Here is a 111601-nt window from a genome sequence, read left to right as displayed (position 1 = left end):
AAGAAGTCGTTGGTCAACGTCTCCGGCCGGTGCGTGAAGACGCCGTGCGGGGCACCCTTGAAACCGGTGTTCAGGGCCCGCATGCCGCCGATCAGTACCGTCATCTCGGGTGCGGTCAGTGACAGCAGGTTGGCGCGGTCCAGCAGGAGGGTCTCCGGCGACAACTTCTCCTCCGCCCGGAGGTAGTTGCGGAACCCGTCCGCCTTGGGCTCGAGCACGGCGAACGACTCCACGTCGGTCTGCTCCTGCGAGGCGTCCGTACGCCCCGGCGCGAAGGGGACCGTGATGTCGTACCCGGCGTTCTTCGCGGCTTGCTCGACGGCGGCGCACCCGCCCAGGACGATCAGGTCGGCGAGGGACACCTTCTTGCCGCCGGTCTGCGAGCCGTTGAAGTCCTGCTGGAGCCGGCCGAGGGTCTGCAGCACCTCGGCCACCTCGGGCAGGTTGTTGAGCTCCCAGTCCTTCTGCGGCGCGAGCCGGATCCGTGCCCCGTTGGCCCCGCCGCGCTTGTCGGTGCCACGGAAGCTCGCCGCCGACGCCCATGCGGTGGTGACCAGCTGGGGGATGGAGAGTCCCGAGGCCAGGATCCTGCCCTTGAGGTCGGCGATGTCCGCGTCCGCGATCAGTTCGTGATCGACCGCGGGGACGGGGTCCTGCCACAGCTGGGGCTCGGGGATCCACGGGCCGAGGTAACGCGAGAGCGGACCCATGTCGCGGTGCAGCAGCTTGTACCACGCCTTGGCGAACGCCTCCGCGAGCTCGTCAGGGTTCTCGTGGAAGCGCTTCGTGATCGGCCCGTAGATGGGGTCCAGCTTCAGCGCGAGGTCCGTCGTGAGCATCATCGGAGCGTGCCTCTTCGACGGGTCGTGCGCGTCGGGCACGGTGTCCTTGGCGGAGGGATCCGTGGGAGTCCACTGATGCGCACCGGCGGGGCTGGTCGTCAGCTCCCATTCGTACTTGTACAGGTTGTCCAGGTATCCGTTGTCCCACTTCGTCGGCTCGGAGGTCCACGCACCCTCGAGCCCACTGGTGAGCGCATGGGGGCCCGCACCGCTGCCGTACGTGTTCCGCCAGCCGAGGCCCTGCTGCTCGATGGGGCATGCCTCGGGCTCCGGACCGATGTACTCGGGGTCGACCGCACCGTGGCACTTACCGAACGTGTGGCCGCCGACGATGAGCGCGACCGTCTCCTCGTCATTCATGGCCATGCGCCCGAACGTCTCGCGGATGTCCCTGGCGGCCGCCATCGGGTCCGGGTTGCCGTTGGGCCCCTCCGGATTGACGTAGATCAGCCCCATCTGCACGGCGCCCAAAGGACCGGCGAGTTCCCTGTCACCGCTGTAGCGCTCGTCCCCGAGCCAGGTGTCCTCGGGCCCCCAGAAGATCTCCTCGGGCTCCCAGATGTCCTCCCGGCCGAAGCCGAACCCGAACGTCTTGAACCCCATCGATTCCATGGCGCAGTTGCCGGCGAAGACCAGCAGGTCGGCCCAGGAGATCTTCCGGCCGTACTTCTGCTTGACCGGCCAGAGCAGACGGCGCGCCTTGTCGAGGCTCGCGTTGTCCGGCCAGCTGTTGAGGGGGGCAAAGCGCTGAGCGCCGGCGCCGCCACCGCCGCGGCCGTCGGCGATGCGGTACGTCCCCGCGGCGTGCCAGCTCATCCGGATGAAGAGCGGCCCGTAGTGGCCGTAGTCGGCAGGCCACCAGTCCTGCGACGTCGTCATCACCTCGAAGACGTCCCGCTTCAGCGCGTCGAGGTCGAGGGTCGCGAACTCTTCAGCGTAGTTGAAATCCTCGTCCATGGGGTTGGACCGGGGACCGTGCTGGTGGAGAACTTGAAGGTCCAGCTGATTCGGCCACCAGTCCCGGTTCGTCCTGGGCCGAGCCGGCGTGGGGGCCGGGGAGGGGATTGCTGGGTTCTCGCTTTCGCTGCCGGACACGTCCGTCCTTCTTCCTGTCTCGCTGTTCTCTCTACTGGCTGCTCGTTCTTGCTGTCGGTTGCTTACCGGTGTCGAGTACCCGTCGAGTACCGCGACCCCGCGCTCGTAACGCCCCATGGCGCCCCGCGGACCGGAAACGCCTGACCAGACCCGCGGCAGTCAACGCGGGGCCGACGGCCGGCGAAGATCACTCCTCCCGCGCGGCACAGCTGCCCGACCCTGTATCGGCGTCCGTATGGTCGCGCACCACAGAGCGCACCGCTACGAGAACACGCAGAGCACCCGCTACGAAAGAGGGCACGCAAGCCCGATCACCCCACCGATATGAAAAGCGGCAGAGTGCCGATGTCGATGCCGATGCCGATTTCGACGCCGACGCCACTGCCGTCGTTGCCGCTGCCGCTTGTGCGTGATCCGCCAATGGCGAGACGGGTGCTCTCCAGCGCTCTTACTGTTTCCCGTGGTGGCAACGGAGTTGTGGGAGGGGATCGTCATGGTGGAGTCGCGCGCTGAGCACGATTACGTGGTGGTGGGGGCCGGGTCGGCCGGCAGTGTGATCGTCCGGCGGTTGCTGGACGCGGGGCACTCGGCCCATGTTCTGGAGGCCGGGCCGGTCGATGACGACGAGCGGGTGCACAGTCCGCAGGGCTGGCCGTTGCTGCTGCAGTCGGAGCTGGACTGGGCGGCCATGACCGTGCCCCAGAGGCATGCCAACAACCGGTCGCTGTACTGGCCGCGGGGCAAGGTGCTGGGCGGATCGAGCTCGCTCAACGGAATGATCTACATACGCGGGCACCGCAGCGACTACGACGCGTGGGCGTACGAAGGGTGCACCGGCTGGGACTGGGACAGCGTGCTGCCCCTGTTCAAGCGGTCGGAGGACCATGTCGACGGCGAGAGCGCGTGGCACGGCAAGGGCGGCCCCCTGCCCGTCAGCAGGATCACCGAACCGCACCCGACCGCAACCGCGTTCGTGGAGGCCGCCGTCGCCCTCGGCCACGAGCGCACGGACGACTTCAACGGCGACGACATGGTCGGCGTCGGTTTCAACCACGCGACCATGCGTGACGGGCGCCGCATGAGCGCCTGGCAGAGCTTCGTCGCCCCGGTGCGGGACAACCCGTCCCTGACCGTGACCACCGGCGCCCGCGTACACCGGGTCCTGCTCGAAGGCGGCCGGGCGGTCGGCGTGGAGTACGCCGCGGAGGGACGCCTGCACCGTGCCCACGCAGCAGCCGAGGTGGTACTCAGCGGCGGTGTCATCGGTTCGGCGCAGACCCTGCTGCTCTCCGGCATCGGCCCCGCCGGGCACCTGCGCGAGGTCGGCGTCGACATCGCCGTGGACCTGCCGGGTGTCGGGGAGAACCTGCACGACCATCTGCTCGTCAGCAACGTGTACGAAGCATCCCGCCCGCTGCCGCCCGGAAAGGCGAACCTGCTCGAAAGCCAGCTCTTCACCTCCACCGACCCGCGCCGCCCCTGCCCCGACCTGCAGCCGGTGTTCCTGCACCTGGTCTATCCCGCCGAGTCGTACGCCGTGCCGGAGCACGGCTACACCATCGCCCCGGGCATCGTCAGGCCGCTGTCCCGCGGCACGCTGCGGCTCGCCTCGGCCGACCCGGACGCCGCGCCGCTGCTGGACCCGAACGTCCTCGCCGAACGGTACGACCTCGAAGCGCTGGTCGACGCCGTGGAGTTGTGCCGGGAGATCGGCGGCCAGCGCGCGTTCGACGCCTGGCGCAAGGCGGAAGTGGCACCCGGGCCGGAGGCCCGCACACGGGATGACCTGCGGGAGTACGTACGGCGTGCGGTCGGCACGTACCACCATCAGGTCGGTACTTGCAGGATGGGCCGGGACAGCCTCGCCGTCGTGGACCCCGAGCTGCGCGTGCACGGCGTGCGGGGGCTGCGGGTGGCGGACGCCTCGGTCATGCCGTCCGTTCCCTCCGGGAACACCAACGCTCCGTCGATCATGGTCGGAGAGAAGGCTTCCGATCTGCTGATTGCCGCTTCCTGATGCCGTTTGCTGAGCCGTCTCCTGGCGTCATGTGCGCTCGCGCGGTCAGTCGCTACTGGTTCAGCATCACCACCGCGAACACGGTGACGATGACGATGACGGCGACGAGGAGGCCGCCGAAGATGCCGCCGAAGACGTTGGGGTGGGCAACGTGGTAGGGAATCGCCTTGGGGTAGTGCTGGCGCACCGTGCGGGCCTTCGCGCCGGGCATATTGACGGTGGGTCCGCCTACCGCATTGCTCACGCGCTTGATTTCTTGCGGCGGCCAGATGACGTGGCTGGTGAGCCGGAGCAGCGGCCTGCCCTGCCCATCGAGCAGGAGCAGCCAGTCCCCGTGCCGGCGGTGGCCGGTGTCGAGGTACGGCGCGTAGAGCACCGTTGCGATGTCCCCGCGGGGGATGCGGCGCGTCCTGCCGAGGATGCCGCGGTACTGGACGTCCTTCTCCGTCACGGTGACGCGGCACGCACTGCCGATCCGGGCGAGGACGAGGAGGCATATGAGCGCCGTGCCCGCGGCGACGAGGAGGCGGACGGACCCCAGCCAGAGCCCTGCCGACAGACAGACCACCACGAGGGCGCCCGCCACGATCCAGTGGTATCGCCCCGGCTTGTTGGCCGCGATCGTGACCCACTCGTGCTGCTGTTCTCCGATAGCCATGCGCAGCATACTTTCAAACCGGCGGCTCCCAACGTCACGCAGCTTTACCGCTATCTCTCCAGCGTCGACGTGCGGGTGACGTCCTGGGATTGCAGCTTGGCGTGGACCGCGTCGAAGGTCAGCCCCGCGATGAATCCGACCGGGAGCACGAAGAAGACGAGGCGTCGGACTCCCTCCCCGTTCAGGGCATCCGGTGTGGCGGCTAACTGCGCCGCGATGAAGAGGAGGAAGGAAATGGAGCCGGCTGCCGCTCCGAGAACTATGGTCCGCAGCCAACTGCCCGCCGCATCAAAGGCGTTACGCACGATGGCGCCACAGATGGCCGCCAGGAGCGGTGCGGCCACGAGGATGGCCACACTGCCCGCCGAGCCGGACCGCGCGGTGTAGGAGAGCGGGACCATGGCCAGCGCGAGCAGCAATAACACCATGCCGATGACCAGACTCGTCGCCATACGCCGATCCGCCCGTCGTTCCTGACGGCCGGCTTCCGCCCGCTGGAGTTCGCGGCGATGATGCTGCTCGGTCAGGGACGAGACGATTCCTGCCGCCTGCGTCGGATGCCAGCTGTCGGCCATGACCTTTATGTCGTCCTCGGTCGCGCAATCGCTCTCTCGTGACCAACGATGCCATGCCTTCTCGGCCCCGCCCCCGAACGCGGCGACCGGAGCGAGAGGGATACCGCGGGAGAGTGCGATCAGACCCGCGGTGAACGTGGACCGGCCACCGCCGAGCAAAAGCATTCCCTCGACATTGAGTAATGAACGGAAGTAGGCCACCTCCCAGTCCGCGGTCGATTCGGGATGCACGTCGAACAGGTTTCTGTGCTGCGCGATTTCGGGAAAGCTGGCGTCCTCGCGGCCGTATCGGCCATGGACATGTATCGACCCCGGCTGTGCCTGCCCCGATGCGACGTACCCCCGGACCACGGACGCCTCGATGAAGTCGGGCCGCCCGGAGTACACGGCGATCTCGCAGCCCCGGCCCGCGAGTTCGCGACCCAGTTCGGCGGCTGCCGTGTCCGCGAGCACGTGATTGCGCAGCGGCGGATCATAACGACGGTCCGGGTCTGCGCTGCCAACCACAGCGATACGCATAGGCAGTTTCCCCTCTCGGACTCCGCTAGACTGCGAAGCTCACAGTGACCTCCCACGAGCCTTGCGGCACTGAGTGCGTCGATCACCCTCGGTCCTACCCCACGCGAGTGGCTTGTAGCCATTGATCGGAAACTGAACTGCTGTGACGAAACCCCCTGTTCGGGTCTTTGTGGCCTATGCGCGCGAGGACAAGCACCACTTGCTGAACTTCCGCAAGTACAGTGCGGACCTCGCGTGGGACGGCGTCGAAATCTACGATGACCGCGATATCCCAACGGGTGCCGGCTGGGAGCGGGTGCTCCTTGAGGATTACCTCGGGAAAGCCGATATCGTTGCTCTGCTGGTGACACCCAGTTTTCTGCATTCCACCTACTGCATGGAGGTGGAACTACCGCAGGCGATGAAACGCCGCGATGCGGGGGAGTGCGTACTGTTTCCCGTGAAGGTGGAACCCTGCCTCATGGCGAAAGGGTCCCCGCTTCGTAAGCTTCAGTGGACACCCAGTGGTGGTACCGTCATGGGGGATTCCCCTTTTCATGAGGCCAGGAAATGGCGGGATGTCGCCAAGGCGCTGAGCCGGTCGGTGGAGGGGGTCAGACGGTCCCGGGAGGCGCGGCAAGGAGAGGATGTTCCTCCCCACCTCGAGAACGAGAGCCGCAAGGGCCGCCTGCCACGGTGGGTGGTGCCCGTGTCGGCGACAGCCGTCGTGCTGGCGCTGGTGATCGCGTGGCGTGTTGCCGATTCTCCCTCCACGGCCGAGGTGCGGAACATTGAGAACAAAGCCGTGGGAGGTTCCAAGTGCATCAGCTATTTTCGCGAGCCGAACCAAGTGCTGATGCGTGACTGCAGTACCACCGAGCCGGATTGGGTACTGCGCAGCCTCGATGACGGCTACGTGAAGTTCGAGTCGGATGTAAAGCCAGACGTCTGCCTGGGGGTGAGCGACTCGGCGAACATTGTGGGCTCCTGGCCCTGCGGCGGCGGGGTCAACTCCACCTGGCGGATGGAGCACAGCTCCGACGGATACCTTCAATTGCGGAGCAGTTATGTCGAAGACAAGGGGTCCGAGGCCAAGTGCCTCACTCACATCCCGGAGCCGCGTGACGGGGTGCCGTTGCGTCTGAAGAGATGTGACGGCGGCGATGTTCAGAAGTGGAAAATCCTCGACCCCTAGCGGATGTTGCGCAGTTCCGTCAGGGACTCCGTGGTCAGCGGGCGCGGCTCCTCGTCGGGTTCGACGAGTACGACGGTGCAGGTCGCGGTCCGGGTGAGTGCGCTCGCAAAGCGGCGGACCATAGCCCCACTATGCGTCTACGTGTGCTGCGAATCAATGCCGAGGGTGCGTTGCGAAGCGTGCCGGGGCGTGCGAGTACTCCCGTACAACCCGACGCGCGCCGATGTCCGGTACGCCCCTTGCCCGCTCCGGACGGAGCCCTCCCTGTCCGTGGGTGGCGGGGCTAAGGTTTGGGCAAGGCGCCGCCTTCCAGGGGGAGGAGAGGGTGCGTCATGAGTCTCGCGGACAGCCTCGGTGCATTACGGACCGCAGTGCAGGAGTTGGTGCGTGCTCCGGCGCGGCCGCCGCTGTGGACGCGTATCGATCCCGCCCGGGTGGACCGGCCGCCGGAGTCCGGGCCCCTCGACCCCGGCCGGGACTACTTCGAGGTCCGGATCAACCACCTCCACCTGGCCTACGGACGGAAGTGGTTCAGCCAGTTCACCCCGGTCGTGTTTGTCGCCGCCGAGTTCACGCACGACGGCGCCCAGGCCGTCGTGCCCGCCATGGTCGGCCCGGGGCTCATCCAGCGGCACGGCGCGGAGACACCGCAGGGCATCGTGATCGCCAACACCCGCGTCGCCGGGCCGCAGCCCACCCCGCCCGGCGGCCTCGCGCTCTCCGTCGTGCTGTACCGGCTGCAGACCGGCGACACCGCCCAGCCGTTCCTCGACGTACTGCAAGGCGCCGCCGGGGCCCTCGACCTGGCGGCCGGACTCGCTCCGTACACCGCGCTGGCCAAGGTCGTCGTCGGCGGGGTGAACGCCCTGGTGGGCGGCGATCAGCCGGTGCTCGCCCGGCGGGACGAGTTCGAGCCGGGCCTGCGCCCCGCGTACTACGCGCTGATCGGCCCCGGAGATGGCGTCGACCCGGCCGGCCTGCACGTCAGGGACGGGGAGCTCGCTGAGCGCATCGACGGCCGGCTGGTGCCGCTGCGCGATGTGGACTATGTCCTCTACAGCGTGGCGCGGGTGCGTCCGGAGGACGTGGACGTCACCCGGCTCCCGCTGTACCGCGTGTGGCAGGACGTCGTGCAGCAGGCGACGGAGGCGGTCACCGACGAACGGTGGCTCGGGACCAAGGCCGCCATGGCCACGCTCACCGGTCTGCTGTACTCCAGCCCCGACCTCACCTGGGCGCACGCCGAATCGATCCAGGAGCACTGGACCGACGTCATGGTGGACCTGCGGGAGCGGGCCCTCCGTCTCGCACACCTCTCCGGTGCGCGCACCGCGCCGGACCGGGCCCGCTCCCGGGCCCTCGCGGTGTTGGATCTGTAGGCAGGCGGCGCCATGATCACCTCCACGCTCACGATCCTCGACGACTCCGAAGGCGAGTACGAGGACGACTTCTTCCACCGGCGCGACCAGAACCAGCACGTACGCGGCCCGCTCGGCGGCGGCTGGCTGCTGCACGACACCGTCAAGGCGCTGAACCGGCTGGTCGGCGGCTGCGAGCACTGCAGGCGCAGCGAACTCACCCTGCTCGGCCGGTGCCTGTACGCCATCGCCTTCGGGGTGGACGGCCAGGGCCCGCAGGGTGGCGTCCCCGTGCTGCGCCAGGCGTTCGAGGACACTTACGCGCAGTACAAGAAGAACCCGAAGATGATGACGACCCCCTTCCGGCTGCGCCTGGACATCCGCCGCGAGGCGCGCGAACTGGGCCGTTACCCTTGGGAGTTCCTCTTCAAGCCCGACCCGGAAGGCGGCGGCTTCTTCCTCGCCGGTGAGCAGACCGAGCTGGTGCTGAGCAGGTACGTGCACAACGAGGACGTAGCGTTGCCGGAGGCGGACAGCGGTCCGTTGCGGATTCTCGTGGTGCTCTCCCGCCCCAACTCCCCGGGCCTGGCCCAGGTCCGGGCGGACACCTTGATCAGGGCCGTCGAGGAACTGCGCTCCGTCGGCACCACGGTGGACGTGCTGGACTCTCCGACCCGTGACCAGCTGCGCAACGACTTGCTCCAACACCCCACCCACATCCTCCACTTCATCGGGCACGGCCGGGGAGGCGCACACGGCAGGGGGAGCGGGCTCGCCCTCAAGAAGGACGAGCGGGAACTGCGCACCGCCCGTGCCCTCGCCGAAGCCCGCCGCGCCCGCGGCGAGGACCTCGCGGAACAGGTGGACGAGGCGGACTGGGCGGACAGTGTGTCCATCTGCAACCTGCTGCGTGCCGGGCTGGACGGTCCGCCGGGACCTTCCGGAGCGTCTCCCCGTGGCCGGCTGATCTTCCTGCACGCGTGCGAAGGCGACAGCCCCGACGTCACCGAGGACTCGCTGCGCGGTTTCAGCAGCATCGCCCGTGACCTCGCCCACCGCGAGCGGGTCGCCGCCGTGGTGGCGATGCAGTACGTCATCAGCATCGACGACGCCGAGCGGTTCGCCGTTCACTTCTACTCCTGGCTGCGGGCCGGCTACCTCCTGGACGAGGCCGTGAGCCGGGCCCGGTGCGAGCTCGGCACGACACCGGGGTTCGGCCGGGAGTCCTGGGACCACCGCTGTTTCGGCACTCCGGTGATCTACGTACGGGAGGCGTCGGCCTTCCGCCGCTACGCCGACATGTGGCGGCAAGCCGGCAACGAAAGCCAGGGTACGGCGGGCCAGTCGGAGTCCGGCGGCAAGAAGTACTGCCCGAACACCAGCTGCAAGGACGGCTTCATCATCCCGGGGCAGACGCGGTGCCGCGCGTGCAACTCGCAGGTCATGGACTGCCCCCGGTCCGGTTGCCAGGGGCTGGTCATGACCGCGCCCGGCTCCGAGTGCACCGTGTGCGACTTCAAGGTCGCCTCCCGGGAAGAGCCCATGGTCAGCGACGGACACGAGCAGGACGCCGTCTCCATGAGGCGACGCGCGCGGACAGGTCCGCGGCCGAACACCCGGGTCCGGTCATGACCGCTTCCCTGCGCACCATCCGGGCCGACGCCTTCCGCGACGCCGCCCTCCGCGACGCGGACATGCACCAGGCGGCCAGGGCACTCGAACCGCTGCGTGGCACTCCCGGTGACCGGGCCGAGATGTACCACGTACTGGAGCAACTGGACGCCTGCGCGGCGGAGTCCGTCGGTCAGCCGCTGCTGCCGGTGCTCGACGCGGTACGCCAACGGGTCGTCGCGGTGCTGCGCGAGACCGTGACCGCCTGTGTGCGCGCCGCGCTGGAGCAGGGGCCGGAGGCCGGCCGGCAGGAGTGGCTGCACTGCTATGCGGAGACGCTGACGAACTTCCGGGAGCCGGTGAGCCGCCATCTGCTCGACGCGGGGCTGCCGGCTGCCGTGCGGCAAGGTATCCGGCTGCCGGAGCTGATGCGGTGGACCGATGACGTCTACGCACAGCGGTGGGTGCGGGTCCGGCCGCTGCTGGAGCACCTGCTCGACACCGCGCAGTACCCCACCCGTGTCCAGGTCGAGCTGTTGACCATGGCCGGAGAGCTGGCACTGTACCTCCACGGGGACCGGGAGCGGGCTGCGCGCTGCTTCGAGACCGCCGTGCGGGTGGGCCCGGAGGAGCCACGCGCCTGGGAGGGCCTGGGCGAACGACTGCAGGCGGAAGGGGACGTCAAGGGCGCCAAGAAGGCGTTCCAACGCGCCATCGAAGTGTGCCCGGAACGCAACAACGGGCACTACCGGCTCGGCCAACTGGCCGAGGAACGCGACGATTTCGAGGCCGCCGAGGAGCACTACCTGCGCGCCGTCGAGAAGATGCCGTACGACTCGGAGAACTACCGCTCGCTCATCACGCTCTACGGCCAGCCCGCGCTGTACGAGCGCCGCAAGGGCCGGATCGAGTCGCTCGCCGCACAGGCCGACACGGCGGAACCGGCCTTCCGGTACGACACCCTCGTCGCGCTCGGCAGGGTGTACGCGGGCAACGGCGAATTCGACCGTGCCCGGCGGCAGCTGCGCGCGGCGGTGATGCACCGCCCGGAGCGGTACAACGCCCGTGAGGAGCTGGCCGATGTGTACCGCATGGAGGGCGACCTGGACCGTGCCGAGCGGGAGTGCCGGTGGGTGCTGCGGCAGGAGCCGGGGTACTGGCCCGTCGTCTACCAGCTCGGGAGGATCGCCGAGGACCGGCGGGACTGGAAGCACGCCCTGGAGTTCTACGAGCAGGCCCTGACCTACCATCCGCCGCGGCTGGAGCCGTACCTCTACGGTGGCATCGCGATGGCCCATTGCGGCGCCGGCCGGCACGAGCAGGCGGGCACTCTCGCACTGGCGGGCCTGCGGTTGTTCCCCGAGAGCGACTATTTGGTGCAAGTGGTGGAGGACATCGCCGCGGAGGCCGTCGAGACGGCAGGGGAGGCGGCCGCCGAGCGGTTGCTGCACGGCATCCGTGAGATCAGGGGGAAGGACTACGAGGCGCAGTACCAGCACAGCCGGGTGCGGCTGTACTGGGACGGGCCCAGCTGGGATCTGGCGCGCGCGGCGCTGGAGCAGGCGCACGCGCTGGACAAGGACGACGCCCTGTACCGGGAGCAGCTGGGCTCGCTGCTGAACCGGAAAGCCAACCGGGCCTTCGAGACGGACCGCTTCGCCGAGGCCATCGAGGGCTACCGCGCGGCGCTGGAGCAGCTGCCCGACGACGATGTGATCCATTCCAATCTGGCGCTCGCCCTGGAGCGGGGGATGCAGCCGGGCGGGCGGGCGGCCGCGCTGCGGGAGGCCGTCGCCGCGATCACCCGGGCCGGCGAGCTGTCCGACGACCCGGAGTACAAGGTGCGCCGCTCCAAGCTGGAGTGGCTGGAGGACCTCGTGCGGCGGTACGGCGAACTCGTCGCGACGCCCGCGACGGGTGCCCCGGTCCGCATCGCCGTCGCCGACGACCTGGTGCCGCTGGTCAACCCGGCGGAAGGGGAGCCCGGCCGCAGGTTCATCTCCGAGGACGTGCCCGCGGCCCGCGAGCGGATACGGGAGGCGACGGGGTTCGCCGTGCCCGGTTTCCGCTTCCGGGACGATGCGTCCTTGGCGCCCGGCGGCTTCACGGTCAGCATCCAGGAGGGCGAGGTGGCGCGCGGCACGGCCGAGGACGCGGCCTCGCTGCTCCGCCAGGTGTCGGCAGTGGTACGGCAGCACGCCTGGCGGCTGCTGGGGAACGACGAGGCCGAGTGGTGGCTGGACCACGTCGCGCCCGGACGCCCGCCCCGGGACCGCCGGGGCCGGCGGATGGCCGCCACCCGGGTCCTGCGGGCGCTCGCCAGGGACGGCATACCGCTGACCCCCGAGGTGGCGGAGGTACTGGCGGAGAGCCCGGAGCTGGAGACGGCGCCGGCGCGGACCGTGCGCCAGGTACGGCGTGCGCTGCGCGCGAGCTTGCCGGGGAACGCCGCCGCTAGCCGCGTGCCTGTGCCGGAGTGGCTGAGGGAGGCCGGACCGCTGCCGCTCGCCCCGGTGGACGAGCACCGGCTCGCCACGGAGCTGTGCGAGGCGCTTGACCGCGATGCGCTTGACCGTGATGCGCCCGACGGCGACGGCCGGGTTGCCTTCGTGACCTCGGACCCGGAACTGCGTCCGTGGTTGCAACGGTTCACGGAGGGGGCCGTCGGCCCCGGTCAGGACCGGTGCGCGGGTGTGCTGGACACCGGCGAAGGAGTGAGCGATGAGTGATTCCGCTGACTTCATCGGCTCCGTCGGCTCCGTTGACACTGTTGGCTCTGTCGGCTGTCCGGTCGAGGTGTCGGTGCGGGGGCCGCTGGCCGGTTGGCTGGGGACGGGATCCGGCGGCACGGAGCGGTGCTCCAGGGAAGTCGCCGCCCGGTTGGATCAGGTACTCGTGGATCTGGGAGTACCGGGCAGGACCGAGGTGCGGGTCGGCCTGGTACCCCCGGACGCGGCTCCCGATCCGGCTCCGGAGGACTGGATCGAGCTGCGTGTGTTCGACGAGCGGTGCCGTTACCCGGCCGAACTCCTCGCCCGGCTGGCCGCGGCGCCCGACGGACGACAGCCCGAGAGCGTGCACCCGCTGCTGCCGGCTTCGTGGTCGCGGCACGGCGGTGCCGCACCGGAAGTACGCGCTGCCGCGCTGGTGGCGGCGGTGTGCGCCGAGGCCGTCAAGCTGCGGCCGGCGGTCCTGCTCGGTCCGCAACAGCTCGCGCGCATCGGCGCACGGTACCCCTTCGCCGCCTCGCCGGACGGGCCGGCCGACGTCCTCGGGGTACTGCTCGACCACGGCATCAGCATGGATGAGATGGCATCGCTCGGGGGAGTCCCCCAAGAGGCCCGGCAGACCGACCCGACGGCCGTCGTCGAGTCGCTGCTGTCCAAGCTGTCGGCCCGCTTCGTGGACGTGCTGGTCCCCGAGGAGATCGGACCGCTGCTGGGCGAGGGCGATGTGGGCGACGACGCCGACCTGCTCGGCCGAGTGGCCGTCGAAATGTTCCAGGAGCATGGCCTGCTGACCCCGGCCATCCGGGTGGCACCACCGAACGGCATCCCGGCCGGATGCTTCGCCTTCCGGCTGAACTCGCTGCTCACCGCGCCGTACGCGGTCCTCGGTACGGACGAGGTCCTGGTGGACACCGCCCCCGAAGACCTCGCCGAGCTGGGCGTGGAGGCCCGCCCGGCGGTGATCCCGGCCACCGGATTTCCCGGAGCACTGGCCTCGGCCGCGGAGTCCGGGCGGCTGGCGGACAACGGGTGGAAGTTCTGGACGCGGGCGGAGCACGTCGCGCTCTGCCTGGCGCAGGAGTTGCGCGGCCGGGCGGGCCGGCTGGTCCACCGGAACAAGGTGCAGGCCCAGCTCGATGTGCTGGAAGACGTACTGCCCGCCGTGGTGGGCGCCGCACGGGCCCGTGTCGATTCCGGTGAACTGGCCGTGCTGCTGCGGGCATTGGCGGCCGACGGCGTGCCGCTGCGCGATCTGTCGCCGGTGCTGGAGCGGATCATCGACGCCGGTTATGCGGCACCACGGCCCGACTCCGACCGTTTCCTGCTGCTGGACGACCCGGTCACCGCGGCCCGTACGGGGGTCGCGACAGGACCTGGCGACCCGGTGTGGCTGGAGGCGTTCGTACGTACCGGACTGCGGAGCCAGATCGCCGCCCAGCATTCGGGCGGCCAGAACGCCCTCGCGGTCTGCCTTCTGGACACGGAGATCGACCGGTTGGTGCGGCAGCATTCCGCTGCGGACCGCCGCGGCCGCGAGGAGACGGAGGACCGGGTGATCGAGGCCGTACGGGCCGGACTCGCACTGCTGCCGTCAACGGTGCGTACACAGTTGCTGCTGGTCGACGACGACATCCGCCCGGTGCTGCGGCGGATACTGGCGTGTGTACTGCCACGGACGGGAGTCGTGGGGTACGGGGATCTGCCGCCGGACTTCAACATCTGGTGCGTGAGCCGGATCCAGCTCGCCGAACGGGAGGCGGCATGAGCTGGTACGGGCGTTGTCCCTGCGGAGGCCGGTACGAGGAGCGCCTCGTGGAGGTGCGGGTCGTCGACCCGCAGGGCACCGAACATCTGCTGACGAAGGTGCCACAGGGCTGCTGCGCCACATGCAATATGCGCGTGTACAAGCTGGCCGTCCTGCAGCGGATCGAGGCCGTGTACAAGGGCGTGGACCTGAGCCGATGGCCGAGTGACTGACGTACCGTCTGAGTGACTGACGTACCGTCAGCCGTTGTCCGGATTCGGCCGGCATTCCGCGGAGATCTCGTCCAGCAGGCCGATCAGCGCGTGCAGGGCCGGGTTGGGGTCGTTCTTGCGCCACGCGAGGGCCAGCGGGAGCGGGGGGATGTCGGACACCGGGAGCAGGACGACGCCCGGCACCTTCAGGTGGGCCGCGGACGCGGGGACGAAGCCGATGCCCACACCGGCGCCGACCAGCGACAGGATGGTGTGGGTGTCCGGCGCTTCCTGGACGATGTTCGGGCTGGTGCCGTGCTTCAGGAACGCCTTGTGGATGAGGGAGACGATCCCGGCGCCCCGGTTGGTGGGGTGGCTGACCACGGGCTCGTCACGCAGGTCGAGCACGCCGACTTCCCGGCGCGTCGCCAACGGGTGTTCGGTGGGCAGCGCCACGGTGATGCGGTGCCGCGTGAGCTCCCGTATCTGTAGCCCCGAGCCCGCCACCGGCAGCCGGATGAGCCCCGCGTCGATCTCGTCCCGGCCGAGCCGCCCGACCATTTCGCCGCCGAAGACCGGGCCGAGGACCTCCAGCCGTACATGGGGCCGGTGTTCGCGGAACTTCCGGGTCATGAGGACCAGTACCTCGTGGGAGGTGGGGCCGCTGAAGCCGAGCCGGACCACGCCGGTCTGCCCGGCGGCCGCCTGGCGGGCCGCCTCCGGTGCCGCCTGAGCCGCCTGCAGCGCGCGCCGGGCCTCGGTCAGGAAGGCCGCGCCGGCGCCGGTGAGTGTGACGTGCCGGGTCGTGCGGCGCAGCAGCTCCACGCCCACCTCCCGCTCCAGCCGCTTGATCTGCTGCGACAGCGGCGGCTGCGTCATCCGCAACCGCGCCGCCGCACGGCGGAAGTTGAGCTCCTCCGCGACCGCGACGAACGCCTGCAGATGTCTCAGTTCCATCAGGGCACCTCTGCTCCGCGGTTTCTCCGCGCTGGTCACAGCGCATTGTGTCGCTGCGGCGAATCAATCGTACGCAGGATTGGTGTTGGACGAAACTAGTTCGCTGCCCCTAGTTTCCCGAGCAGCAACACCGCGCCGTCGTACGCAAGGTCCATCCGCAGGGTCCATCCGCAGGATCAATACGCAGGATTCATCTGCAGGGTCGCCATTCCGGAAGGAAATGAGATGCGAACCGGACAGTTGCCCAGAGAAGAAAAAATGGCTCGCAAAGCGGGCTGGGCTTCTTTCATGGGCACGACCATCGAGTGGTACGACTTCTATGTCTACGGCACCGCCTCGGCCCTGGTGTTCGCGCCGTTGTTCTTCTCCCGGGTCCCGGCCTCGGTCGGCATTCTGCTGTCCTTCGCCACCTTCTGGATCGGCTTCCTGGCACGCCCGCTCGGCGGCATCGTCTTCGGTCATCTCGGCGACCGGATCGGACGGAAGAAAGCGCTCATCGCGACCCTGATGCTGATGGGCGTCAGTACGGTCGGCATCGGCCTGCTGCCGACCTACGCGCAGATCGGCGCGGCCGCACCGGTACTGCTGATCGTCTTCCGCATGGTGCAGGGGCTGGCGGTCGGCGGCGAGTGGGGCGGCGCGGTGCTCATCGCCACCGAGCACGCCAAGAAGGAACGCAGCTTCCTGTTCGGCGCCTTCGCGCAGCAGGGCTCGCCGGCGGGGCGCATCCTGGCGACGCTGTCGTTCCTCGCGGTCGCCCAGCTGCCGGACGAAGCACTGCTGAGCTGGGCGTGGCGGCTGCCGTTCCTGGCATCGGCGCTGCTGGTGGTCGTCGGCCTGGTGATCCGGCTGAGCCTGGAGGAGTCGCCCGCGGTCCTCGCGATGCGGGCGTCCCAGCAGACGGTGAAGGTCCCGCTGGTCAGCCTGTTCCGCGGCAACACGAAGACCGTGCTGGTCGGCGTGGGCGCGGCCGTCACCGTGTTCACGGTGGTGTACGCGCGCGACACCTTCGCGCTGTCCTGGGCCACCGCGGAAGTCGGCCTGGCGAAGAACGACTTCCTGACGATTATTCTGATCGCCAGTGTGGTGCAATTCCTGGTGCAGCCTTTCGGGGCGGTGCTCGCCACCCGGTGGAACGTGCGGAAGGCCGTCACCCTACTGCTCGTACTCCAATTGCCCACGCTGCCCTTGATGTTCTTTCTCGTCGGTACCGGAAATTGGATCCTCGCCATGCTGGGCGCGGTGCTCGCGACCATTCCGGACGTCATGTACTACGCCCTGCTGGCGGGCATGTTCGCGCAGGCTTTCCCGGCGAACGTCCGCTACACCGGGATCTCGGCGACCTATGGGCTCGCGGGGGTCCTCGGCGGCCTGGCGCCGGTGATCCTGCAGTCCCTGCTCACCGCTTCCGGGTCGATCGTGCTGCCGATCGGGTTCGCGGTGCTGGTGACCGTGGTGTCGCTGTTCGCCGCCCGCGCGTTCCTCACGCTGTCCGCCCGCCGCGCGGAGGAGTCCGACCGCCCGGCGCACCATGTCGCGCTGTAAATCACTGCCGGATCAAGGAGTTGACCGTGCCTGCGAGCGAACCGAGCCCGCGCTTGACGCCGAACGGCCCGACTGGCCCGGCCGGCCCGACCGCCCCGACCGCCTCGTCCACCCCGTCCGCCTCGTCCGACAGTGGCGGCGACGCCGTGCAGAAGCTGCTGTACCCGCGGTCCATCGCGGTCCTCGGCGCGTCGGACAACCCGGCCAAGCTCTCGGGGCGGCCGGTGGCGTACCTGAAGCGGTTCGGGTTCGCCGGACGGATCCTGCCGGTCAATGCCGTTCGCGAGACCGTCCAGGGCCTGCCCGCCTACCGCGGCCTCGACGAGATCGACGGTGACATCGACCTGGCGATGATCATGCTGTCGGCGGAGCGGACGGCCGACGCGGTACGGGCCTGCGGCCGGCGTGGCATCCCGGCCGCGATCGTGGGCGCTTCCGGCTTCGCCGAACTCGGCGGCGAGGGCGCGGCCCTCCAGCGTGACCTGCGCGCGGCGATCGAGGAGAGCGGTGTGCGGGTCCTCGGCCCGAACTGCCTGGGCATGATCGGCGTACGGGACCGCGCGATGCCCACGTTCACCTCGGCGCTGGACGAGGACGTACCGCTGCACGAGGGCCCGGTGGCCTTCCTCAGCCAGAGCGGCGCGTTCGGCGGCTTCGTCTTCAACGAGTCGCAGAATCTGGGCATCGGGATCTCGCACTATCTCAACACCGGCAATGAGGTCGACCTGTCGGTGGCGGAGTTGCTGGACGGGCTGGTGCGCACCGACCAGACGCAGGTGGTGCTGGCCTATCTGGAGGGCGTGACGGGCGGACGCCGGTTGTTGGAGGCCGCCCGGGAGGCGCACGAGCGGGACAAGCCGATCATCGCGGTGAAGGTCGGGCGTTCGGCGGCGGGTGCGCGCGCGGCGCAGTCGCACACCGCGTCGCTGGCGGGGGAGGACGCGGTCTTCGACGGCGCGGCCCGGCAGTACGGCATCCTGCGGGTCGACGGTCCCGAGGAGATGCTGGATGCCGCGCAGATTTTCGCCACCGGGCGGCGGGCCCGCGGGCGCAGGCTGACCTCGCTGTCGGTCTCGGGCGGGGCGGGTGCCCTGATGGCCGACGCGGCCGCTCAGTACGGCCTGGAGGTGCGTCCGTGGGACGAGACGTGGCAGCGCAAGATGGCCGCCGCCATCCCGGCGTACGGATCGCCGCGCAACCCGGTCGACCTCACCGGCACCCTCCTCGCCGAGCCGGGCATCCTGCGCCGCGCGCTGCGGGTGGCCGTCGAGCATCCCGACACCGACATGATCGCCGTCCTGCTGGGCTGCGCGGACAGCTGTGCCGCGGAACTCATCGACGCGGTCGCGGAGGCACATCGGGCCACGGACCGTCCCGTGGTCGTGGTGTGGACCGGCGGCAGTGGCCGGCCGCGGCAGCGGCTGCGCGATCTCGGCATTCCCTGCTACACCGGCCCGGGCAGCGCCGCCGCCGCGCTCGGCCTGCTCGCCGACTTCAGCCTGCGCCCCGCACTGTCGCGGCCGCAGCGCCCTGACGGTATCGATGACGCCGCCGCACGGTCCCTGCTGACCGCGGCACGGGCCGCCGGGCGGGCCCAGCTCGACGAGGAGGAGTCGACGCGGCTGATCGCCGCCTATGGCATACCGTGCGCCGCCTCCCGCGCGGTGGAATCCGCCGAGGCGGCGGTGGCCGCGGCGGCGGAGCTGGGCGGCCCGGTCGCGGTCAAGCTGCTCTCCGACCGCATCGGGCACAAGAGCGACATCGGCGGCGTACGGCTCGGCCTCGCCGACGCCGGTGCGGTCCGTGAGGCCGCGGACGGCCTGCTCGCCCTCGCCCGCGAGGCAGCCGTGGACGATGCCCGGCTGCTGGTCCAGCGGATGGCGTCCGCCGGTACGGAGCTGATCGTCGGGACCAAGAACGACCCCGTGTTCGGCCCGGTCGTCGTGGCCGGGCTGGGCGGAGTACTCGTCGAGGCCCTCGCCGACAGCCAGGTCGCCGTCGCCCCCATCGACACCGACACCGCCCGGCGACTGCTCCTGTCGCTGCGCGGCAGCCGGCTGCTCGGCGCGGTCCGCGGCAAGCCGCCGCGCGACCTCGACGCCGCCGCGGAAACCGTCGCGCGCCTGTCCTGGCTGGCCGCCGACCTGTCCGAGGACCTCGCCGAACTCGATGTGAACCCACTCCTGCTCGGCCCGGAAGGACACGGAGCCGTCGCCGTGGACGCGCTGGCGGTCCTCACCAGCCCGACCGGCCCGACCGAAACCGAATGACCGCGGGAACGGAGAACACCACCATGGAATCCACCGACTTCGAGGCCGTGCTCGACGCGGTGCGCCGCTTCGTGCGCGAGGACGTCGTCCCTCGTGAGGACGAGATCGAGGAGACCGACGCGATACCGGAGGACATCCGCCAAAAGGCGGCGGAGATGGGCCTGTTCGGCTACACACTGCCCGAGGAGTACGGCGGCCTCGGCTCGAATCTGTACGAGGACGCGCAGCTCGCCTTCGAGTTCGGTTACACCACTCCGTCCTTCCGCTCGATGTTCGGTACCAACAACGGGATCGCCGGTCAGGTGCTGGTGAACGCGGGCACCGAGGAGCAGCGGAAGCACTGGCTGCCCCGGCTCGCCGAGGGCGCCGTCGCCTCCTTCGCGCTCACCGAGGCCGAGGCGGGCTCGGACCCGTCGGGCCTGACCACCCGGGCCCACCGCGACGGCGACGGGTACGTCATCAACGGCACGAAGCGGTTCATCACCAACGCCCCACTCGCCGACCTGTTGGTGGTCTTCGCCCGCACGGACCCGGAGAGCCGCGGCACGAAGGGCATCTCCGTCTTCCTCGTCGAGGCCGACCGGGAGGGCGTCACCGTCGGTCCCAAGGACCACAAGATGGGTCAGGCGGGTGCCTGGACCGCCGAGGTGTTCTTCGACGACGTGCGCGTCGGCAAGGACGCGCTGATCGGCGGCGAGGAGGGCGCCGGCTTCGGCACCGCGATGAAGTCGCTCGTGCGCGGGCGAGTGCACATCGCCGCGCTGTGCGTCGGGATGGGCCAGCGGATCCTGGAGGAGTCCGTCGCCCATGCCGCCTCCAACAAGCAGGGTGGCCGGCCGATCGGCGAGTTCCAGCTGGTCCAGGCGATGTTGGCGGAGATCCAGACCGGGGTACTGGCCGGCCGCGCGATGGTCCTCGACGCGGCACGCAAGTACGACTCCGGCGAGGACCGCAGGATCGCGCCCTCGGCAGCGAAGCTGTTCTGCTCCGAGATGGTGTCCAAGGCGGCCGACCTCGCGGTGCAGCTCCACGGCGGGATGGGCTACATGCGCGGCACGGTCGTCGAGCGCTGTTACCGCGACGCCCGGCTGTTCCGCATCTACGAGGGCACCAGCGAGATCCAGAAGCTGATCATCGGCAAGAACCTGCTGCGGGGAGCGAAGTGAGGCACGACCCCGCGGTACCGCTGCGCGGCATGCGGATCATCGAGATCTCCAGCTATGTGGCGACCCCGCTGAGCGGGATGACGCTGGCGCAGCTGGGCGCCGACGTGATCCGGATCGAGCCGCTCGGCGGTGCCCCCGACCGCACCCGCCGGCCGCTGGCCGACAGCGGGACGAGCCTGTACTGGTCGGGGCTGAACAAGGGCAAGCGCGCCATCGAAGTGGATCTGCGATCCGCGCAGGGACGCCGGCTCGTCGCCGACCTGATCGTCGGCGGCGGGCGCCGCGGCGGGATCGTGATCAGCAACTCCGAGCGGCAGCCGGACCTGACGTACGAGGCGCTGCGGGCGCGCCGGCCCGACCTGATCCACGTACTGCTGACCGGCCGCCGGGACGGTGGCACGGCGGTGGACTACACCGTCCAGGCGGCCACCGGATTCCCGCTGGTCACGGGCCCGGAGGAGGCGGCACGGCCGGTGAACCACCTGCTGCCCGCGTGGGACGTCGCTGCCGGGCTGTACCTCGCGACCGGACTGCTGGCCGCCGAGCGGCACCGCCTGCTGACGGGCGAGGGCCAGCAGGTACGGGTCGCCCTGGAGGACGTCGCCCTGGCGACCGCCGGCAACCTCGGCTACCTCGCCGAGGCGCAGCTGAGCAGCGCGCCGCGGGAACGCATCGGCAACTACGTCCACGGCACCTTCGGCCGCGACTTCACCACCGCCGACGGCGAACGGCTGATGGTCGTGACGCTCACGCCCCGGCACTGGCGGGAACTCCTGGCAGCCACCGGGCTCACCGACGCGGTTTCCGCACTGGCGTCCGCGCTCGGGGCGGACTTCATGGCGGAGTCGGAACGCTACCGGCACCGCAAGGTCCTGGGCGAGCTGGTGGCCGGCTGGTTCCAGACCCGCACGTTTGCCCAGGCGGAAGCGGCGTTGCGTACCACCCGCGTGCTGTGGTCGAAGTACCGGAGCTTCACCGACCTCGCCGCCGACGGCGCGCGCCTGCTGCGCGAGAACCCGCTGATGGCGCAGGTACGACAGCCGGGGGTCGGCAGGTACTGGGCGCCCGGTTCACCCGTGGTGATGGCCGGCGAACAGTCGTTGCCAACGGCGTCGCCGCGGGTGGGCGAGCACACCGACGATGTCCTGCGCGCCGAACTCGGCCTTTCCACAAGCGACTTGGCGAACCTCCGGAAAACCGGCGTCATCCAGTACCCAACTCCCACAACTCCCACATCTCCAACAACTCCCACATCCGGCAATGAGGTTGGCAACCATGTCACTACTCGCTGACAAGACCGCGGTCATCACCGGCGGTGCCCAGGGCATCGGTCTCGCGATCGCCGAGCGGTTCGTCGAGGAGGGCGCGAAGGTCGTCCTCGGCGACCTGAACCTGGCGGCCGCCGAGGCGGCGGCCAAGGGGCTCGGCGGCCCGGCGGTGGCCCGCGCGGTGCGGTGCGACATCACCGACGCCGCCGAGGTGGACACACTCGTCCAGACCGCACTGGACGCCTTCGGCTCACTGGACATCATGGTGAACAACGCCGGGATCACCCGCGACGCGACGATGCGGAAGATGACCGAGGAGCAGTTCGACCAGGTCATCGACGTGCACATCAAGGGCACCTGGAACGGTACGCGCAAGGCGGCCGCGGTCATGCGCGAGCAGAAGAGCGGCGCGATCGTGAACATCTCCTCGCTGTCGGGGAAGGTCGGCATGGTCGGCCAGACCAACTACTCAGCGGCCAAGGCCGGCATCGTCGGGCTGTCGAAGGCCGCGGCCAAGGAGTTGGCACACCACGGCGTACGGGTCAACGCCATCCAGCCGGGCCTGATCCGCTCGGCGATGACCGAGGCGATGCCGCAGAAGGCGTGGGACCAGAAGATGGCCGAGGTCCCGATGCAACGTGCCGGCGAGCCGGGCGAGGTCGCCTCCGTCGCGCTGTTCCTCGCCTCGGAACTCTCCTCCTACATGACCGGCACGGTGCTGGAGGTCACCGGCGGACGGTTCATGTAACACCCACGAGGTCCGTGTCCGATCCCCGCCAGGAAGGCATCAACCATGCGTGAAGCAGTGATCTGCGAGCCCGTCCGCACCCCCATCGGCCGCTTCGGCGGTTCCCTGAAGAGCCTGAGCGTGGCCGAGCTGGGGGCGGTGGCGCTGCGCGGGCTCCTGACGCGTACGGGCATCGACCCGGCCGCGATCGACGACGTCATCCTCGGCAACTGCTACCCGACCAGTGAGGCGCCCGCCCTCGGCCGGGTCGTCGCCCTGGACGCGGGCCTGCCGGTCACCGTGCCCGGTATGCAGGTCGACCGGCGTTGCGGCTCCGGCCTGCAGTCGGTACTGCAGGCGGCGATGCAGGTCCAGTCCGGCGTCAGCGAGCTGATCGTCGCCGGTGGCGCGGAGAGCATGAGCAACGTCGCCTTCTACGCCACCGACATGCGGTGGGGCGTCAAGGGCCAGGGCGTGACACTGCACGACGGCCTGGCCCGGGGCCGCGCCACCGCGGGCGGCCGCAACTACCCCGTACCCGGCGGAATGCTGGAAACCGCGGAGAACCTCCGCCGCGAGTACGGCATCGACCGCGAGGAACAGGACCGGCTGGCGGTGACCTCGCACCGGCGGGCCGTCGCCGCGCAGACCTCCGGCGTCTTCGCCGAGGAGATCACCCCGGTCACGGTGCGGACGAAGAAGGGCGAGACCGTCGTCGACACCGACGAGCACCCCCGCGCCGACGCCTCGATGGAGACCCTCGGCGCCCTGCGCCCGGTACTGGGCAAGCAGGACCCCGAGGCCACCGTCACCGCGGGCAACGCCAGCGGCCAGAACGACGCCGCGGCGATGTGCATCGTCACCCACCCGGACCGCGCCGCCGCACTCGGGCTGCGTCCCCTGGTACGCCTGGTCTCATGGGGTGTCGCCGGGGTGGCACCGAAGGTCATGGGCATCGGCCCGGTACCCGCCACCGCCGTCGCGCTGGAGAAGGCGGGCCTGAAAATCTCCGACCTGGACCTGATCGAACTCAACGAGGCGTTCGCGGCCCAGGTGCTCGCCTGCACCCGCGAATGGGACTTCGGCGAGGGCGACTTCGCGCGCCTGAACGTCCACGGTTCCGGCATCTCCCTGGGCCACCCGGTCGGCGCGACCGGCACCCGCATCCTCGCCACCATGGCCCGCGAACTGCACCGCCGAGACGCCCGCTACGCCCTGGAAACCATGTGCATCGGCGGCGGCCAGGGCCTGGCAGCGATCTTCGAGCGGGTGAGCGCCTGACACCGAGTACTCCGGCGGCGTCAGAGCCCGGCCACGCCCGGCTCGGCCGCGACCCCGCGGAAGTACTCGCGGGGATTGGGCACGAGTCTGCGTTCGCTGAGGTCGAGCAGCCCGCCGACGTTGAACACCTCCGCCACGAGAGTGCCGTCGGGGCGGGTCATCGCCTGCTCCACACGGAAGGACTTGCCCTCCCCGAAGACGAAGGCACAACTGACGTCCACGTCGTCGCCGGCGACCACTTCGCGGTGGTACTTGATGGTGCTCTCCAGACTGACCGGGCTGACCCCCTTCGCCAGCAGGTCGCTCTGGTGGATACCCGCCGCCCGCAACAGCTCCCACCGTGCGTGCTCCGCGTACTGCAGGTACACGTTGGCGTTCAAATGCCCTTGCGTGTCGGTCTCGTAGACGCGAACGGCGACCCGAACCGTGAATGGCTTTGTCATGTCCGCACCCTCTCACTCCATAGAAAAAACGCGGGGGCGAGCGGACGGGAAAGCCGAGGAGGGGGAGAGGCAAGCGGGAGGTTGGGGGTGGCGGAGGTACGCGTATGACCTGCGGGGGCACGGTGGGAGCGGGGTCGGCGATGCCGAGGGGAGACTTGCTCAACTCCGGGATGACTTGCTGGAGTTCCTGCGGGTGAGCTGCGGGGTGGCGCACCGGGCCCCCGCGCGCACCGGCCCCGGGTGCCGGTGAGGGCACTCGGGACCGGTGCAGAAGAACACCAAAGCCGTGGGACCCGCGAGCTCGACAAGATCCGCGAGACCTACGAGATCTTCGGCATGTCGCCCTTCGTCGTCCCCATGTCGATCACCGAGAAGCCCGCCCCCTGCTGGTCGGAGACGGCGGCGAAGCGGCCGAAGGGGCTGTCGTGCGGGCCGAAGTGCACCTGGCCGCCGAGCTTGGTGATCTTTGCGATCGCCTCGTCGCAGTCGTCGACGGCGAAGTACGGGTTGATGTGCGACGGCAGCCCGGCCGGGAAGTCCTCGGTCATCTTCATCCGGCCGAGTGTGGTGTCGCCGCCCAGCTCGTAGAGCTTGAAGTCGATGGCCTCGTCCTGCATCTTCTTCACGCCGTACGAGAAGAGCGCGGGGAAGAACGCGTCCGCCTGCTCCGCCTCGCGGGTGGTGATCTCGGCCCAGCAGTACGAGCCGGGCTCGCCCTGCTTCTCGAAGCCCTGGTGGGTGCCGGGCTGCCAGAGGGCGAAGGTGACGCCGGCGGGGTCGGTGGCGACCGTCATGTGCCCGAAGTCGCCGACGGCCATGGGGTCGATGACGATCCGGCCGCCGAGGTCACGGATCTTGTTCGTGGTGGCCTGGAGGTCGGCCGAGGCGAAGTACAGGCACCAGGCGGTCGGCCAGTCCTGGCCGGGCATCTTGGGGGAGAGGCCGGCGACCGCCTTTCCGTCGGAGAACGCCTGGGTGTAGTTGCCGAACTCCGCCGAGCTCTCGCCGAAGGTCCAGCCCAGCACTTCGCCGTAGAAGGTCTTCGCTGCCTCCAGGTCGGGGAACGAAGCGTCGATCCAGATGGGTGTGCCCTCAGGTTTTACCGCCATGGCCAGCCTTCCTCCGTTTTCCGTTGTGAGGTCTATGAGGCGTATGAGGTGCCTCTGGGGAGGTCTTGTCCGGCTTGCCACGGTATCCAGTGATCTTGTGTCCGTCCGGAGAAAAATTCGAACGTATGGTCAATTCTCGAATTCACTCAGGAGGACCACTCAGGAGGACCACTCAGGAGGACGCGTCCTGGCCCAACTCGCGTCCTAGCCCAGTTCCAGGCTCGTCACCCCGTAAATGGTCGCCGTGGCCACAGGCCGGACGGGTCCGGTGTACATGCGGGCCGTGGCGAAGGACGGGGTGAGGCCGAGGGTGGTGGCCAGTGCGGTGGCCTCCGGGTTGGCCTCGGGGACGTCGACGGCGAAGGGGGCGCCGTCCAGCTCGGCCGTGAGTCCGTCGAGCAGGGCCCGCGCGTCGTCGGCGGTGTCGGCGAAGAGCGGCCCGACGCGGTGCGCGTCGCGGCCGGGGCGGATCACGCCGTAACCGGTGACCTTTCCGTCGATGACACGGGCGAGGGCCCGGTGGCCGTCGGCGGTGAGCCAGTGGCGCAGGAAGTGCGGGCGGTCGGCGGGGTACCGGGCGCTGTCGTACGTGATGACCGCGTCCAGCCCGGCGGCCTCGGCCGGGACGACGTGCGCGGGGGCCGGGCTGCCGGTCGGTCCGGAGCCGCCGTACCGGTTGGTGCGGTAGGCGAGTTCGAAGCCGGAGCGGCGGTAGTTGTCCTGCTGGGCCGGTACGCCGTCCAGGCCCACCGTGCGCTCGCCGGCGTGCGCGAGCGCGGTCTTCCAGGTGGTGAGGCCGTGGCCGCGGCCGCGCTGGTCCGGGCGGACGAGGTAGAAGCCCAGGAAGGCGTAGTCCGGGCTGTAGTTGACGACCGAGATGGCGGAGACCGGTTCGCCGTCGATCCGGCCGAGGAAGAACCCGTCGGGGTCCTGGGTGAAGAAGCAGGCGGCGTCGGCCAGGCCCGGGTTCCAGCCCTCGGCCGCCGCCCACTCGCCCACGAGCTTCCAGTCCTCCGGCGTGGCGCGCGTGACGACGAGCTGATCAGGGGCCTGACGGGGCATGGTGAATGTCCTTTCCGGCGGAGAACGGGCCGCGCGGCGGCCCACGGTGAGGGCCGAACGGCCCATGGTGCGGGCCATCCTTCCCGATCCGTACCGCCGTATCCAGCAAGGGAAGTGGCCAGGGGGGTGGTCAGGGAGGTGGCCCAGGGGAGTGGCGTCGCCCTGCGCGAAAGGAGGGGCAAGTAGGGGAACGAGTAAGGAAAGGGAAGGGAAAGAGGGAGTCAAGTGCCTGGTTTGGAGGGATTGCGATGTGCGGCGGGGTGGGGGTGGGCGCTAGCATGGGAATTGGTTGTCTGGGGCAACCAAATTCCCGGGGCGGGGGAACGCTTGTGCCGGGTGCGGCGCCCTGCGCCGACCGGCCCCGGGCACCCACCGACCGATGGAGTACCACCACCGGAGCGCGGGGACGAGCGCGCCGGTGTTCAGGAGGACATTCATGCCTGCCGAGGCAGCCGCATCCCAGACCACCACCGCAACCCCCCATGAAAACGAGGGCAGTTCGACCGGCACGCCCCCCACCGACGCCGCCGCGCCGGAGACCGCGTTCCGTCCTTACGTCGAGGACATCCTCGACGCGCTGGCGGCCGACCCGGAGCGGGAGCTCCTGGTGCACGGCGACCGGCGGCTGACTGCCGGTCAGTTCCATGACCTGGTGCACCGAACGGCGCACGCCATGGCCGCGCAGGGCATCGAGCGCGGCACCACCGTCACGCTGCTCAGTGGCAACCTCCCCGAGGCCATCGCGGCCCGCTACGCCGCCAACCTGGCCGGCTGCCGGGTCAACCACCTGTACAACAAGCTGTCGGCGGATGTGCAGGCCAACATCGTGCGCGACGTGGAGACCCGGGCGCTGATCGTCGATCCGCGGCTGGCCGACCGCGCCGCCGAGCTGATCGAGCGCGCGCCCGTGCCGACCGTGCTCACCCTTGGCGAGGCCAAGCGCGAGATAGGCACGGACGTGCTGGCGCTCGGCGCCGAGCAGCCCGCCGAACCGTTCGTGACCCGCGCGCGGCCGGACGACATCTGCACCATCCGGCACACCGGCGGCACCACCGGCCACCCCAAGGGCATCGTCACCACCTTCGAGCAGTACAACCGCATGCGCCGGATGATGCACGCCGCGCCGGAGCAGGAGTACACGCCGAAGCAGCTGGTGTGCACCACCATCGCGCACGCCGCCGGGATGCTGGCCGACGTCATGTTCCTCAGCGGCGGATCGGTCGTGCTGCACGACGACTTCGACCCCGCCGAGGCGCTCGCCACGATCGAGCGCGAGGGCATCACGCACCTCTTCCTGCTGCCGCCGCTGGTCTACCAGCTGATGGACCACCCGGACGCCGAGCGCCGCGACCTCTCCAGCCTGCGCGCCCTGACCTACGGCGGCTGCCAGTCCTCGCCCGCCCGCATCGCCGACGCGGTCCGCCGCTTCGGCCAGGTGCTCGTGCAGTTCTACGGGCAGAACGAGGCCGGCGGCATCAGCGTGCTGCCCCCGGAGGAGCACGACCCGGACAACCTCGAGCGGCTGCGCTCGGCCGGCAAGATCCTGCCGGGCGTCGAGGTGGCCATCCGCGACGCCGACGGCAACGACCTGCCCGCCGGCGAGCTGGGCGAGATCTGCGTCCGGTCGGAGGGCACGATGACCGGGTACTGGAAGCAGCCCGAGCTGACCGCCGAGGTGCTGCGGGACGGCTGGCTGCACACCGGTGACGTGGGCTTCGTCGACGAGGAGAACTACATCACCGTCGTCGACCGGATCAAGGACATGATCGTGGTCGTCGGCGGCCATGTGTACACCACCGAGCTGGAGGACCTGCTCAACTCGCACCCGAAGGTGCTGCAGAGCGCGGTCTTCGGCGTCCGGGACGCGGACAACATGGAGCAGGTGTACGCGGCGGTCGTGGCGGTGCCGGGCAGTGGCGCCGAGGCGGAGGAGCTGCGCGCCGCGGTGCGCGAGAAGCGCGGCGCGATGTACGAGCCGGCCCACATCACCTTCGTCGACGCGCTGCCGCTGACGGACGCGGGCAAGCCCGACAAGAAGCTGCTCCGGCAGCGGGCGGAGCGGGCGCAGGCCGCCTAGCGGACGCCATGCGGGCGGGTGCCGGGGCGCCCGCCCGCACGGCCCTCACGCGTCCGGGTACACCGCCACCCGTACCGTCCGTGGCCCGTGCATGCCCTGGATCATCGCCGACTCGATGTCGCCGGAGCGGCTGGGCCCGGTGATCAGCTGCATGCCGGACGGCATCGGGTGGAGGCGGCCGAGCGCCGCGATCAGGTCGGCGTAGCCCGTGTACAGGCGGGACCGCGGCACGATCGCGAGGTGGACGCCCGGCAGTACCGCGGTGCCACGGGGGCGGCCGGGCGCCGGGCCGATGGCGAGCGTGCCGGTCTCCGCGGCGGCACCGAGCACACCGGTGACACCGACCTCGGCGTCCCACGGGTCCGCGGGGCGCGGTCCTGCCACCTCCAGGCCCTTCAGGTCGGGATGCTCGTCGACGAGGGTGCGGCGGGTCCCCGCCCACTGCCGTAGCAGCGCGAGCGCCTCGTCGTGCGAGGCGGTGAGCTCGGCCAGGCCGCCGGCCTCCGCTAGCCGGTCCCGGAAGAGCGCGGTCACCTGATCGTTCATCCCTGCCTCCGGTCGCGGCCGTGGAACCACCTGCGGAACGCCCCCGCCTCCCGCAGCGGTGGCAGTGCGCGGCCGCCGGCCCATCCGCGGCCCGGCCCGGGTAGCCGGGTCAGCAGCCGTTCGGGCAGCAGCCGGCCCGCGAGCCGGGCCGCCGCCAGCGTCGCGCGGAACCCGGTCTCCGTACGCCACGCCAGCGACCAGGCGCGCCAGCCCGCTCGCGCCGCGCTGCCGCCGCGCTCGCGTGCGTGCTCGGCGCGGAGGTTCACCAGCAGGTCGGGGATCGGGATCTTGACCGGGCAGGCGTCGTAGCAGGCACCGCAGAGCGAGGAGAGGAACGGCAGGTCGGCGTCCTGGTTCGGCCGCTCGCCGAGCAGCGGACTGAGGACGGCGCCGATCGGGCCGCCGTACACCGCGCTGTATGGATGGCCGCCGCCCACCGTCCGGTACACCGGGCAGGCGATCTGGCAGTTGCCGCAGCGGATGCAGGCGAGGACTTCCTCCTGCGGTGTGCCGAGGGCCTTGGTGCGGCCGTTGTCGAGGATGACCAGGTGCAGTTGCTCCGGGCCGTCCGTCTCGCCCTCCCGGCGCGGTCCGTTGACGAGCGTCTGGTAGACGGAGACGCGCTGCTTGGTGGCGGCGTCGCACAGCAGCGGGACGAGGACGCCGAGGTCGGCGAAGCGCGGGATGACCTTCTCCACGGTCATCACGGCGACGTGGATGCGCGGCTGGGAGGTCACCATGTCGGTGTTGCCCTCGTTGGTGACGATGGCGAGGGTGCCGGTGTCGGCGGCCGCGAAGTTGACGCCGCTGACGCCCATGCCGGCGGCCTTGAAGTCGGCGCGCAGCCGGGTCCGCGCGAAGGCCGCCAGCTCGTCCGGCTCTCCTGACACCGCGTCACCGGCGAGTTGGCCGAAGAGATCCGCCACGTCCTGCCGGGACTTGTGCAGCGCGGGCCCGACGATGTGGCTCGGCCGCTCGTCGGCCAGCTGGACGATGTACTCGCCCAGGTCCGTCTCGACCACCTCGATGCCGCGCGCGGTGAGATGGGAGTTGAGATGGATCTCCTCGGTGGCCATCGACTTGGACTTCACCGCGAGGCGTACGCCGTTCTCGCGGGCGATCCGCTCGATGACGGCGCGCGCGTCGGCGGGGGTGGCGGCGCGGTGCACCACGCCGCCGTTGCGCTCGACGCTCCCGGTCAGCTGCCGGAGGTACTTCTCCAGGTTGGGCAGGGTCTCGCGGCGGATGGCCGTGCCGCGTTCACGCAGTTCGGCCACCTCGGGGGGCCAAGTGCCGATGTGCCGTTGCTCGTTGAGGGCGGCGAGGCGGTCGTGGGTGGGGCGTGCGGTGGGGACGGTCAGCGCGTCGCGGGTGATGAGGGGGAGCGGGCGGCGGTGCGGCGGGATGTCACCGGCCGCCCACTCGGGACGGTCGGGACGGATGCGCTCGCGCCCGGCGAGCGCCGAGGAGTGCTGCTCGGTCATGCGGGCACCTCCGCCGTGGCGCCAGGTCCCGCGGGCAGTTCGCCCGGGACCAACGCGTCGCGCACGAGCTCCGCGAGGTGCCGGGTACGCACCGGTGGCCCCGCCTTCCGCGCCCGGCCGCCCAGATGCAGCAGGCAGCCGGGGTCCGCCGAGACCAGCCAGTCGGCGCCGCTCGCCGCCGCCGTGCCGAGCTTGGTGTCGGCCATCGCCACCGACACCTCGGGGAACTTCACGGCGAAGGTGCCGCCGAAGCCGCAGCAGGTGTCGCAGCCCGCCATCTCCCTGACCTCCAACCCCTCGATCCGGCCGAGCAGTTCACGCGGCGCGCGGCGCTCGCCGAGCGTGCGGGCCATGTGGCACGAGTCGTGGTACGTCACCGAGCCGCGCAGCCGGAGCCGCAACCCTGCGCCGTACGCCATGACGAACTGGCTGAACTCATAGGTGCGTTGGACGAGCGCGCGCTGCTCCGGGGTGGGGGCGCGCAGCCGGCCGAGGTGGTGGTGGAGGTGGGCGGCGCAGGAGCCGGCGGGGGTGACCACCGCGTCGTACGGGGCGAAGATCCGCAGCCAGCGGTCGAGCAGGGTGCCGGCCTCCGCCGGATACCCGGAGTTCAGCGCGGGCTGGCCGCAGCACGTCTGACCGCGCGGCAGCTCGACCGCGAAACCCATCGCCTCCAGTACCTCCACCGTGGCCCGTGCCGGTCCGCCGGTGGCCAGGTCGCCCATGCACGAGGTGAACAACGCGACCCGCGCCGGACGGGGCCGTGCCCCCGCGTCCGAGTCCATGCCTGTCATCCGACTCCTCCGATTCCGTCCTCATGCAGCACCGGCTCACCCGTCCTCACGCCATCACCGACTCCACCCGCCGGGCCGTGTCCCGTACCGCGTCCGCCAGTGCCAGCACCTCCTCGCGGCTGATGACGAAGGTCACCGTGGAGACGCTGACCGCGCCGACCGTGCGGCCGTCGGGGGTGTGGACGGGGGCCGCGAGGCAGCGCACGTTGGGTTCGTTCTCCTCGTCGTCCAGGGCGTAGCCGCGCTCCCGGACGGTGGCGAGGTCGGCGGCGAGCGCGTCGAGGGTGGTGTGCGTGTGCTCCGTACGCCGCTCCAGACCCGTGCGGCCCACCAGCTCGGCCAACTCCTGTGCGTCGAGCCCGGCGAGGATGCACTTGCCGATGGCGGTGGAGTGCAGGGGCTGCTGCATGCCGACGCGGGACAGCATCGCGAACGGCTGCACGCCCTCGACCTTGTGGGTGTAGACGACGCGGTCGCCACTGCGCAGGCCCATGTGCAGGGTCTGGCCGATCTGCGACTGCAGCTCGACGAGGACCGCCTCGACGGTGGTGTGCCGGCGGCCCTGGCTCACCGCCGCGCCGATGCCGCTGGCGGTCGGGCCGATGCCGTACCGCCCGCCCGGATACGCCACCGCCCAGCCCTCGGCGACCAGCGTGCCCAGCAGCCGGTGGGCCGTGGGCTTGGACACGGCGGCGTCCGCCGCCAGTTCGGCCAGCCGGAGGGGGCCCGGCGCGTGGCAGAGCGCCTCGATGAGCCGCAGCACCTTGCGGGGCCCCGCGCCGTCGTTGGGCTTACCGGAAGCCACGGGCTTACCGGAACCCGTTCTCGCGGAACTCGTCGACGTCCTTGCAGAACTCGTTGACACGTCTTTGAGGCTAGGGCTAGCTTCCCCCGATATTCCACCCCCCTGAACGACGTTTCGCCAGGCGGAACGGCGGAACATCCCCCTCCTTCCTGGACCATTCGTGCCGACGTCAGGAGAATCCGTGACGACTCAGGCGGAGATAAGGCAGCTGTCCGACCGCGCAGCACAGCACGTCCTCAGCAAACAGGGCACCGACGCGGGGCGCCGCACCGGCTGGCTGATGATCTCTACGATCCTGATCGAGGCATGGGATCTGTACGCGATCTCCTTCCTGCTGCTGTTCGTCAAGAACGACCTGCACCCCAGCGCCGCGATGCTCGGACTCGCCTCCGGCGCCGTGCAGTTGGGGGCGCTGATCGGGGCGCTGGGCGGCGGCTGGGTGGCCGACCGGATCGGCCGGCGCAAGGTCTTCATCATCACGATGGCGCTCTTCGTGGTGCTCGCGCTGAGCCAGTCCTTCGTGACCAGCATGTGGCAACTGGTGGCGATCCGCTTCCTGCTCGGCATCCCGCTGGGCAGCGACATCTCCACCGGCTACGCGTACATCATGGAGACCATGCCCAAGGGCAAGCGGGAGGTGATGGGCAACCGCTGGCAGGGCATGTTCGGGCTCGGCGAGATCGCCGCCATCGCGGTCATCACGGTGATGTACCTCAGCGGCATGGACCACGGCCTGCTGTGGCGGATCGGCCTCGGCATCGGCGCGCTGCCCGCGCTCGCACTGCTCATCGGGCGGCTGGACGTGCCGGACACCGCGCTGTGGCTGGTGCAGCGCGGCAAGTTCCGGCAGGCCAAGGTGGTCGCGAAGAAGATGTTCAACGACGACCTGGACATGCTGCCGGACGAGGACTTCGTCATCGCGCGGCCGCGCACCCGTGACTTCCTCGCCGGCATCTGGCAGGACCCGATCCGCCGCAAGGCCAGCATCTTCGCCTGGATCTCCAACGCCATGCAGGGCGCGGAGTTCGCCGCCTTCGCCTTCTACCTGCCGGTGATCCTCGTGCTCACCGGGGTCTCCGGCATCGGCGCCACCAACTTCGTCACCGGCGCGATCTACATCATCGCCACCATCAGCGGCTTCGTGGCGCCGATGGTGACACCGAAGCTGGGCCACCGCGGCGTCGCCCGCTGGGGCTTCGGCCTGGCCTTCGTCTCGCTGCTGCTGGCCGCGCTCTTCCTGCACCTGGAGTGGCACGTACTGGTGCCGCTGGCCGCCGCGGGCCTGATGTGGGGCCACTACTGGGACGCCTCCAACGGCATGACCATCGCCTCGATGGTCGCGCCGAGCCGGTACAAGGCCACCGCCTCCGGCTTCGGCTACCTCTTCGTCAAGCTCGCCGCGTTCGTGACCATCTTCTTCTTCCCGATCCTCTTCACCGAGCTGGGCGTGCCGGTGGCGACCGTGATCGTCTCGCTGCTGTCGCTGACCGGGTACCTCGCGGCCACCTACATCCTTCCCGAGGTCTACGGCTACGTGGAGCAGGAAGAGGGGACCGGGGCCGGGCAGGACGAGGGCCGGGAGCGGCCGGAACGGAGCGCCACCGCCTGACGGCGACGTGAGTGTGTACGAGGGGTGAACGTCTCGCGCTTCGTGCCGTTGCGCCCGAGTTTGCCCAGGTCAATGCCGCGGGGCCGGGTGGGTGGCACAGCGCGGCGCATGAAATCGTGGGAACAGGGACGGTCCTGTCACCGTCACCCCCCTCTCCCACGACCCCGCTCCAGGGGTCTTGTTGACATGCACCGCGAAGAAAGGTGATGGCATGCCCATCGCACTGCTCCGGAGGAAGCGGGCCGGCCGTGGCCCGCGCGGAGCCGGCCTCCTGCACCCCGTCCCCGCGGGTGCGGGTGCCTTCAACTGTGAGGTGCTCGACCCGCTCGGAGAGCCGCTGCCCCGGGCCGAGGTCACCGTGACCTCCGCACACGGTGGACAGGTGGTCGCGAAGCTGACGACCGACCCGTACGGTCTGTTCTTCGTGACGCTGCCCGTCGGCCGGTACAGCGTCCTGATCGCCTCCGACGGTCTGCAGCCGAACCGGCAGACCATCGACGTCCGGGAGGGCGAGACCCTGCCGCTCTCGTCGATCCGGCTGGAGTCCTCCATCCCGCCCGAGCTGCCGCAGCCCGGCACGTGGCTCTTCGACCCGCCGCACACCGCGATCCGGTTCATCGCCAAGCACGTCGGCATGGCCAACGTGCACGGCCGCTTCACCCGCTTCCAGGGCGGCATCCGGGTCGCCCCGGACATGGCCGACTCGCGCATCGAAGTACGCATCGAGGCGGCGAGCATCAACACCGGCAACAACACCCGGGACGGCCACCTGCGCTCGGCGGACTTCCTGGACGTCGAGAACTACCCGTACCTGCACTTCGCCTCCACCCGCTTCATCCACAAGGGCGGCGCGAAGTGGACCGTGCAGGGCGTCCTGGAGATGCACGGCGTCAGCCGCACCGTCTCCCTGGATACCGACTACCTCGGCGCCGTCAACGGCGGCTACGGCGAGGAACTGCGCTGCGCAGCCCGCGCCACGACCGAGCTGCACCGCGAGGACTACACGCTGAACTGGCGCAACATGCTCGCCCGCGGCATCGCCATCGTCGGCCCCACGGTCAAGCTGGAGCTGGACATGCAGGCCATGTACCGCTGCGAGGACACGCCCACTCCGCCGGAGTAGGACGGACGGGAAACCCGTGGTGAAGGCCGCCTCCGCGACGCGGGGGCGGCCTTTCGCGTGGTGCCGAGTCGGCCGCGGACCCTTGCGAGACCCTTGCGGCCGGGGGCGTTGCTCGGAGATCGTTCCGGCATGAGGGAGAACGCTTACCCGACGGCCGAGCGCGACTCCGGGGGACCGGCGCCCGCGGCCGCCCGCATCGGTGGGCCCGGCACGGTCCTCAGCGAGACGCAGGTGACGGAGTTCATCGCCGGGCAGCTCGCCGGCGCGGATCTGGACGGCCGCAGCGTCTGTGTCGTCGTGCCCGACGGCACCCGCAGCTGTCCGCTGCCGTTGTTGCTCTCCGCGGTGCACGGCGCGCTCGCCGGGCGGGTGAGCCGGCTGACCGTACTGATCGCGCTCGGCACCCACGCCGCGATGGAGGAGCCGCGGCTGGCCCGGCACCTGGGCTACCCGGAGGGCGGACTCGCGGACCGCTACCCGGGCATGACGGTACGGAACCACGAGTGGTGGGACCCGGACACCTTCGTCTCGCTCGGCACCATCTCCGCCGACCGGGTCGGCGAACTGTCCGGCGGGCTGCTGCACCAGGCCGTCGACGTCCGCCTCAACCGCGCCGTCGTCGACCACGACGTCACCCTCGTGCTCGGCCCGGTCTTCCCGCACGAAGTCGTCGGCTTCTCCGGCGGCAACAAGTACTTCTTCCCCGGTGTGGCGGGCGCGGAGATCATCGACCTCTCGCACTGGCTCGGCGCCCTCATCACCAGCGCCGACATCATCGGCACCCGCGGCATCACGCCCGTACGCGCCCTCATCGACGAGGCCGCGGCGCTCATCCCCGGCCGCCGCCTCGCCCTCTGCGTCGTCGCGCAGTCGGGGACGGACGCGCTGCACTCCGTCGCGTACGGCAGCCCGGAGGCCGCCTGGGCCGCGGCCGCCGAGGTCTCCGCCGAGACCCACGTCCGCTATCTCGACGCGCCGGTGAAGCGCGTGCTCTCGGTCATGCCCGAGAAGTACGAGGACATCTGGACCGCCGCCAAGGGCTTCTACAAGCTGGAGCCGGTCGTCGCGGACGGCGGCGAGGTCATCCTCTACGCACCGCACATCACCCAGCTCTCCGCCATGCACCCGGAGATCGCCGACATCGGCTACCACTGCCGGGACTACTTCACCGCGCAGTGGGACCGCTTCCGGCACCTGCACTGGGGCGTACTGGCCCACTCCACCCACCTGCGCGGCGCGGGCACGTACGACGCGGCGACGGGCGAGGAACGGTGCCGCCTCACGGTCACGCTCGCCACCGGCATCCCCGAGGACGTCGTACGCGCCGCGAACCTCAACCACCTCGACCCGGCCGAGGTCGACCCCGACGCCTTCGCCGCCGACCCGGAGACCCTGGTGGTGCCGCACGCGGGCGAGATCCTCCACCGGCTGCGCACCCACTGAGGAGCCGCACATGACACCCCCGCACCTGCCCGTGCTGACCAGCCGGGACGCCGCCGCTGCCGACGAGGTGGCCGTACTGCTGCGCGGCGCCGCACCGCTGGGCGTCGCCTTCTCCGGCGGCGTGGACTCCTCGCTGCTGCTGGCGCTGGCCGTACGGGCGCTCGGCGCCGACCAGGTCGTCGCGGTACTCGGCGTCTCGCCCAGCCTCGCCGCCGACGAACGCGCCGGGGCCCACCGGGTGGCCGCCGCCATCGGCGCCCGGGTCGTCGAAGTCACCACGTACGAAGGGGAGTCGGCGGCCTACCGCGCCAACGGCCCGGACCGCTGCTTCCACTGCAAGGACGAGCTGTTCACCAGGATCTCCGACGAGGTCGCCGTCGAACACGGGCTCGCGGCCGTCGCGTACGGGGAGAACGCGGACGACGCCCGCCGCCCGGACCGGCCCGGCAGCCGCGCCGCCACCGAGCACCGCGTACTGCGGCCGCTCGCCGACGCGGGGCTCGACAAGGCAGCCGTCCGCCGCCTCGCCCGCGCCCTCGGACTGCCCAGCGCAGACAAGCCCGCCGCGCCCTGTCTGGCCTCCCGCATCCCGCACTTCGAAGAGGTATCGCCCGCCAAGCTCGGCCAGATCGAACGGGCCGAGAAGGCGCTGCGGGGGCTGGGGTTCGGCGACTGCCGGGTGCGGCACCACGGAGACGTGGCGCGCGTCGAGCTGCCGGTCGAGGACATCGCGCGGGCCGCCTCCGGGGAGCTGCGCGAGGCGGTACTGGACGCGGTGCGCGCGGCCGGCTTCCGCATGGTCGCGGTCGACCTGGCGGGCATCCAGTCGGGCGCCTTCACGCTGCCGCTGGTCAGCGCGGCGGAAGGCGGCCGCCGTGGCTGAGCGCACGCCGGACCTCGCGGGCCTCGCGGAGCTGGACCATGACCGGGCCGCCCGGCGGGGCTACCCCGAGGCCGTCTACTGCGAGGGGAAGACGCCGGCCCAGGTCGCCGCCATCGCCGCCGCCGTAGGGGAGCGGGGCGCCGACCCGGTCACTCTCTTCACTCGCACGGACGACGGCCACGCCAAGGCCGTACTGGCCGAACTCCCCGACGCGCGCCACGACGTGGAGGCCCGGCTGCTCGCCTGGCCGCCCGACCCGCCGCCCCCGTCCGGCGGCCGGGTGACCGTGGTCTGCGCGGGCACCTCCGACCTCCCCGTGGCGCGGGAAGCCCTGCTCACCGCCGCCTATCTCGGCCGGGAGACCGACTTCGTGGCGGACGTGGGCGTGGCCGGGCTGCACCGCGTCCTCGGCAAACTCGACCGGCTGCGCGCCGCGCGCGCCGTCGTGGTCGTCGCGGGCATGGACGGCGCGCTGCCCAGCGTCGTGGCCGGCCTGATCGCCGCCCCGGTCGTCGCCGTCCCGACCTCCGTCGGCTACGGCGCCGCCTTCGGCGGCCTCGCCCCCCTGCTGACCATGCTCAACGCCTGCGCCCCGGGCGTCGCGGTCGTCAACATCGACAACGGCTACGGCGCGGGACACATGGCGGCCCAGATCGCGGCGCCCTGCTGAACACGGCTATGGCTACGGCTACGACCGGTCGGACGGCAGCTCCGCGCCCGGAACCAGCCCGTTCGCCGCCGCCGCCGCGGCCGCCGCGTCCAGTGCCGTGACGACCGAGTGCCCCCGGGCCGCGGCGAGGGCCGCCACGTCCTCGAACTCGGGGGTGGCCCGTATGATCACGCCACCGCGGTGCGCGATCTTGACCGGCACCTCGTCGCCGTCCGCGACGGGAACGCGTACCCACGTCCGCTCCAGCGCGGTCTTCCGTACGGCCGCCTCGCGCACCCCGATCGTGCTGGTCTCCCGGAAGACCAGGTCGCGCAGCGCGTCGGCGCGCTGCCGCGGGGCCAGTACGCGGAGGGTGTGGGCCGGGCGGCCCTTCTTCATCAGGATGGGGACCAGCCAGGCGTCCGAGGCGCCGGCCGCCAGGAGCGAGGCGAGCACGCCGGGCCACAGCCGCGGGTCCAGGTCGTCGACGTTGGCCTCCAGGACGACGGCGGAGGTCTCCTCGTCCGTCCCGGACGCGGCGTCCGCCGGGGTGCCGATCACCACTCGTACGACGTTCGGCCGCCCCGGCGTGTCCTTCGTACCGGCGCCCACCCCGGTCGCCTCGGCCCGCAGCCGCGGCAGGTCACCGCACTCCGCGGCCAGCGCGGTCACCAGCGCCATGCCGGTCGGCGTGGCCAGTTCGCCGGTGCCGCCGCCCACCACCTCCCAGCCCGCGGCCAGTTCGAGCACGGCGGGCACCGGCACCGGGAGGTCGCCGTGCGCCGTACGCACCCGCCCGGAGCCCAGCGCGGCCGCGCTCGCGGTGAGCCGCGCGATCCCGAGGTCGTGCAGCGCGGCGCAGACCCCGACCACGTCCGCTATCGAGTCCCACGCGCCGACCTCGTGGAAGTGCACCTCCTCGACCGGCACGCCGTGCACCCGCGCCTCCGCAGCCGCGAGCCGGCCGAAGACCGCCAGGGCCCGGGCGGTGACCGGTGCGGGCAGCCCGGCCTCCTCGATCCGTTCCCTGATGGAGTGCCAGGTGCGGTGCGGGTGGTCCTCGGCCAGCGGCTCGACGCCGATCTTCGTGGCCCGCAGCCCGGCGCGGGTGACGGCGGCCTGCGTCAGCCGCATCGCGCCCGGTACCACCTCGTCGATCGCCTGCTGCACGGCCTCCGGCGCGGCACCGGCGTCGACCAGCGCGCCGAGCAGCATGTCCCCGGCGACACCGGAGGTGACATCGAGCCAGGCCAGCCGGTGCGGGTCGGTCATGCGGTGCTCTCCTGCGGGGCTGCGGGACGTTCGCCGTGGGGACACGGTCCCGATCCTAGAATCAGGAGTCGGGCGGCGTCTCGCCAGCGAAGATCTTGGTGACGAACGTCCCGTTCCCGGTGACGGACGTCCCGTCCTCGGTGCCCGCCGGGCGTGCGGCGCCGCCGCGCCGCGGGCGCGTGGTCAGGACGCGGGGCAGTGCACGTTCTTGTTGAACATCGCCAGCAGCCCGTCGGGGTTGTGCTTGTACAGCCAGACGTGCAGGTCGTAGTGGACCGGCATCTGCGGCGTGTGGCCGGGCATCGGGCCGTCGAACCCGCGGCCGAACATCCGCGGCCGGTCGTCGTCGGTGTTCACGTTCTTGTCGCGGTCGAGGACGACGTACTCCAGGGCGCCCAGCCGACGCTTGCCGTCATGGCCCGGGACGTAGACGAGCACCGCGGGCTTCGCCGGGTCGGTGGAGCCGATGTACGCCTCCTTGACGTAGTGGTACCCCATGCCGCCCTCCGTGGAGCTGACACAGTCGTCGGTGCGCATGTAGCCCGCCTTGATGGCATGCCGCTCGTCGGTGAACCGGGCGGTGGCCTTGCGGGCCTTCGCCAGGTCGTGCTTGACGTGGTCCGGGTGGCCGGAATCCAGCCGTTCGTGGGCGGCGGCCGGGCCGGGGGCTGCGGCCATCGAGGTGAGCGTGGTGAGGCTGAGCGTGGTGAGGGCGAGCGTGACAGCCAGTCGGCGTGCGCGCATGGGCAGGCTCCTGTCATAGGTGGGGTGACGTCAGATATGACGTCAGACAGGAGCGTGCACGCCCTCCCGCGCTACCGCATCCGGGGACGGTCCGTTGGCGTAACCCGCGGACAAAAGTCCAAGTTCTGCCCGACTCGACGGCATTGACGTACGTTCACGCATGTCGGAGGCTTGCGGACGGTTCAGGCCCCCGTTCCGCTTCCCCCTGGGCCGTCCGCGTTCCCGCTGTCCGTCCGTACCCCGGAGGCCACGTGACCGTCCTCTCCAGATCCCGCACCGGCGCGCTCGCCGTCCTGCTCGCCGCCGCCACGCTCGGCACGGCGCCCTCGGCGGGCGCGGCCCCGGAGCCCGCGCCCGCACAGCCGCTGCCCGTGGTCTCGCCGACGCCTCAGCACATGTCCCGGGTCTCGGCCGACGTCCCGCTCGGCGGCCGCGCCGAGATCGTCACCGGCCAGGACACCGACGCGGCGGCCCAGCGGCTGCTCACCGGGACGCTGCGCGCGCACGGCGTCCGTGACATCGATGTCACCACCCGCGCCACGGGCCACGCACCGCTCACCGTGCTGCTCGGCCCGGCCACCCGCCCGGACGTGGCGGCGGCCCTGCGCGGCACCGACGTACCGACGCATGCCGAGGGCTACGCACTGCGGGTCGCGGCCGGCCGGCAGGAGCGCGCCACCGTCGCACTCGGCGGCACCGACGCCGCGGGCCAGTACTACGCCGTCCAGACCCTGCGCGGCCTGATCGCCAAGGACCGGATCGCCGGGGCCGCCGTCTCCGACTTCCCGTCCATGCCGCTGCGCGGCTCCATCGAGGGCTTCTACGGCTCCCCGTGGACGAACGAAGAGCGCCTGGACCAGCTGGACTTCCTCGGCGAGGTGAAGTCCAACACCTACGTCTACGCACCGAAGGACGACCCCTACCACCGCGAGAAGTGGCGCGACCCCTACCCCGCCGACAAGCTCGCCGAGCTCGGCGCCCTCGTAAAGCGCGCGACCGCGAACCACGTCCGCTTCACCTTCGCCGTCTCGCCCGGCAACTCGATCTGCTACTCCGACCCGGCCGACGTCAAGGCGCTCACCGCCAAGCTGCAGTCGATGTACGACCTGGGCGTGCGCGCCTTCTCCGTACCGCTGGACGACATCAGCTACACCAAGTGGAACTGCGCGGGCGACGAGCAGAAATTCGGCGCGCCGGGCCGCGGCCCCGCCGCCGAGGCACAGGTGGGCCTGCTCAACACCGTCCAGCGCGACTTCATCGCCACCCACGAGGGCACCAACCCGCTCCAGATGGTGCCCACCGAGTACGGCGACCTCACCGACACCGCGTACAAGCAGAAGCTGCGCGCGGCGCTGGACAAGGACGTCGAGGTGATGTGGACCGGCACCGAGGTCGTGCCGTCGGAGATCACCAACGCCCAGGCGTCGAAGGCCGCCGAGCTGTTCGGCCGCAAGGTCTTCGTCTGGGACAACTACCCCGTCAACGACTACGGCCAGACCGCGGGCCGGCTGCTGCTCGCCCCGTACGACAAGCGCGAGGCGGGCCTCTCCGACCACCTGAGCGGCGTCGTCTCCAACCCGATGAACCAGGAAGCGGCCAGCAAGCTCGCCGTCTTCACCATCGCCGACTTCGCCTGGAACGACCGCGGTTACGACGTGACCCGCTCGGCCCGGCAGTCCGCGCTGCACCTCGCGGGCGGCGACCCGCGGGTGGCCGACGCCGTGCAGACCTTCGTGGACCTCAACCACATGGCACCCACCTTCGGTGACACGCCGTGGCAGCCGCAGGCCCCGGTGCTCAGCGCCCGGCTGGCGGAGTTCTGGAAGGCGTACGACACCGACCCGCGGGCCGCGGTGCGGAAGCTGAGCCCGACGGTCGAGGACATCGCGCGCACGCCGGGTGTGCTCCGCGCCGGGGTGCCCGACAAGCTCTTCCTGCACGACGCCGACCGCTGGCTGGACGCCACGGAGCTGTGGGGCTCGGCGATGCGGCACGGCCTCGCCACGCTGACGGCGGTGCAGGACGGGGACTCGGCGCGCGCGGCGAAGGAACGCGCCGCCATGGACGCCGACGCCACGTCCGCCGGGAAGATCACCTCCGACCCGGAGGAGACCCGCCCGCACGGCCCCGTCAAGATCGCCGACCCGTTCATCGGCGACTTCCTCGCGAAGGTGCGGGAGTTGCAGGACGGGGCGGCGGCGAAGGACTGACCGGCCCACGGGGTGCCGTTCCCGCACGGGAACGGCACCCGCGCCGCCCTACTTCAAGTACGCGTCCGCGCTCCTACTTCAGATACTCATTGGTGTACGTCTTCTTCACGTCCACCTCCGCCTTCGCGATCTCCGGCGTGAAGGCGGCCAGCACCTTGTGCACCGCCGCCGCGCCGTCGGGCCGGATCAGCCCGTCCTTGGCGTAGGCGTCCTTGGCCTGGTCGATGGCCTGCTCGTAGACCGCCGGGTCGTCACCGGCGTACTTGCGCGGCATCTTGGCCGCGATCTCCTTGGCGGAGTGGGTGTCGATGTACTTCAGTGCCCGGACGATCGCCTTCGCGAGCTTGCGCGCCTGGTCGGGATGGTCGTCCAGCCACTCGCGGTCCGAGTACAGGACGGCGGCGGGGTAGGTGGACACACCGAAGTCCTCCTTGACGCCCCGCTCGTTACGGGTGTCGGTGAGGATCTTCACCCGCTTCGCCCCGGCCCGCTTCTGGAGCTGGGAGACGGCCGGATCGAGCATGACGGCCGCGTCCACCCGGCCCTGCTCCATGGCCGCGACCGCGGTCGAGTCGCCCCCGATGCCCTGGACGCTCGCCGCGTCGGCCTTCATGCCGTGGTCGGCCAGCAGCTTCTTGAGGAAGAAGTCCGTGGAGGAACCGGGCGCCGTCACACCCACCTTGGCGCCCTTGAGGTCCTCGACCGAGTCGATCTTCTTGCTCGCCTTGGGCGAGACCGCCAGCACCAGCGACGGGTACCGCAGCATGTTGACGAACGACACCACGTCCTTGTGCTTGGCCTGCATCTGGATCGTGTGGTCGTAGTAGCCGCTCACGACATCGACGCTGCCGCCCTGCATCGCCTGCAGCGCCTTGGACCCGCCCTGCAGGTCCGCCAGTCTGACCTGCACGCCCTCCTTCTTGTAGTAACCCAGCTGCTGGGCGAGCGTGGTGGGCAGGTAGACCAGCAGCGGCTGGCCGCCGACCCCGATGCGTACGGCGTCGCTCCCGCCGGCGGACGAACAGCCGGAGGCGGCGGCGAGCGTGGCGAGGCAGGCCGCCGCGGCCACGGCCGTGCGCAGCGGGCGACGGACGGAATGGTGCGCCATGAACTCTCCTGACGGACGGGCCTGAAGGACGGGGACGGATCAGGCGTGGGTGCGCTCGCGGGCGGGCTGCCAGCGCAGCAACCGGCGTTCGACGCGGTTGACGAACAGGTCGATGGCCACGACCACGACGGAGAGCACGACCATCCCGGCGAACACGCCCGTCGTGTCGAACGTCCCCTCCGCCTGCGCGATCAGATAGCCCATGCCTTCGGAGGCCCCGAGGTACTCGCCGACCACCGCGCCGACGATCGCGAAGCCGACGCTGGTGTGCAGGCTGGAGAAGATCCACGACATCGCGCTGGGCAGCAGCACGTGCCGGATCAGCTGGCTCTCCTTCGCGCCCAGCATCCGGGCGTTGTCGACCAGCACCCGGTCCACTTCCCGTACGCCCTGGTAGGTGTTGAAGAAGACGATGAAGAACACCAGCGTCACGCCGAAGGCGACCTTCGACCAGATGCCGAGCCCGAACCACAGCAGGAAGATCGGGGCCAGCACGACCCGCGGCAGCGCGTTGAGGACCTTGATGTACGGATCGAGTACGGCGGCCAGCGTCCGGGCGCGGGCCAGCAGGAAGCCGATGCCCAGGCCCAGCACCCCGCCGATGACCAGCGCGAGCGCCGCCTCCAGCAGGGTGGTCAGCAGATGCCCGGCGATCTCGCCACTGCCCAGCCACGCTCCGATGCGGTCGGCGACGGCGGCGGGGGAGCTGAAGAAGAACGGGTCGACGACGCCCGTACGGCTGCCCGCCTCCCAGCCGGCGACGAGCAGCACCGCGAGGCCGAGCTGCGCGGCGAGCACGGCGGGCCGCACCCGGCGGGTGCGGCCGGTCCGGCGGCGCCGCGGCCCGGCGGATCGCGAAGGCGTGGCGTCAGCCGGCGTCTTGGACAGCTCCGGCGCCCGCGGTCCCGTGGGAAGCGCGCTCATAGGTCCTCATCACCTCGTTCCTCAAGTCCGCCCAGATCGCGCCGTACAGCTCGGTGAAGCGCGGTGTGGTCCTGATGTCGAACAGGTCGCGCGGCCGGGGGAGATCGATGGGATAGCGGCCGACGATGCCGCTGCCGGGGCCCGCGGACAGCAGCACGACCTCGTCCGACAGCGACACCGCCTCCTCCAGGTCGTGGGTGACGAAGAGGACGGTCTTGCCGCTGTCGGTCCACAGCGTCAGCAGTTCGTTCTCCATGATCTGCCGGGTCTGCACGTCCAGCGCCCCGAACGGCTCGTCCATCAGCAGGATGTCCGGGTCGCCGATCCACGTCTGGGCGACGGCCGTGCGCTTGCGCATACCGCCGGAGAGCTGGTGCGGGTAGGCGTTCTCGAAGCCGGCGAGGCCGACCCGGACGACCCACTCATGGGCCCGCGCCAGGCGCTCGGCCTTGTCCACGCCGGACAGTTCGAGGCCGAACGCCACGTTCTGCACGACGGTCTTCCAGGGCAGCAGGGCGTCCTGCTGGAACATGTAACCAGCCCTGCGGTTCAGCCCGTTGAGCGGCTCGCCGCCGATCAGCACCTGCCCGGCGGACGGCTCCCGCAGCCCGGCGACGGCGTTGAGCACCGTGGACTTGCCGCACCCGGTGGGCCCGACAACCGAGACGAACCGCCCCGGCTCCACGGCCAGGTCCACTTCCCGTACGGCCGTGTAATCGCCCTCCGCGCCCTGGTACGTCATCGTGACGCCGCGCAACTCCACGGCCGCACTGTCGTCCCCGTCAGCCACCGGCACCCTCCGATCAGCGGGACCTGAAGATCACTGAGATCACTCGCCGGTCATGATTGGTCACCACACCGTGATCGCGCAACGGTGCGGTACGAGGAAAGTTGGCTGGGGCACGTATGGCGCGGGCCGCGGGCGCGGCGGGCGTCACCAGCGCATCGCGGTGAAGTCGATCGGACGGGGCGTCAGAAGCTGGGCGCGTGCCGCGAGTTCACGCATACGCTCCGCCATCCGGTCCGCCGCAAGGTGCTTGCGGTCGCCGTGGCCCGGCAGCAGCCACTCGAAGCGCAGTTTCCCCGTGACGCGCGCCAGCGAGGCGGCCAGTTCCTCGATGGAGTACCACGTGACGCTCTCCGCCACCTCGATGTCGCCCGTCGTGCGGGACCAGTAGAAGCTGTCCCCGCTGAAGCAGTACCGCTCGTCGGCGACGTACAGCACGCTGCCCCGGGTGTGGCCGGGGAGCGGATGGGCGACCATGCCCGGGCCGACCTCCACGCTCTCCGTGCCGCGCAGCACCCGGTCGGCGTCGGGCGCGGCGTCGAGATCGCCTTCGTGGATCCAGAGCCGGGCCGCGAAGTGATCGGCGTACCGGCGGCCGTGCGCGGCGTGGTCCCGGTGGGTGAGCAGGACGTCGGTGACCGGGCCGAGTGCCGCGTACTTCGCGGCGAGCGTCCGGCTCCAGCGGGGGGTGTCCACCAGCATCAGGCTCCCGGCCGGTCGACGGACGAGGTAGGAGTTGGCGCCGGCGGTGTGCGGCGAGTTGTGCCCACAGAGGGAGACGGTGTCGTCGAGGGCCAGCGGGAACGGGTCGAGCGCCGGATCCAGGCGCCCGGAGCGCGGTCGTACGGAGCGGGTCGGGCAGGCGAAGGCGGCGGCGTGCACCGCCCGTGCCTCCGCGGCGTTCCTGGGCTGGGCCACCACTTCCGACCGCCCGCCGACCTGCGCGATGAGGCCCGGTGCGAGCTGCCTGGCGACGTCGCAGTCGGTGCAGCGGTCGTCCACGTACCAGTCGTTGTCCATGGCCCCAGTACAGCGGCCATACGGAGGGAAGTGGAAGCCCCGCCGGGTCTTGTTTTTGCTGGTCAGGGGTTCTCTCAGGGGCTTTGGTGATCTGATGTGCCCATGACAACAATGGCGCGTACTGCGGCCGCGGCGCACCGGGCAGTCAGGGCGTGATCGTCGGTGCGCCGCGGCCGGTCCGCGGGCAGGCGCGGGGCCTGTGACCGGCTCAGCCGGCCTGGGGGAACGGGCTGTTGCCCGGGTCGGTGAGGTGCATGCCCAGTTGGGCGCGTTCGGTGAGCCAGCGGGTGGGGCGGTAGCGGGGGTCGCCGGTGGTGCGGTGCAGCGCCTGCTGGAGGGCCAGCAGGCGGGGGGCGCCGATGGTGTCGCCCCAGGCGAGCGGGCCGTGCGGGTAGCCGAGGCCGGCGGTGACGGCGGCGTCGATGTCGGCGGGCGTGGCGAGCCCGCGCTCGGCGATGGACGCCGCGACCGAGACGATCGAGGCGAGCAGCCGCTGCGCGACGGAGCCCGCGGTGTCCCGTACGACGCTGACGGCGTACGGCTCGGCCGCTGCGCCGTCGGCCGCCTCGCCGCCCGGCGCCGCGAGTACCGCGCGGGCGTCCGCCGCCACCTCCGGGTCCGTGGCCGGGGTGGCCGCCAGCACCCGGCGCCGGGTGGGCAGCGACAACGGGTCCACGCCGAGGGTACGGGCCGGTGGCAGCTCCAGCCCCGCCACCGCCTCGGCGACGGTCGTGCCCCAGGTGGCGACGAGGACGAGCGCGTCGTCACCGGGGCGTTCGGCGTCGTCGAGGACCGCGCCGGACGCGGTGAGCGCCGTGCGCAGCGCCTCGGTACCGGGGCCGGTGCCCGCCACCCGCACGGGCCGCTTGCCGTCGCCGGTGACCGGCGGCTCCGGCACGGCGGCCGGCGCCGGGTCCTCGGGGCCGTACGCGTACCAGCCGCGGCCCGTCTTGCGGCCGTGCAGCCCGGCGGCCACCCGGTTCGGGGTCAGGAAGGAGGGCCGCAGCCGGTCGGAGTGGCGGAAGCCGCGCCAGATGGTGTCGATGACCGCCGCGGTCACATCGAGCCCGGTCAGGTCCATCAGCTCGAACGGGCCCATCTTCAGGCCGAGTACGTCGCGCGCGATGCGGTCGAGGCCCGGCGCGTCGGCGACGGTCTCCTCCAGCAGCGCCAGCGCCTCGGTGACCAGGCCCCGCCCCGCGTGGTTGACGAGGAAGCCGGGGGTGTCGGCGACCACCACGGCGCGGTGGCCGGTGCCGGACACCAGCTCGGTGAGCAGCTCCGGAATCTCCGGCCGGGTCGCCGCGCCCGGTACCACCTCCACGATCTTCATCAGCGGTACCGGATTGAAGAAGTGCAGGCCCGCCAGGCGCGACGGGTCACCCAGCGTGGCGGCGATCTCGGTGACGGAGAGGGAGGAGGTGTTGGTCGCGAAGACCGTCGTGGCGGGGAGCGCCTCGGCCAGCTTTCCGAACACCTCGGCCTTGGTGTCCAGGTCCTCCCGCGCCGCCTCGATGACCAGCTCGACCTCGTCTCCGGGCGCCCAGGGGGAGTCCAGCGGCACGATGCGGGCGAGCGCGTCCGCCGCCTCCCGCTCGGTCATCCGGCCCTTGGCGGCGGCCCGGTCGAGCATCCCCCGGACGAAGTCCACGGCCGCCCCGACCGCCTCCGTACGGATGTCGCCCAGCTCGACGGTGTGACCGGCGGTGGCGGCCCACTGGGCGATGCCGCGGCCCATGACACCGGCGCCCACGATTCTGATACGCACCTCGGTAGTCCCTTCTGGTCAGCGCAGGTACACGCGGTCCGGGGCGACATCCTCGCGCAGCAGGCGCAGCTCCTCGGCGCTGGGCGGCTGCACGGTCTCGACCGTGTCGGCGACGGCGAGGTCCCAGCCGGTGTTCTCGCGTACCTGGTCGACCGTCACGCCCGGGTGCACGGCGACCAGCTTCAGCTCCTCGCCGACCCCCTCGCGCGCCAGGATGCCCAGCTCGGTGATGACCCGGGTGACACCCGTGCCGAGCGGCCGCAGGCCCTCCTCGCGGGCCCGGTCAGGCCCCGGAGTCGTACAGAAGTCCAGCTTCTCCGTGAAGGAGCGCGGGTCGTGGCGGCGCATCACCACGAACACCTCGCGGGAGTTGGCCATCACCTCGACCGCGCCGCCGGACCCGGGCAGCCGCACCCTGGGCGCGTCCCAGTCGCCGATGACGGAGGTGTTGAGGTTCCCCCACTTGTCGATCTGCGCGGCGCCGAGGAACCCGACGTCGATGTGGCCGCCCTGGAGGACGTACCCGAAGAGCGCGGGCATCGACAGGACCGCCTCGGCACCGGTGATCAGCACCGCGTCCGCGATGGTCTCGGGCAGGTGCGAGGGATGCGCCCCGCACACGCCCGACTCATACACGATCTCCAGCTGGGGCGCGACCGTGAGGTGCGCGAGCGACGCGGCGAGCGTGGGCAGCCCGATCCCGGCGAACACGGTCCGCCGCCCGGCCAGTTCCCGCGAGGCGACGACGGACAGCCGCTCCGAAGAGGTCATTTCGGTGGTCGCAGTGGTCTCGGTGCTCACAGCCGCCTCCCGTAGTTCACCGGCAGGCTGAGTGCCTCGCCGACCGCGAGGGAGTTCCAGAACTCCTCGCCGAGCTTGCTGACGTACTCCGCGTGGTCCGCGGTGTCGTACACCCACTCCTTCAGCCACTCCTGGAGTGTGGCGGGGTCCTTGCTGATGCCGGACCAGGCGCGGTAGAAGGCGTTGTCGCGGTCGTAGTAGCCCTGCGCGAAGGAGGGGTGGGCGCCGCGGGGGCAGGCCACGACCGCGTCCACGGCGTGTGCGGGGATCACCGTACGGTTGGGGTCGGAGCGGACGACCTCGTCGTCGACGACCTCCTCGACGACCACGACCGCCTTGTCCGCCGCGTAGACCGCCTCGGCCTGAACGCCCGTCAGGCCCCAGATCTGGGTGTTGCCGCTGCGGTCGGCGCGCTGTGCGTGGATGATCGTCACGTCCGGGTTGACGGGCGGGACGACGTACACCTGCTCCGGCTCGCCGTCCGGGCCAGGGTAGGGCGAAGTGACCTTGCGCAGGCCGTCGTTGACCGAGGGCAGGTCGCTGCCGCCGTACGAGCGCAGCGGGTAGAACGGCAGCCGCTGGGCGCCCGCGAGGTAGCGGCAGATCATGCCGTAGTGGCTGTACTCCTCGAAGGCGAGGGGCTCCGGGTCGGCCTTCTCGATACGGCGGCGGAGTTCACCGAGCGAACCCGCCGAGGAGTTGCCGACGAAGGAGGAGACGAGGCGGGAGACGCAGCCCGCGGCGAGCATCTGGTCCACGACGATGTCCGCGGTCATCCGGACCACGGTGAGATCGCGGCGGCCCTGCCGGATGATCTCGTGCCCGGCGGCGGTGGGGATGAGGTGGGTGAAGCCTTCGAGCGCGACGGTGTCGCCGTCATGGACGAAGGAGGAGATGGCCTCCCGCATCGTCATGGTCTTGTCCACGGTGCTCCTCGGCGTGCGGGGTGTGGATCCGGTCCCGCATACCGTTTCACCGGCCATTGATCTCCGTCCAATACCGAATTAAGGTCAGACTGAGACGCGGTGAGTAATAGTGGTGAGTAATAGTCGCTGACAGGAGTGGTTGTTATGGAGCTGCGGCATCTCACCGCTTTCGTTGCGGTCGCCGAGGAGCTGCACTTCGGGCGGGCCGCCAAGCGGCTGCAGATGGCGCAGCCGCCGCTGAGCCAGCAGATCCGGCAGCTGGAGAAGGAGCTGGGTGTCCAGCTCTTCGAGCGGAACACCCGCTCGGTGCGGCTGACCAGCGCGGGACAGTCCTTCCTCGATCCGGTGCGCACCGTCCTCGCCGACCTGGACACCGCCACCCGCGCCGCCAAGGCCGCCGGGCGCGGCGAGTACGGCCGGGTCACCATCGGCTTCGCGGGCGCGTCCACGCACGAGACACTGCCGCTGCTCACTCGCGCCGTGCGGGCCGCACACCCGGCGCTGGAGCTGGTGATGAAGGGCCAGACGTACGCCAACGTCGCGCTCGCCGGGGTCGCCGACGGCTCCCTCGACCTGGGCTTCGTCCGGCTGCCCGTCACCCAGCCCGGCGTCGCGACCCGGGTGATCGACGAGGAGGAGCTGATCTGCGCGCTGCCCTCGGACCACCCGCTGGCCCGCCGTCGGCGCATCCCCATCGCCGCGCTGGCCGAGGAGTCGTTCGTCAGCTTCCCCGCCAACGCCGGGTCCACGGTGCGGGACGCCACCGTCCGGGCGTGCGAGGCCGCCGGGTTCAACCCGCGGGTGGTGCAGGAGGCGCCCGACTCGTACACGATTCTGGCGCTGGTCGGCGCGGGCGTCGGCGTCACCCTCACCGTCACCTCCTGTCAGCACATCCAGCAGACAGGGCTGGTCTACCGGCCGCTCGCGGGCCCGCCGATCCGGCTGCAGGCCGCGCTGGCCTGGCGTCCGGACAATCCTTCGGCTGCTCTGCGTACCGTCCTCGCGGTGGCCGAGGAGGCCCTGCCGACACCGGAAGGCAAGGCTCCGGCACGCGTCTGACCTGCGGTGGCGTCTCATTGATAAGCGTGGCGTCCGAATCCTCGCCGAATTGGATATTGGACCGGCTCAGTGCTCGGGTGGAAAAGTCACCGGGAAGCGTCCACCAGGGCACCAGGAAAGGCCGTCGCATGTCCGACCCCACCGAGATCGTCATCTGTGAACCGCTGCGCACCCCGATCGGCAAGTTCGGCGGCGCGCTGGCCGGGCAGCGCCCCGCGGCTCTGGCCGCCCTGCTGATCTCCGAGATCGTCCGGCGGACCGGCGTCGCGCCCGAGAAGGTCGACGAAGTGATCCTCGGGCACGCCTGGCCCACCTCCGACGCGCCGGCCATCGGCCGGGTGGCCGCCCTGGACGCCGGCCTGCCCGAGACCGTCACCGGTGTCCAGGTCGACCGCCGCTGCGGCTCCGGCCTGCAGGCGGTGCTGGACGCGGCGATGCAGATCAAGGCCGGGTTCAGTGAGGTGGTCATCGCCGGTGGTGTGGACGTGATGAGCGCGGCGCCGTACTACACCCACGAGGGGCGCTGGGGCATCAAGGGCCCGAACCTCCAGCTGCACGACTCGCTCAGCCGCGGCCGGGTCACCGCGGGCGGCGCGAACCACCCCATCCCCGGCGGCATGATCGAGACCGCGGAGAACCTGCGCCGCCAGTACGGGATCAGCCGCGAGGCGCAGGACGCGCTGGCGCTCCGCTCGCAGCAGCGGGCCGGGCGCGCCATCGAGGCGGGCCTCTTCGACGAGGAGATCGTGCCGATCACGGTGCGCGGCCGCAAGGGCGACACCGTCGTGGCCGCCGACGAGCACCCGCGCCCGGACACCACCGCCGAGCAGCTCGCCAAGCTGAAGCCGATCATGGGCAAGCAGGACCCCGAGGCCACCGTCACCGCGGGCAACGCCAGCGGCCAGAACGACGCCGCCGCTGCCTGCCTGGTGACCAGCGCCGCCACCGCCGAGCGGCTCGGCCTCACCCCGATGGTCCGGCTGGTCTCCTTCGCGCGGACCGGCTGCGCTCCGGAGACCATGGGCCTCGGCCCGGTCGGCGCCACCCGCACGGCGCTGGACAAGGCCGGCCTCAAGCTCGCCGAGCTGGACCTCATCGAGCTGAACGAGGCGTTCGCCGCGCAGGTACTGGCCTGCACCAAGGAGCTGGGCCTCGGCGAGGCCGACCACGAGCGGCTCAACGTCAACGGTTCCGGCGTCTCGCTGGGGCACCCCGTCGGCGCCACCGGCGCCCGCATCCTGGCCACCCTCGCCCGCGAGATGAAGCGCCGCGAGGCCCGCTACGGCCTGGAGACCATGTGCATCGGCGGCGGGCAGGGCCTCGCGGCCGTCTTCGAGCGGGTCGCTGCCTGACGCCTTCCGTAGGACGTCGCTCCGCACAACAACCGCAAACGCTCACCACCAACAACCGCAAACGCGCACCACCCGTACCACCCAGGGGCGCCGCCAGGACGACGCGGCGCCCCTGGTCTCCCCTTCCCTCGATCCTTCCTTGATCAAAGACGCCCAGGGAGTCCGTATGAGTGCGCCCACCGCGCCCACCGCACGCGACCGCACCAGAGCCGCCAACCGCGCCGGAATCGGCGCCTTCATCGGCTCCACCATCGAGTGGTTCGACTTCTACATCTACGGCACCGCCTCAGCGCTCGTCTTCGACAAGGTCTTCTTCCCCGAACTCGGTGGCGCGCTCGGCACGTTGGTGGCCTTCGCCACCTTCTGGGTCGGCTTCCTCGCCCGCCCGCTCGGCGGCATCGTCTTCGGGCACTACGGCGACCGCCTCGGCCGCAAGAAGACCCTCGTCATCACCCTGCTGATGATGGGCGTGTCCACCACCGCCATCGGCCTGCTGCCCGGTTACGCCTCCATCGGCGTCGCGGCGCCGGTCCTGCTCGTGGCCATCCGGATGATCCAGGGCATCGGCCTGGGCGGCGAGTGGGGCGGCTCCGTCCTGATCGCCTCCGAGTCCGCGCCGAAGGGCAAGTCCGTGCTGTACGGGGCGTTCGCGCAGCAGGGCTCGCCGGTCGGCAACACCCTCAGCACGCTGAGCTTCCTCGCCATCAGCCAGCTGCCGGACGACGCCTTCGTGTCGTGGGGCTGGCGGGTGCCGTTCCTCGCCTCCGCGCTGCTGGTCATGGTCGGCCTCTTCGTACGGCTGAAGGTCGCCGAGTCGCCCGCGATGGCCAAGCTGATCGAGAAGAAGGAGGTCGCGAAGCTGCCGCTGACCGAGGTGCTGCGCAGCCACCCGATGCTGATCGTGCTGGGCATCGGCGCCTGCACCATCGGTCTCTCCGCGACGTACTTCAAGTCCACCTTCGCGCTGTCCTGGGCCACCAGCGCCCTGGACTTCGACCGCAGCTCCTTCCTCACCATCATCCTGGTTGCCAACATCACCCAGATCATCGTGCAGCCCTTCGGCGCGGTCCTCGCGACGAGGATGAAGAGCTGGTCGCGCGCCGTGTGCGTGATGCTCATTCCCGAACTGGTCCTGATGCCGGTGATGTTCGTCCTCATCGGCACGGAGAACTACGGCCTCGCGATGTTCGGTGTCGCGGTCGCCACGATCCCGCACTGCCTGTACTACGCGGCGCTGGCCGGCATGCTCGCCAGCCGCTTCCCCGCGCATCTGCGGTACACCGGCATCTCGCTCTGCTACCAGCTGTGCGGGACGCTGCTGGGCGGCACCACCCCGATCATCGGTCAGTCGCTGCTCAGCTGGACCGGCTCGATCACCGCGGTCATCGTCTACGCGGTCTTCCAGGTCGCGCTGACCATGGGCTGCATGCTGCTGCTCCTGCGCCGCCCGAACCACGACGAGACGGCCGCCGAGGCCGCCCCCGCCGCCCGGACCACCGCCCCGCTGCCCGGCTGAGCTGCGAAAGGGCGACTCAACCAGAGTTGACGGGCGACTCAACCACGAGTTGATGCCCGAGACGCCGGATAAGGGTCACCGTGGGTAGGTGGACTGGTGCGTCCCGTTCCGCTCGTGAAAGGATGTGCGAAGCGGAGAGCGCGCGACTCAACTGTCCGTTGGGTGTGCGCGCTGCTTCGCTGTGGCTTGGACCAGCGCGAATGGGGATGGGGCACCGATCATGGCACGAGGGGGCGACGGCGCGCCGAAGAGTGAGCACAGCCCGCTCGCCGAGCGGCTGAACCACCTCTTCGCGCACATGCACCCGCCCGGCGCGCCGTACACCAACGCCTACGTCGCCGAGGAGATCAGCGAGAGCGCCGAGTACGGCGACGTCACGCTCTCCGAGCAGTACCTCTCCATGCTCCGCAAGGGCAGACGCAGCAATCCGAGTCACGAAGTGCTGCGCGCGCTCGCCAAGTTCTTCGCGGTGCCGGTCGGCTATCTGGTGGGGGACCTCTCCCAGCCGCAGGCCGACCGGGTGGAGGAGGAGCTGCGCTTCCTCGCGGCGATGCGGGACCAGCGGGTGCGGACCATCGCGCTGCGTTCGGTCGGCCTGCCGCCCGAGGTGCAGGACAGCCTCACGACGATCATCTCCCAGTTCCGGCAGCAGATGGACCTGCCGCCGGATCCGCCGGCGACCAGCGGTGAGGCGCCGCATGCCGGCCACTGACGAGCAGCTCTTCGCCACCTGGCGGCGGACGGGAATCGAGGACGGTACGGCCATGCGGGTACGGCGCATACGCCGGCGGTGCAAGCAGCTCGTACAGGAGCTCGCGCTGCCCGCCGCGACCGATCTGCCGGGCCTGTGCGAGGTCGTGGCGCGGCGCGTGGGCCGGCCGGTCCGGCTTGCGCCGATGAGCCTGGGCGGCGTGGTGTCCGGCATGACGGCGGGCACCGACGACGGCTGGTGGGTCTTCTACGAGCGGCAGACCTCGCCCTGGCACCAGACCCATATCGTCCTGCACGAGCTGAGCCACCTCCTCCTCGGGCACGAGCAGGACCCCACGGTCACCGAGGACGCGCTGAAGGTCTGGACGCCGAACATGGACGTCGCGACGGCCGCCCGGCGGATGGGCCTGACCGCGCGCTTCGCCCGCCACCACTGCTACGACAACGCCACCGAGCACGAGACCGAGGTGCTGGGCACGCTCCTGATGGCCCATGTGGTGCCCGCGACCGCCAAGGACGACCCGCCGCTGAGCGGCGACGCCGCCGAGATCGCGGCCGCGCTGGCCCCGGCGCTCAAGCACATCCGCCGCGAGCTGGACGGCGCTGCCGACGCCCCGCGCACCGCCCCGGGCGCCGGTTCCGACGCCCCGGACACCGGCGGCCCCGACGACGGGGGACCGCCCCGTGTTTGACGTCGTCTACTTCTGCTTCGCGGCCGTCGCCTGGGCCCTCGCGGGGTACAAGTTCCGCGCCTGGCTGCGCGACCGGCGCAACGCCGACCTGGGCCTGACCAGCATGATGACGGCGGGCGTCGCCACGGTCTTCCTGTTCTCGGCGCCGAGCCTGTACCGCGCGTTCGACCGGCTCACCGGCGTCGCCAACCTCGCCATGGTCTTCCTGTACTCCTCCGTCGTGGTCTTCGCGGCCGGCGCGCTGGTGCTGCTGCTGCGCTGGACCGGCGGCGAGGACGAGGCGGGCCGCCGCCGGGCCCGCTTCCGTACCCGCGCGGTCCTCACGCTCGTCGTGGTGGCCTGGGCGGTCGCCGTCACCGGCTTCGCCGTCGGGCGCCCGGACGCCGTGGAGCACCCGCGCGACTTCAGCACCGCGTACACCGACGCGCCCGGCGTCATGGTCTTCCTGATGCTGTACCTCGCGATCTTCGGCGCCAGCCTGGCCGGGCTCGGCACGCTCTGCCCGCGCTACGCCGCCAAGGTCGGCCCGTCCTGGCTGGCCCGCGGCCTGCGCGTGCTGGCCGCCGGCTGCTGGCTGGGGCTCCTGTACTGCGCCTGCAAGCTCATCGGCTTCGTACTGTCCTGGGCCGGGCATCCGGCGCTCTGGCTCTCCAACGGCGTGGCGCCGCTGAGCGCTTCGGTCGCCGCGATCCTCGTCCTCACCGGCTTCGCGCTGCCCGCCGCCGGACCCCGCGCGTCCGCCTGGCGCCGGCTGCGCCGCCTCTCGCCCCTGTGGCGCGAGGCCACCGCGCAGGCCCCGGAGGTCACGATGGAGGGCTCCGGCCCCGGCCGCTGGCCCTTCGCCGACCTGGAGTGGCGGGCCAACCGCCAGATGGCCGAGATCCGGGACGTACAGCGCGGCATCCGCCGGTACGTCGAGTCCGACGCCGTCGACGTCGCCCGCGAGCGGGCCCGCGCGCTGGGCATGGGGCCGGAGCAACTGGCCGCCGTGGCCGAGGCCGTGGCGCTGCGCCGCGGTCTGGACAACCGGCGGGCGGGCCTGCTCCCGGAGCCGTACGCCGAATCCGTCGTCGTCACGACCGACATGGCGCCGGCCGCGGAGTACGAACATTTGGCGCTGGTCGCGGACGTGTACCGGTCGTCCCTGGCCGAGACCGTGCTCGCGGAGCTCCGGCAGCGCAGCAGCGTGAAGGAGCGCGGGGCCTAGCGGCGGCGCATCACAGACCAGGTGGCTCGGTACGGGGGTCCGAACCGCCTTCGGCGCAGGGCGGCACGGGGCGTTGGCCCCGTGGCCGCCCTGCGCCTTGCCATGACCCGGATACGGAAGCGGCGCCGCCACGCCATAAGGTCGGGTTTCATGCAGAACACCGCCTCGCCCGACCGTCCGGACCCGATCGACACGACGATGCTGCTCGACGACCCCTACGCGGGGTACGAGCGGCTGCGCGAGGCGGGCCCGGTCCACCGGATCACCGGCCCCGACGGGCAGCCCGCCTGGCTCGTCACCCGCTACGCCGACGTCCGCAGCGGGCTCGCCGACCCCCGGCTCTCCCTCGACAAGCGCAACAGCTCCACCGGTTACCGCGGCTTCTCCCTGCCGCCGGCCCTGGACTCCAATCTGCTCAACATGGACCCGCCGGACCACACGCGGGTACGCCGCCTGGTGGCCAAGGCGTTCACGCCAGGGCGTGTCGAGAAGCTCCGCGCCCCCGTGGCGAAGGTCGCCCACGGCCTGCTGGACGCCATCGAGGACAAGGGCCGCGCCGACCTCCTTGCCGACTTCGCGGGCCCGCTGCCGATCATCGTCATCTGTGACCTGCTGGGCATCCCCGAGCGCGACCGGCTCGACTTCCGCGCCTGGTCCGACGCGCTGATCACGCCCGACCCGGCCCGCCCGGAGGCGGCGAAGGAAGCGGTCGGCGCCATGCTGCGCTTCTACACCGGGCTGATCGCCACGAAGCGCGCCGAGCCGGGCGACGACCTGCTCTCCGACCTGATCGCGGTGCGTGACGAGCCGGACGGGAACGGCGGTGTGGCGGGGGACCGGCTCAGCGAGGACGAACTGACCTCGCTGGCCTTCCTCATCCTCCTCGCGGGCTACGAGAACACCGTTCACCTCATCGGCAATTCGGTGCTGGCGCTGCTCGACCACCCCGACCTGCTGGCCGAGTTGCGCGCCGACCCCACCGGACTCCCCGCCGCGGTCGAGGAGTTGGCGCGGTTCGACGGCCCGGCGCCGCTCGCCATCCGCCGCTTCCCTGTGGAGGACATCGAGATCGGCGGCGTGCGGATTCCGGCCGGGGAGAGCGTGCTGCTCTCGCTCGCGGCCGCCAACCGTGACCCGGAACGATTCCCCGACCCGGCGAAGCTCGACCCGCACCGCGAGAATTTCGGCCATCTCGCGCTCGGGCACGGCATCCATTACTGCCTCGGCGCGCCGCTCGCCCGGATGGAGACGCAGACCGCCCTCGACGCCGTGATTCAGCGGCTTCCCGGGCTCCGGCTGGACGTGCCGCGGGACGAAATGCGGTGGCGGCGGAGCATCCGTGCGCGTGGCCTGATGTCGCTCCCCGTCGCCTGGTAACGCCGACTCGAACAGGCTTTTCCTGCATAACCGTTCCGGCATGCGGTAGAAAGGTTCTGAGCCCGCCCGGTGTGCATCCCCCGTCGCACCGGGCGGGTCTTCGTGTGGCCCATGAGCCGTCTGGCGCAGCATGTACTGCGCGTGTCGCTCCGTGTCCCTAGCGTGGTTGCATGGGAACCGACACTGCTTCGACCAGGACAATTGGCGCCCTGACGGCCATAGCCGTGGCGGGCGCCCTCGCCGCTCTGCTCGCCCCCGCGCACGCCACGTCGACGGACCGGGGCAGGGCCGCACCGGAACGCTCCACGACCGATACGGCGGCCGCGCCCGGAGCCCGGCACGCCGCGGCGCCGCCCGCCGGGCTCACCGCCAAGGCGTGGACCCTCACCGACGCCGAGACCGGCCGCGTGCTCGCCGCGAAGGAGCCGCACCGCCAACTGGCCCCGGCGTCCACCCTGAAGACCCTCTTCGCGCTCACCGTCCTGCCCAAGTTCCCCGCCACCATGGTCCGCACGGTCACCGCGGAGGACCTCAAGGGCGTGGGCGAGGGCAGCAGCCTCGTCGGCATCAAAAAGGGACAGCAGTACAAGGTCGCCGACCTGTGGCGCGGCGTCTTCCTGCGCTCGGGCAACGACGCCGTGCACGTCCTCGCCAACATGAACGGCGGCTGGCAGGCCACCGCACAGGAAATGCAGCTCAAGGCGCGCACGCTGGGCGCGACGGACACGGTGGTGAAGACGCCGGACGGGTACGACGCGCCCGGCCAGGTCTCCTCGGCGAGCGACCTCGCCCTCTTCGCCCGCAAGGGCCTGGAGAACGCCGACTTCGCCAAGTACTGCGCCACCGTACGGGCCGCCTTCCCCGGCGGCTCCCGCGGCCCGTACGACATCGTCAACACCAACCGGATGCTGTCCGGCACGAAGGGCGTGCCGCGCTATCCCGGTGTCATCGGCGTGAAGAACGGCTACACGAGCAAGGCCGGCAACACGCTGATCGCCGCCGCGAAACGGGACGGCCGCACCCTCGTGGCCACCGTGCTCGCCCCCAGCAAGAAGAAGAACGCGGTCTACAAGGAGGCCGCCACGCTCCTGAACTGGGGATTCAACGCGGGCTGACCCGCAGCCGAGGCGCGTGCGCGGCCGCTTCGACCGGGCCGCGCAGCGCGTCGGCCAGCTCACCGGCCCAGCGGGTGAGCCCGGTGACGTCGATGCCGTGCGGCGCCGCGTGCGCGTACGGCTCGATGGCGGCGGCACCGCGGGTCAGCAGCGAGGTGGCGCCGGTGACGTTGCCGCGCGCGGCGTGCGTGAGGCCGACGGCCAGCTGGGCGAGGCCGCGCCACAGCTCGCGCTCCTGCTCCGGCCCCGACTTCCAGGCGTCCTCCAGCACCTCGTGCGCGTGGAACGGCTTCCCCTCGTCCAGCAGCCGCTGCGCCTCCGTCAGCGACTCCAGCGGCGTGCGGACCACGCCCTCGGGCTGCCGCTCGACGCCCTCGGCGCCGTACGGCAGCGGGCGGCCGAGACCGTCCCGCGGCCGGGCGTTGCGCGCCCGGCCCTCGGCGTCCCGGTCGCGTCGCCGAGGCGTTTCCTGTACGCGTCGAGGCGTTTCCTGGACGCGCCGGGGCGCGGCAGCGGGGACCGGAGGCGCTGCGGCGGAAGCCGGCGGTGCGCTCTCCGCCGCGCAGTGCGGACACGCGGCCGATGTGTCCTCCAGGATGCGGCCGCACTCGTCACAGACCCGGTCCAGCCAGCAGGCCGGGTCGCCGCCCTCGTCGTGGTCCTGTGCGCTCATCAGCCGTCGACGACCTCGGTCTCGTAGAAGCAGAGGTGGTCCTTGATCTCCGCCACGTCCTCCTTGGGCTCCGGATACGCCCACACGGCGTCCTCGGGCCCGCCCGGCAGCGACCAGTAGGAAGCCGTCCCCTTGAAGGGGCAGTGGGTCTGGGTGCCGGAGGGGACGAGCAGGTCGGTACGGACGTCCTCCGGCGGCAGGTAGTACCGGGCCGGGTATCCGGTCTCGCGGAGCACCAGCGGCCGGGTGCTGTCGGCGAGCACCTGCCCGCCGTGCGCCACGCGGACGTGGTCGGTGCTCCGCTCGACGGTGATGCGGTGGCCTGTGGTCATGGGTCCTCCCGGGTGAGGCACACGGTCCCTCCCAGGATGTCACCCACGGGCGGTGCGGGCCGGGAGGACCCCGGCCCGCACCGTCTCAGACCTCCCGGATGCCGCGGCCCGCCCACTCCGGGGCCGGGCCGGTCAGTGCGGTGAGCCGGTCGCGCACCGCCTCCGGGAGCGGCGCCGAGCGGCCCGTCGTCTGATCGACGTGGAGCGCGAACAGCTCCTCGGTGGCGACCGGGTCGCCCTCCGTGTCACCCACGAACATCTCGTGCAGGAAGCGGACCTTCTTCGCGTCCGCGCCCAGCACCGTCGTACGGACGACGAGTTCGGCGTCCCGGGCGACCTCGTTCAGGTACCGGACATGGGCCTCGACCGTGTACAGCGAGCAGCCGCTCGCCTCGCGGTACTCCGGGCCCAGGCCCGTCTCCGCCATCAGCGCATCGGTGGCGAACCCGAAGACGAGCACGTAGTACGCCTCGCTCAGATGGCCGTTGTAGTCGATCCACTCGTCCTTGACCGGCTGCCGGAAGAGCGGGAGGGCCGCCGTCGTCACTTGGCGCCCTTGCCGAGGCGGCCGGTCGCCCGCAGCACGTCGATGACGCCCTGGTCGCGCTCGGCCACCAGGTCCGCGTACGTCCGGCCGTCCGCGGCCACGTCGCAGCCCTCGACCACCGCGTCCCGCAGCGCGCGGTCCAGCTCCGGGGCCTCCAGCCGGGTCCACGGGGACTTCAGGGAGGGGCCGAAGTGGTCGAGCATGTGCGCCATGCCGCCCTCGCCGCCGGCCAGCGCGAAGGTGAGCATCGGGCCCATGAACGCCCAGCGCAGGCCCGGGCCCTCGGTGATGGAGTCGTCGATGTCCTGCACGGTCGCCTCGCCGTTGGCGACCATGTGCAGCGCCTCGCGCCACAGGGCCTCCTGCAGGCGGTTGGCGATGAAGCCGGGCAGCTCGCGGTCCATGGTGATGACGGACTTGCCCGCGAGGTCGTAGAAGCGGGAGGCCCACTCGACGGCCGCGCGGTCGGTCTTCTCGCCGCCGACGACCTCGACGAGCGGGATCAGGTACGGCGGGTTGAAGGGGTGGCCGACGACGAGGCGGCCGTTGTCGGCGGCGTCGCTGTGCATGTCGGACATCGGGTAGCCGGAGGTCGAGGAGGCCACGATCACGCCGGGGCGGGTGGCGGCGGTCAGCTCGGCCAGCAGCGAGCGCTTCAGCTCCAGCTTCTCCGGGGCGCTCTCCTGCACGAAGTCGGCGTCGGCGACGGCCTCGGCGAGGGTGGGCGCGACGGTGAGGCGGTCCTTGGAGGCGCCGTCGGCGAGACCCATCTGCTCGAGGGCCGGCCAGGCGGCGTCGACGAGGCGGCGCAGCTTCTCCTCGGCGTCGTCGGCCGGGTCCCAGGCGGTCACGTCGTAACCACGGGCGAGGAAGTGGGCGACCCAGCCGCCGCCTATGACGCCGGCGCCGATGCAGGCGACGCGGCGGACGTCTTCCGGGGCTATGGGGGAGGGGGTGGTGCTCATGGGACGGCTCCTGTGGTCGAGACGGTCAGGCGCGGGGCTTCAGGTTCAGGCGGGCTCGGGCCTGGTCGGGGGTGGCTACCTTGGCGCCGAGGGACTCGGTGATGGTCACGGCGCGCTCGACGAGCTGCCCGTTCGTGGCCTTCACGCCCTTGGAGAGGTACAGGTTGTCCTCCAGGCCGACGCGGACGTTGCCGCCGAGCAGGATGGACTGGGCGACCCACGGCATCTGCATGCGGCCGAGCGCGAAGCTCGCCCACTGGGCGTTCGCCGGCAGCATGTTGACCATCGCCTGCAGCACGCCCGGGTCGGCCGGGGCGCCCCACGGGATGTCCATGCACAGCTGGAAGATGGTCGGGTCGTCGAGCAGGCCCTCGGCGAGCAGCTGCTTGGCGAACCACAGCTGGCCGGTGTCGAAGATCTCCAGCTCGGGGCGGACGCCCAGCTCCTGGATGCGCTTGGCGCCCTTGCGGAGCATCTCGGGGGTGGAGATGTAGAGGTTGTCGCCGAAGTTCAGCGAGCCGCAGTCCAGGGTGCAGATGTCGGGGAGCAGGTCCTCGACGTGCGGCAGCCGGTCCAGCCCGCCGACCAGGTCGGTGCCGGGCTGGGCGCCCTTCTCCAGCGGCTGGTCGGGGTCGAGCACCAGGTCGCCGCCCATGCCGGCGGTGAGGTTGATGACGACGTCGGTGCCGGTCTCCTTGATGCGCTCGACGACCTCCGCGTACAGCTTCGGGTCGCGCGACGGGTCGCCGGTCTCGGGGTCGCGGACGTGGATGTGCACCACGGCGGCGCCCGCGTTCGCCGCCTCCACGGCGGACTTCGCGATCTGCTCCGGCGTCACGGGGACGTGCGGGGAGCGGCGTACGGTGTCGCCCGCGCCGGTCAGCGCACAGGTGATGATGACCTCGTCGTTCATGACGGGAGTCCCTTCTGCGGGTGGTGGGGTGACATGCCGTCAGGTGACGGCGGAGGGTGCGGAAAAGGGGTGTGCGGGCAGGCGTCGGCCACGCCTGCCCGCACACGATCGGGGGGCGGACGGTCTCGTCCGGGGGAGTGCCTCAGGGGGCGGTCAGTTCGCTCTCCACGAAGGCGATCAGCGCGGCGTGCATGGCGTCGGGGGTCGTACTGCCGGGGGCCGTGGCCAGTACCTGGGTGGCCAGGCCGTCGATCAGCGCGGTCAGCCGGAGCGCAGTGAACTCCACGTCGACGGGGCGGAAGACGCCCTGCTCGACACCGCGCCGCAGCACGTCGGCGACGGTGGTCCGCCACTGCCGGTAGTAGTGGTCGTGCAGCCGCCCGACCTCGGTGGAGCGGGCCGCCTGCGCCCACATGTCCAGCCAGACCAGCCACTGCCGGCGCTGCTGCTCCGTGCGCGGCGTCTGCAGGGCGATGAGGTGCAGCAGCTCCTCGCGGGCGTCGAGCGCGCCGGCCAGGCCCTGCGCGCGGCGCTCGGTGTCCTCGTCCATGCACCAGCGGACGGCGGCCTCCAGGAGGTCGTCCCGGCCGGGGAAGTGGTAGTGGATCGCGGCCGTGCTCGTCCCGCAGGCCGCGGCGATGTCGGCGACGCGTACGGAGTGGAAGCCGTGCTCGGCGATCAGCCGGACCGTCTCGCGGACGATCTGCAGCGGCCGGCCGCCCTCGGGGAGCGCGGTGGGGGCGTCGTCGCCCGGCGGCGCGGGCGTCCCGGGCGTGGAGCCCAGCAGCCGGCCCGGGTCCACGCCGCCGATCTCGGCGATGCGGACGATCTCGGCGACGGTGAAGCGCCGGGTCCCGCTGAGGGAACGGGACAGCTTGGACGGGTCCATCACGATGCGCCGGGCGAACTCACGGCGGCTGCAGCCGATGCCGTCGATCACCTGCTTGACGCGGTCCGTGAGGTCGCCGCTCTCGTCGGCGAGCCGGGTGCCGGGGTCTTCGTGCATGGCTCGGGACCGTAGCAGCGTGATGAGATCAGCGCAACGCCCCGGGCCGGAAAGAAGAGATCCAGACCCCCTCCAAACGCCGACATTCAGCGGGAAAACGCCACGTGATGAGGACTGACTGATGAGAAAGTCAGGGCGATGACGGGCTCTGCGCACCCGGGGCGCAGATAACCCCGTAAGGCCGGAAATGTGGCAAAGTGACGAACATGGCCGAACGGGGTGCGCAACCCCCTGCCGTGTCGGCGCCGGAGCAGTGGCCCGCCCCGCCGGACCTGATCCTGGCGCTCAACGGAATGGGGGGCTTCGACTGGGACCTGAAGCGCGGACGCATGCACATGGACGCCGCGGCGCTACGGGTCTTCGACCTGCGCCCCGGCGAGTACGACGGCCGCCCCGAGACGCTCGCCTGCCGCGTGCCGCCCGCCGAGTCCGCCCGCCTGGACTCCCTGGTCGCCCAGGCCATCAAGGAGGGCAGCGCTTCGTACGGCGCGTACTTCCGCGTCCGCTGCCGCGACGGCACGCTGCGCTGGACCCACACCCACGGCGCCATCCACCGGGACAGCACCGGGCGGCCGTACCGCATCATCGGCATCGTCCGCGACGCCCGCCAGGAGCTGGCACTCTCCCGTACCGCGAGCCCGGCGAAGGCCGGGTCGCAGCGCCGCCGCCGGCACAGCTCCGTCGTGGAGCGCACCACGGCGGCGCTCGCGCACGCCAGGACCGTCGGCGACGTCATCGCCGTCCTGGGCGACAGCCAGGGGCTGAGCCGGCTCGGCGCGGAGAACGTCATCGTCGGACTGGTGGAGGCCGGCCACATCCGGCTCGTCTCCGAGGGGCAGTCCGGCAGCTTCGTACCGGAGCACCGGTTCACCCGGGTGGCGGACGAGTTCCCGATGAGTGAGGTCGTGCGCACGCTCACGCCGCGCTTCGTCCGGTCCCGCGCGGAGTTCGCCGCCTGCTACCCGCGCCTGTGGCCGCACATCCAGCCGCTGGACATCGGCTCGGCGGCCTACCTCCCGCTGATCGCGCAGGCCCGCCCGATCGGCGTACTCGGCCTCTTCTACCGCGAGGAGAGCGACTTCAGCACCCAGGAGCGCAGCATCCTCGTGGCGCTCGGCAGCAGCATCGCGCAGAGCCTCGCCCGGGCCATGCTCTTCGACCAGGAGCACGACCTCGCCGAAGCCCTCCAGCAGGCCATGCTGCCGCGCCGCATCCCCGCCGTCCGGGGCGCCCAGGTCGCGGTGCGCTACCGCGCGGCGCGACTGGGCCGGGACATCGGCGGCGACTGGTACGACGTGATCCCGCTGCCCGGAGGACGGCTCGCCGTCGTCATCGGCGACGTCCAGGGCCACGACATCCAGGCCGCCACCGTCATGGGACAGCTGCGCATCGTGCTGCGCGCGTACGCCGCCGAGGGCCACGCGCCCGCCACGGTCATGGCCCGCGCCTCGGCCTTCCTGTGCGAACTGGACACCGAGCGCTTCGCCACCTGCGTCTACGCCGACATCGACCTGACCACCGGCGCCCTGCAGATCGTCCGCGCCGGGCACCTCGACCCGCTGCTGCGGCACGCCGAGGGCATCTGCCGCCGGCTGCGCGTGGCCGGCGGCCTGCCGCTCGGCCTCTCCGCCCAGTTCGGCCACCTGGACTACCCGGTCACCACGGTGCGCGTCGCGCCCGGCGAAACGCTGGTGCTGTGCACCGACGGCCTGGTCGAGCGGCCCGGCGCCGACCTGGACGAGGGGATGGACCGACTGGCCCGCGAGATCCGCGGCGGGCCGCAGGACGTCCAGCAGCTCGCCGACCGGCTGTGCCGGCTGTCCCTCAACGGCGACGGCGAGGACGACATGGCGCTCCTGCTGCTCCGCCGCAGCGGCACACCCCGGCCGCACCAGTAGCTGCCCTCTGCAGCGGGTAAGGGCTGAAGGTGGCCCCCGCCACATACAGGCCGCGTGCGCCGTGCTTTACTGCCGCGTGCCCACTGAGACCGCTCCCACCGGCGTGCGTTCCCGCATATTCGCCGACCTGACCCCGCTGCGTACCTCCGTCCACTACCGCCGCCTGTGGACCGGCAACACGGTCTCCTGGGTGGGCCAGCAGATGACCGCGCTCGCGGTCTCGCTCCAGGTCTACGACATCACCCACTCGACGTTCTCGGTCGGGCTGGTCGGCCTGTGCTCGCTCGTCCCGCTGGTCGTCTTCGGTCTGTACGGCGGCGCCATCGCCGACACCGTCGACCGCCGCACCCTGGGCCTGGCCAGCGCCCTCGGCGCCACCGCGATGTCCGTCGTCCTGGCCACCGCCGCACTGCTGGGCGTCCGCCAGGTCTGGCTGCTGTACGTCGTCGTCGCGCTGCAGGCCGTCTGCTTCGCGATGAACTCCCCGGCCCGCTCGTCGATGATCCCGCGTCTGCTGCCCACCGAGCAACTGCCCGCGGCCAACGCCCTGAACTCCCTCACCAGCAACCTCGGCCTGATGGGCGGCCCGATGCTGGGCGGCGTCATCGTCGGCCTGTGGGGCTACCAGGCCGCGTACCTCATCGACGTCGTCGCCTTCTCCGCCTCCCTGTACGCGATGTGGCGGCTGCCCTCGATGCGCCCCGAGCACGAGCCGGGCGCGGACGGCGCCAAGCCCAAGCGCGCCTCGGTCCTGGACGGCCTGCGCTTCCTCGCCACCCGCCCCAACCTGCGGATGACCTTCCTCTCCGACATGGCCGCGATGGTGCTGGCCCAGCCGCGCGCGCTCTTCCCGGCCGTCGCCGCGCTGTGGTTCGGCGGCGACGCCAAGACCGTCGGGCTGCTGGTCGCCGCGCCCGCCGTCGGCGCCGTACTGGGCGGCCTGTTCTCCGGCTGGCTGGGCGCGATCCGCCGGCACGGCCTCGCGATCCTGCTCGCGGTCGCCGCCTGGGGCGCGGCCGTCGCCGTCTTCGGCCTCACCCGCAACCTCTGGCTCGGCCTGGTCTTCCTCGCGATCGCGGGCTGCGCCGACACCGTCTCGATGGTCTTCCGCTCCACGATGCTGCAGGCCGCCACCCCGGACCGGATGCGCGGCCGGCTCCAGGGCGTCTTCATCGTCGTGGTCGCGGGCGGGCCGCGGCTCGGCGACTTCCTCGCCGGCTCGGCCGCCGACCTCGCCACCCCGGCCGTCGCCGTGGTCGGCGGCGGCCTGGCGTGCGTCGCCGTGGTGGCCCTGCTCGGCCTGAGCCGCCCCGCCTTCGCCCGGTACGACGCGCGGAACCCGCAGCCCTGACGCGCGGCCGGGCTCGCTCAGTACCGCTCAGTACCGGGTGATCGCCGTGTCCCCCGACCGCGTCCCGATCGCGATGTGCGGCCTCTCGTCCGGGTCCGCCCAGGCCAGGATGCGGGCCATCGCGCCCGCCGGTACCGAGACGCAGCCCGCCGTCGCGCCCTTGCCGTTGACGTGCAGGAAGATCCCGGCGCCCCGGCCGCGCACCGGCTTGTCGTAGTTGAAGCCGATGACCAGCGCCCGGTCGTACTGCGCCGGGTAGTCCGCCAGCCGCTCCGACTCCTTCGCCGCGCAGTCGGCGGGCAGCGGCTCGGCCCAGCGGTTGTACGCGGCCGAGGCGTTGTCCTCGCACCACCAGGAGTCGCCGTGCACCCGGCGGTAGGAGACCTCCGTACCGGCCGGGGCCGCGCCGATCCCGAAGCCGAACGGCAGGTCGTACAGGCCGGTGGGCGTGGTGTTCGTGCTCTGCTTGCGGGTGCTGCCCTCGGCCAGGCCCTTCGCGCCGAAACGGGCGGGCGCCGAGCCCGCCTGCCGCCACTCGCCGTGCCGCTTCTCCCACCAGATCAGCCGCCCGTGGGTGGACGAGGGCCGCGGCGCCTCGGCCGTGATCAGCTGCCGGCCGCCGCCGGTGTCCGCCATCCGGGCGGGCAGCGGCGCACCCGTCCGGTCCGTCGCCGGGTGCCCGGGCTCCGCCGCTGCCGGGCCGGAGCCGGCCGTGCCGGCCAGCGCGAGCGCGGCCGCACCGGCCGCCATTGCCAGGAACGAACGCTTCATGACGGCACTGTAGGGGGGAACTGCTCCGCCCGCGCCCCTCGGATTCCGCCGCGCGCCGGAGCGATAGCCGGGCCAGACTCGGGTACGGGGGCCAGAGGGAAGAACCACCGCCGCGGGCGGACCGCCCGCGGCACGCACCACACCGTGAGATCCAGGAGGTCTTCCGTGGAACGGCAGCCGCACCCCACGCGCGCTCACGACCCCGGCGGCCCGACACCGCCCAACCCCGGCCCGGGACCGGTCCCGGACCCCGTGCCGGGCCCGCCCGACCCCGTACCGCCCACCCCCGAGCCGTCCCCGGTCCCGCGCCCGCCAGGGCCGAACCCGGACCCGGTACCGGAACCGTCACCGCAGCCCAGCCCGCTGGGCTGACGTCCGCACCACCAGAAGTACGTCCGCACCACCAGAAGGGAAGGTGCTTCCCATGGCCATCGCCACGGTGAATCCGGCCACCGGCGAGACCCTCAAGACGTTCGACGCGCTCAACGAAGGCGAGATCGAGGACCGGCTGGTCCGGGCGGAGCAGACCTGGCAGGAGTACCGCACCACCGGCTTCGGCCGGCGCGCCAACCTGCTGCGCAAGGCGGCGGACCTGCTGGAGGCCGACGCCGATGACATCGCCCGCACGATGACCACCGAGATGGGCAAGCCGCTGGCCCAGGCCCGTGCGGAGGCCGCCAAATGCGTGAAGACGATGCGCTGGTACGCCGACCACGCCGAGTCGCTGCTCGCCGACGAGCACCCCCGGGCCGCCGACATCAAGGACTCCGGCGCGGCCCGCGCCTACGTGCGCTACCGCCCGCTGGGCCCGGTCCTCGCCGTCATGCCGTGGAACTTCCCGCTGTGGCAGGTGATCCGCTTCGCCGCGCCCGCGCTGATGGCGGGCAACGTCGGCCTGCTCAAGCACTCCTCGAACGTCCCGCAGACGGCGCTGTACCTGGAAGACCTCTTCCGCCGCGCGGGCTTCCCCGACGGCGCCTTCCAGACGCTGCTGATCGGCTCCGGTTCGGTCGAGATGATCCTGCGCGACCCCCGGGTGGCCGCCGCGACGCTGACCGGCAGTGAGCCCGCGGGCCGCTCGGTCGCGTCCATCGCCGGTGACGAGATCAAGAAGACGGTGCTCGAACTGGGCGGCAGCGACCCGTACTTGGTGCTGCCCTCGGCCGACCTGGAGAAGGCGGTGGCCACCGCCGTCACCGCGCGCGTGCAGAACAACGGCCAGTCCTGCATCGCCGCCAAGCGCTTCATCGTCCACACCGATGTCTACGACGAGTTCGCCTCCCGCTTCGCCGAGAAGATGGCCGCGCTCAAGGTCGGCGACCCGATGGCGGAGGAGACCCAGGTGGGTCCGCTCTCCAGCGAGCAGGGCCGCTCCGACCTGGAGGAGCTGGTCGACGACGCCACGCTGCACGGCGCCACCGTGCTGTGCGGCGGCGGCCGGCCCAAGGGCCTGGACCGCGGCTGGTTCTACGAGCCGACCGTGCTCGCCGACGTCACCAAGGAGATGAAGATCTACTACGAGGAGGCGTTCGGGCCGGTCGCCACCCTCTTCCGGGTCGCTGGCCTGGACGAGGCGATCGAGATCGCCAACGACACCTCCTTCGGCCTCAGTTCGAACGCCTGGACGGAGGACGAGGCCGAACAGGAGCGGCTGGTCCGGGACCTCCGCGCGGGCGGCGTCTTCTTCAACGGGATGACCGCCTCGCATCCGGGCATGCCGTTCGGCGGCACCAAGCGTTCCGGGTACGGCCGGGAGCTGGGCGACCACGGCATCCGCGAGTTCTGCAACATCACCACGGTCTGGTACGGCGCCAAGGGCTGACCGCCCATGACCGACGCCTCACGCGCTCCCGGGCGCGGGCACGGCGAATTCGCACCACAGCGCCTTGCCCGCGCCCCGGGCCTCCGCGCCCCACCGGTCCGACAGGGCCTCGACGAGCAGCAGGCCGCGCCCGGAGGTGGCGGTCTCGCCGGGGCTGCGCCGCCGCGGCCAGTGGCTGGACCGGTCCTCGACCTCCAGCCGGACCCGGCCCGGCGGGCCGGCCAGCAGCTCCAGCGAGACCAGTGCCCCGCTGTCGGTGTGCCGCAGCGCGTTGGTGATCAGCTCGGTGGCCACCAGCTCGACATCGCCCGCCACCGCCCCGGCCCGCCACTGGTCCAGCATCCGCCGCAGCTCGTTGCGGACCTCGGCCGGCCCTGTCGGGTCGGCCTGGTGGACGTGCAGCCGCAGCCGCGGCGTGGCCGGGCCGCCGGGCTCGGCCAGCCGGCGCAGCAGCAACAGGGCCATGTCGTCGGGGGAGCCCGGCTGCTCCCACAGCAGCTCCGAGAGGTGGTCGGCCAGCGCGTCCAGCTCGCCGGGCCCGTCCTGTACGGCGCTGGTCAGCGCGTTGAACCCGGCGAGGATGTCCTGGCCCGGCTGCTCGACCAGGCCGTCGGTGCACAGCAGCAGCGTGGAGCCCGCCTCCAGGAACAGCTGCGTCTCCGGGTAGTGGTCCTCGCCGAAGACGGTGGCGAGCCCCAGCGGCAGCCCGCCGTGCACGGTCGGCCAGTGCACGTGCCGCCCCGCGTCCGAGATCATCGGCTCCAGATGCCCGGCCCGGGCCACGTGCAGTACCCCCGACGCGATGTCCGCCTGGATGTACGTGCAGGTCGCGAACCGCTCGGTCTCCAGCTCGGCCAGGAACCGGGAGGCCCGCCCCAGCACCGTCTGCGGCGGATGCCCCTCCCCGGCGTAGGCGCGCAGCGCAATCCGCAGCTGGCCCATCACGGCCGCCGCGTGGGTGTCGTGCCCCTGCACGTCGCCGATCACCACCCCGGTACGGCCCTGCGGCAGCGGGATCACGTCGTACCAGTCGCCGCCCACGTCCCGGCCGGTGCGCGCCGCCTGGTACCGCACCGCGACGTCGCCGCCGGTGATGGCCGGGATCCGGCGCGGCAGCATCGATGCCTGCAGCCCGGTCGCGAACTCCCGCTCCTGGTCGAAGAGGGTGGCCCGCTGGAGGGACTGCGCGATGACGCCGGCCAGCGCCAGCGCCAGGTTCCGGTCCTCCGCCGTGTGCGTCCTCGGCCGGGTGTCGACCAGCCCGAGCGCGCCGATCACCTTGTCCTGCGCGACCAGCGGCAGGAACGCCGCGCCGTGGATGCCGATGTCCTCGATGTACGGCTCCAGCCGCGGGTAGCGCCGCAGCAGCTCCTCGCGGGACGTGAGGAAGGCCGGCTCGCGGGTGAGCGCCGCCTCGGAGAGCGGCAGGGTGCGGTCCAGCGGCATGTGCAGCAGCTCGGGCACGTGCAGCGGCTCCGTGGCCGCGATGACGTCGAAGACGCCGTTGTCGACCAGGCCCAGGGCCAGCGCGTCGGCGCCCAGCCGCAGGGGGCCGGCGCGGTCGGTGAGCACATCGGTGACGTCCTTGACCGACAGCGCCCGGGACAGCGCGGTGGTGGTCCACTGCACGAGCGTGGTCTGCCGCTCGCGCTGCTCGTCGGGGATGGCGAGCAGCGCCGAGTCGGCGAGCTCGGCGGTGGCCTCGCGGACGATCCCGGCCATCCGGTAGGGGCGGCCCGCCTCGCTGCGCAGGATGCGGCCCTGGAGGTGTGTCCAGCGCGGCGTGCCGTCCCGGCAGCGGATGCGGAAGTAGGCGCCGCAGGACCGCCGGCCCTGCTGGATCGCCTGCACGACGGCGTTGTCCAGGCGGTAGCCCTCCTCCTGCGGAACCCGCTGGAGCAGCGCCGGACGCGTCCCCTCGAACTCCTGCGCGTGCAGGTCGAAGACCGCGAGCCCGCCCGCGTCCAGCTCGAAGGCGCCGCTGTCCAGGTTCCAGTCGAAGGAGCCCATCCTGTTGAGCGCGAGCAGGTCGGGCAGGTCGATCCGCGGCCGGTGGATCTCCTCGTGCTCGGGATGCCCGAGGAGGCCGCGGCGGCCCCGGCGCCGGTCCCCGGTGTCGTCCGGGCTCTCCCGTTCCGCGCCGTCCCAGCTCCGCTCCATATCAGGATCTTACGGTCATATTGGGCGAGTATGGGTACTGAGGACGGCGGGGCGTCCCGGACCGTACGCGGCGCCGTCACCCCGCGCGCACGGGCACCGCCGCCCGCGCGGGCCCCAGGACACCAGGGCACCGGAGAGGCGGTGCCCGCATCCACGGATCGAGGAGATCGTGAACAGCACCCTTCCCGTCATCGCCGGCGTCGACGGTTCGGTGAACAGCCTCCGGGCGCTGGACTGGGCGGCCGGCGCGGCCCGGCTCGCCGGTGCCACGTTGCACGCGGTGCACGTCTGGCCGATCACCCCCATGCCGCGCGCGCTCGGCGACGCCCACCCGCACCCGGTCCCCGACCCCGCCGACCCCGTGCTGCAGGACGTCAGAGAACACCTCGCCGATTGGCCCGACGCCCCCGAGACGCGGTACCTCTCCGCGCACGGCGCGTCCACCTCGACGCTGATCCGGCTGAGCGCCCAGGCCCGGCTGCTGGTGCTCGGCTCGCGCGGCCGCGGCGGCTTCACCAGCCTGCTGCTCGGCTCGGCGGGCCGGGCCGCCGCCATGCGGGCCGCCTGCCCGGTCGTGGTCGTGCCCGACGAGCGGCGCGCGGAGCCGGGGGCCGGCACGCAGCACCGGATCGTGCTCGGGCTGCACCCGGAGGAGACCTCCGACGAGACGCTGGACTTCGCCTTCGCCGAGGCCGAGCGCCGCGACGCCGAGCTGCGCGTGGTCACCGCGTACCCGAACCCGTACCCGATGCTCATCGCGCCCGACAGCCTGCCGCCCGGCAACCCCACGACGGGCGAGTTGGAGGCGCACGCAGCTGTCCGCCAGGAGGAGCGGCTGCGCCCCTTCACCGAGCGGCACTACCCGAAGGTGACCGTCGACCCGGTCGTCGTGCAGGGCGATGTGGCCGGCCGCCTGGTCGCCGCGTCCCGCGCCGCCGACCTGGTCGTGGTCGGCCGGCACCGCCGCCGGCTGCGCGACGGCGGCCTGATGGGCTCGGTCGCCAACGCGGTACTGCTGCATGGCCACTGCCCGACGGCGGTGATCCCGGTGCGGTGATCAGCCCACGGCCACCGGCGCGGCACTGCGCGTACGGTGCGCGAGCTTCGCCGTACGCGTGGGCACGTCCACGGTGTACGCGTCGAGGGTCATGCTCCTGGCGGACACCTTCAGCACCATGAATCCGTGGCGGGAGAAGTCCTGCCACTCCGCCGGCACGTCGAAGTGCGCCTTGCCGTCCCCCGTCTTCGAGGCCGCACCGCAGACGACTTGGCGCGTGCCGCCGGTGCGGGCCGACGGCTCCAGCAACTGCAGCGTGTGATCGTGCCCCGACAGGATCAGGTCGGCCCGCCCGCACACCACCTCCTCGTACAGCTCCTTGAGGTGGATGCCGCTGGTGTAGTGCCCGACGGTGAAGCCGTCGTACGAACCGGCGCTGCCGTGCTTGCCGTTGTTCAGGTACGGATGATGGCCGAGCACGATCTTCCACCGGGCCCGGGACTTCTTGAGAGCACCCTCCAGCCACGCCCGCTGCTCCCGCATGTACGGGCCGTCCCAGTGGAAGTACGGGTCGGTCTGCACGACGTACGAGGACACCGGGTTGGTGTCCAGCGCGAAGAACTCGACGAGCGGGGCGCCGCCGCCGTCCGCGCCCGAGCCGGCGGGCAGCGCCACGCTGTAGTAGCGGCTCGGCATGTACCACCGCTTCGAGGTCGTCGCGTAGGCCACCTCCCGGTCGCCGCGCGCGGGGTCGCCGCCGCTGCCCGGTATCAGCCCCGAGCAGTCGTGGTTGCCCAGGACCATCAGCCAGGGCACGTCGATGCCGGTGTTCGGCTTCTCGAACTTGTCCTGGAACTCGTCGTCGTGCGCCGACTCGGGCCCGTTCTCGTAGATGTTGTCGCCCAGCCCGATGGCCAGCCCGATCTGCTCGCTCGCCATCAGGTCCCGGGCGGCGGCGGCCACCGCGTACTGGCCCTCCTCGCCGGTCCCGGCGTCCCCGGTGACCAGCACCGCGAATTCCCCGTTGCCGTTGGGCGCGGTGGGGAAGGGGTACTTCCCGTCCGCCGCCCGGTCCCGTGCCGCGGCCGGCGCGGCCGCCCCGTACGGCAGCACGGCGAGCGCGGCGCCCGCGACGGCGCCGCCCAGGAGCGTGCGCCGGTTCAGGTTCAGCACGGGAGCGGTGCGCGTGGCGGCGGGGGTGGTCGGCTCCCCGCCGGGGACCGTGCCGCTCCGCACCCACTGGTCCTCGGTCATGTCCGCCTGCGGCGGAATCAGCTCACACATGCCAGGAGTTGTCTCATGACCTACTGGTCAGTTGGTGAAGATGTCATGAACGCGGCGTAGACGTTCGGGGGTGTTACCGCATGAGCAAGTACGGCATGTGACCGCAGGTCAGCGTGTTACCGCACGAGCTTGCGCAGCGTACGGCCGCAGTGCCGCGCGTATGCCCGCTGGAACACCGGGACCAGCGGCCCGGCCAGCCGCGTGTACCAACTGGCCGCCCTGCTGAAGGCGGTGACGGTGAACCAGACGGAACCGTCGGCCCGCAGCTCCGCGACGAAGGACTCCTCGCCGCATTCGGGATGCCCCTCCAGCGTCCCGTAACCGAAGCCGATGCGGTCGCTGTCGTACGTGCTCCACACCACCCGGCACGGCGCGGTGATCCGCAGCGGGCCGACGCCGAGCCCGCTCTCCACCGGCGCGCCCGGCTCGGCGCGCTCCGCGCCCGCCCGGATGCGGACACCGGCCGCCCGGTGCATCCGGAAGGTCATGACCGCCTCACCGGCCCGCTCGAAGACCTCCCGGCCGTGCCCGACCGGCACCTCGACGTGCAGATGGTGGTACCCGGCGGGGAGCGGCCCGTGCTGGGTGGCGCCGTGTTCGGGGTAGGTGAGTGCGGCGGTCATGCGCGCTCCTTCGAGCCGGTGGTGCGGTGGACGGAGGCCGGCAGGCGGTGCCAGGCGAGCAGTGCGCAGAGCGCGAAGCCCAGCGCGTTGCCCACGCCGTGGGTCGCGGCCATCCAGGTCAGGGTCGGGTGCGGCAGCCCGCTCGCCTCGCCCAGTGCCCAGCTCAGCGCCAGCAGCATGGTCGCGACGAGGACCGCGGCCGAGACGGCGAGCAGTGCGCGGGTCGTACGGTCGGCCGCCGCGGTCCGCAGGTCGCGCCAGGTGACCAGGGCGACCAGCCACATGCCGCAGGTGAGCACGGCGGCCCCGGCGAACTCCACCCACTCGCCGGTGAAGTACCCGGCCAGTACCAGCAGCGTGCCGGCCGGGACGCTGAGCGCCGCGTACCGCGCGGCGGGGCCGTCGTCCGCCCGGCAGACCAGGCCCGCCACGAGAGCCGCGGCGAACCCGGCGAAGTGGAAGTGCGGCACGGTCAGCGACAGGATGCGCAGCGAGAAGCCGAACAGCTCGGTGCCGTGCCGCTCGGCGACCAGCGCGAGGCCCGCGATCGCCGGGGTGACCAGCGCGGTGAGCACGGCGACCTCGCGCGGGGCGAGCGAGCGGGTGCGGAGCAGCCGCCGGGGCGCGAGCAGGGCGAGGACGAGGGTGGCCGCGGCGTAACAGGCGGCGAGTGCGGTGGCGGCGGGGCCGCGCGGCAGCCACAGGCTCACCGCGCCGAGCGTAGCGGGCAGCCACCAGATCCGGCGCAGCCGCGCCGCGCCGGCCTCGCCGACCAGGGCGAGCCCCATCGGCAGCACCGCCAGCATCCCCACCATGACGACGATACGGACCAACGCGTCCATGCCCGCCCCCTTCTCTTGAACGTGTTCAAGTAACGCTCGGGGTTGACCGTACGCCCTGAGTTGAACTCGTTCAAGTGAGGCTGGCCGGAAGTATCCGGCCGTACGTGCGTGCCCTGGTGGCGGGTCATCGCGGTCGGGCATCTTCAGTGGGCAGCCGGCCGCATCCCTGGACGCCGGCGGTCGTTACTCGGACGAAGTCCCGCGAAAGGCAGACCGTTGGCATCGATGTTCCAGCCCCGTGTACGTCTGGCAGCCCTGGCGGTGTCCACCGCCCTGCTCGGCGCCGCCGCGACCGCGTCGGCCCCCGCTCTCACGCCCACGTCCGCCGCGACGGACCGGCCGGCGGGCGGCGGTCCGGCGGTGGGCCGGCCCTACATCGAGACCAGCCTCTTCTTCGGTACCGCCCATCCGGACGGCAGCCCGCCCGTCACCGACAAGCAGTTCCGGCGTTTCGTGAATGAGTTCGTCACGCCCCGGTTCCCGGACGGGCTGACCGTCCAGGAGGGGGAGGGCCAGTACCGGGACGCGAACGGGACCATCGAGCGTGAGCGCTCCTACGAGCTGATCCTGTTCTACCCCACGGGCCAGGCGGGACCGAGCGGCCGCAAGATCGAGGAAATCCGCTCCGCCTATGAGAAGAAGTTCGCCCAGGAGTCCGTGGCCCGCGTCGACGACCGCACCAGCGTCGACTTCTGACGCGGGCCGTCCGCGCTCAGACCTCCATGGTGCCGTGCCGCCCCGCGCCCGACGCGAAGCGCGCGGCGCCCTCCGCGGCATGGACCAAGGACTCCTGGCCGTGCCGGAGTTCGGCGGCCATCGCCGCCTCCTCTGTCAGCCCGGCCTGCTCGCGTACCGACGCCCGGTCGCCGCGCAGGCACGTCTGCGGGAAGCGGGCGATCTCCGCCGCCAGCGCCTCGGCCTCGGCCCTGGCCCGGCCCTTGGGCACGACCCGGTTGGCCAGCCCCATCTCCAGCGCCTCGGCGGCCGGCACCGGGCGCCCGGTGAGGACCATGTCCATCGCCCGGCTCTCGCCGATCAGCCGCGGCAGCCGGACCGTGCCGCCGTCGATCAGCGGCACGCCCCAGCGCCGGCAGAACACCCCGAAGACCGCGTCCTCCTCGGCCACCCGCAGATCGCACCAGAGCGCCAGCTCCAGGCCGCCCGCCACCGCGTGCCCGCTCACCGCCGCGATCACCGGCTTGGACAGCCGCATCCGGGTCGGGCCCATCGGGCCGTCGCCGTCCGGCGCCACGCGATTGCCGCGCGGCGTGCCGATCGCCTTGAGGTCGGCGCCCGCGCAGAACGTGCCGCCCTCGCCCCACAGCACCGCCACCGACGCCGTCTCGTCCGCCTCGAACTCCCGGAAGGCATCGGCGAGCTGACGGGCCGTCGGACCGTCCACGGCATTGCGGGCCGCGGGCCGGGACAGGACGACCGTGGTGACCGGGCCCGCCCGCACGACCCGTACGGCGCTCATCCGCGGGCCTCGTCGGGGGACTTGGTGCGGGCCCGCGACAGGATCGCGCCCAGGTCCGCGCCGGCCGGCAGGGTGCCGAAGGCGTGACCCCACTCGCCGCCCAGCCGCGAGGCGCAGAAGGCGTCGGCAACCGCCGGGTCGCTGTGCCGGACCAGCAGCGCACCCTGGAGGACCAGCGTCAGTCGCTCCGCGAGCGTACGGGCCAGCAGCTGGGCCCGGTCCGGATCGGCCAGCTCCGGCAGCATCGCCTTCAGCCGCGCCACCGCCGCGTCCAGCCGCGGGTCGGCGCCGGACGCGGCCTCCACCTCGGCGAAGTACGCCTCCAGCCCGGCTGGTTCCTTGGCCAGCGCGCGCAGCACGTCCAGCGCCGCGACGTTGCCCGAGCCCTCCCAGATGGAGAGCAGCGGGGCCTCCCGGTACAGCCGGGGCATCCCCGATTCCTCGACGTAGCCGTTGCCGCCGAGGCACTCCAGGGCCTCCGCCGCGTGCGTCGCGCCGCGCTTGCACACCCAGTACTTGCCGGCCGCCAGCGCGAGGCGGCGCAGCGCGCCCTCGTCGGCGTCGCCCGCCTGCGCCCGGTCCACCGCCGCCGCCAGCCGCAGCCCCAGCGTCGTCGCCGCCTCCGACTCGATCGCCAGGTCCGCCAGCACCGACCGCATCAGCGGCTGGTCGGCCAGCTCCTTCCCGAACGCCCGGCGGTGCGCGGTGTGGTGCAGCGCCTGCCGCAGCCCGGCCCGCATCCCGGCGGCCGAGCCGAGCACGCAGTCCAGCCGGGTCATGTTGACCATCTCCACGATGGTCCGCACCCCGCGCCCCGGCTCGCCCACCGGCCAGGCCACCGCCTCGTCGTACTCGACCTCGGAGGAGGCGTTGGAGCGGTTGCCCAGCTTGTCCTTCAGCCGCATCAGGTGGAAGCGGTTGCGGGTGCCGTCCGGCAGCACGCGGGGGAGCAGGAAGCAGGTCAGCCCCTCGTCCGTCTGCGCCAGCGTCAGGAAGACGTCGCTCATCGGCGCGGAGGTGAACCACTTGTGGCCGGTGATGCGGTACGTCCCGTCCCCGGCCGGCACGGCCCGGGTGGTGTTGGCCCGTACGTCCGAGCCGCCCTGCTTCTCCGTCATCGACATGCCGGCGATCAGCCCGGTCTTGGACAGCGGCGGCCGCAGCCCGAAGTCGTACGTACGCGCCGCGAGCAGCGGCTCGTACTCGGCGGCCAGCCCGGGCGAGGCCCGCAGCGCCGGGACCGCCGCGTACGTCATGGAGATGGGGCAGCCGTGACCGGGCTCGGCCTGCGACCACACGTAGAACTTCGCGGCCCGCACGAGATGGCCGCCGGGGCGGTTCTCGGCCCAGGGCGCGGCGTGCAGGCCCTGCTCCACCGCCACGGTCATCAGCTCGTGCCACGCCGGGTGGAACTCCACCTCGTCCACCCGGTGGCCGTACCGGTCGTGCGTGTGCAGCTTCGGCGGCTGCTCCTCCGCCATCCTCGCCAGCTCCTGCACCTCCGCCGAGCCGGCCAGCGCGCCCAGGACCTGCACCTCGCGCTCACCCCACCCGGCACCCTCCCGGTGCAGCGCCGCCAGCAGGGCCGGGTCGTCCGCCGCGCTGAACCCGGTGAGCGGCGGCGCCTGATTCAGGACTTCATGGGTGACCGTCATACGGCCGACATTACAGTTGTCGTACACGCGATGGAAGTGTGTAACAGTGGCTGTCAGGATGACTGCCATGGATTCACGCCTCACCCTGCGGCCGCTCACCGCGCGCTCCATCGTGCTGAGCACCCTCCTCGGCCACCACCCGCCCCGGCTGCCCGCGCGTGCGCTGGTCAGGGTCGGCGAGCTCTTCGGGATCGCCGAGGGCACCGTCCGGGTCGCCCTCTCGCGTATGGTCGCGGCCGGTGACCTGCGGCAGAGCGACGGCTCGTACGGGCTGACCGCGCGCCTCCTGGAACGTCAGGCCCGGCAGGACGAGAGCCGCGCGCCGCGTACCGGTGCCTGGTCGGGGGAGTGGGAGATCGCACTGGTCGCCGGCGCCGGGCCGCGTACCGCCGCGGACCGCACCGCGCTGCGCCAGGCCATGGCGGAGCTCCGGCTCGGCGAGCTGCGCGAGGGCAGCTGGCTGCGGCCCGCCAACCTCGACCGGCCCCGGCCCGCCGTCGCCGTCGAGCAGTGCACCTGGCTGACCGGCACGCCCGACGGCGACCCCGTGGCGCTCGCCGGCCGGCTGTGGGACCTGGCCGGCTGGTCGGCGCGGGCCCGCGCCCTGCTCGCGGCGCTCGGCCGGGCGGCCACCCCCGCCGACCGCTTCACCGTCTCCGCCGCGATCCTCCGCCACCTCCTCGCCGACCCCCTCCTCCCCGACGCGCTGCTGCCCGGGGACTGGCCGGGGCGTGAACTCCGCGCGCGGTACGGGGAGTTCGAGGCGGAGCTGAGCGAGCTGCTCCGCCGCCACATCGAGGGCTGAGGGGGGCGGTGGCGGCGCGGGGGGCCGGTCGCCGAGCCGGGCCGCCGCGCCGCCCCGCCGTTCACGGCCCCGGCGTCAGCCCGTCCGTACCGAACGTGAAGTCCAGGAACAGCGTGGCGGACAGCACCGCGTGGCTGCCGCGCGGGGTCAGCAGCGGATCGCGCATGCGCAGGTGCAGGCGGTCCAGGGCCTCCCGGCCCGCCGGGCAGCCGTAGCCGCCGGCCCGGACCACGTCCCGGGCGTCCATCTGGACCGACAGCAGCCCCGCCGGCCCGCCCTCGTGCAGCAGCGAGGTGTCGTCGAGCGTCGCCATCAGCGTGAGCAGCGCGTCCATCCGCGCGGCGATCTCGGGCCTGCCGTGCGCCCGGGACTCGCGCAGCGCGGGCAGCGCCACCCGCCGTACGTGCGGGAATCCGGACCCGGCCTGGCCGGTCGCGCCCGGCACATGGAAGTGCAGCCGCGCCCGGCCGCCCGCCGTCTCGACGGGCTTGGGCGTGCCCTCGTACGGCATCCGGGCCAGCGTCGCGGCCGCCGCGCAGGCGGTGTAGCCCGAGCGGCAGCCGGTGGCGGCGGCGCCCGCGACGAGCAGGCCGACGGCCCACAGCTCGCCCCGGTGGCCCGCGGCCTCCGCCGGGAGCTGTTCGCCGAGCCGGCCGAGCTCGGCGCGCAGGTGACGGTCGAGGCGGCGGCCGTCAGCGGTCTCCGCCACCGCGGTGAAGACCGGGCGGAGCGCCGGTATGGAGCGGAGTTCGGCGGCGGGGTCGCCCGAGTCGTGCGGCGTGCCCGCCTCGGGGATGCGCGGCAGCCGGGCGCGTGCGGTGCAGGCGGCCACCGCGAGATCCGCGAGGAGGTGCGGGGTGACCGGGGGAGCGAGGCGGGCGGGCGAGGTCGGCGCGGGCCTGAGCATTCTCGGTGCCTTCCGTCGTACGGGTCGGTCGGTTGCGGGGCGCTGAGCGCGTCCCGAGCCTGTGATGCCGCCCGCGACGACCCGGTACGCGGGACTTTCGTCCCTGATGTCAGGCCCGTATGTCCCCCTTCGCGGCGGCCGCCGATCCCGCGTCGACGCCCCGCACAGGCCCACCTCGTCCGCGCGATCTTGTGCGATCGCACCAGTCGGCTCGCATCTGCTAAGCCCAATCCACAGTCTTCCTTGCAGGTGAGAGGACATCTGCCATAACGTGCCGCACATGCAGTCCTACACGATCGGCCAGGCGGCGCGGCTGCTCGGCGTCAGCGCCGACACGGCGCGCCGCTGGGCGGACGCCGGCAAGGTCCCCACCCACCGGGACGAGGCGGGCCGCCGGCTGATCGACGGCCGTGACCTGGCCGCGTTCTCCACCGAGCTCGCCAAGAGCGGCGCCGGTGAGGACGAGCCCGCCGCCACTTCCGTCCGCAACGCCTTCCCCGGCATCGTCACCGCGATCAAGCTCGGTGATGTCGCGGCGCAGGTGGAGATCCAGGCGGGCCCGCACCGCCTGGTCTCGCTGCTGACCCGGGAAGCGGTGGAAGAGCTGGGGCTGGAGGTCGGCATGCGGGCCACCGCGCGCGTGAAGTCGACCAACGTCCACATCGACCGGGTCTGAGCCCCGAGGAGTCCGCCATGCCCCGCCCCCGTGCGAACCGCCTCCGTACGAACCCTCTCCGTACGACCGGCCGCCGCCGCACCGCTGCCGCCACCGCGCTCTGCGCCGCCCTGATCGTGCCCCTCGCGGCCGGCTGCGGCGGGTCCGGCGACGAGGCGTCCGGCGGCGGCGAGAAGACCACGATCAAGGTGCTCGCCGCCGCCTCGCTCACCGACGTCTTCAAGAAGGCCGGCGCCGAGTACGAGAAGGCCCACCCCGGCACGATCGTGAAGTTCTCCTACGCCGGCTCGCAGCAGCTCGCCGCCCAGGTCAAGCAGGACTTCCCGGCGGACGCGCTGGTCACGGCCGACACCAGGACCATGGACGGCCTCAAGGGGCAGACCGGCACCCCGGTGACCATCGCCCACAACCGCCTGGTCATCGCCGCCGGCAAGGGCAATCCCAAGAAGATCGAGAACCTCAAGGATCTCACCGACAGCAAGCTCAAGGTCGTGCTCGCCGCGCCCGAGGTCCCGGTCGGCCGCTACAGCCGGCAGGTACTGGACCGGCAGCACCTCAAGGTGAAGCCGGTCTCCCAGGAGCAGGACGTGCGCGGCGTGCTCAGCAAGGTGGAGCTCGGCGAGGCCGACGCGGGCATCGTCTACGCGACGGACGCGAAGACCGCACCCGGCAAGGTCGACGCGGTATCGGTGCCCGACGAGCAGAACGCCGTCGCCGCCTACCCGGCCGCCACCCTCAAGGTCTCCGAACACAAGAAGCAGGCCGACTCGTTCGTGACGTGGCTGCGGTCCGCGAAGGCGCAGCAGATCCTGCGCGAGGCCGGGTTCCAGAAGCCATGAGACCTTCCGTGCGCCGGGCGCCGCTCGCACTGGCCGTACCCGCCGTACTGGCCGTGGCGTTCCTGTTCGTCCCGCTGGCCGGCGTCCTGGTCCGTACGACCTGGTCGGACCTGGGTGCGCACCTGACGGCGCCCGGCGTCACGGACGCGATGTGGCTCTCGCTGACCGTCGCGTGCTGGGCGCTGGGGCTCTCGTTGCTGCTCGGCGTGCCGCTCGCCTGGCTGCTGGCCCGGGTGGACTTCCCCGGCAAGGCGCTGGTCCGCTCGCTGGTCCTGCTGCCGATGGTGCTGCCGCCGACCGTGGGCGGCGTCGCGCTGCTGCTCGGCTTCGGGCGGCGGGGACTGCTGGGCGGGGTACTGGAGGACTGGTTCGGCGTCCAGCTGCCGTTCCACACCTCGGGCGCGGTCATCGCGGCGACGTTCGTCTCGATGCCGTTCCTGGTGATCAGCCTGGAAGGCGCGCTGGCCGGGCTGCACGCCCGGTACGAGGAGACCGCGGCCTCCCTCGGCGCCGGTCCCTTCCGGGTCTTCTGCACCGTCACGCTGCCCATGGTCGCCCCGGGACTGGCCGCCGGCGCCGCGCTCACCTGGGCCCGCGCGCTCGGCGAGTTCGGCGCCACGATCACCTTCGCCGGCAACCTCCCCGGCGTCACCCAGACCCTGCCGCTCCAGGTCTACCTGCTGCTCCAGGACAGTCCCGAAGCCGCGACCTCGGTCTCGCTGCTGCTCCTGGCCGTCGCGATGGCCGTACTGGTCGCCCTGCGCGGACGGTGGTCGGTGGGCGCCACGGCGAAGACGCGGACCGGAGCCACTGAGGCAGGTGCCGGGACTGCTGATGGAGGTACGGGCGTGCCGCCCGCCGACGGGCCGCCGGAGGTGCCTGCCGAAGAGGTCCCGGCGGACGCGCCCGCCTGGCCGCTGCACGCCGACGTCACCGGCTTCACCCGCCTCACCCTCGACGCCGGACCCGGCACCACCATCGCCGTCGTCGGCCCCAACGGCGCGGGCAAGACCACCCTGCTGCGCGCGCTCCTCGGGCTCACCCCGCGCGCCCACGCCGCGCTGACCCTCGGGGACGACGACGTCACCGCCCTGCCGCCGCACCGCCGCGGAGTCGCCTGGGTACCGCAGGACGGCGCGCTCTTCCCGCACCTCACCGCCCTCGGCAACACCGCGTACGGGCTCCGCGCCCGCGGTGTGCGCCGTGCGGAGGCCCGGCGCGCCGCCCAGCAGTGGCTGGACCGGCTCGGCGTCGGTCACCTCGCGCACCGCCGTCCGGCCGGCCTGTCCGGGGGGCAGGCCGGCCGGGTCGCACTGGCCAGGGCGCTGGCGGCCGGGCCCCGGCTGCTCCTCCTCGACGAGCCGCTCGCCGCCCTCGACCAGACCACCCGCGCGCACGTCCGGCACACCCTGCGCCGGCACCTCGCCGGCTTCCGCGGCGTCTGCCTGCTCGTCACCCACGACCCGGTCGAGGCGGTCTCGCTGGCCGACCGGGTACTGGTGCTCCAGGACGGCAGCCCCCTCCAGGACGCCGCGCCCGCCGAGCTCTCCCGGCATCCCCGCTCGCCGTGGGTGGCCCGGATGCTCGGGCGCAACGCCTGGCCCGGCACGGCCACCGCCGACGGCCTCGCCCTCGAAGGCCGCCCCGGCCGGCTCACCGCCGCCGAACCACTGGAGAAGGGCACCGAAGCGCTCGCCGTCATCGGCCCCGAGGCGGTGTCCGTGCACCGCGTCCGCCCCGGCGGCAGCCCGCGCAACGTCTGGCCCGGCCGGGTCCGCGAACTCACCGCCGCCGGCAGCCGGCTGCGCGTCCTCATCGGCTCCCCGGAAGTCCCCGACCTCGTCGCCGAGATCACCCACCAGGCCGCCGCCGAACTGGACCTCCGCGACGGCACGGACGTCTGGATCAGCGTCAAGGCCACGGAGGTCACGCTCGTACCGGTGTGACGCACCGTCATGTGTCCGCGAGTTTGGACCCACGGGCGGCGGAAACCCGCAACGGACCGCCAGTCCACGACGTGGAGGTCGAGCAACCATGACCAGCAGTCACGAAACCGGCGACGTCACCGGCACCAAGGACAAGAACTACAACCTGCTCTGGTACACGGAGACATGTCTGGACAACGCCCTGCGGATGGAGACGTACATCCAGGACGCGGAGCGCGAGAAGGACACCGAGCTGGCGGAGCTGTTCCGCAAGGCGCAGGCCGACAGCCGCAAGGGCGCCGAACTCGGCAAGCAGTTGCTGAGCAGCCGACTCGGCGGCTGACGGCCGGACTGACGAACAGGTGTCGGGCGGCGCTCCGCGGAGCGCCGCCCGATACTGTTTCGTTTGCCCGTTTGCCCGTTTCGCCGAGAAGCGTACGATCTTCGTAGAGGGCTACCCGTATGTCCGCAGGCGAGAGCAGGCAAGCGCACGCAAGCGAGAGAGCGGAAAACAGTCCGATGACCTTTGAAGAAACGGTGTCCGTACCGGCCGGCGGCGTCACCCTGACGGGAGACCTGCGGGTACCCGAAGCGGCCCACGCGGTGGTCGTCTTCGCGCACGGCAGCGGGAGTTCCCGGCACAGCCCGCGCAACCGCGGCGTCGCCGCCTACCTGGAAGCCTCCGGCCTGGCCACCCTGCTGATGGACCTGCTGACGGAGGAGGAGGACCGCACCGACGAGGTGACCCGCGAGCACCGCTTCGACATCCGCCTGCTCGGCGAGCGGGTGGTCGCGGCGGTCGACTGGCTCGGCACCCAGCCGGTCACCGAGCGGCTGCGGCCGCACCTCTTCGGCGCCAGTACCGGATCGGCCGCGGCCCTCGTGGCCGCCGCCGCCCGCCCCGAACAGGTGGCCTCCGTCGTCTCCCGCGGCGGGCGCCCCGACCTCGCGGGCGACGCGCTGCGACAGGTACGCGCCCCCGTCCTGCTGATCGTGGGCGGCCACGACGAATCCGTACTGGACCTGAACCGGCAGGCCGCCGCCGAGCTCTCCGCACCGTGCCACCTCCACGTCATCCCCGGCGCCACCCACCTCTTCCCCGAATCCGGTGCGCTCGACCAGGTCGCCGTCGCGGCCCGCGACTGGTTCCTCGCCCCGGGCGAGGAACCGCACGAGCTGGGCACCTGATGAGCACGGACCTTGCGGAGATCGCCGCCCGCGCCCGGCCCCTGACCGGCCCGGAGTCGCTGGACCCGCTGCTGGAGCGGATCGGCGACGCGCGGTACGTCCTGGTGGGCGAGGCGTCGCACGGTACGGCCGAGTTCTACCACTGGCGCGCCGAGCTGACCCGCCGGCTCATCACCGAGAAGGGGTTCTCCTTCGTCGCGGTGGAGGGCGACTGGCCTGACTGCCAGGACGTGCACTGCTCGGTCACCGGCGCGCCCGGGGCGCCCGCCGACCCGGCCGACGCGCTGGCGGGCTTCCGCCGCTGGCCGGCCTGGATGTGGGCCAACACCGAAGTGGCCCGCTTCGCCCGCTGGCTGCGCGCCCACAACGACGAACTGCCCCCGGACCGCCGCGTCGGGTTCTACGGACTGGACGTCTACAGCCTGTGGGAGTCCCTGGACGCCGTACTGGACCATCTGCGGGAGCACGACCCGGGCCAGGTGGACCAGGCCCTGGAGGCGTACCGCTGCTTCGAGCCGTACGACGAGGACCCGCAGAGCTACGCGCTGGCCACGCGCCTGGTGCCCAGCGGCTGCGAGCCGGAGGTGATCCGGCTGCTGGTCGCGGTCCGCGAACGGGCGCAGCGCGCGGCGGCCGCCGACGGCAGCCTGGCCGACCTCGCGGCGCGGCAGAACGCGGAGGTACTGGCCGGGGCCGAACGGTACTACCGGGCCATGGTGCGCGGCGGCCCCGATTCGTGGAACGTGCGCGACCACCACATGGCGGACACCCTCGACCGGCTGATGGCCCATCACGGCCCGGACGCCAAGGCGGTGGTGTGGGAGCACAACACGCACGTCGGCGACGCCCGCGCCACCGACATGGCCGAGGCGGGGCTGGTCAACGTCGGGCAGCTGGTGCGCGAGCGGCACGCGGCCGACGGCGTGGTCCTCATCGGATTCGGGTCCTACGAGGGCACGGTGACGGCGGGCGAGAGCTGGGGCGCCCCGCCGCGGACCATGACCGTCCCCGCGGCCCGTCCGGGCAGTACGGAGGAGCTGCTGCACCAGGCGCTGCCCGGCGATGCCGCGCTTTTCCTGCTCACCCCTACGACGCGGGGCGAGGGGACGGCGGGCCCCGGCCACTGGACGCGGATGCCGCGCGACCACCGGGCCATCGGCGTCGTCTACCGTCCGGAGCGCGAGAAGTGGGGCAACTACGTCCCGACCGTGCTCGACGAGCGGTACGACGCGTTCCTCTATCTGGACGCCACCCGGGCGCTCACCCCGCTGCCCCGGCAGCACCCGGCCGACACGGGTGAGGAGGAGACCTGGCCCAGCGGCCAGTGACCGCTCGCCACCCACCGCCCCCCACGCCTTCCCCGATCGCCTTCATGGCCAAGGAGACAGCCATGCGCTTCACGGACCGAAGAGACGCCGGCCGGCAGCTCGCGCAGCGGCTGCGGCAGCACCTCACGGAGGAGCGGCCCGACGCGCCGGACGGGCCGCTCGTACTGGCCCTGCCGCGCGGCGGGGTGCCCGTCGCCGCCGAGATCGCCCACGAACTGGGCGCGCCGCTGGACGTCTTCATCGCCCGCAAGATCGGCGCCCCGGGCCAGCCCGAACTGGCCGTCGGCGCCCTCGCCGGGGAGGATCCCCCGGTCTTCGACCGCCGCGCCCTGCAGTTCCTCGGCCTGTCCGAGGACGAGCTGGCCGCCGACGTCGCCCGCGAGCGGACCGAACTGCACCGCCGCGAGGACCTCTACCGCGGCAAACGCCCCGAGGCCGTCCTCACCGGCCGCACGGTGATCCTCGTCGACGACGGCCTGGCCACCGGGATGACGGCCACGGCGGCCCTGCGCAACCTGCGCCGCCGCGGTCCGGCGCGCGTCGTCCTCGCCGTACCGGTGGCGTCCCCGACCACCGCCGCCGCGCTGGCCGAGGAGGCCGACGACGTGGTCTGCCTGAGCAAGCCGCCGGACTTCCGCGCGGTCGGCGAGTGGTACGAGGACTTCACCCAGGTCTCCGACGAGCACGTCATCGCATCGCTGCGGGCGGCCACATGAGGTCGGCGCGTGCCCCGTTGAGGTAGTGGGCGCCGATGTCGCGGAGCCGGTGGGCCGGCGAGCTGCGGGTGGTGAGGGCGCGGGCGTTGCGCCAGAAGCGGTCGAAGCCGGGGTCGGTCGCGGGGGAGGGGGCCTGGTTCCCGGCGGTGAGTTCGAGGACGCGCGTGGTGATGCGCAGCGCCGACTCGGTGGCGACGGCCTCGGCGGCGGCGACGAGGAAGGCGATCTCCGCGCGTTCGTCGGGGCCGAGCCCGGGGCCGATCAGAAGACCCTGCGCCATCGCGTCCGTCGCGCGGCCGACGACGGACGACGCGCTGTGCGCCGAGGTCGCCAACTCGCCGTAGGCGAGGAGCAGATAGGGATCCTCACCGGGCGCCGTCGCGTACTCGCCGCTGCCGGTGTCGGTGAACGGATGCACGCCGGGCGCCACCCGACTGATGTCCCGCGCCTCGGCCAGCGCCCCCTCGGCGTTGCCCAGCCCCACGTGGAGCAGGATGAGGCGGAGGGCGAGCGGGGCGAGCGCGGTGTAGGGGGAGACGGTGTACTCGTCCCCCGGGACGGTGCCGAGCACCTGCCCGGCCGCCACCGGCACGTCCTCGAAGCCCACCGTGGCGGCCCCGGTGAGCCGCTGCCCGAGCCGCCCTTCCGGAGCCTCCGGACACACGGTGGTGAACGCCGGATCCACCACCACGATCACCGACTCGCCGCTGTCGGCGTGCACCGCGGAGAGCAGCAGCCGGTCGGCCACGCCCGCGCCCGCGGCGAGCGCACGCTGCCCGTTCAGTACGTACTTCCGTCCCGCCTTCTTCCCGACGGGCGTGAGCAGCAGCCCGGCCCCGGCCGGCGTGCCGGGCGCCTCGGTGCTCCCGGCCCAGAGCCACCGCTCGCGCGCCGCCCGGGACTCGACGCGGGCCGCGTGCTCCGGCGCGCCGAAGAGCCGCGGACCCCAGGACAGGACGTAGTGGCGGGCGAGGAGTTCGGCGAGGGAACTGTCGGCCGCGGCGATCTCCCGTACGGCCGCGCAGGCGGTGCCCCAGTCGGTGCCGCGCCCGCCCGGGCCGGGCGGCGCGAGGAAGCCCGGCAGGCCGGCCTCGCGCAGCCGGGAGACCTCCTCGAACGGCGGCTTGCCCGCCCGGTCCCGGGCGCTCGCGTCGACGGCGAGGTCATCGGCGAGCTCCCGGACGGCGCGCGGCCAGATCCCGTCGCCGTCCTGCTCGCCGGTGGCCGGCGGCGCGATGACGTACCGCGCCGCCGGGTACGGAGCCACGGGGTACGGAGCCATCGCGCCGGTCACCGGCCCGTCGTCGAACCGGCTTCGGCGGGCTGGACCTCCGCCGTGTCGGCCGCGTCCGCCGCGGGCCGCGGTGCGGTCGGGACGGTACGGCGGTGCTCCTTGAGCGAGTACCCGACGGCGGCCGCCCACAGCGCGTAGACCAGTCCGTACACCGTCCACTGGACGGCGTCACCGGCGTCGAGCCAGTCGCTCCGCAGCAGGGTGCGGATGTTGGTGAGCACGATGAGCCCGCCGACCGCCGAGCCGAGGATGCGCGGCGGTACGTGGCGGACCAGCCAGGCGGCGATCGGCGCGGCGATGAGCCCGCCGGCCAGCAGGGCCACCGCCCAGAGCCAGTTGACGCCCTCGGAGCCGAGGCCGACGAAGAAGCCGACGCTCGCCGCGATCGCGACCAGGAACTCACTCGTGTCGATGGAGCCGATGACCTTACGGGGCTCCAGGCGGCCGCTGGCCAGGATCGCCGGCGTGCCGACCGGCCCCCAGCCGCCGCCCCCCGTGGCGTCCAGGAACCCGGCGACCAGCCCGAGCGGGGACAGGAACCGCTTGCGCAGCGGCTTGTCGAGGTTGCCGGTGGGCAGCCCGGAGAGGGTGAAACGGGTCAGTACGTACAGACCGAGCCCCAGCAGGACGACGGCCATCACCGGCTCCGCGACCTCGGTGGAGAGCGCGGACAGGAAGGTCGCGCCCGCGAAGGCGCCGACGGCCCCGGGGATACCGATCTTCAGCACGACGCGCCAGTCGACGTTGCCGAAGCGCCAGTGCGCCGCACCCGAGGCGAGGGTGGTGCCGATCTCGGCGAGGTGCACGGTGGCGGACGCGGCCGCGGGGTTGGTGCCCACGGCGAGCAGCAGGGTGGTGGACGTGACGCCATAGGCCATGCCCAGGCTGCCGTCCACGAGTTGGGCCCCGAGCCCGGCCAAGGCCAACAGGATCAGCGTACGCACGGCTACCTCACAGATTCCCTATGTTTCCCACTGGATTGATAGGAATACTGTGCGCGAAAGACTTTGACAGCAAGGGGCTGTTCGAGATGCGGACTAACGCGTCTCGCTATACGAGAAGCAGTGGGTGAGGGGGTGCCTCTCAGGGATTGGTCCACGCTTCCGGAGTCTCGGTCAACCCGAGAACCTCCGGAGGGAGTTGGGCCGACGCGACATCGGCCAGTGAGACCCCGTCAAGAATCTGCCGGACGTTGGCGCGCAGCGCGACCCACAGCGGCAGCAGCGACTCGGCGGGCCCGGTGTACGACAGCTCCGGCGGCCGGACGCCGCGCACCGACACCAGCGGCCCCTCCACCGCGCGGATGACCTCCGCGATGCTGATCTCCTCGGCCGGCCTGGCCAGCCGGTAACCGCCGTGGCCGCCGCGCTGGCTCCGTACCAGCCCGCTGCGGCGCATATCGTTCAAAATGCCTTCGAGGAACTTGTGCGGAATCTCCTGGGCGGCGGCGATGGCCTCGGCCTTCAGCGGCCCGTCGTCGGTGGATGCGGCGAGCTGCAGCGCGGCCCGTACCGCGTAGTCCGCCCTGGCTGAGATGCGCATACCCGCATTATCCCGCACGGCCGGGGGCGCGCCGGACCGCCCGGCGTCCCGCATCAGGCGCCCCGCGTCCTACGATCACCCGGTGGCGCACAACGACGGACACGGCGACGGATACGGCGACGGGTACCTTTTCGACAACCAGCAGTCCGAGGCGGGGCAGCGCTTCGACGCGCTGTCCGAGCTCTTCGACCCGGTCACCTTCCGGCATCTGACGGCGGTGGGCGTGGCCGAGGGCTGGCACTGCTGGGAGGTGGGGGCCGGCAGCCCCGCCATCCCGGCCTGGCTGGCCGAGCGGACCGGGCCGGCCGGCCGCGTACTGGCCACCGACATCGACACCTCCTGGATGCCACCGGACGCCCCGTTCGAGGTCGCGCGCCACGACGTGGGGACGGAGGAGCCACCCGCCGGACCGTTCGACCTGGTGCATGCCCGGCTGGTCCTCGTGCACGTACCCGAGCGCGCGGCCGCCCTCGAAGCGATGGTGCGCGCGCTGCGGCCGGGCGGCCGGCTCGTAGTGGAGGACGCCGACCCGGCGCTGCAGCCGCTGAGCTGCCTGGACGAGTACGGGCCCGCGCAGCGGCTGGCCAACCGCCTGCGGCGCGCCTCCCGCGAACTGCTCGCCCAGCGCGGCGCGGACCTGGCGTTCGGCCGCACCCTGCCGCGGCTGCTGCGCGAGTCCGGACTCACCGAGGTCGCGGCCGACGCGTACTTCCCCATCACCTCACCGGCCTGCACCGCCCTGGAGCACGCGACCGTACGGCAGCTCCGCGACCGGCTGACCGCCGCCGGCCTCGCCACCGACGAGGAGATCGAGGCCCACCTCGCGAACGTCGCCACCGGCGAACTCGACCTGACGATGGCACCACTGATCTCGGCGTGGGGGCGCAAGCCGGGGCCGTCGGCCGACGGCTGAGAACCGGTACCGCCGTGTCGGCGCGCGTGATCGGTCAGGTCCGGGTGCGGCCGTGCCGGCGGGCGTGATCGGTCAGGATCTCCTCGATGACATGCCGGGCGATGGCCGCCATGACTGGGTTCGTGACCCGGTAGTACCGCAGTTCGGCGAGGGCGACCGACAGCGCCCAGCCGCGCCCCCGCGCCCAGGCCGCGTCGTCGGCCCCCACGGCGGTACGGAAGACGGCCCGGGCGCCCGCCGGCAGGAGGTACCACGCGGCGATCAGGTCGACCGCCGCGTCGCCCAGCCCCAGACACCCGAAGTCGATGACGGCGCTCAGCCGCCCGTTCTCGACCAGGACGTTCCCGGGCTGCAGATCCGCGTGGATCCACACCGCGGGCCCGGTCGGCGCGGGAGCGCGCAGCGCCTCCTCCCACGCGGCGGCCGCCGTCGCGGTATCGATGACCCCGCGCAGCGTTTCCACCGCACCACGCGTCGCGGCGTCCCGCGCCGCCAGGGGCTCACTCCGATAGGAAGGCGGCCCGCCGGCGGTGTCGATCCGGCGCAGCGCACCGATGAACCCGGCCAGATCCTCGGCGAAGGGGCCGGGGTCGAACCCGGATCCGAGGTCGGGGCCGGACCCGGGGGCGGACCCGGTGCGGCCCGGAAGCCACCGGTAGACGGACCAGTGCCAGGGATACCCCTCGCCGGGCACCCCCTTGCCCAGTGGTACCGGAACGGCCACCGGCAGCCGAGGGGCGAGCCACGGCAGCCACCGGTGCTCCTTCGCGACATCGTCGGCGGAACCCGCGGCGCGCGGCAGACGCACGACCATGTCCTGGCCGAGCCGGTACATGGCATTGGACGTACCCGCCGAATTCACCGGCTCGACGGGAAGCCCCGCCCACCGCGGAAACTGCGCACCGACCAGCCGGCGCACGAGCCCGACATCGATCCCGCCGCCACCCACTAGTAACCCCCCGGGATTTGCCGTGTTCTCTCAGCCGTTATGGCGGATCCGGAAACGATAGGCATCCGCCGGGTCCCGATCAACGACTTGAATCGGCGCCCCGGCCCATTGCCACACACTGCTGCCTGTCATACGGGAGAACTGAATCCGCCCGCGGGTGCCTTCCACCGCAACGCGCGGCCAGGATTCGGCAATACGCGCCCGGTCCGTTCCGTGCGAACGCAGTACCTCGGCGAGAACGGCGACCGTGTCGTACCCCTCGAAGGCGACGAAGGAGGGCGCTTCGCCCAGCTGCTCGCGGAGGGCCGTATCGACTCGCGCGCCGAGTGGGGTGAGGCGCTCGGGCAAGTAGCGCAGAAACGGAATCCCGGCGCCGTCGTCGCCCAGCGACTTCGCCCATTCGGCGAACTCCGGCTGCCCGGCCGGAGCGCCCATCACTATCTCGGTGAGGCGCTGGTCGCGGCGGACAGCCTCGACGACCGGGACCGCCGGCTCCGGGTGGCCGACCAGAAGAAGGAGGGCCGTCGCGCGATGGGCGACGAGTCCGTCGCACACGGCGGCGGGGTCGAGCGCGCTCATGTCGAATTCGACGACGGTGCCGCCGTGTGCGGCGAAGCAGTCCCGCAGAATGCGGGTCCCGGACGCCCAGTAGACACTCGGCTGGGTCGCCACGGCGATGCGGCCGTGGCCTGCGCCGAGCAGAAAGTCCGCGTAGACCCGCCAGCCGCGGGACTGCGGCGGCGCGAGGCGCGCCACGTATTCCGTCGGCTGTTCGGTGAGCGCGTCGAGCACCGCTGACGAGCAGAGGTACGGCAGGCCGAGCGCCTGGGCCCTGGTGGCAGCGGCGCGCGCGACGACGCTGTGATACTCGCCCGCCAAGGCGGCCACGCCCAGGCGAGCCAACTCCTCCACCGCCGCCCCGGCCTTCCGCGGATCGGCCGCGGTGTCCCGCACCACCAGCTCCAACGGCCTTCCGCCGACCCCGCCGGCGTCATTGACTTCACGAACGCCCAACTCCAGCCCGGCGAGCAGCTGTTGACCCGCCTCGACCCACCCGGGCCGGGTCAACGGAACGAGAGCGCCGATCCGGACGGCTGATTCGTCAGTGCGTTCCGCACCGGTTGGCGATGGCGGCGTATTCATGTGCTGGCGTCTCCCATGTGGCGATGCGGGCCACTGTACGAGTGGGCCCCTGCCCGTAGTTGGGCAGGGGCCCGGTCGCGCCCTGACTCAAGACCTGGCTCTCAAGGCCCTGTTACGTGTGGCCGGCGAGCTGGAGCATCTGGACCCTTCCGTTGCCTCCGCCGTCGTCCAGGACCAGGAATGTGGCGCGTGAGCCCTGGCTCAGGCGGATCTGGAACTGATCGCCCAGCAGCCTCTTGTAGTTCGTGTCACCGGCCTTCGCGGCTGCCTGAGCGGGGTGGAGCCCCTCGCTCTGGATCGCGTTCTGGAATATGTCGAACTTCTCCTGCTCGGAGTCGGTGAGCTGGCCGTTGACTTCCATCCGGCTCTTGTCGAACGTCCAAGGCATGACGTCGCCTATTCCGTCGTCACGGTGATGTCCTCGAGCGTCAGGTTCTTGACGGCTAATTCGACGCCGCCGAAAGATCGCTCGAACTCATTTCGTCCCACCCGGAGCTTGTTGACCTCGGTCGCGGACCCGCCGGCCGTCATCTCGAAGTTTCCATCGGCCTTGCAGTCGACGATCACCTTGGTCTGCCTGCCGAAGGCCCAGGTGGGGATGTGTGCCTGTACTTCCTGCGGGGCGACTCGAAAAGGACCGGCCATGAGTAATGCCTCCCGTGATTCTCGGTTTTTTCCTCTTCTCGCCCAAATGGGTATCGGTCTTTTCGGTTTGCCGTCAAGGTTGCCTTGCGTCGGACCGGGCGAATTCGGACGCCCTGAAGATCCTGAATAAGTCTGGTACCGGAAAACGTAGGGCGTTTCTGTTGGTTGTCCGGAAAGTGCCCACAGATTTACGGAGGTTTCGTCGTCGCGGGCCCGGCCGACCGTGGGGAACGGGTCAGATCGTGGCCAGGACTGTGCGGGAGGCCGCGAGGGCCTGCTCGGCGTAGGCGCGGCCGAAGAGCACCGTGTGCACCAGCAGGGGGAAGAGCTGGTGCAGGGCGATGCGGTCCGCCCAGCCGTCGGCGAGGGGCGCCGCCTCCTGGTAGCCGTCCAGTATCCGGTCCAGGTGAGGGCAGCCGAACAGATGGAGCATGGCCAGGTCGGTCTCGCGGTGTCCGCCGTGCGCGGCCGGGTCGATCAGCCAGGCGTCGCCGTCGGCGCCCCACAGCACGTTGCCGTTCCACAGGTCGCCGTGGAGCCGGGCGGGCGGCTCGGCAGGGCCCGCCAGTTCGGGCAGCCGCTCCACCACTCGCTCGATCACGGCCGCCTCGGCGGGGCGTACCGTGCCGTCGTCGACCGCGCGGCGCAGGTAGGGCAGTACCCGGTACTCGCCGTACCAGCGCGGCCAGTCGGTGCCGGGGACGTTGCGCATCGGGGCCAGGCCGATGGTGGCGTCCTCGGGGCCGCCGGGCGGCGGGGCGCCGAACGCGGGCGCGCCGGCGGCGTGCAGGGCGGCCAGGTCGCGGCCGAGGTGGGCCGCGGCCGCCGCGCTCGGCCGGCCGGCCGCCACGCGGTCCATGACCAGCCAGCGCCCGTCCTGGCCGTGCACCGCCGGGAGGCGGACCGTGCCGGCGTCGGCCAGCCAGCGGAGCCCGGCCGCCTCGGCCCGCACCGCGCCGGGGTCGTCGCCGCGCTTGACCACCACGGTCCGCCCGCCGTCGAGCGTGACCTCGGCGAGCGCGGGGGACAGCCGCCGCTCGGCGGTCACGGACCGTCCGGTGAGCCGTGCCGCCACGGCCCCCGGGCCCTTGTCACCCCCGGCTGCCGGACCGTCGGCCGTCGGACCCGCGGTCATGCGTCGTCCGGGCGCTCGGGCACCCCGTCCAGACGCTCGCGCACCCAGGCGAGCAGCCCCGGCGTCGCGGCTTCGATCATGGCCAGCATCTCGTCGAAGCCCTCCGGGCCGCCGTAGTACGGGTCGGGCACTTCCCGCTCGCCGGCGGCCCGCGGGTCGAAGGACCGCATCAGCCGGATCCGGGACGGCTCCGTCACCAGGCGGCGCAGCGCCTTTTCATGGCCGCGGTCCATCGCCACGAACAGATCGGCGTCCAGATGCTCGGCGCCGACCTGGGCCGCGATGTGCTGCGTCGGGTAGCCATGCCGGGTCAGTACTTCACCGGCCCGTTCGTCGATCGGTTCACCGACGTGCCAGGGGCCGATACCGGCACTGCTGACCCGTACCGCGTCCTCCAGGCCCGCCCGGCGCAGCTGCTCCTCGAAGACCAGCGCGGCCGACGGGGACCGGCAGATGTTTCCGCTGCAGATGAAACTGATGTGCACGGCACCAGGGTACGGCCGCGATCGGCGGCGACGTGGTACCGCGCCGTCCTGCGCCTCCGTCACCCGCCCCCGCTATGAGGGAGATCACAAGGGGCTTGCCCGTGTGCAGCGCAACCTGCTGACGGGGCGGTGGGTCACGTAAGCGTCCGGCGTCCGTGTCCATGTCCGGCGCCCATGTTCGCTGCCACGAAAGGGTTCCATGAAGCTCTCCCGCGCTCTCTCGGCCGCCGCTGCGGTCGTCGCCGTCGGCTCCATGTCACTGCTCGCTTCTCCCGCCGCGTACGCGGCGGGAGTAACGCCCACGGACAGCGGTACCCCTTCCGCGTCGGCCACGACGACACCGAGCGCCAAGGCAACACCCAGCGCCAAGACGACACCGAGCGCCACCCCGTCGCCGACATACACCCGCCCGGCCTTCTGTTCCGGGATTCCGGACGAGGAGCGCGGGAAGACCGAGCTGCGTGGCCTGCCGAGCGAGATCGTCGCCGGCTCCGGGTGGCATGAGTTCACGTATCGCGTCAGCAACGTCTCCACGGTCACGCTGATGGAGACCGATGTGACGCTCTACCTCGGCACCGCCGACCCGGAGATCGACGATGTCTCCGAACTCGCCGTCACCGTCGAGTGGTTCAACCCGAAGAGCGGCTCGTGGCAGCCCGTCGAGGGCGAGGGCGCGGAGTGGGACGACAACCAGGACTTCGCCACCGTGGGCACCCTCAAGCCGGGCGACTACGCGGACGCCAGGATGCGCATCAAGATCGGTAAGGGTGCCGAGGCGGGGGCGGGCTACTTCTTCACCACGGGGTATTCGTACGGCGAGGACGACCAGTGCGGCTATGACGACATCAGCCAGTTCGACTTCACCGTCCTGGCGGCGGGCGGTGATCCCGGCGAGGTCGAGGACGCCGAGGGCAAGCCGGGCAGTGCGGACGGCCTGCCCGGGCCGGTGAAGGACCGGCCCGGAGACGGCAAGGACGACCACGCGCCGCGGGGTGAGCACACGTCGCGGGGTGACCACGCACCGCAGGGCGACCACGCACCGCAGGGCGGCCGCGCCGAGCTGCCCGTCAGCGGCAATCTCGCCGAGACCGGTGCGTCGAGCGCGCTGCCGACCGTGGCCGCCCTCGGCGGCGCCGCCGTCCTCGCGGGCGCGGGCGCCGTCGTGGTCGTACGCCGCCGCCGGGCCACGGCGGGCGAATAAAACGACGAGGTCGGTGCGGAACTTCAATAGACTGACGGCGCGATGAAGAAAACGGGGGCAGGGGTCGTGGACACCGTGCAGGTGACGCTCAGGGGGGACCGTAAGCAAGGGGCGGCGGCCGCCATCGCGTAATTCCGCGGCGATGCCGCTCCCGCCCGGCGGCCGACCACGGCGAGCCCGCGCCCGATCCCGAACACGTTCCAGTGAGGTGTGCCCGACCATGACCGAACCCGCGACCGCCGGGGGCGTGGAGTCTCCGCCCGGCAGTTCCCCCGCGCGCGCCCCCGTGCGCGCTTCCGTACTCATAACCGTGCTGGTCGTCTCGGCCTTCGTGATGATCCTCAATGAGACGATCCTGAGCGTCGCGCTGCGCGACCTCACCGTCGACCTGGGCATCTCCACCACGACGGTGCAGTGGCTGACCAGCGGCTTCCTGCTGACCATGGCCGTGATCATCCCCATCACCGGCTTCCTGCTCGAACGCTTCACCGCGCGCCAGGTCTTCCTGGCCTCACTGACGCTGTTCACCCTCGGCACGCTCGTCAGCGGTCTCGCGCCCGGGTTCGGGGTGCTGATGGCCGGGCGCGTGGTGCAGGCGTGCGGCACCGCCGTCATGCTGCCGCTGCTCATGACCTCGGTGATGCGCCTCGTACCGCCCGAGAAGCGCGGCGCGACGATGGGCACGATCAGCATCGTCATCGCGGTCGCCCCCGCCGTGGGCCCGACGGTGGGCGGTGCGGTGCTCGCCTCGCTGGGCTGGCGCTGGATGTTCTGGATCGTCCTGCCGCTCGCCGTGGCCGCGCTCGTCATGGGGGCGGTCTGGATGCGCCTGGACGGTGAGACGCGGAAGGTGCCGCTGGACCTGCTCTCCGTAGTGCTGTCCGCCGTCGGCTTCGGCGGCGTCCTCTACGGCCTGGCGTCCGTCGGCGAGTCCGGCGGCGCGGAGCACACGGTCCCGCCGTGGGTCCCGATCGTGGTCGGCCTCGCGTCGCTGGGCGTGTTCGTCGCCCGTCAGCTCAGTCTGCAGCGTGCGGACCGCGCCCTGCTCGACCTGCGCCCGTTCAGGACCCGTACCTTCACGGTGGCGCTGGTCCTGTCAGCGCTGCTGTTCATGTGCCTGCTGGGCGTCGGGTCGATCATGCTGCCGCTGTACCTGCAGACCGTGCTGCGTACCAGTACGTTCGTCAGCGGCCTGGCCGTCCTCCCCGGCGGGCTGCTGCTCGGCCTGCTGGGCCGTCCGGTGGGGCGGCTGTTCGACCGCTTCGGCGCCCGCCCGCTGGTGATCCCGGGCGCGCTGGCCCTGGCCGTCTCGCTGTGGCTCTTCACCTTCCTCGGCGCCGGCTCACCGCTGGCCGCGGTCATCGCCATCCACATCCTGCTGATGGCCGGGCTCGGGCTGATGATGACGCCGCTGATGACCGAGTCCCTGGGCGCGCTGGACGGGCACCTCCAGTCCCACGGCAGCGCGATCCTCGCCACGCTTCAGCAGGTCGCGGGCGCGTTCGGCACGGCCGTCTTCGTCACCGTCGCCTCCCTGAGCACCTCCGACCCGTCGGGCGCGCCCGACGCCGGCGGTCTGCGCACGGCGTTCATGGCCGCCGGAGTCATCGGTCTGCTCGCCTTCGTCACGTCGCTGTTCCTCAGCACGGCCCGGCCCGCCCCGCAGGACTCCACCCCGGCCGCCGCCACCACCGACACCGACGCCGACACCGGCACCGGCACCGACGCCGACACCAGGAAGGAAGCGCAAGCCGACGTCGTCGAGCACACCCCCTGACGCCGAGGCGGTGCTCGCGGCGATGCGGTGCATCCCCGCGGCGCCGCCTCATCGGCGCGGAGCTGGTTTCTCCGTTCCCGCGCGGGGGACTCCGTGTGGTGTCCACGGGGGCCGACCGGTGTGACGGTAAGGGAGCCGAAGATGTCCATGACTGCGAAGATGCTGGGTACCCACCCCGTCGACCTCGGCCGGGCCGGCCGCGAGGCGCTCGTGTCCTGCATCGATCAGGTACTGGAGTGCGCCCAGGCATGCACGGTCTGCGCCGATGCCTGCCTGGCTGAGGAGCAGCCGGCCGAGCTGCGCAGGTGTATCCGTACGGACCTCGACTGCGCGGACGTCTGCGCCGCCACCGCCCGGGTCCTGTCGCGGTACACCGGCGAGGACGCCGGCATGGTCCGGGACGTGCTGGAGACCTGCGCGACGGTGTGCCTGGCCTGCGGTGCCGAGTGCGAGCGCCACGCCAAGACGCACGAGCACTGCGCGGTGTGTGCCGAGGCATGCCGGAGCTGCGCGGACGCGTGCCGCGCGCTGCTGGCGACGCTGTCCTGAGGGGGGCCTCATGGAATGCTACGAGTGCGCCCGGGAGGGGGCCGCGGCTGCGGCCGTCGCCGTGTGCCGGGAGTGCGGTGCGGCGGTGTGCCTCCGCCATGTACGCACCGAAGAGACGGAGATCCTCAAGCCCGCGGGCCTGGGCAAGGTGACGAGCGATCAGTCCGCCCGCCGGCTGACGTGTCCGGTATGCCGACGAGCGGAAGCAACCGCTTGAGCGGCCTCGTGCGAGCCGAGGCTGGACGCGTGACAGCACCGGGCCTTCTTGGCCGGCCGGGCGCCGGTGGTCTCAGCGCCAGTCGTCGATCACATAGGCGTCGGGGTGGCTGTATCCGGGTTCGTTGGGCCGGTGCATGGTCACGCCCTGCAACCAAGTGCGGAAACCGCGGTCGATCATGCGCCGGTAGGCATCCGGGCGGCCCAGGTTCATTCCGGCATCCAACTCGCCCAGTCCGCGCTCGGCGGCCAGCCGCTCGCACGCGTCGAGCAGTCGCTCGAACCGGTCGGCGGCCTCCGGACCAGGACGTACGGCGCCGAATTTGACGAAGCACACGTCCGTGCCGGCCTCCGACCCGGCGCCGCAGTGGCAGACGGCCAGGCCATCGAGCTCGGAGCCGGCGCCATGGAGCAGGATGGTGTCACCGAGTCCCTGCGCGTGCACGGCCACGATCTCGCGTTCCAGGCTCAGGCCCTCGTACACGGCTCCGGTCAGTGCGCGACAGAGGCTCAGCGCGTCGGGCCGCTCGGCGGCGGGCAGCTCGCCGTAGAGCACCCGGCCGGGGACTGCGGCACCGTCTGCGACCTGCTTCTTCATGATGGCTGTGAGGAATCGGGGCCAGAAACCGTAGCGGCGGTAGAGCTCAAGATGCTTGGCACTGTGCGAGAAGGTGAACAGGCCGAGGTGGCGGTTCCCCCAGGCGTCGAAGCAGTCCATGACCGGCTCCATCAGACGCCTGCCGATGCCCTGGTCCCACAGATCCGGACGCACGGTCAGCGGGCCGAAAAAACCGACGCTGCCCCAGTTGGTGGCGAAGTTCGATCCGGCGAGCTCGCCCTCGACCGTCGCCGCGAACGCCGCCCGCGGATCTGCCGCCCAGCGCGTACGGACGTAGTCCACGGTCCCAAAAGGATCAGGTGCCCCGAGGAACGTCCCGAAGGCCGTCCTGCAGATCTCATCGGCCCGATCCAGCTCCGACTCACCCAGCGGGCGGACTGATACCGGGGCCGCTCCACTCTTGCGCTCCGCTACCGGTGGGCTCATCGCTCTCTCCTTCCCACCCCATTCCATCGCACCACGGGAGTACCTCGCGGGCGAGGCGAACGGTCCCACCACCCCTAGGGGACTCCCCGTACATCTCCAAGGTGATCGTCCGGCCTCCCGTACATCCTCCGGCGGATGCGGATAACCGCAGGTGGAGGGACGAATGGCGGGGTCCGGGCCGCATAGCGTCGAGCCTCGACGACCGACATGACCAGGAGGCTCGCGATGTACGGGAAGGCATTCGCTCCGGAGTATCAGGGGGAGCTGGGGGCGGAGTTGAGTGTGAACTCCTCGTACGAGGACGTGCTCGTCGCGGCGCGGAGAGTGCGGGGCGCGGCGGGGACGCCGGGGGACGCCGCGCGGGCCGCGCTCGCGGAGGCCGAGGCCGGGCGGCGGCTCGGGCGGGTGGCGGAGGCGGGGGACGCCTGGCGGGCCAGCTACCGCAGTGCGCGGGACGCGCAGGACGCCGGCGGGATGGCGTGGGCGCTGTGGAGCGGCGGCACTCTCGCCCGCCAGTGCGGGCGCCTCGCGCTCGCCCGCCGGCTGCTCGCGGCCGCCGTCGCGTTCGCCGAGCAGGGCGGTGACCGCCTCGCCCACGGATACGCGCTGGCCGGGCTCGCCGAGACCGGCCGGATACAGGGCGACTACGAGGCCGTCGCCGAGCTGCACGAAGAGCTGCTGGCCCAGGCCAGGGCGCACGGCGAGGCCCGGCACATGGTGTGGGCGATGTCGGGGATCGCGCAGATGCACCGCAACAAGGGGGAGTACGAGAAGGCGCTGGAGCTGTTCGAGGAGTCGGTGCGGATCGCCGAGGGGGCTGACGACGTGCGGGGGCTCGCGTGGTCGTTGCGCGGGGTGGCCGACGTGCGGTCCGAGCTGGGGGAGACCGAGGAGGCGCTGCGGCTGCTCAGCAAGGGGGAGGTGCTGTGCCGGGGGCTGGATCTGGCCGGAGCGCTGGCGTACAACCACAAGATGCGCGGGAACGTGCTGTACCGGGCCGGGCGGTACGAGGAGGCATGTGCCGTCTACAGGGGTGCGCTGGCGGAGTTCCGGGCCATGTCCGAGCCGCGCGGCAGCGCCCTCGCGCGGCTGGGGCTGGTGAAGTCGCGGGCGCGGACGGGCCGGCCGTACGACGAGGTGGTCGCCGAGCTGGCCGAGGTCGAGCGCGAGGTCACCCGGATCGGACTGCGGCACGCCCGCGACAGCGTCAGGGCCTTTCGCGCAGAGCTGTCGGCGGGAAGAACTGCCGTACCGGCTCCCGGTGCCACCACGCGCCGGTCTCCCGCAGTTCCCGCCAGGTCGTGAAGCGGTAGCGGTAGAACAGCGCTCGTACGTGCCGGGGCGGCGCGTCGGGGAAGGGGTTGCGGCGGAGCAGGCGCAGGGTGTCGCGGTCGTTCTCCAGGAGACGCTCCAGGAACGGGCCGAACCAGCGTCCCGCGTAGCCCGGCGACAGCGCCGCGAACCACATCAGCCAGTCGAGCCGGAGGTGGTACGGAGCGAACGGACGCGGCATGCGGCGTACGTCGCCCGGCTTGCCCTTGAAGTCGTACTCCCGCCACTCCGTGTCCTCGGTGATCACCTCGTCCGCCGTGCCCTCGATGACCACCTCGTGCCGGATACGGGTGATGGAGCCGAACGCGCCGTACGCGTTGACCAGGTGCAGCGGCTCGAACGAGGTGTTCATCCGCTGCCGGCGGGAGAGCAGATTGAGCGCCGGGCGGTAGCTGAGGTACAGCACCCCCGCGGTCGCGGCGATGACCAGGATCTCGTACCAGAGCGGGGGCGGGGCGAGGTCCGCCGGCGGGCCGGCGAGGCCGCCGAGGCCGACCGCAGAGGCGTCCACCACGGACACCGCGATCACGATCGTCGCCCAGTTCAGCCAGGCGAAATTGCCCGAGAGCACCAGCCACAGCTGGGTGACGATCATCGCCAGCGCCGCCCAGGTGGCGATCGGCTGCGGCGTGAAGAGGAGGACGGGCGCGAGGAGCTGCGCCACGTGGTTCGCGGCCGTCTCGACGCGGTGCAGCGGCCGCGGCAGATGGTGGAAGAACCAGCTCAGCGGGCCCGGCATGGGCTGCGTCTCGTGGTGGTAGTACAGGCAGGTCAGGTCGCGCCAGCACGGGTCGCCGCGCATCTTGATCAGTCCGGCGCCGAACTCCAGCCGGAACAGCAGCCAGCGCAGCAGCCACAGCACAAGGACGGGCGGCGCGGTGCGCGCGTTCCCCAGGAAGACCGCCAGCGCGCCCGTTTCGAGGAGCAGCGTCTCCCAGCCGAAGCCGTACCAGGTCTGCCCGACATTGACGATCGAGAGGTACATCGCCCACAGCGCGGCCCACCACACCATCGAAACCCACAGCGGCACGGCGTCGGCGGCGCCCGCCAGCACGGCCGCCGCCAGCAGCGCCCCCGCCCACGCCCAGCCCGCGAAGAAGCGGTCCGAGAAGCGCCAGTGGAAGACCGACGGCGCCACCCGGAAGGGCACGCGGCGCACGAAGTCCGGTACGGGGGTCATGCCGCGTTCCCCGATCAGCGCCCTGAACTGCAGCGCCGCCGACACGAACGCGATCACGTACAACGCGGCCAGGCCCCGCTGGAAGACCAGCCGGCCCAGCCAGTACCCGGGTGCCGAAAACCACTCCACACCCCTATCCGTAGCACTGTGGCGGGTCGCTGGAGTGGCTGAAACGGGCCGTACGGAGGCAGTTTCTCCGTCCTGTAACCCTATCGACGGTAATTACCGCGCAGCGGGGAACCCATGTCGTTAGGCTGGGGGGCGACGGACGACCTGTCTGGGAGATGCCGACATCCTCGGCCCGTCGCGGGATGCGCCACGAACCATGGCCGAACTCCCGGTTGTGACATACGGCGCCACCGCGTCAAGTACCTCATCCCTTTGGCTAAGGAGTGCGTGGTGGCACCGGAACAGACGATCAGCAAGCAGCCCCGACCGAAGCAGGGCGAGCGCCAGGGGCGCATCCGGGAGGTGCGCAACCTCGAGGTCTGGAGCCGCTGCGCCCCCGTCCACCTGGCGGGCTGCGACGACGAATCGACGGCTGAGCAGCACATCTTCCGCGGGATCGACTGACACGCAGGCCGGCCGGGTGACCCGGCCGGCCCGTTCGTCCGCCGGCCGCCGTGCGCGGCCGGCGCCTCTCTTCTTCGGGCCGTCGGCTACGGACGGCGGCCCAGCAGGCAGAGCAGCCGGGTCTGGTCGTCGGCGCCCGGCGGCGGCTCGATCGCCGGTGCGAAGAGCCCCGTTTCCTTGAGGTCCTTGGCGTACGGTTCGACCTCCCGCAGCGCCGTGGTCACCAGCTCTCCCGGCAGCTCCTCGGACGCGCCCACCGCCCGTGACAGGTCCCAGGCGTGCACGACCGCGTCCATTGTCATCTGACTGCAGTACGCGGCCGCGCCGGTCAGCCCGTACGACAGATGGACCCGCCGGTCCAGGGCGCCGGGCTCGGTGAACGCCGCGACCGCGGCGACCGCGGCGCGATCCCAGGTCGCGACCGGGTCCTCACCCAGCACGTCGCCGTCGAACTCCTCGCCGACCTCCTCGATGGTGGCACCGTCCCGCACCAGCCGTGGCACCCACAGCTGCTCGGCGGTGAGGTGGTTCACCAGGTCGCGCACCGTCCAGTTCGTGCACGGTGTCGCGGCGTCCCACTGGTCGTCGCCCACGGCGTGGACACGGTCCCCGAACAGCTCGATGGCCTCGCCGTGCCGGCGCAGAATGTCGTCGGTCTCCATGCGTCCTCAGCATAGGAGCGGGCCCCGGCGGCGGCCCCTCCCGACGCGCGTTCGTCTCGCGCGCCGGGTGACCGGATCGCGTACGTGGTGCGCAAGGAACCGGCCGATCCGGAAGTCACCACCGCCGCCGCCCGGCGGGCCCGCCGATTACGCCGGCGCCTTGTCCGGAACGATCTGCAGCTTGCGGCCCGTGCCGAGCTTGAAGGTCTCCAGGGCCTCGGCGTACTCGTCCAGCGCGAACTGGTGGGTGATCATCGTCTCGGAGTCGATGACGCCCTTGCCGAGCAGCTCCACCGCGCGCCCGTAGCTGTGCAGGATCGCCATCGAGCCGACGATGCGGATCTCGTCGTTGTAGATCCGGAACGGCGAGAACTTCGCCAGCTCCTGGTCGGGGGCGCAGCCGAACTGCTGGAACGTGCCGCCGCGGATCGGCCGGGTCAGCCCGTCCTCGATGGCCTTGATGTTGCCGGTGCAGTCCGTGACGACCTCCCAGCCCAGCCGCCGCTCCAGGTCGTCCGCGCTGGTGGCGACGTGATCGGCGCCCAGCTTCTTCGCCACCGCGAGGCGGTCCTCGTTGATGTCCACGACGGAGACGGAGCCCGCCCCGGCGCGCTGGGCGACCTGCATGTAGAGCAGGCCCATGGTGCCCGCGCCGTAGATGAGGAAGTTGTCGCCGAGCTTGGGGTCGACGATGTCGAAGCCGCGCACGATCGTCGACAGCGGCTCGATGAGCGGGGCGTGCCGCAGCTCGACGGTCTCGGGCAGCCGGTAACAGTTGCGGGCCGGTACCTTCACGTACTCGGCAGCGGCGCCGTCCACGGTGATGCCGATCGTGCCCCACTGCTCGCAGAGGTTGCCGCGGCCGATGGCACAGAAGTGGCAGGCGCCGCAGTAGATCGCCGGGTCGGCGGCGATCTTGTCGCCCTCGGCGAAGGCGGTGACGCCCTCGCCCACCGCGACGATCTCGCCGGAGAACTCGTGCCCCGGGATCACCGGGTACCGGGTGGGCCCGAACTCGCCCGCCAGCATGTGCACATCGGTACCGCACAGCCCGGCGGCGGTGACCTTGACGACGACCTCGCCGGGGCCCGGTGTGGGGTCCGGCACGGTGGTGACGTTCAGCTTGTTCGGTTCCTCGATGACTACTGCGCGCATGGTGCTCACACCTTTCGGAGGAGATCGGAGGAGAGGGAGGGGGAGCGGCGGTTCAGGCGGGGATGGCGCGGTTGCGGGACTCGACCTGCTTGATCTTCTCCACCTTGGGTGCGGAGCCGCCGCCCGCGAAGTCCGAGACCAGCCAGTGGTCCAGGCATACCAGCGCGGCATGCACTCCCATGGTGCGGCTGCCGAAGCAGGCGATCTGCGCGTCGTTGGACTTGCGGGCCCGCTCGGCGCTGTAGCTGTCCGGGATCTGCGCGGCACGGATGCCGGGCACCTTGTTGGCCGCGATGGCCATGCCGATGCCGGTGCCGCACACGAGGACGGCGCGTTCGTGCTCGCCGCGGGCGACGCTGCGGGCCACCCGCTCGGCCACGTCCGGGTAGTCCTCGTCGGGGGTGGCGCTGAGGTCGGTGACCGGGTAGCCGCGGTCCGTGAGGTGCGCGATCATCGCGTCCTTCATCTCGAAGGCGGCGTCGTCGCAGCCGATGGCGATGCGGTAGGTCATGGAGTCTCCCTGGAGTGATCAGACGGGGGCGATCTCGTCGAGGACGCGGCGCAGGCCCTCGGTGTCGTGCGCGAGCCGGCCGAGGAACAGGCCGTCGACGGGGCCGGCGGAGAGCCGGGCGTACGTACCGGGCCCGGCGGTGCCGCCGTAGATCAGGCGGCCGCGTACGTCGTGCTCGTCCAGGCAGCCGCGGATCGCGGCGGCCACTGCGAGAACGTGATCGGCGGGGGCGGGATCGGCGGCGCCGATGGCCCAGACCGGCTCGTAGGCGATGACCACCTCACTGCCCGGCACGGCGCCCGCGAGCGCGGACCGCACCTGCGTGAGGGTCTCCTCGACGGCCGCCCCGAGGTCGGCGCCGTCCCGCTCGCCCGCGCAGACGACGGGGACCAGCCCGGCGGCGGTGGCGGCGCGGGTCTTGGCGCGCACGGTCTCGTCCGTCTCGCCGAAGTGCGCGCGCCGCTCGGCGTGCCCCACCTCGACGTACGTGGCGCCGGCCTCGGCGAGCATCCCGGCGGACACCTCGCCGGTCCACGGGCCGGACTCGGCCCAGTGCACGTCCTGCGCGCCGAAGGCCACGCCGGTGCCGGCCAGCAGCTCGCGGGCGTCGGCCAGGGCCGGGAAGGCGGGGAGGACGAACAGGTCGACGGCGCGTGTACCGAGCGCGGCGGTACCGGCCAGCGCGGCGACGTCCGCGAGCCACTTCCGGGTCTCGGCGAGACCGAAGTACAGCTTCAGCGAGACGCCGATCACGGGGCGGCGGAGGTCAGGAATCACGTCGTTCATGATGCTTAGAACAAAAGCACATGTGAAGTTCTCAAATCAAGACGTGAACTTCACGGGATCGGTGTTATTTCTGCTCCCCGTCGCGCCGGGGCGGGCCGGGTGGCGGAGATGCGGAATAGTCACGAGGTCCGATACGGTTGGCGGAGTAGTTCACGATTCAACTACCGCGAGCTCTCGCGGACCGTACGGAGGCGGCCACCATGCAGTTCGGGATCTTCACCGTCGGAGACGTCACCACCGACCCGACGACGGGCCGGACGCCGACCGAGCACGAGCGGATCAAGGCGATGCTCGCCATCGCGCTCAAGGCGGAGGAGGTCGGCCTGGACGTCTTCGCGACCGGCGAGCACCACAACCCGCCCTTCGTGCCGTCCTCGCCGACCACCATGCTCGGCTACCTCGCGGCGCGCACGGAGAAGCTGATCCTCTCCACGTCCACCACGCTGATCACCACCAACGACCCGGTGAAGATCGCCGAGGACTTCGCGATGCTGCAGCACATCACCGACGGCCGGATGGACGTGATGATGGGGCGCGGCAACACCGGCCCGGTCTACCCCTGGTTCGGCCAGGACATCCGCCAGGGCATCCCGCTCGCCATCGAGAACTACGCCCTGCTGCACAAGCTGTGGCGCGAGGACGTGGTCGACTGGGAGGGCAAGTTCCGCACCCCGCTGCAGGGCTTCACCTCGACGCCCCGCCCGCTGGACGGCGTACCGCCCTTCGTGTGGCACGGCTCCATCCGCAGTCCGGAGATCGCCGAACAGGCCGCGTACTACGGTGACGGCTTCTTCCACAACCACATCTTCTGGCCCAAGCACCACACCCGGCAGATGGTCCGGCTCTACCGCCACCGGTACGCGCAGTACGGCCACGGCACCGCCGAGCAGGCCATCGTCGGCCTCGGCGGCCAGGTCTTCATGCGCAAGAACTCCCAGGACGCGGTGCGCGAGTTCCGTCCGTACTTCGACAACGCGCCGGTCTACGGGCACGGCCCCTCCCTGGAGGAGTTCACCGAGCAGACGCCGCTGACCGTCGGCTCCCCGCAGCAGGTCATCGAGCGGACCCTCGCCTTCCGTGACTACGTCGGCGACTACCAGCGCCAGCTGTTCCTGATGGACCACGCGGGCCTGCCGCTGAAGACCGTGCTGGAGCAGCTCGACATGCTCGGTGAAGAGGTCGTCCCCGTGCTCCGCGAGGAGTTCGCCAAGAACCGCCCGGCCGAGGTGCCGGACGGACCCACCCACGCGGCACGCGTCGCCGAGCGTGACGCCGCGGCCCTGGAGGAGGTGGCGGAATGAAGCCGCTGAAGATCGTGGCCGTCTCGGCGGGGCTGGGCGTCCCGTCGTCCACCCGCCTGCTGGCCGACCGGCTGGCGGAGGCCACCCGGCAGCGGGTGGCCGACGAGCCGGGCCGCGCGGTGGAGGTGAGCGTCGTCGAACTGCGCGACCTGGCCACCGACATCGCGCACAACATGGTGACCGGCTTCCCGTCGCCCGCGCTGGCCGAGGCGATCGAGGCGGTGACGGAGGCGGACGGCCTGATCGCCGTCACGCCCATCTTCACCGCCTCCTACAGCGGGCTGTTCAAGTCGTTCTTCGACGTCGTCGACAACACCGCGCTGATCGGCAAGCCCGTGCTGATCGCGGCCACCGGCGGCACGGCCCGGCACTCGCTCGCCCTGGAGCACGCGCTGCGCCCGCTCTTCGCGTACCTGCGCGCGGTGGTCGTACCGACCGCCGTGTACGCCGCGTCCGAGGACTGGGGTACGGGCGGCAGCGGCCCCGGCGGCGCGCTCACGGAGCGCATCGACCGGGCGGCGGGGGAGTTGGCCGCGCTGGCCCTCGGGCGGGCGGCCACGGCACCCGTGGCCGAGCCGGCCGACGACGCCTTCGACGTCGTGCCCTTCGCCGAACAGCTGGCCGCACTGCGGGCCAACTGACCTTCGCGGCACGGTGTACCGCAGCCCCGCCATGACCTCAGAGGTCATCGACGCGCTGACCCGGGCGTGGAAACGTACGGGTCGGCGCGGGCCGCACGAAGCGGCCGGCGGCCATTCGGTCACCCGGTCTCATCCGGGCATCCGGCCATTCGGGCAAGGAGAGGGGACTGCCATGAGTGCGTACGCCGTGGGTCACATAAGGGGCGAGAGCCGGCACGAGGACGTGCTGTCCTACATGGAGCGCATCCAGGAGACGCTCGACCCCTTCGGGGGCCGCTTCCGGGTGCACGGCGCCAAGGCCGAGGTCCGCGAGGGCAGCTGGCCCGGTCACCTGGTCCTCATCGAGTTCCCGGACCTGGACAGCGCCCGCGCCTGGTACGACTCGCCCGCCTACCAGGAGCTCATCCCGCTCCGCACCCGCCACCTCGACGCGGACATCCTGCTGGTCCCGGGCGTCCCGCCGGGCTACGCGCCGGCGCAGCGGGCGGCGGCCCTGCGCGCGGCGGCGGGCGCGGTCTAGCACCCGTGCCGGCGCGCCGGCCGGTGCGGCGCGCGGTTCACAGACCGGCGACCTCCGCCAGCACCCTGGCTTCCGCCAATTCCTCGGCGCCGCCCGGTACATCGTCGTGCGCGGCGGCATACAGGGCGCTCTCCACGGAACGGGCCACGCCCCAGGCCGCCGCGCGCTCGGGCGGTACGCCGAGCCGGTCGGTCAGCAGCCGCAGCCGGGTGCGCAGCAGGGGCTCCGGTGCGTCGTACTCGAAGGGATCGTCCAGCTGTGTCACCAGGGGCCACAGGTCGTACCCCGGGTCGCCGGTCATCGGCTTCGGGTCGATGGCGAGCCAGCCGCGCGGGCCGTCGGCGGCCAGGACGTTGCCGGGGTTGAAGTCGCCGTGCACGACGACCTCGCGGCGGGCGGCCGCGGGCAGCTCGCGCAGCAGGGACGCGCCGAGTTCCACCAGGCCGGGGTCGTACGGCGGCCGGAGCCGGGCCATGCGTTCACGTACCAGGTCCGACCATTCGGCGCAGACCACGGCCACGGTCTCCAGCTCGCCGTCCGGGGGCCGCGGTGCGCGCCACAGGGCGTCCAGTACGTCGGCGGCGCGGCCGAGCCCCGCTTCGGGGGAGAGCGCGGTGTCCGGGGGAGCGGCGTGCCGGTCGGCTTCCGGTACGGCGTCGAGCAGCGTGGTGCCCGGTACGCAGCGCTCGAGGAGCAGCGCGTGCCGCGCCGGGTCATGGGCGAGCAGCCGGACCGCGCCGTGGCCGCCCCAGGCGCGCAGCGCGGCCGCCTCGCCCGCCGCCTCCCGGTGCGGCCAGGTCACCTTCAGGACGGCCGGGCCGCCGTCGGGCAGCCGCACCGGGGCCACCCAGGAGCAGCTGCCGCCGTGGAACGGCGGTGACAGCCGCAGCTCCCACTGTTCCGCGGCCTCGCGGACCAGCCCCGGCAGCCGCGCCAGCCAGGCCCGCCCCGAGGCGTGCGCACTCACGGTCCCGGCAACGGGAAGACCGGGCGGGAAGAGGTCGGGCCGCCAGGGAGCGGCGCTGGAGCACGGGGGCTGGGGCATGGCCGCACGGTAGCGGTCGCCGGGGCTGTGCGCTGCCGGTTTTCGGGGCGGTGCGGTGGCCGCGCGGCAGGGCCGGGGGCGCGGTATGAAACTCTTAAGGGCCTGTGTCATAACTCCGGCCGGATCAGAGCGCGTCGTCTGGTGCCGTGCTATCGCAAGGCGCCGGAAGGGCCTCGTAGCGGAGCTACTAGGCCCTTTTGGCAACGCCGCGAGAGTGCGTGCCAGGCGGCGGGCGCCCGGCCGGGGTGATGACACAGGCCCTAAGGGCCCGCCAGGACGAGAAAGAGGCGTACGGCGCATGACGGAAAGCGCGGCCGCACGGCCCAGGAACCCGCGCGGCCAGGGTGACCGGCTGCGCGAGGAGCTGCTGAGCGCCACGGAACGGCTGCTGGAGCAGGTCGGCAGCGAGGACGCGCTGTCGCTGCGCGCGGTGGCCCGCGAGGCGGGTGTCGCGGCGCCCAGCATCTACCGGCACTTCGCGGACAAGACCGAGCTGGTCTGGGCGACGATGCAGGTCAGCTACGAGCGGCTGGTCGAGGACATGGCGGCGGCCGGCGCGCTGGTCCCGGAAGGCGACCCGGTGGCCCGGCTGCGGGCCCGGCTGCGCGCCTACTGCACGTACGCCGTCGACCATCCGGCGAAGTACCGCCTGCTCTACGAGACCCGGCAGTCCCCGGTCGGCCCCGAGCGGCTGGCGCAGCACCCGGCGGGCCTGCTGGTACGCGGCCTGCACGACGCGCTGGCCGCGTGCGAGGAGGCGGGCTGGCGAGTGCGCGGCTCCCGGGAGGAAGCGCCGTACGTCCTGTGGTCGGCGGTGCACGGCCGGGTGATGCTCTGGCAGGTCCTCCCCGCGGCGAAGAACCCCGAGCGCCTGCACCGCTTCGTGGACGAAATCCTCGAACTGCTGCTGGAGCGCTGACCTTCGTACAGCGCTCCAGGCCCTGTGGCCAGGGGCTTTGAGTTGTAATGAGCAACTAACCTCCCGCTCTCCGTACCCCCGGCTCGTTTACCTGCGCAATACACATGTAAGTTTACGGTTGTTAGGCGAAGCCCCACCGCGGCGCACGTCCTCGCTGTACGTGCCTTCTAGGAGCGACATGACCGTCACTTCCCCCCATGCCCCGCTGCCCGTGGAACCCCCCACCGGCTGCCCGTTCGACCCGCCCGCCGAGCTCGGCCGGATGCGGATCGAGGAGCCGATCAAGAAGATCTCGCTGCCCGACGGCAGCTGGGCCTGGCTCGTCACCCGGTACGCGGACATCCGGGCGATCCTCGGCGACACCCGCTTCAGCTCCGACACCACCACCCCGGGCTACCCGCTCAGCGGCATGACCGGCGGCGCCAACCAGGAGAACCGCGGCTTCATCCGTATGGACCCGCCGGAGCACACCCGGCTGCGCCGGATGGTCACCCGCGAGTTCATGGTCAAGAAGGTCGAGGCGCTGCGCCCGGAGATCCAGCGGATCACCGACGAGCTCTGCGACGCGATGCAGACCGCCAAGCTGAACGGCGCGGACTCCGTCGACCTCGTCGAGGCCCTCGCGCTGCCCGTGCCGTCGATCGTCATCGGCCTGCTGCTCGGCGTCCCGTACGAGGACCACGAGATCTTCCAGGGACTCACCGGCAAGCTGCTCTCCCGGACGATCCCGCAGGAGGAGGCCGACGCCGCCCGCAAGGAGCTGCGCGCCTACCTGGACGGCCTCGTCACCGCCAAGGCGGCGGACCCGGGCGACGACATCCTCAGCCGCCTGATCGTCGAGCAGCAGCGGACCGGCGAGATCGACCACGACGAGGTCATCGGCTTCGCCGCGCTGCTGCTGGTCGCGGGCCACGAGACCACCGCCAACATGATCGGCCTCAGCGCGCTGAGCATGATGGGCGAGCCGAAGACCGCGCAGCAGCTGCGCGAGGACCCGTCGCTGATCCGCGGCGCCGTCGAGGAGCTGCTGCGCTTCCACAGCATCATCCGCAACGGTCCGCGCCGCGCCGCCACCGAGGACATCGAGATCGGCGGGCAGCTGATCCGCGCGGGCGAAGGCGTCGTGGTCGCCGTACCGTCCGCCAACCGCGACCCGGAGACCTTCGAGGACCCCGACCAGCTCGACGTCTGCCGCCCCAACGCCCAGCACCACGTCGCCTTCGGCTACGGCATCCACCAGTGCCTCGGACAGGCGCTGGCCCGTGTCGAGCTGCAGGTCGTCCTCGGGACCCTGCTGCGCCGTTTCCCCACGATGCGGCCCGCCGTCCCGATCGAGGACATCCCCTTCCGTACGGACATGGCGATCTACGGCTGCCACGAGCTGCCGGTCACCTGGTAATCCCGTCCTCCCCCTACCCCCACAGGAGCAAGAAGCCATGAACATCACCCTCGACACCGACAAGTGCTGCGCCGCCGGCCAGTGCGTACTCGTCGCCCCCGAGGTCTTCGACCAGCGCGACGAGGACGGCATCGTCGTCCTGCTGGACGCCCAGCCGCCCGCCGAGCAGCACGCCGCCGTCCGCGAGGCCGCCGCCATCTGCCCCGCCGCCGCCATCCAGGTCGACGCATGACCGTCGGACGCATCGCCGTCGTCGGTGCCTCGGCGGCGGGCCTCGCCGCCGTCGAGGCGCTCCGCCGCGGCGGCTGGACCGGTGAGCTGACGCTGGTCGGCGACGAGCCGCACCTCCCGTACGACCGGCCGCCGCTCTCCAAGCAGCTGCTGAGCGGCGATTGGGAGAGGGACCGGCTGGGGCTGCGCACGGCCGACCAGCTCGACGCGCTGGACCTGGACGTCCGGCTCGGTACCAAGGCCACCGCGCTGGACGCCGGGACGCGCACGCTGACGCTGGCCGGCGGGGAGCGGCTGGAGTGCGACGGCGTGATCGTCGCCACCGGTGTCCGGGCCCGCACCCTGCCGGGGCTCGCCCGCCTGGACGGCGTCCACACGCTGCGCACGC

Annotated in this window: 105 protein-coding genes and 1 pseudogene (2 of these 106 running past the window's edge); 55 read left to right on the top strand and 51 right to left on the bottom strand. The window is 71.9% G+C overall.

Annotated elements, in window-relative coordinates:
- Window positions 1-1937 carry the 5' portion of a catalase/peroxidase HPI gene (gene katG, locus ACIGXO_RS04100; RefSeq protein WP_399779755.1) on the bottom strand. It extends 253 nt beyond the left edge of the window, so only the first 1937 of its 2190 coding nucleotides appear in the window; the start codon lies at window positions 1935-1937; the stop codon falls past the left edge of the window.
- Between the two features lie 463 nt (window positions 1938-2400).
- Here katG and ACIGXO_RS04095 point away from each other — a divergent pair, with 463 nt between their 5' ends.
- Entirely contained in the window at window positions 2401-3954 is a 1554-nt protein-coding gene (locus ACIGXO_RS04095; RefSeq protein WP_399779753.1) for a GMC family oxidoreductase, read from the top strand.
- Window positions 3955-4006: 52 nt separating this feature from the next.
- On the opposite strand, the gene ACIGXO_RS04090 is transcribed toward ACIGXO_RS04095, so the two are convergent.
- The gene (locus tag ACIGXO_RS04090) at window positions 4007-4612 is read right to left on the bottom strand and encodes a hypothetical protein (RefSeq protein ID WP_399779751.1); all 606 of its coding nucleotides are present in this window, start codon (window positions 4610-4612) and stop codon (window positions 4007-4009) included.
- 50 nt (window positions 4613-4662) lie between these two features.
- Entirely contained in the window at window positions 4663-5706 is a 1044-nt protein-coding gene (locus tag ACIGXO_RS04085; RefSeq protein WP_399779749.1) for a hypothetical protein, read from the bottom strand.
- A 142-nt stretch (window positions 5707-5848) separates the two neighbouring features.
- Here ACIGXO_RS04085 and ACIGXO_RS04080 point away from each other — a divergent pair, with 142 nt between their 5' ends.
- Window positions 5849-6880, top strand: coding sequence for a TIR domain-containing protein (locus tag ACIGXO_RS04080; RefSeq protein ID WP_399779747.1), 1032 nt, complete (start codon window positions 5849-5851; stop codon window positions 6878-6880).
- On the opposite strand, the gene ACIGXO_RS04075 is transcribed toward ACIGXO_RS04080, so the two are convergent.
- Window positions 6877-7002 (bottom strand): hypothetical protein, encoded by a 126-nt coding sequence (locus ACIGXO_RS04075; protein WP_399779745.1) that lies wholly within the window; start codon window positions 7000-7002, stop codon window positions 6877-6879. The genes ACIGXO_RS04080 and ACIGXO_RS04075 overlap by 4 nt on opposite strands.
- A 210-nt stretch (window positions 7003-7212) precedes the next feature.
- Between ACIGXO_RS04075 and ACIGXO_RS04070 the strand changes: the two genes are divergently transcribed.
- From ACIGXO_RS04070 to ACIGXO_RS04050, 5 genes are read left to right on the top strand one after another with little or no spacing between them, the layout of a single operon-like run.
- A complete protein-coding gene (locus ACIGXO_RS04070; RefSeq protein ID WP_399779743.1) occupies window positions 7213-8259 on the top strand; it encodes a hypothetical protein in 1047 nt (348 codons plus the stop codon).
- 12 nt (window positions 8260-8271) lie between these two features.
- A complete protein-coding gene (locus ACIGXO_RS04065; protein ID WP_399779741.1) occupies window positions 8272-9870 on the top strand; it encodes a CHAT domain-containing protein in 1599 nt (532 codons plus the stop codon).
- On the top strand, window positions 9867-12578 hold the full coding sequence (locus ACIGXO_RS04060) for a tetratricopeptide repeat protein (RefSeq protein ID WP_399779739.1): 2712 nt from the start codon (window positions 9867-9869) through the stop codon (window positions 12576-12578). The genes ACIGXO_RS04065 and ACIGXO_RS04060 overlap by 4 nt, the downstream gene beginning before the upstream one ends.
- Window positions 12571-14343 carry an FHIPEP family type III secretion protein gene (locus ACIGXO_RS04055; protein ID WP_399779737.1) on the top strand — a complete coding sequence of 591 codons (1773 nt, stop codon included), beginning with the start codon at window positions 12571-12573 and terminating at the stop codon, window positions 14341-14343. The genes ACIGXO_RS04060 and ACIGXO_RS04055 overlap by 8 nt, the downstream gene beginning before the upstream one ends.
- On the top strand, window positions 14340-14555 hold the full coding sequence (locus ACIGXO_RS04050; protein ID WP_399779735.1) for a hypothetical protein: 216 nt from the start codon (window positions 14340-14342) through the stop codon (window positions 14553-14555). Before ACIGXO_RS04055 ends, ACIGXO_RS04050 begins: the two co-directional genes overlap by 4 nt.
- A gap of 27 nt (window positions 14556-14582) precedes the next feature.
- Here ACIGXO_RS04050 and ACIGXO_RS04045 read toward each other — a convergent pair whose 3' ends face one another.
- Complete coding sequence (locus ACIGXO_RS04045; RefSeq protein WP_399779733.1) at window positions 14583-15491, bottom strand: LysR family transcriptional regulator; 909 nt, start codon at window positions 15489-15491, stop codon at window positions 14583-14585.
- Window positions 15492-15779: 288 nt separating this feature from the next.
- On the opposite strand from ACIGXO_RS04045, the gene ACIGXO_RS04040 reads away from it, so the two are divergent.
- Genes ACIGXO_RS04040 through ACIGXO_RS04015 form a run of 6 tightly spaced genes read left to right on the top strand, consistent with a single transcriptional unit; the run spans window position 15780 to window position 23748 of the window.
- On the top strand, window positions 15780-17036 hold the full coding sequence (locus tag ACIGXO_RS04040; RefSeq protein ID WP_399779731.1) for an MFS transporter: 1257 nt from the start codon (window positions 15780-15782) through the stop codon (window positions 17034-17036).
- Between the two features lie 26 nt (window positions 17037-17062).
- On the top strand, window positions 17063-19306 hold the full coding sequence (locus ACIGXO_RS04035) for an acetate--CoA ligase family protein (RefSeq protein WP_399779729.1): 2244 nt from the start codon (window positions 17063-17065) through the stop codon (window positions 19304-19306).
- The gene (locus ACIGXO_RS04030) at window positions 19303-20472 is read left to right on the top strand and encodes an acyl-CoA dehydrogenase family protein (RefSeq protein WP_399779728.1); all 1170 of its coding nucleotides are present in this window, start codon (window positions 19303-19305) and stop codon (window positions 20470-20472) included. The genes ACIGXO_RS04035 and ACIGXO_RS04030 overlap by 4 nt, the downstream gene beginning before the upstream one ends.
- Window positions 20469-21764, top strand: coding sequence for a CoA transferase (locus ACIGXO_RS04025; RefSeq protein ID WP_399779726.1), 1296 nt, complete (start codon window positions 20469-20471; stop codon window positions 21762-21764). Before ACIGXO_RS04030 ends, ACIGXO_RS04025 begins: the two co-directional genes overlap by 4 nt.
- Entirely contained in the window at window positions 21748-22488 is a 741-nt protein-coding gene (gene fabG, locus ACIGXO_RS04020; RefSeq protein ID WP_399779724.1) for a 3-oxoacyl-ACP reductase FabG, read from the top strand. Before ACIGXO_RS04025 ends, fabG begins: the two co-directional genes overlap by 17 nt.
- Window positions 22489-22533: 45 nt before the next feature.
- Window positions 22534-23748 carry an acetyl-CoA C-acetyltransferase gene (locus tag ACIGXO_RS04015; protein WP_399779722.1) on the top strand — a complete coding sequence of 405 codons (1215 nt, stop codon included), beginning with the start codon at window positions 22534-22536 and terminating at the stop codon, window positions 23746-23748.
- Between the two features lie 20 nt (window positions 23749-23768).
- Here ACIGXO_RS04015 and ACIGXO_RS04010 read toward each other — a convergent pair whose 3' ends face one another.
- From ACIGXO_RS04010 to ACIGXO_RS04000, 3 genes are all read right to left on the bottom strand, one after another.
- Window positions 23769-24191: an acyl-CoA thioesterase gene (locus tag ACIGXO_RS04010; RefSeq protein WP_399779720.1), complete on the bottom strand. Its 423-nt coding sequence runs from the start codon at window positions 24189-24191 to the stop codon at window positions 23769-23771.
- Window positions 24192-24511: 320 nt separating this feature from the next.
- The gene (locus ACIGXO_RS04005; protein WP_399779718.1) at window positions 24512-25300 is read right to left on the bottom strand and encodes a VOC family protein; all 789 of its coding nucleotides are present in this window, start codon (window positions 25298-25300) and stop codon (window positions 24512-24514) included.
- A gap of 204 nt (window positions 25301-25504) precedes the next feature.
- Window positions 25505-26362 carry a GNAT family N-acetyltransferase gene (locus ACIGXO_RS04000; protein ID WP_399779716.1) on the bottom strand — a complete coding sequence of 286 codons (858 nt, stop codon included), beginning with the start codon at window positions 26360-26362 and terminating at the stop codon, window positions 25505-25507.
- 436 nt (window positions 26363-26798) lie between these two features.
- Between ACIGXO_RS04000 and ACIGXO_RS03995 the strand changes: the two genes are divergently transcribed.
- Window positions 26799-28439 carry an AMP-binding protein gene (locus ACIGXO_RS03995; RefSeq protein ID WP_399779714.1) on the top strand — a complete coding sequence of 547 codons (1641 nt, stop codon included), beginning with the start codon at window positions 26799-26801 and terminating at the stop codon, window positions 28437-28439.
- Between the two features lie 45 nt (window positions 28440-28484).
- On the opposite strand, the gene ACIGXO_RS03990 is transcribed toward ACIGXO_RS03995, so the two are convergent.
- Genes ACIGXO_RS03990 through ACIGXO_RS03975 form a run of 4 tightly spaced genes read right to left on the bottom strand, consistent with a single transcriptional unit; the run spans window position 28485 to window position 32068 of the window.
- Window positions 28485-28985: a lactate utilization protein C gene (locus ACIGXO_RS03990; protein WP_399779712.1), complete on the bottom strand. Its 501-nt coding sequence runs from the start codon at window positions 28983-28985 to the stop codon at window positions 28485-28487.
- Window positions 28982-30469: a lactate utilization protein B gene (locus ACIGXO_RS03985; RefSeq protein WP_399779710.1), complete on the bottom strand. Its 1488-nt coding sequence runs from the start codon at window positions 30467-30469 to the stop codon at window positions 28982-28984. The genes ACIGXO_RS03990 and ACIGXO_RS03985 overlap by 4 nt, the downstream gene beginning before the upstream one ends.
- On the bottom strand, window positions 30466-31263 hold the full coding sequence (locus tag ACIGXO_RS03980; RefSeq protein WP_399779708.1) for a (Fe-S)-binding protein: 798 nt from the start codon (window positions 31261-31263) through the stop codon (window positions 30466-30468). Before ACIGXO_RS03980 ends, ACIGXO_RS03985 begins: the two co-directional genes overlap by 4 nt.
- A 46-nt stretch (window positions 31264-31309) precedes the next feature.
- Window positions 31310-32068 (bottom strand): IclR family transcriptional regulator, encoded by a 759-nt coding sequence (locus tag ACIGXO_RS03975; RefSeq protein ID WP_399779706.1) that lies wholly within the window; start codon window positions 32066-32068, stop codon window positions 31310-31312.
- Between the two features lie 181 nt (window positions 32069-32249).
- On the opposite strand from ACIGXO_RS03975, the gene ACIGXO_RS03970 reads away from it, so the two are divergent.
- The 5 genes from ACIGXO_RS03970 (at window position 32250) to larB (ending at window position 37796) form a co-directional block, all read left to right on the top strand.
- The gene (locus ACIGXO_RS03970) at window positions 32250-33677 is read left to right on the top strand and encodes an MFS transporter (protein ID WP_399779705.1); all 1428 of its coding nucleotides are present in this window, start codon (window positions 32250-32252) and stop codon (window positions 33675-33677) included.
- 211 nt (window positions 33678-33888) lie between these two features.
- Entirely contained in the window at window positions 33889-34800 is a 912-nt protein-coding gene (locus ACIGXO_RS03965; protein WP_399779703.1) for a YceI family protein, read from the top strand.
- 129 nt (window positions 34801-34929) lie between these two features.
- Window positions 34930-36243, top strand: coding sequence for a lactate racemase domain-containing protein (locus tag ACIGXO_RS03960; protein ID WP_399779701.1), 1314 nt, complete (start codon window positions 34930-34932; stop codon window positions 36241-36243).
- A 10-nt stretch (window positions 36244-36253) separates the two neighbouring features.
- Window positions 36254-37126: an ATP-dependent sacrificial sulfur transferase LarE gene (gene larE, locus ACIGXO_RS03955; protein WP_399779699.1), complete on the top strand. Its 873-nt coding sequence runs from the start codon at window positions 36254-36256 to the stop codon at window positions 37124-37126.
- On the top strand, window positions 37119-37796 hold the full coding sequence (larB, locus tag ACIGXO_RS03950) for a nickel pincer cofactor biosynthesis protein LarB (protein WP_399779697.1): 678 nt from the start codon (window positions 37119-37121) through the stop codon (window positions 37794-37796). Before larE ends, larB begins: the two co-directional genes overlap by 8 nt.
- Before the next feature lie 18 nt (window positions 37797-37814).
- Here larB and larC read toward each other — a convergent pair whose 3' ends face one another.
- Window positions 37815-39047, bottom strand: a complete 1233-nt coding sequence (gene larC, locus ACIGXO_RS03945; protein ID WP_399779695.1) for a nickel pincer cofactor biosynthesis protein LarC — start codon at window positions 39045-39047, stop codon at window positions 37815-37817.
- Between the two features lie 183 nt (window positions 39048-39230).
- Window positions 39231-39791 (bottom strand): hypothetical protein, encoded by a 561-nt coding sequence (locus ACIGXO_RS03940; RefSeq protein ID WP_399779693.1) that lies wholly within the window; start codon window positions 39789-39791, stop codon window positions 39231-39233.
- Between the two features lie 251 nt (window positions 39792-40042).
- Between ACIGXO_RS03940 and ACIGXO_RS03935 the strand changes: the two genes are divergently transcribed.
- Window positions 40043-42001: a beta-N-acetylglucosaminidase domain-containing protein gene (locus tag ACIGXO_RS03935; RefSeq protein ID WP_399779692.1), complete on the top strand. Its 1959-nt coding sequence runs from the start codon at window positions 40043-40045 to the stop codon at window positions 41999-42001.
- A gap of 73 nt (window positions 42002-42074) precedes the next feature.
- Here ACIGXO_RS03935 and ACIGXO_RS03930 read toward each other — a convergent pair whose 3' ends face one another.
- The 7 genes from ACIGXO_RS03930 to ACIGXO_RS03900 form a co-directional block, all read right to left on the bottom strand.
- On the bottom strand, window positions 42075-43109 hold the full coding sequence (locus ACIGXO_RS03930) for an ABC transporter substrate-binding protein (protein WP_399779690.1): 1035 nt from the start codon (window positions 43107-43109) through the stop codon (window positions 42075-42077).
- Window positions 43110-43148: 39 nt separating this feature from the next.
- Window positions 43149-44033 (bottom strand): ABC transporter permease, encoded by an 885-nt coding sequence (locus tag ACIGXO_RS03925; RefSeq protein ID WP_399779688.1) that lies wholly within the window; start codon window positions 44031-44033, stop codon window positions 43149-43151.
- Entirely contained in the window at window positions 43978-44775 is a 798-nt protein-coding gene (locus ACIGXO_RS03920; RefSeq protein ID WP_399780002.1) for an ABC transporter ATP-binding protein, read from the bottom strand. The genes ACIGXO_RS03925 and ACIGXO_RS03920 overlap by 56 nt, the downstream gene beginning before the upstream one ends.
- 192 nt (window positions 44776-44967) lie before the next feature.
- Window positions 44968-45840: a 4Fe-4S domain-containing protein gene (locus ACIGXO_RS03915; protein WP_399779686.1), complete on the bottom strand. Its 873-nt coding sequence runs from the start codon at window positions 45838-45840 to the stop codon at window positions 44968-44970.
- A gap of 208 nt (window positions 45841-46048) precedes the next feature.
- Window positions 46049-47608 carry a 3-hydroxyacyl-CoA dehydrogenase gene (locus ACIGXO_RS03910; protein ID WP_399779685.1) on the bottom strand — a complete coding sequence of 520 codons (1560 nt, stop codon included), beginning with the start codon at window positions 47606-47608 and terminating at the stop codon, window positions 46049-46051.
- Window positions 47609-47626: 18 nt separating this feature from the next.
- Window positions 47627-48379 (bottom strand): CoA-transferase subunit beta, encoded by a 753-nt coding sequence (locus tag ACIGXO_RS03905; RefSeq protein WP_399779999.1) that lies wholly within the window; start codon window positions 48377-48379, stop codon window positions 47627-47629.
- 26 nt (window positions 48380-48405) lie between these two features.
- Entirely contained in the window at window positions 48406-49323 is a 918-nt protein-coding gene (locus ACIGXO_RS03900; protein WP_399779997.1) for a CoA transferase subunit A, read from the bottom strand.
- A 156-nt stretch (window positions 49324-49479) separates the two neighbouring features.
- On the opposite strand from ACIGXO_RS03900, the gene ACIGXO_RS03895 reads away from it, so the two are divergent.
- The 8 genes from ACIGXO_RS03895 to ACIGXO_RS03860 all read left to right on the top strand — a co-directional run bounded on the left by ACIGXO_RS03895 (window position 49480) and on the right by ACIGXO_RS03860 (window position 58364).
- Window positions 49480-50394, top strand: a complete 915-nt coding sequence (locus ACIGXO_RS03895) for a LysR family transcriptional regulator (protein WP_399779683.1) — start codon at window positions 49480-49482, stop codon at window positions 50392-50394.
- Window positions 50395-50522: 128 nt separating this feature from the next.
- A complete protein-coding gene (locus ACIGXO_RS03890) occupies window positions 50523-51746 on the top strand; it encodes an acetyl-CoA C-acetyltransferase (protein ID WP_399779681.1) in 1224 nt (407 codons plus the stop codon).
- Window positions 51747-51912: 166 nt separating this feature from the next.
- Complete coding sequence (locus ACIGXO_RS03885; protein WP_399779680.1) at window positions 51913-53262, top strand: MFS transporter; 1350 nt, start codon at window positions 51913-51915, stop codon at window positions 53260-53262.
- Between the two features lie 220 nt (window positions 53263-53482).
- Window positions 53483-53974: a helix-turn-helix domain-containing protein gene (locus ACIGXO_RS03880; RefSeq protein WP_399779678.1), complete on the top strand. Its 492-nt coding sequence runs from the start codon at window positions 53483-53485 to the stop codon at window positions 53972-53974.
- Window positions 53961-54665 (top strand): hypothetical protein, encoded by a 705-nt coding sequence (locus ACIGXO_RS03875; protein ID WP_399779676.1) that lies wholly within the window; start codon window positions 53961-53963, stop codon window positions 54663-54665. The genes ACIGXO_RS03880 and ACIGXO_RS03875 overlap by 14 nt, the downstream gene beginning before the upstream one ends.
- Window positions 54658-55872 (top strand): MAB_1171c family putative transporter, encoded by a 1215-nt coding sequence (locus tag ACIGXO_RS03870; RefSeq protein WP_399779674.1) that lies wholly within the window; start codon window positions 54658-54660, stop codon window positions 55870-55872. Before ACIGXO_RS03875 ends, ACIGXO_RS03870 begins: the two co-directional genes overlap by 8 nt.
- A gap of 150 nt (window positions 55873-56022) precedes the next feature.
- Complete coding sequence (locus ACIGXO_RS03865) at window positions 56023-57249, top strand: cytochrome P450 (RefSeq protein ID WP_399779672.1); 1227 nt, start codon at window positions 56023-56025, stop codon at window positions 57247-57249.
- 170 nt (window positions 57250-57419) lie between these two features.
- Entirely contained in the window at window positions 57420-58364 is a 945-nt protein-coding gene (locus tag ACIGXO_RS03860; protein WP_399779670.1) for a D-alanyl-D-alanine carboxypeptidase family protein, read from the top strand.
- Here the strand turns inward: ACIGXO_RS03860 and ACIGXO_RS03855 are convergent.
- From ACIGXO_RS03855 to ACIGXO_RS03830, 6 genes are all read right to left on the bottom strand, one after another.
- Entirely contained in the window at window positions 58351-59037 is a 687-nt protein-coding gene (locus tag ACIGXO_RS03855; RefSeq protein WP_399779669.1) for a DUF309 domain-containing protein, read from the bottom strand. The genes ACIGXO_RS03860 and ACIGXO_RS03855 overlap by 14 nt on opposite strands.
- Entirely contained in the window at window positions 59037-59369 is a 333-nt protein-coding gene (locus ACIGXO_RS03850; protein ID WP_399779667.1) for a DUF427 domain-containing protein, read from the bottom strand. The genes ACIGXO_RS03855 and ACIGXO_RS03850 overlap by 1 nt, the downstream gene beginning before the upstream one ends.
- 85 nt (window positions 59370-59454) lie before the next feature.
- Window positions 59455-59916 (bottom strand): thioesterase family protein, encoded by a 462-nt coding sequence (locus ACIGXO_RS03845; protein ID WP_399779665.1) that lies wholly within the window; start codon window positions 59914-59916, stop codon window positions 59455-59457.
- The gene (locus ACIGXO_RS03840; protein WP_399779663.1) at window positions 59913-60881 is read right to left on the bottom strand and encodes a 3-hydroxyacyl-CoA dehydrogenase NAD-binding domain-containing protein; all 969 of its coding nucleotides are present in this window, start codon (window positions 60879-60881) and stop codon (window positions 59913-59915) included. The genes ACIGXO_RS03845 and ACIGXO_RS03840 overlap by 4 nt, the downstream gene beginning before the upstream one ends.
- A 25-nt stretch (window positions 60882-60906) precedes the next feature.
- Complete coding sequence (locus ACIGXO_RS03835) at window positions 60907-61794, bottom strand: 3-keto-5-aminohexanoate cleavage protein (protein ID WP_399779662.1); 888 nt, start codon at window positions 61792-61794, stop codon at window positions 60907-60909.
- A gap of 142 nt (window positions 61795-61936) precedes the next feature.
- Window positions 61937-62800: a TetR family transcriptional regulator C-terminal domain-containing protein gene (locus tag ACIGXO_RS03830; RefSeq protein ID WP_399779659.1), complete on the bottom strand. Its 864-nt coding sequence runs from the start codon at window positions 62798-62800 to the stop codon at window positions 61937-61939.
- A 206-nt stretch (window positions 62801-63006) separates the two neighbouring features.
- Here ACIGXO_RS03830 and ACIGXO_RS03825 point away from each other — a divergent pair.
- A pseudogene (locus ACIGXO_RS03825) lies at window positions 63007-64683 on the top strand (SpoIIE family protein phosphatase); the annotation flags it as partial.
- Window positions 64684-64774: 91 nt separating this feature from the next.
- Window positions 64775-66049, top strand: coding sequence for an MFS transporter (locus ACIGXO_RS03820; protein WP_399779657.1), 1275 nt, complete (start codon window positions 64775-64777; stop codon window positions 66047-66049).
- A gap of 27 nt (window positions 66050-66076) precedes the next feature.
- On the opposite strand, the gene ACIGXO_RS03815 is transcribed toward ACIGXO_RS03820, so the two are convergent.
- The gene (locus ACIGXO_RS03815) at window positions 66077-66820 is read right to left on the bottom strand and encodes a L,D-transpeptidase (RefSeq protein WP_399779656.1); all 744 of its coding nucleotides are present in this window, start codon (window positions 66818-66820) and stop codon (window positions 66077-66079) included.
- Window positions 66821-67244: 424 nt separating this feature from the next.
- Between ACIGXO_RS03815 and ACIGXO_RS03810 the strand changes: the two genes are divergently transcribed.
- Complete coding sequence (locus ACIGXO_RS03810; RefSeq protein WP_399779654.1) at window positions 67245-68642, top strand: NADP-dependent succinic semialdehyde dehydrogenase; 1398 nt, start codon at window positions 67245-67247, stop codon at window positions 68640-68642.
- A gap of 18 nt (window positions 68643-68660) precedes the next feature.
- Here the strand turns inward: ACIGXO_RS03810 and ACIGXO_RS03805 are convergent, their stop codons facing one another.
- Window positions 68661-70802: a SpoIIE family protein phosphatase gene (locus tag ACIGXO_RS03805; protein WP_399779652.1), complete on the bottom strand. Its 2142-nt coding sequence runs from the start codon at window positions 70800-70802 to the stop codon at window positions 68661-68663.
- A 169-nt stretch (window positions 70803-70971) separates the two neighbouring features.
- On the opposite strand from ACIGXO_RS03805, the gene ACIGXO_RS03800 reads away from it, so the two are divergent.
- Complete coding sequence (locus ACIGXO_RS03800; protein WP_399779650.1) at window positions 70972-71859, top strand: universal stress protein; 888 nt, start codon at window positions 70972-70974, stop codon at window positions 71857-71859.
- On the opposite strand, the gene ACIGXO_RS03795 is transcribed toward ACIGXO_RS03800, so the two are convergent.
- From ACIGXO_RS03795 to ACIGXO_RS03785, 3 genes are all read right to left on the bottom strand, one after another.
- Window positions 71860-73083: a metallophosphoesterase gene (locus ACIGXO_RS03795; RefSeq protein ID WP_399779648.1), complete on the bottom strand. Its 1224-nt coding sequence runs from the start codon at window positions 73081-73083 to the stop codon at window positions 71860-71862.
- Between the two features lie 116 nt (window positions 73084-73199).
- Window positions 73200-73706, bottom strand: coding sequence for a DUF1990 family protein (locus tag ACIGXO_RS03790; protein WP_399779647.1), 507 nt, complete (start codon window positions 73704-73706; stop codon window positions 73200-73202).
- Complete coding sequence (locus ACIGXO_RS03785) at window positions 73703-74548, bottom strand: YndJ family protein (RefSeq protein ID WP_399779645.1); 846 nt, start codon at window positions 74546-74548, stop codon at window positions 73703-73705. The genes ACIGXO_RS03790 and ACIGXO_RS03785 overlap by 4 nt, the downstream gene beginning before the upstream one ends.
- A 225-nt stretch (window positions 74549-74773) precedes the next feature.
- On the opposite strand from ACIGXO_RS03785, the gene ACIGXO_RS03780 reads away from it, so the two are divergent.
- Entirely contained in the window at window positions 74774-75244 is a 471-nt protein-coding gene (locus ACIGXO_RS03780) for a DUF3574 domain-containing protein (protein ID WP_399779643.1), read from the top strand.
- Window positions 75245-75260: 16 nt separating this feature from the next.
- Here ACIGXO_RS03780 and ACIGXO_RS03775 read toward each other — a convergent pair whose 3' ends face one another.
- On the bottom strand, window positions 75261-76025 hold the full coding sequence (locus ACIGXO_RS03775; RefSeq protein WP_399779641.1) for a crotonase/enoyl-CoA hydratase family protein: 765 nt from the start codon (window positions 76023-76025) through the stop codon (window positions 75261-75263).
- Complete coding sequence (locus tag ACIGXO_RS03770; protein WP_399779639.1) at window positions 76022-77680, bottom strand: acyl-CoA dehydrogenase family protein; 1659 nt, start codon at window positions 77678-77680, stop codon at window positions 76022-76024. Before ACIGXO_RS03770 ends, ACIGXO_RS03775 begins: the two co-directional genes overlap by 4 nt.
- Before the next feature lie 67 nt (window positions 77681-77747).
- Here ACIGXO_RS03770 and ACIGXO_RS03765 point away from each other — a divergent pair, with 67 nt between their 5' ends.
- Complete coding sequence (locus ACIGXO_RS03765) at window positions 77748-78485, top strand: PaaX family transcriptional regulator C-terminal domain-containing protein (protein ID WP_399779638.1); 738 nt, start codon at window positions 77748-77750, stop codon at window positions 78483-78485.
- A 61-nt stretch (window positions 78486-78546) separates the two neighbouring features.
- Here ACIGXO_RS03765 and ACIGXO_RS03760 read toward each other — a convergent pair whose 3' ends face one another.
- Window positions 78547-79392: a triphosphoribosyl-dephospho-CoA synthase gene (locus ACIGXO_RS03760; protein ID WP_399779636.1), complete on the bottom strand. Its 846-nt coding sequence runs from the start codon at window positions 79390-79392 to the stop codon at window positions 78547-78549.
- A 280-nt stretch (window positions 79393-79672) separates the two neighbouring features.
- Between ACIGXO_RS03760 and ACIGXO_RS03755 the strand changes: the two genes are divergently transcribed.
- The 7 genes from ACIGXO_RS03755 (at window position 79673) to ACIGXO_RS03725 (ending at window position 86064) form a co-directional block, all read left to right on the top strand.
- Window positions 79673-80068 (top strand): molybdopterin-binding protein, encoded by a 396-nt coding sequence (locus tag ACIGXO_RS03755; protein WP_031054337.1) that lies wholly within the window; start codon window positions 79673-79675, stop codon window positions 80066-80068.
- 17 nt (window positions 80069-80085) lie between these two features.
- Window positions 80086-80907: a molybdate ABC transporter substrate-binding protein gene (modA, locus tag ACIGXO_RS03750; RefSeq protein WP_399779634.1), complete on the top strand. Its 822-nt coding sequence runs from the start codon at window positions 80086-80088 to the stop codon at window positions 80905-80907.
- Complete coding sequence (locus ACIGXO_RS03745) at window positions 80904-82853, top strand: ABC transporter permease (RefSeq protein WP_399779632.1); 1950 nt, start codon at window positions 80904-80906, stop codon at window positions 82851-82853. The genes modA and ACIGXO_RS03745 overlap by 4 nt, the downstream gene beginning before the upstream one ends.
- An 88-nt stretch (window positions 82854-82941) precedes the next feature.
- The gene (locus ACIGXO_RS03740; RefSeq protein WP_399779630.1) at window positions 82942-83175 is read left to right on the top strand and encodes a hypothetical protein; all 234 of its coding nucleotides are present in this window, start codon (window positions 82942-82944) and stop codon (window positions 83173-83175) included.
- 176 nt (window positions 83176-83351) lie between these two features.
- On the top strand, window positions 83352-84020 hold the full coding sequence (locus tag ACIGXO_RS03735) for a dienelactone hydrolase family protein (protein WP_399779629.1): 669 nt from the start codon (window positions 83352-83354) through the stop codon (window positions 84018-84020).
- A complete protein-coding gene (locus ACIGXO_RS03730; RefSeq protein ID WP_399779627.1) occupies window positions 84020-85348 on the top strand; it encodes an erythromycin esterase family protein in 1329 nt (442 codons plus the stop codon). The genes ACIGXO_RS03735 and ACIGXO_RS03730 overlap by 1 nt, the downstream gene beginning before the upstream one ends.
- A 62-nt stretch (window positions 85349-85410) precedes the next feature.
- Window positions 85411-86064 carry a phosphoribosyltransferase gene (locus tag ACIGXO_RS03725; protein ID WP_399779625.1) on the top strand — a complete coding sequence of 218 codons (654 nt, stop codon included), beginning with the start codon at window positions 85411-85413 and terminating at the stop codon, window positions 86062-86064.
- Here the strand turns inward: ACIGXO_RS03725 and ACIGXO_RS03720 are convergent.
- The 3 genes from ACIGXO_RS03720 to ACIGXO_RS03710 form a co-directional block, all read right to left on the bottom strand.
- Window positions 86036-87358, bottom strand: coding sequence for an acyl-CoA dehydrogenase family protein (locus tag ACIGXO_RS03720; RefSeq protein WP_399779623.1), 1323 nt, complete (start codon window positions 87356-87358; stop codon window positions 86036-86038). The genes ACIGXO_RS03725 and ACIGXO_RS03720 overlap by 29 nt on opposite strands.
- A complete protein-coding gene (locus ACIGXO_RS03715) occupies window positions 87355-88284 on the bottom strand; it encodes a sulfite exporter TauE/SafE family protein (RefSeq protein WP_399779621.1) in 930 nt (309 codons plus the stop codon). Before ACIGXO_RS03715 ends, ACIGXO_RS03720 begins: the two co-directional genes overlap by 4 nt.
- Window positions 88285-88441: 157 nt before the next feature.
- On the bottom strand, window positions 88442-88900 hold the full coding sequence (locus tag ACIGXO_RS03710; RefSeq protein WP_399779619.1) for an RrF2 family transcriptional regulator: 459 nt from the start codon (window positions 88898-88900) through the stop codon (window positions 88442-88444).
- Window positions 88901-88982: 82 nt separating this feature from the next.
- Between ACIGXO_RS03710 and ACIGXO_RS03705 the strand changes: the two genes are divergently transcribed.
- The gene (locus tag ACIGXO_RS03705; protein WP_399779618.1) at window positions 88983-89813 is read left to right on the top strand and encodes a methyltransferase domain-containing protein; all 831 of its coding nucleotides are present in this window, start codon (window positions 88983-88985) and stop codon (window positions 89811-89813) included.
- Between the two features lie 34 nt (window positions 89814-89847).
- On the opposite strand, the gene ACIGXO_RS03700 is transcribed toward ACIGXO_RS03705, so the two are convergent.
- The 6 genes from ACIGXO_RS03700 to ACIGXO_RS03675 all read right to left on the bottom strand — a co-directional run bounded on the left by ACIGXO_RS03700 (window position 89848) and on the right by ACIGXO_RS03675 (window position 94170).
- Window positions 89848-90762: an aminoglycoside phosphotransferase family protein gene (locus ACIGXO_RS03700; protein ID WP_399779616.1), complete on the bottom strand. Its 915-nt coding sequence runs from the start codon at window positions 90760-90762 to the stop codon at window positions 89848-89850.
- A 30-nt stretch (window positions 90763-90792) separates the two neighbouring features.
- Complete coding sequence (locus ACIGXO_RS03695; RefSeq protein ID WP_399779614.1) at window positions 90793-91905, bottom strand: ABC transporter substrate-binding protein; 1113 nt, start codon at window positions 91903-91905, stop codon at window positions 90793-90795.
- 112 nt (window positions 91906-92017) lie between these two features.
- Window positions 92018-92293, bottom strand: coding sequence for a hypothetical protein (locus ACIGXO_RS03690; RefSeq protein WP_399779613.1), 276 nt, complete (start codon window positions 92291-92293; stop codon window positions 92018-92020).
- Window positions 92294-92301: 8 nt separating this feature from the next.
- Window positions 92302-92550 (bottom strand): hypothetical protein, encoded by a 249-nt coding sequence (locus ACIGXO_RS03685; protein ID WP_399779611.1) that lies wholly within the window; start codon window positions 92548-92550, stop codon window positions 92302-92304.
- 235 nt (window positions 92551-92785) lie between these two features.
- Window positions 92786-93685, bottom strand: coding sequence for a fructosamine kinase family protein (locus tag ACIGXO_RS03680; protein WP_399779609.1), 900 nt, complete (start codon window positions 93683-93685; stop codon window positions 92786-92788).
- Complete coding sequence (locus ACIGXO_RS03675) at window positions 93682-94170, bottom strand: low molecular weight protein-tyrosine-phosphatase (protein WP_399779607.1); 489 nt, start codon at window positions 94168-94170, stop codon at window positions 93682-93684. The genes ACIGXO_RS03680 and ACIGXO_RS03675 overlap by 4 nt, the downstream gene beginning before the upstream one ends.
- Before the next feature lie 199 nt (window positions 94171-94369).
- Here ACIGXO_RS03675 and ACIGXO_RS03670 point away from each other — a divergent pair, with 199 nt between their 5' ends.
- From ACIGXO_RS03670 to ACIGXO_RS03655, 4 genes are all read left to right on the top strand, one after another.
- Window positions 94370-95371 carry an LAETG motif-containing sortase-dependent surface protein gene (locus ACIGXO_RS03670; protein WP_399779605.1) on the top strand — a complete coding sequence of 334 codons (1002 nt, stop codon included), beginning with the start codon at window positions 94370-94372 and terminating at the stop codon, window positions 95369-95371.
- A 220-nt stretch (window positions 95372-95591) separates the two neighbouring features.
- Window positions 95592-97148 (top strand): DHA2 family efflux MFS transporter permease subunit, encoded by a 1557-nt coding sequence (locus ACIGXO_RS03665; RefSeq protein ID WP_399779604.1) that lies wholly within the window; start codon window positions 95592-95594, stop codon window positions 97146-97148.
- Between the two features lie 141 nt (window positions 97149-97289).
- Entirely contained in the window at window positions 97290-97697 is a 408-nt protein-coding gene (locus tag ACIGXO_RS03660; protein WP_399779602.1) for a four-helix bundle copper-binding protein, read from the top strand.
- Between the two features lie 10 nt (window positions 97698-97707).
- On the top strand, window positions 97708-97914 hold the full coding sequence (locus ACIGXO_RS03655; RefSeq protein WP_399779600.1) for a DUF2180 family protein: 207 nt from the start codon (window positions 97708-97710) through the stop codon (window positions 97912-97914).
- A gap of 72 nt (window positions 97915-97986) precedes the next feature.
- Here ACIGXO_RS03655 and ACIGXO_RS03650 read toward each other — a convergent pair whose 3' ends face one another.
- Complete coding sequence (locus ACIGXO_RS03650; protein ID WP_399779598.1) at window positions 97987-98958, bottom strand: GNAT family N-acetyltransferase; 972 nt, start codon at window positions 98956-98958, stop codon at window positions 97987-97989.
- A 225-nt stretch (window positions 98959-99183) separates the two neighbouring features.
- Here ACIGXO_RS03650 and ACIGXO_RS03645 point away from each other — a divergent pair, with 225 nt between their 5' ends.
- Window positions 99184-100263, top strand: coding sequence for a tetratricopeptide repeat protein (locus tag ACIGXO_RS03645; protein ID WP_399779596.1), 1080 nt, complete (start codon window positions 99184-99186; stop codon window positions 100261-100263).
- Here the strand turns inward: ACIGXO_RS03645 and ACIGXO_RS03640 are convergent.
- A complete protein-coding gene (locus ACIGXO_RS03640; RefSeq protein ID WP_399779594.1) occupies window positions 100166-101599 on the bottom strand; it encodes a lipase maturation factor family protein in 1434 nt (477 codons plus the stop codon). The two genes, ACIGXO_RS03645 and ACIGXO_RS03640, sit on opposite strands and share 98 nt — an antisense overlap.
- 270 nt (window positions 101600-101869) lie before the next feature.
- Here ACIGXO_RS03640 and ACIGXO_RS03635 point away from each other — a divergent pair, with 270 nt between their 5' ends.
- Window positions 101870-102043, top strand: a complete 174-nt coding sequence (locus tag ACIGXO_RS03635; RefSeq protein WP_223735720.1) for a hypothetical protein — start codon at window positions 101870-101872, stop codon at window positions 102041-102043.
- Window positions 102044-102129: 86 nt separating this feature from the next.
- On the opposite strand, the gene ACIGXO_RS03630 is transcribed toward ACIGXO_RS03635, so the two are convergent.
- The 4 genes from ACIGXO_RS03630 to ACIGXO_RS03615 all read right to left on the bottom strand — a co-directional run bounded on the left by ACIGXO_RS03630 (window position 102130) and on the right by ACIGXO_RS03615 (window position 105148).
- Window positions 102130-102705 carry a TIGR03086 family metal-binding protein gene (locus tag ACIGXO_RS03630; RefSeq protein WP_399779592.1) on the bottom strand — a complete coding sequence of 192 codons (576 nt, stop codon included), beginning with the start codon at window positions 102703-102705 and terminating at the stop codon, window positions 102130-102132.
- Window positions 102706-102852: 147 nt separating this feature from the next.
- The gene (locus tag ACIGXO_RS03625) at window positions 102853-103860 is read right to left on the bottom strand and encodes a zinc-dependent alcohol dehydrogenase family protein (protein ID WP_399779590.1); all 1008 of its coding nucleotides are present in this window, start codon (window positions 103858-103860) and stop codon (window positions 102853-102855) included.
- A 52-nt stretch (window positions 103861-103912) separates the two neighbouring features.
- Window positions 103913-104371, bottom strand: coding sequence for an RpiB/LacA/LacB family sugar-phosphate isomerase (locus ACIGXO_RS03620; protein ID WP_399779589.1), 459 nt, complete (start codon window positions 104369-104371; stop codon window positions 103913-103915).
- Window positions 104372-104389: 18 nt separating this feature from the next.
- Window positions 104390-105148, bottom strand: a complete 759-nt coding sequence (locus tag ACIGXO_RS03615; protein WP_399779587.1) for a triose-phosphate isomerase family protein — start codon at window positions 105146-105148, stop codon at window positions 104390-104392.
- Window positions 105149-105357: 209 nt separating this feature from the next.
- Here ACIGXO_RS03615 and ACIGXO_RS03610 point away from each other — a divergent pair, with 209 nt between their 5' ends.
- The 3 genes from ACIGXO_RS03610 (at window position 105358) to ACIGXO_RS03600 (ending at window position 107619) form a co-directional block, all read left to right on the top strand.
- On the top strand, window positions 105358-106458 hold the full coding sequence (locus ACIGXO_RS03610; RefSeq protein ID WP_399779584.1) for an LLM class flavin-dependent oxidoreductase: 1101 nt from the start codon (window positions 105358-105360) through the stop codon (window positions 106456-106458).
- Window positions 106455-107099, top strand: a complete 645-nt coding sequence (locus tag ACIGXO_RS03605) for an FMN reductase (RefSeq protein ID WP_399779583.1) — start codon at window positions 106455-106457, stop codon at window positions 107097-107099. Before ACIGXO_RS03610 ends, ACIGXO_RS03605 begins: the two co-directional genes overlap by 4 nt.
- A gap of 172 nt (window positions 107100-107271) precedes the next feature.
- The gene (locus ACIGXO_RS03600; RefSeq protein WP_399779581.1) at window positions 107272-107619 is read left to right on the top strand and encodes a DUF1330 domain-containing protein; all 348 of its coding nucleotides are present in this window, start codon (window positions 107272-107274) and stop codon (window positions 107617-107619) included.
- 37 nt (window positions 107620-107656) lie between these two features.
- Here the strand turns inward: ACIGXO_RS03600 and ACIGXO_RS03595 are convergent, their stop codons facing one another.
- Window positions 107657-108664 (bottom strand): aminoglycoside phosphotransferase family protein, encoded by a 1008-nt coding sequence (locus ACIGXO_RS03595; RefSeq protein ID WP_399779579.1) that lies wholly within the window; start codon window positions 108662-108664, stop codon window positions 107657-107659.
- A gap of 298 nt (window positions 108665-108962) precedes the next feature.
- Here ACIGXO_RS03595 and ACIGXO_RS03590 point away from each other — a divergent pair, with 298 nt between their 5' ends.
- From ACIGXO_RS03590 to ACIGXO_RS03575, 4 genes are all read left to right on the top strand, one after another.
- A complete protein-coding gene (locus ACIGXO_RS03590; protein WP_399779578.1) occupies window positions 108963-109583 on the top strand; it encodes a TetR/AcrR family transcriptional regulator in 621 nt (206 codons plus the stop codon).
- Between the two features lie 178 nt (window positions 109584-109761).
- Window positions 109762-110982 carry a cytochrome P450 gene (locus tag ACIGXO_RS03585; protein ID WP_399779576.1) on the top strand — a complete coding sequence of 407 codons (1221 nt, stop codon included), beginning with the start codon at window positions 109762-109764 and terminating at the stop codon, window positions 110980-110982.
- Between the two features lie 37 nt (window positions 110983-111019).
- Window positions 111020-111214 (top strand): ferredoxin, encoded by a 195-nt coding sequence (locus tag ACIGXO_RS03580; RefSeq protein WP_399779574.1) that lies wholly within the window; start codon window positions 111020-111022, stop codon window positions 111212-111214.
- Window positions 111211-111601: the start of an NAD(P)/FAD-dependent oxidoreductase gene (locus tag ACIGXO_RS03575; RefSeq protein ID WP_399779573.1), read on the top strand. The gene runs 848 nt beyond the window's last position; 391 of the gene's 1239 nt are visible here — the first part of the coding sequence; the start codon lies at window positions 111211-111213; its stop codon lies beyond the right edge, outside the window. The genes ACIGXO_RS03580 and ACIGXO_RS03575 overlap by 4 nt, the downstream gene beginning before the upstream one ends.

The organism is Streptomyces sp. NPDC053542 (assembly GCF_044544685.1).
Classification (GTDB): Bacteria; Actinomycetota; Actinomycetes; order Streptomycetales; family Streptomycetaceae; genus Streptomyces.
This window is presented reverse-complemented; position numbering and strand designations above follow the sequence as displayed.

Bases quoted from the DNA above. Each gene is read 5' to 3' on its own strand.
- ACIGXO_RS04090 (WP_399779751.1), bottom strand. From the start codon at position 4,612: ATGGCTATCGGAGAACAGCAGCACGAGTGGGTCACGATCGCGGCCAAC.
- ACIGXO_RS04085 (WP_399779749.1), bottom strand. From the start codon at position 5,706: ATGCGTATCGCTGTGGTTGGCAGCGCAGACCCGGACCGTCGTTATGAT.
- ACIGXO_RS04075 (WP_399779745.1), bottom strand. From the start codon at position 7,002: ATGGTCCGCCGCTTTGCGAGCGCACTCACCCGGACCGCGACCTGCACC.
- ACIGXO_RS04070 (WP_399779743.1), top strand. From the start codon at position 7,213: ATGAGTCTCGCGGACAGCCTCGGTGCATTACGGACCGCAGTGCAGGAG.
- ACIGXO_RS04065 (WP_399779741.1), top strand. From the start codon at position 8,272: ATGATCACCTCCACGCTCACGATCCTCGACGACTCCGAAGGCGAGTAC.
- ACIGXO_RS04060 (WP_399779739.1), top strand. From the start codon at position 9,867: ATGACCGCTTCCCTGCGCACCATCCGGGCCGACGCCTTCCGCGACGCC.
- ACIGXO_RS04055 (WP_399779737.1), top strand. From the start codon at position 12,571: ATGAGTGATTCCGCTGACTTCATCGGCTCCGTCGGCTCCGTTGACACT.
- ACIGXO_RS04050 (WP_399779735.1), top strand. From the start codon at position 14,340: ATGAGCTGGTACGGGCGTTGTCCCTGCGGAGGCCGGTACGAGGAGCGC.
- ACIGXO_RS04045 (WP_399779733.1), bottom strand. From the start codon at position 15,491: ATGGAACTGAGACATCTGCAGGCGTTCGTCGCGGTCGCGGAGGAGCTC.
- ACIGXO_RS04040 (WP_399779731.1), top strand. From the start codon at position 15,780: ATGGGCACGACCATCGAGTGGTACGACTTCTATGTCTACGGCACCGCC.
- ACIGXO_RS04030 (WP_399779728.1), top strand. From the start codon at position 19,303: ATGACCGCGGGAACGGAGAACACCACCATGGAATCCACCGACTTCGAG.
- fabG (WP_399779724.1), top strand. From the start codon at position 21,748: ATGTCACTACTCGCTGACAAGACCGCGGTCATCACCGGCGGTGCCCAG.
- ACIGXO_RS04015 (WP_399779722.1), top strand. From the start codon at position 22,534: ATGCGTGAAGCAGTGATCTGCGAGCCCGTCCGCACCCCCATCGGCCGC.
- ACIGXO_RS04010 (WP_399779720.1), bottom strand. From the start codon at position 24,191: ATGACAAAGCCATTCACGGTTCGGGTCGCCGTTCGCGTCTACGAGACC.
- ACIGXO_RS04005 (WP_399779718.1), bottom strand. From the start codon at position 25,300: ATGGCGGTAAAACCTGAGGGCACACCCATCTGGATCGACGCTTCGTTC.
- ACIGXO_RS04000 (WP_399779716.1), bottom strand. From the start codon at position 26,362: ATGCCCCGTCAGGCCCCTGATCAGCTCGTCGTCACGCGCGCCACGCCG.
- ACIGXO_RS03995 (WP_399779714.1), top strand. From the start codon at position 26,799: ATGCCTGCCGAGGCAGCCGCATCCCAGACCACCACCGCAACCCCCCAT.
- ACIGXO_RS03990 (WP_399779712.1), bottom strand. From the start codon at position 28,985: ATGAACGATCAGGTGACCGCGCTCTTCCGGGACCGGCTAGCGGAGGCC.
- ACIGXO_RS03985 (WP_399779710.1), bottom strand. From the start codon at position 30,469: ATGACCGAGCAGCACTCCTCGGCGCTCGCCGGGCGCGAGCGCATCCGT.
- ACIGXO_RS03980 (WP_399779708.1), bottom strand. From the start codon at position 31,263: ATGACAGGCATGGACTCGGACGCGGGGGCACGGCCCCGTCCGGCGCGG.
- ACIGXO_RS03965 (WP_399779703.1), top strand. From the start codon at position 33,889: ATGCCCATCGCACTGCTCCGGAGGAAGCGGGCCGGCCGTGGCCCGCGC.
- ACIGXO_RS03960 (WP_399779701.1), top strand. From the start codon at position 34,930: ATGAGGGAGAACGCTTACCCGACGGCCGAGCGCGACTCCGGGGGACCG.
- larE (WP_399779699.1), top strand. From the start codon at position 36,254: ATGACACCCCCGCACCTGCCCGTGCTGACCAGCCGGGACGCCGCCGCT.
- larC (WP_399779695.1), bottom strand. From the start codon at position 39,047: ATGACCGACCCGCACCGGCTGGCCTGGCTCGATGTCACCTCCGGTGTC.
- ACIGXO_RS03940 (WP_399779693.1), bottom strand. From the start codon at position 39,791: ATGCGCGCACGCCGACTGGCTGTCACGCTCGCCCTCACCACGCTCAGC.
- ACIGXO_RS03930 (WP_399779690.1), bottom strand. From the start codon at position 43,109: ATGGCGCACCATTCCGTCCGTCGCCCGCTGCGCACGGCCGTGGCCGCG.
- ACIGXO_RS03925 (WP_399779688.1), bottom strand. From the start codon at position 44,033: ATGAGCGCGCTTCCCACGGGACCGCGGGCGCCGGAGCTGTCCAAGACG.
- ACIGXO_RS03920 (WP_399780002.1), bottom strand. From the start codon at position 44,775: ATGACGTACCAGGGCGCGGAGGGCGATTACACGGCCGTACGGGAAGTG.
- ACIGXO_RS03915 (WP_399779686.1), bottom strand. From the start codon at position 45,840: ATGGACAACGACTGGTACGTGGACGACCGCTGCACCGACTGCGACGTC.
- ACIGXO_RS03905 (WP_399779999.1), bottom strand. From the start codon at position 48,379: ATGACCTCTTCGGAGCGGCTGTCCGTCGTCGCCTCGCGGGAACTGGCC.
- ACIGXO_RS03900 (WP_399779997.1), bottom strand. From the start codon at position 49,323: ATGACGATGCGGGAGGCCATCTCCTCCTTCGTCCATGACGGCGACACC.
- ACIGXO_RS03895 (WP_399779683.1), top strand. From the start codon at position 49,480: ATGGAGCTGCGGCATCTCACCGCTTTCGTTGCGGTCGCCGAGGAGCTG.
- ACIGXO_RS03890 (WP_399779681.1), top strand. From the start codon at position 50,523: ATGTCCGACCCCACCGAGATCGTCATCTGTGAACCGCTGCGCACCCCG.
- ACIGXO_RS03885 (WP_399779680.1), top strand. From the start codon at position 51,913: ATGAGTGCGCCCACCGCGCCCACCGCACGCGACCGCACCAGAGCCGCC.
- ACIGXO_RS03880 (WP_399779678.1), top strand. From the start codon at position 53,483: ATGGCACGAGGGGGCGACGGCGCGCCGAAGAGTGAGCACAGCCCGCTC.
- ACIGXO_RS03875 (WP_399779676.1), top strand. From the start codon at position 53,961: ATGCCGGCCACTGACGAGCAGCTCTTCGCCACCTGGCGGCGGACGGGA.
- ACIGXO_RS03865 (WP_399779672.1), top strand. From the start codon at position 56,023: ATGCAGAACACCGCCTCGCCCGACCGTCCGGACCCGATCGACACGACG.
- ACIGXO_RS03860 (WP_399779670.1), top strand. From the start codon at position 57,420: ATGGGAACCGACACTGCTTCGACCAGGACAATTGGCGCCCTGACGGCC.
- ACIGXO_RS03855 (WP_399779669.1), bottom strand. From the start codon at position 59,037: ATGAGCGCACAGGACCACGACGAGGGCGGCGACCCGGCCTGCTGGCTG.
- ACIGXO_RS03850 (WP_399779667.1), bottom strand. From the start codon at position 59,369: ATGACCACAGGCCACCGCATCACCGTCGAGCGGAGCACCGACCACGTC.
- ACIGXO_RS03840 (WP_399779663.1), bottom strand. From the start codon at position 60,881: ATGAGCACCACCCCCTCCCCCATAGCCCCGGAAGACGTCCGCCGCGTC.
- ACIGXO_RS03835 (WP_399779662.1), bottom strand. From the start codon at position 61,794: ATGAACGACGAGGTCATCATCACCTGTGCGCTGACCGGCGCGGGCGAC.
- ACIGXO_RS03830 (WP_399779659.1), bottom strand. From the start codon at position 62,800: ATGCACGAAGACCCCGGCACCCGGCTCGCCGACGAGAGCGGCGACCTC.
- ACIGXO_RS03815 (WP_399779656.1), bottom strand. From the start codon at position 66,820: ATGAAGCGTTCGTTCCTGGCAATGGCGGCCGGTGCGGCCGCGCTCGCG.
- ACIGXO_RS03810 (WP_399779654.1), top strand. From the start codon at position 67,245: ATGGCCATCGCCACGGTGAATCCGGCCACCGGCGAGACCCTCAAGACG.
- ACIGXO_RS03805 (WP_399779652.1), bottom strand. From the start codon at position 70,802: ATGGAGCGGAGCTGGGACGGCGCGGAACGGGAGAGCCCGGACGACACC.
- ACIGXO_RS03795 (WP_399779648.1), bottom strand. From the start codon at position 73,083: ATGTGTGAGCTGATTCCGCCGCAGGCGGACATGACCGAGGACCAGTGG.
- ACIGXO_RS03790 (WP_399779647.1), bottom strand. From the start codon at position 73,706: ATGACCGCCGCACTCACCTACCCCGAACACGGCGCCACCCAGCACGGG.
- ACIGXO_RS03785 (WP_399779645.1), bottom strand. From the start codon at position 74,548: ATGGACGCGTTGGTCCGTATCGTCGTCATGGTGGGGATGCTGGCGGTG.
- ACIGXO_RS03780 (WP_399779643.1), top strand. From the start codon at position 74,774: ATGTTCCAGCCCCGTGTACGTCTGGCAGCCCTGGCGGTGTCCACCGCC.
- ACIGXO_RS03775 (WP_399779641.1), bottom strand. From the start codon at position 76,025: ATGAGCGCCGTACGGGTCGTGCGGGCGGGCCCGGTCACCACGGTCGTC.
- ACIGXO_RS03770 (WP_399779639.1), bottom strand. From the start codon at position 77,680: ATGACGGTCACCCATGAAGTCCTGAATCAGGCGCCGCCGCTCACCGGG.
- ACIGXO_RS03765 (WP_399779638.1), top strand. From the start codon at position 77,748: ATGGATTCACGCCTCACCCTGCGGCCGCTCACCGCGCGCTCCATCGTG.
- ACIGXO_RS03760 (WP_399779636.1), bottom strand. From the start codon at position 79,392: ATGCTCAGGCCCGCGCCGACCTCGCCCGCCCGCCTCGCTCCCCCGGTC.
- ACIGXO_RS03755 (WP_031054337.1), top strand. From the start codon at position 79,673: ATGCAGTCCTACACGATCGGCCAGGCGGCGCGGCTGCTCGGCGTCAGC.
- modA (WP_399779634.1), top strand. From the start codon at position 80,086: ATGCCCCGCCCCCGTGCGAACCGCCTCCGTACGAACCCTCTCCGTACG.
- ACIGXO_RS03745 (WP_399779632.1), top strand. From the start codon at position 80,904: ATGAGACCTTCCGTGCGCCGGGCGCCGCTCGCACTGGCCGTACCCGCC.
- ACIGXO_RS03740 (WP_399779630.1), top strand. From the start codon at position 82,942: ATGACCAGCAGTCACGAAACCGGCGACGTCACCGGCACCAAGGACAAG.
- ACIGXO_RS03735 (WP_399779629.1), top strand. From the start codon at position 83,352: ATGACCTTTGAAGAAACGGTGTCCGTACCGGCCGGCGGCGTCACCCTG.
- ACIGXO_RS03730 (WP_399779627.1), top strand. From the start codon at position 84,020: ATGAGCACGGACCTTGCGGAGATCGCCGCCCGCGCCCGGCCCCTGACC.
- ACIGXO_RS03725 (WP_399779625.1), top strand. From the start codon at position 85,411: ATGCGCTTCACGGACCGAAGAGACGCCGGCCGGCAGCTCGCGCAGCGG.
- ACIGXO_RS03710 (WP_399779619.1), bottom strand. From the start codon at position 88,900: ATGCGCATCTCAGCCAGGGCGGACTACGCGGTACGGGCCGCGCTGCAG.
- ACIGXO_RS03695 (WP_399779614.1), bottom strand. From the start codon at position 91,905: ATGAATACGCCGCCATCGCCAACCGGTGCGGAACGCACTGACGAATCA.
- ACIGXO_RS03690 (WP_399779613.1), bottom strand. From the start codon at position 92,293: ATGCCTTGGACGTTCGACAAGAGCCGGATGGAAGTCAACGGCCAGCTC.
- ACIGXO_RS03685 (WP_399779611.1), bottom strand. From the start codon at position 92,550: ATGGCCGGTCCTTTTCGAGTCGCCCCGCAGGAAGTACAGGCACACATC.
- ACIGXO_RS03680 (WP_399779609.1), bottom strand. From the start codon at position 93,685: ATGACCGCGGGTCCGACGGCCGACGGTCCGGCAGCCGGGGGTGACAAG.
- ACIGXO_RS03670 (WP_399779605.1), top strand. From the start codon at position 94,370: ATGAAGCTCTCCCGCGCTCTCTCGGCCGCCGCTGCGGTCGTCGCCGTC.
- ACIGXO_RS03665 (WP_399779604.1), top strand. From the start codon at position 95,592: ATGACCGAACCCGCGACCGCCGGGGGCGTGGAGTCTCCGCCCGGCAGT.
- ACIGXO_RS03660 (WP_399779602.1), top strand. From the start codon at position 97,290: ATGTCCATGACTGCGAAGATGCTGGGTACCCACCCCGTCGACCTCGGC.
- ACIGXO_RS03655 (WP_399779600.1), top strand. From the start codon at position 97,708: ATGGAATGCTACGAGTGCGCCCGGGAGGGGGCCGCGGCTGCGGCCGTC.
- ACIGXO_RS03650 (WP_399779598.1), bottom strand. From the start codon at position 98,958: ATGAGCCCACCGGTAGCGGAGCGCAAGAGTGGAGCGGCCCCGGTATCA.
- ACIGXO_RS03645 (WP_399779596.1), top strand. From the start codon at position 99,184: ATGTACGGGAAGGCATTCGCTCCGGAGTATCAGGGGGAGCTGGGGGCG.
- ACIGXO_RS03630 (WP_399779592.1), bottom strand. From the start codon at position 102,705: ATGGAGACCGACGACATTCTGCGCCGGCACGGCGAGGCCATCGAGCTG.
- ACIGXO_RS03625 (WP_399779590.1), bottom strand. From the start codon at position 103,860: ATGCGCGCAGTAGTCATCGAGGAACCGAACAAGCTGAACGTCACCACC.
- ACIGXO_RS03620 (WP_399779589.1), bottom strand. From the start codon at position 104,371: ATGACCTACCGCATCGCCATCGGCTGCGACGACGCCGCCTTCGAGATG.
- ACIGXO_RS03610 (WP_399779584.1), top strand. From the start codon at position 105,358: ATGCAGTTCGGGATCTTCACCGTCGGAGACGTCACCACCGACCCGACG.
- ACIGXO_RS03605 (WP_399779583.1), top strand. From the start codon at position 106,455: ATGAAGCCGCTGAAGATCGTGGCCGTCTCGGCGGGGCTGGGCGTCCCG.
- ACIGXO_RS03600 (WP_399779581.1), top strand. From the start codon at position 107,272: ATGAGTGCGTACGCCGTGGGTCACATAAGGGGCGAGAGCCGGCACGAG.
- ACIGXO_RS03595 (WP_399779579.1), bottom strand. From the start codon at position 108,664: ATGCCCCAGCCCCCGTGCTCCAGCGCCGCTCCCTGGCGGCCCGACCTC.
- ACIGXO_RS03590 (WP_399779578.1), top strand. From the start codon at position 108,963: ATGACGGAAAGCGCGGCCGCACGGCCCAGGAACCCGCGCGGCCAGGGT.
- ACIGXO_RS03585 (WP_399779576.1), top strand. From the start codon at position 109,762: ATGACCGTCACTTCCCCCCATGCCCCGCTGCCCGTGGAACCCCCCACC.
- ACIGXO_RS03580 (WP_399779574.1), top strand. From the start codon at position 111,020: ATGAACATCACCCTCGACACCGACAAGTGCTGCGCCGCCGGCCAGTGC.